Origin of the sequence: Citrobacter sp. 50677481, from assembly GCF_001463265.1 — a bacterium.
Taxonomy (GTDB): Bacteria; Pseudomonadota; Gammaproteobacteria; order Enterobacterales; family Enterobacteriaceae; genus Citrobacter_A; species Citrobacter_A sedlakii.
Map to the genome: position 1 here is coordinate 114,352 of NZ_LNHZ01000075.1, position 115,343 is coordinate 229,694.

Below are 115,343 nucleotides of genomic sequence, written 5' to 3' on the forward strand. Positions count from 1 at the left end.
CAGCGTAATCACCGTCGCCAGTACGGGCATAATCGCTGGCAGCGTGACAATGCGAAAACGTTGCCAGGCATTGGCGCCGTCCATTTCCGCCGCTTCGTACAGTGACTTATCAATGGTCTGCAAAATCGCCAGAAACGAGATAAACGCATACGGGAAGTAGCGCCAGATGGCGAACAACACCACCAGCACGAAACTGCTGCCGGGATTGTCGAACCACAGCGGCGCCTGATCGTAGAGATGCAGCAGATCCACGCCGAGATAGTTCACAATGCCGTAGCCGTTGTTGAACATGTACTTCCAGGCGAACACCAGCGAAATCGACGGCGTCACGTAGGAGAGGATCACCAGTGAACGCGCCGTCTTGCGCAGGCGGAATTCACGGTTGAAGAACATCGCCACGCCCAGCCCGAGCACGGTACTGCCTGCCACCACCAGCGCGGTGTACCACACCGTCATCCACAGCGAATGCCAGAATCCGGGATCGGAAAGGATGCGAATGTAGTTGCTCAACCCCACAAAGGTGGCGTCGATGCGCGGGTTTAGCGGCAAGCGCAAAAAGCTGATTTCGATGTTCGATATCATCGGCCAGGCCACCAGGCCGCCCAGCAGCAACAGGCTGGGCGCCAGGAGCAGCAGCGCAAAAGGCATATCGGATCGACCTGAAAATAATCGGGTCATAACTGCGTTCCTCTTAGCCATTAACGCTGCTCAATCAGGGTATCCAGTTTTTTCTGGCTTTCCTGAAGCGTTGAGGACAGATCAGCTTTGCCGACTGTCACGTTATGCACCATCGAACTGACGACACCGGATCCCGTCACATCGCCCATACGGGTAAAGTTTTTGTCCCCTACCGCGCCAAACACCTGAATGTTCGGCAGTTCCGCAATCAGTTGCCCCGGCAGCTCGCCCAGCGCTTTGATGACGCCGTTGTCCTGCCAGGTTTTGGTGCCCACCACCGCTTTGTTCACCGGCAGCGCCGCGCCCGGCGACATCATCACCCAGTCGGCGATGTTGTCGGCTTGTTCCATGAACGCGACAAATTTCTCGGCCGCTTCGGTTTCTTCTTCTTTCTGGCCGCTGGTAATGGTCAGCGAAGTCAACATGCCGTAAACCGCCGACGTCTCTTCGGTTGGCACCACAAACCCGATGTTCTGCGGATCGCCCTCCTTCATGATGGCTGGCAGAATATACGTCGAATACATCGCCATTGGCGCGGTGCCGTTCATGAAAGCGTCTTTCACCTCCATGATGTCGTTGGAGCCTGGCATGGTATTGGCTGCCAGATCGCGGTAATAGCTCAGCGCGCGGGTCATCTCCGGCGTGTTGAGCGTGATGTGTCCCTCAGCGTTAAACACATTCGCTTTATTTGAGAGCGCGAACTGGGAGAAAGACTGCTCGGTCAGCACGCTTTCCGCGGTGGGCAACGCGATGCCATATTTCTTATGCGCCGGATCGTTCAGGGTCTGGGCGACATTCAGCAGATCCTGCCAGTTTTTCGGTTCGTTGAGTCCGGCGTTAGCCAGCACGTCTTTGCGATACCAGATGCCGCCGATCCAGGCGCTCACCGGCACCCCGGTCCACGCGCTGCCGTCTTCGGTGCGGACAATCCGTAGCACCCCGTCATAAAAAGCATTTTCGCCCACGGTCTGGATGACATTCGTCACCGCTTCCCGGTCAATGAGCTGTTCTTTGTCCATCACTTTCGCGTAGTCATGGCTGGTTTCGATCACTTCCGGCAGTGACCCGCTTCTCGCAAGCGTAATGACCTTAGTGTTATAGGCGTCTTCTTCCACCGGAACCTGCTTCACGGTGATCTCAGGATTCGCTTTTTCAAACCGTTCAATAAGCGTAGTAATAACGGCCTGACGCTCCTGTTCGACAGACGAGTGCATAAATTCAATCGTCACATGGTCGGGTTTATCATCCTTACAGCCTGAAATCAGGGCGCAGGAAACCAGTGCTGATAACAGCACAATTTTTGTTTTAAGCATCAGATGTTCCTTTTATTTTTTAATCCACATAACCTGCCAGGGTTGCAGCGTTAATGTTTCGCCGGAAACCAGGGTTTCCGTCATTAAATCGATGCCGGAGTTTACCCCCGCGTCAACGGTCTGAATGCAATCACTGAAGTTAAATAAAGCCGTGATTTTTTCGTCGGTATTCGCCGCGCGAACGATTTTCATTACCGCAGGCGTAATACTGCAAATGGTAAAATCACTTTCCGGATGGAAGGCGTGATTATTTCGGCGAATCTTCACCAGCCGCGATAAAGATTGATATACCTGATGACGCAGCGAACCCTCTGCCATTAATTCATTTTCAATCGCTTCTCGCTGATATTTCTTTCGGTTAATCGCCCGGTTATAACCTAATTTTTCCACGCCTTCGTAATCATTACGTGAGCCGAGAATACTTTGAATATAGATGGCCGGCACACCCGGAAAGGTCAATAACAACGCATGAGCCAGCATAAATTTCGCCAGACGTTGTGAATCGCTGCTGTCGCGCGAACTTAACGCATCCATGTAGGTGACATTGATTTCATACGGGCTGCGCGTACCGTCCGGGTTATTCTTCCAGTTAACCAACGCCCCTTGTTTTTGCAGGTCGGCGACTAACGCTAAAATATCGTCTTCCGGCAGCAATCCGCGTAGCGGATTCAGACCAATGCCATCGTGAGAGGCAAGGAAGTTAAACCAGGTAGTCTGCTGTGACGGCAGCGTCAGCGACTGCGCCCACTGACTGAGCGCGCGCGTGTCCTGGCGGTGCACGGCGTGCAGAACCAGCGGCGGCAGCGAAAACTGATAGACCATGTGGGCTTCGTCCAGCCCGTTGCCCAGATAGGAAATGTTGTCTTTATGCGGAACGTTGGTTTCCGTGATAATTGCCGTGCCAGGCGCGACGTCATCGGCGATAGCGCGAAACAGCTTTATCAACCGGTGGGTCTTTTCCAGATGAATGCAGCTTGTGCCCGGCGTTTTCCACATAAAGCCTACTGCGTCGAGACGCACATAATCAGCCCCGTGTTCAAGGTAAGTCAGCAGCACGTCGACCATCGCCAGCAATACATCCGGATTGGCATAGTTGAGGTCGATCTGATCTTCGCTGAAGGTGGTCCATAAATGACGCACGCTATTATCTTTCAGAGTAAACGGCGTCAGCAGCGGTAATGCGCGCGGACGCGTGACCGCGCTCAGATCGGTCTGCGGATCCATTTCAATAAAGAATTGTTCAAATCCCGGCGTCTGCTGTAAATAATGTGCGAACCATTCGCTTTTCGCCGACATATGATTACAGACAAAATCAAACATCAATTGACAGGATTTATTTAACGCCGCGATATCCTGCCAGTCCCCTGTTTCTTCGGCGACCTTATAATAATCGATGACCGAGAAACCATCGTCAGAAGACCAGGGATAAAAGGGCAGCAGATGGACATGGGAGAATATTGACGCCAACCACCGGGAATAGAACCGATTAAATGTAGGCAGTGGTTTTTCTTTTTCACTGTGAAATTGGTCGGCGTAAGTAATCAACACCACATCGCTTTCATCCCAGTGTGGTTTACGCTTTTTCGTAATAACCTTTCGCGCGTTTTCTATTCGCGCGTTGAGCATTTCATCATGACGATGCGTCCATGAATCTTCATAGACAAAACTGAGGCATTCCTGAATTTTGTGCTTCACTTGATTTTCCCGTGGTAGCGGTCCCATGACGCAAGAGACTACTCCCGGTAAAATTAGCTGTCAATGCAGGACACGGGGTTTTCGCGGCGAAAAAAAACCATTTTGGCAGCCCAAAAATCGTATTTGTGAGCTGCCGCAAATTAATTTTTAAATTGTGATTTATTTGTTACGGACCGGGCGGCCCGTAATCGACAGGATTAATTTTTGGAATAACGTTTTGATATTTTTGCAGCCATCCGGCTTAATAAGGGTTCAAGCGCGAGCGCCAGCAACATTTTCAGCGGACGACGGGCGACGGACTTCACTGCCCAGCCCGCCACACCTGCCGGACCGTAACGCAGCGCCGTCAGAAGTACCAGCTTACCTGCTATTTTCATACCGGGTTTCACCTTTTGCCCGGCGCGTTGCCAGCGATTATTCATCTTAGCCCTCACTGAATTCATTACAGCTGACGGAAACGGCTACGTAACGTAAACGTATCCGAGGTGACATAGCGCTCCATCTCACGCAGGCGCTTCTCCCCCGCCGCCAGCTCTTTATCAACCGCATCCAGCAGTTCTCCGCTGGTAGGCTGGTTTTCGCCTGCGGCCAGGTTGTCCGGCATCGGATCAAGCACAAAAGACAGCACGATGTAGGCAACCAGGGTAAAGAATGCCAGACCAAAAAAGATCGACAGCACCACCAGAATGCGCACCAGCTTCACCGGCACGTCGAGGTATTGCGCGATGCCAGCGCACACGCCGCGTACCATCCCTTGTTGGGGGATGCGCCATAATTTTTTGTTCAGGTTAATGCCTCCCATTAACGTTCCCTCCAGTTCGGATGTTCCGCGTCAAGAATCGCTTCCAGCGCCTGAATACGTTCACGCATTCGCCTGGCGTCGTCGGTAAGTTGGACTAAACGCTGTTGCTCGCTCTGCGAGAGTTCGCCGCGACCGGAACGGTTGCTGTAATGCAGCCATAACCAAATCGGCAGCACAAACAGCACGAAAATGGTTAGCGGAATGGCCAGAAATAGCGCGCTCATGTGTACTCCTTACAGGTGATGAGCGGCGGCGCGTTCGGGCGCCGCCAGGTATTACTATTGCTTGTCTTGCTGCATTTTGGCTTTCAGTTGCGCCAGTTGCTCGCTGATCTCATCATCGGCTTTCAGGTCAGCAAACTGCTGGTCCAGCGTCGGTTTCTTCCCAAAGCTGTGGCTTTCCGCTTCAGCTTCCATTTGATCGATGCGACGTTCAAAAGATTCAAAGCGCGCCATTGCTTCATCGATCTTGCCGCTGTCGAGCTGGCGGCGCACATCGCGGGAAGAACTGGCCGCCTGATGGCGTAACATCAACGCCTGCTGGCGGGCGCGGGTTTCGCTGAGTTTATTTTCCAGCTCGCCAATCTCTTTCTTCATGCGCGTCAGCGTATCTTCCACCAGCGCCACTTCCTGTTCGAGCGTCACGATCAGATCGGTCAACTTCTGTTTTTCGATCAGCGCGGCACGCGCCAGGTCGTCTTTATCTTTACGCAGCGCCAGCTCCGCTTTTTCCTGCCACTCGGTCTGCTGCGCGGTGGCCTGCTCAATACGGCGGGATAGCTGTTTCTTTTCTGCCAGCGCGCGAGCGGAATTGGAACGAACTTCAACCAGTGTGTCTTCCATCTCCTGAATCATCAGGCGAACCAGCTTCTGCGGATCTTCCGCTTTTTCAAGCAGCGCGTTGATGTTGGCGTTCACGATGTCGGCAAAACGAGAAAAAATACCCATAATTCAGTCCTCATATTTTTTGATGTCGGGCGATGCCCTGCTGAATGTGTAATACAATCCTCGTGCCAATTTTTTAACTCACTGAAATATAACGTAACGTACAGTTTTACCTCGGCACAAAAACAGCGTAAAGTGGTGAAATACACCAACAAGTGGCGAAATTCATCATGGCAGAATACAAAGACAATCTTTTAGGCGAGGCCAACAGTTTTCTCGAGGTCCTCGAACAGGTTTCACGTCTGGCGCCACTGGATAAACCGGTCCTGATCATCGGTGAACGCGGCACCGGAAAAGAGCTTATCGCTAACCGCCTGCATTATCTCTCTTCCCGTTGGCAGGGGCCGTTTATTTCTCTCAATTGCGCCGCGCTTAATGAAAACTTGCTCGACAGTGAACTGTTCGGTCACGAAGCTGGCGCATTTACCGGTGCGCAAAAACGGCATCCCGGTCGCTTTGAACGCGCCGATGGCGGGACATTATTTCTCGATGAGCTAGCCACCGCGCCGATGCTGGTGCAGGAAAAGCTGCTCCGCGTCATTGAATACGGTGAACTGGAGCGGGTCGGCGGCAGCCAGCCATTACAGGTGAACGTGCGGCTGGTCTGTGCGACCAACGCCGACCTACCGGCGATGGTGAAAGAAGGCACATTCCGCGCAGACCTGCTGGATCGCCTGGCGTTTGATGTTGTGCAATTGCCGCCTCTGCGCGAACGGCAGGCCGATATCATGCTGATGGCGGAACATTTTGCCATTCAGATGTGCCGTGAAATACGCCTGCCGTTATTCCCCGGTTTCACCGACCGCGCCAGAGAAACGCTGATGACCTACGCCTGGCCCGGCAACATCCGTGAATTAAAAAACGTCGTTGAACGTTCTGTATACCGTCATGGCACCAGCGACGCGCCACTCGATGAGATCGTTCTCGATCCGTTCAAACGTGAGGAAAACCGCCTCCCGTCACAGACTGACGCTCCCGCGTCGGTCCCCTCCCTGCCCCTGGATTTGCGCGAATATCAGCAACAGCAGGAAAAAAACCTGCTGCAACTGAGCCTGCAGCAGGCGAAATTTAATCAGAAACGGGCGGCTGAACTGCTCGGTCTGACCTACCACCAGCTGCGTGCGTTGCTTAAAAAGCATCAGATTTAGCGTTTTCACGGCGAATTTGCGCAGTTTTGCGTCATTTACCTACAGCCATTTTTACCTGACGGGCCGAAGTGCGATACACGTTGCAAATCGAATCTAAAAACCTTACAAATTATTTTTTTAACGCTCCTTAGAAATCAACATTTCATTATTAAAAATAGAGTTATAATAATTAACACGAAGACAATGCGAGTCATTTTAGTGCCCCTTTTCCTGCCCCAATCGCGTTTCCCCCCCACACAATCCACCCTTCGAAACTCTCAATTTTGCACAACAATCCGCCAGGGTTTATATATTTCAAGTTTTACATTTTTTATATGAATATCAAAAAGCTATACGTCAAAGCTATAGCATTTAGTGTGCTGCACGTTCGAATAATAACGTGTTTATTACTATTTTTAACAGTAGAAATGGAGTTTTAAGAATGGCGATACCAGCCTATCTCTGGCTGAAAGACGATGGCGGTGAGGATATTAAGGGTTCGGTAGACGTAAGGGATCGTGACGGAAGTATCGAAATCATCGGCTTTAATCATGGTGTTTTGCAGCCTACAGATAAATACACTGGTAAGGCGACCGGTTTGCGCGCTCATTCCCCGTTTTCTTTTGATAAAGAAATAGACTCTTCCAGCCTGTATCTTTACAAGGCCGTTACCACAGGTCAGCGGCTAAAATCCGCTGAGGTTAAATTATATAAAATTAACGATGCCGGACAGGAGGTCGAGTATTTTTCAGTCCTGATGGAGGGAGTAACGATTGTGAGCGTTTGTCCGATGATGCTCGATGTCAAAAGCCCTGATTATGAGAGACATAATCACATTGAACTCGTCGAATTGCTATACGAGAAAATCACCTGGCGCTTTGCTGACGGAAATATTATTCACTCGGATAGCTGGAATGACAGGAAAACCGCATAGGAGCAAAAATATGGGTTGGAAATATGAGCAAAGCACGGGGAAAATGTACAAGGATGGGAAGTTGATCGAGACTGGCTATTCCGGTGCGCTGACAAACAAAAACAATCCGGATCGTCAGCATGTTAAGGGGTTGGGTCCACTCCCTCGCGGGACATATAAAATCACGGGGCATTCTAATTCAAAAGGCCCGGTCACTATTATTCTTGAACAAACGTCGGGTGAAAGTTTCGGGCGTTCGGAATTCAGAATACATGGCGAACGCAAGCACGGTCCGGCAGGATTCGCCTCTGAGGGCTGCATTATTATGTCGCTCTCAACGCGTCGAAATATTCTGCGTGACGGGGGAAGTATAGAGGTGGTGCGATGAGACTGCGGCTTGTTCTGCTACTGTCGGCCTGTCTTTCATTTCCGGCGCTGTCGAAAGGGACCGATTGGGATAAAATCGTAAGTGGTGTTGCCAGCGGGGATCCGGCAAGTCTGGAGCAGATTGCATCACTCGCAGCGACGGCAAATGTCAAGCAGGCGCAGGAACTGGAGGATGCCCTTGCAAGCGCGCTCACATCAAACACACCTGGCGCGTTACGGGCATTGCAAAAAATCGATGCACATGACTGGCCGCACATGATTGGCAGCAATCTTGTCTGCACCGTACCAACTGAAAGAACCGTTGAAGAAATTGACGTTTTTTATATGCGAACGCGTAGTGCGCTACTCAGGACTTTCGAAGGTGCACAGTGCCTCTGGATACTGGAGGCATCGTTTGAAGAATGGAAAGGTGATCAGGCGCGACAGCGGAGATAATTATCGCCCGGCAGGCCGGGCTTTACTGTCAATTCCGCGTTTATGTTTACCCTTTGCCGACCCGCAAGGCTATTTCAGACATGAGGGCCGAACGTTCCGCAATCTGGCTTTCGCAGGCAGTTTCTGCGTTAACCGCGCATTGCAGAGCAAAGGTTTCAATAGAAAGTTCCTGTATGGTGCGTTTGGGTGTCTCTCTCAACCCGAACGATCCGCCATTTTGACATAACCAGGCGTTCAGGTATTCGGCGGCATCCGCCATATCAATCTCGGCATACTTACGCGTGTTGGTTGCTGTCTGCAAAAGCCAACTTATCGTTTATTGCGAGTCATATGGGGCATGAGAATGCTAAGATGGTTTATGAGGTATAGTCAAAATGGATAGCCGGTATGAATGCTGATCAGGTCGCGATGCTGAACGCGCGATTGCCAACACGTCTGCCCCATGATGCCCCAAAATACAAACGGTAATAGCAAATGTTATTAAATATTAGTAAGATAGATACTTTATATATAATCCCTTAAAAATTATGCGCCTGGTTATATCGTCTCTGATCGTGATGGCTGGACTCCTGCGTGGTCAGGCTGCTGCTGCGCCTGAAGCGCCTTCGCATGAAGATATCCGCGACAGCGGCTTCGTTTATTGTGTCAGTGGGCAGGTCAACACCTTCAACCCCCAAAAAGCGAGCAGTGGACTGATCGTCGACACGCTTGCCGCGCAGTTATATGACCGACTGCTGGACGTCGATCCTTATACCTATCGCCTGGTGCCGGAGCTGGCGGAACGTTGGGAGGTGCTGGATAACGGCGCAACCTACCGTTTTCATCTGCGCCGCGACGTCCATTTTCAGAAAACAGCCTGGTTTACGCCAACCCGTAAGCTGAACGCCGATGACGTGGTGTTTACCTTCCAGCGCATTTTTGATCGCCAGCATCCATGGCATAACGTCAACGGCGGCAACTTCCCTTATTTCGACAGTCTGCAGTTTGCGGATAACGTCCAGAGCGTCCGCAAAATCGACGGTAATACCGTGGAGTTTCGCCTGGCGCAGCCGGACGCCTCGTTTTTATGGCACCTCGCTACCCACTATGCGTCGGTAATGTCCGCGGAATATGCGGCGCAGTTAACGAAGCAGGATCGTCAGGAGTTGCTCGACAGGCAGCCAGTCGGCACCGGGCCGTTTCAGCTGTCGGAATACCGCGCCGGCCAGTTCATTCGTCTGCAACGGCACGACAGTTTCTGGCGCGGCAAACCGTTGATGCCACAAGTGGTCGTGGATTTAGGGTCCGGCGGTACTGGCCGCCTGTCGAAGCTGCTCACCGGCGAATGTGATGTGTTGGCCTGGCCCGCCGCCAGTCAACTGACAATTCTGCGCGATGACCCCCGTCTACGCCTGACCCTGCGTCCGGGAATGAATATCGCCTATCTGGCGTTTAATACCGATAAACCGCCGCTGAATAACCCTGCGGTCCGCCATGCGCTGGCGTTGTCGATCAATAACCAACGTCTGATGCAGTCAATTTATTACGGCACAGCGGAAACGGCGGCTTCTATTTTGCCGCGCGCCTCGTGGGCCTATGACAACGAGGCTAAAATTACCGAATACAATCCAGCGAAATCTCGCGAGCAGTTGAAAGCGCTGGGGCTGGAAAACCTCACCCTGCATCTGTGGGTGCCGACCAGCTCTCAGGCATGGAACCCCAGCCCGCTGAAAACCGCCGAACTGATTCAGGCGGATATGGCGCAGGTCGGCGTGAAAGTGGTGATTGTGCCGGTTGAAGGGCGTTTCCAGGAGGCGCGGTTGATGGACATGAATCATGATCTGACATTGTCCGGCTGGGCGACCGACAGTAACGACCCGGACAGTTTTTTCCGTCCGCTGTTAAGCTGTGCGGCAATCCAGTCGCAAACCAATTTCGCCCACTGGTGTGATCCGACGTTTGACCGGGTACTGCGTAAGGCCCTGTCATCGCAACAGCTTTCCGCCCGCATTGACGCCTACGATGAGGCGCAAACAATTCTCGCCAAAGAGCTGCCGATTCTGCCGCTGGCCTCTTCGTTGCGTCTGCAGGCCTACCGTTACGATATTAAAGGGCTGGTGCTGAGTCCGTTTGGCAACGCCTCGTTCGCGGGCGTTTCGCGCGAAAAAACCGTTGAGGTGAGTAAACCATGATTATTTTCACCTTACGCCGCATCCTGTTGCTGATGGTCACGCTTTTTTTCCTGACCTTTATCGGCTTCAGCCTGAGCTACTTTACTCCACACGCGCCGCTTCAGGGCGCGTCGTTGTGGAATGCGTGGGTCTTCTGGTTCAGCGGTCTTCTTCACTGGGATTTTGGCGTATCGAGCATTAACGGACAGCTGATCTCTGAACAGCTTAAAGAGGTGTTTCCCGCCACGATGGAGCTGTGTACGCTGGCGTTTGGCTTCGCGCTGATGGTGGGGATCCCGGTAGGGATGCTGGCGGGCATCACGCGCAATAAATGGCAGGATCGACTGATTAGCGCACTCGCCCTGCTCGGCTTTTCCATTCCCGTCTTCTGGCTGGCGCTGTTGCTGACGCTGTTCTTTTCGCTGACCCTCGGCTGGCTGCCGGTATCTGGTCGTTTTGATCTGCTATACGAAGTGAAGCCCGTTACCGGGCTGGCGATTGTCGACGCCTGGATTTCTGATTCGCCCTGGCGCGACGAGATGATCATGAGCGCGCTGCGCCATATGGTGCTGCCGGTGTTAACCCTGGCGGTCGCGCCAACCACGGAAGTGATCCGCTTAATGCGCATCAGCACCATCGAGGTATTCGACCAGAACTACGTCAAAGCCGCCGCCACGCGCGGTCTTTCCCGCTTCACGATCTTGCGCCGTCATGTATTGCACAACGCGCTGCCGCCGGTGATTCCTCGCCTTGGCCTCCAGTTTTCCACCATGCTGACGCTGGCAATGATTACCGAGATGGTCTTTAGCTGGCCGGGGCTGGGGCGCTGGCTGATTAATGCGATACGCCAGCAGGACTACGCGGCGATCTCCGCAGGAGTAATGGTGATAGGATCGCTGGTCATTATCGTCAACGTGATTTCTGATATTTTGGGTGCTATGGCTAACCCTCTGAAACATAAGGAATGGTATGCCTTACGATAGCGTTTATAGCGAAAAGCGCCCGCCAGGTACGCTGCGCACCGCGTGGCGGAAATTTTATGGCGATACCACGGCGATGGTTGGCCTGTACGGTTGTGCGGGTCTGGCGCTGCTGTGCGTCTTTGGCGGTTGGTTTGCGCCGTATGGTATCGACCAGCAATTCCTCGGCTATCAGCTGTTGCCGCCGTCCTGGTCCCGCTACGGCGAGGTGTCGTTCTTCCTCGGCACCGACGACTTAGGGCGGGACGTGCTAAGTCGCCTGTTAAGCGGCGCGGCGCCGACAGTGGGCGGCGCGTTTATCGTCACCGTGGCGGCGACGCTTTGCGGCCTGCTGCTGGGGGTGATTGCGGGGGCGACCCACGGCCTGCGCTCCGCCGTGCTGAACCATATTCTTGATACGCTGTTGTCGATTCCGTCACTGCTGCTGGCCATTATCGTCGTGGCGTTTGCAGGACCGCATCTGGTTCACGCCATGTTTGCCGTCTGGCTGGCGTTGCTGCCCAGAATGGTACGTTCGGTTTACAGCATGGTGCACGACGAACTGGAAAAAGAGTACGTTATTGCCGCCCGCCTCGATGGCGCATCCACGCTGAACATTCTCTGGTTTGCCGTACTGCCTAATATCACCGCCGGGTTGGTGACGGAAATCACCCGCGCGTTGTCGATGGCGATTCTGGATATTGCCGCGCTCGGTTTTCTCGACCTTGGCGCGCAACTCCCCTCTCCTGAATGGGGCGCGATGCTTGGCGATGCGCTGGAGCTGATTTACGTTGCGCCGTGGACAGTCATGCTGCCCGGCGCGGCGATCATGATTAGCGTTCTGTTGGTCAACCTGCTTGGTGACGGCGTACGCCGGGCGATTATTGCGGGGGTCGAATAATGCCGTTACTGGATATCCGCAACCTGACCATTGAATTCAAAACCGGAGATGAATGGGTAAAAGCCGTCGACCGCGTGAGCATGACCTTAAGTGAAGGCGAGATCCGCGGTCTGGTGGGTGAATCTGGCTCCGGTAAGAGCCTGATCGCCAAAGCGATCTGCGGCGTCGCCAAAGATAACTGGCGCGTGACCGCTGATCGTATGCGCTTCGACGATATCGACCTGCTGCGCCTCTCTCCGCGCGAACGGCGCAAGCTGGTGGGACATAACGTCTCGATGATCTTTCAGGAACCGCAGTCGTGTCTGGATCCGTCAGAACGCGTCGGTCGGCAGTTGATGCAAAATATTCCGGCCTGGACCTATAAAGGCCGCTGGTGGCAACGTGTCGGCTGGCGCAAGCGTCGCGCCATTGAACTGCTGCACCGCGTTGGGATCAAAGATCATAAAGACGCCATGCGCAGCTTCCCGTATGAGCTGACCGACGGCGAGTGTCAGAAGGTCATGATTGCCATCGCGCTGGCTAACCAGCCGCGCCTGCTGATTGCCGACGAACCGACAAACGCGATGGAGCCGACCACCCAGGCGCAAATTTTCCGTCTGCTGACGCGTCTGAACCAGAACAGCAATACCACCATTTTGCTGATCAGCCATGACCTGCAGATGCTCAGCCAGTGGGCAGACAGAATTAACGTGCTGTACTGTGGGCAGACGGTGGAAACGGCGCCAAGTAAAGAACTGGTGACTATTCCCCATCATCCTTACACCCAGGCGCTGATCCGCGCCATTCCTGACTTTGGCAGCGCGATGCCGCATAAAAGTCGTTTGAACACCATGCCCGGGGCGATTCCGTTGCTGGAACAATTACCGATAGGCTGCCGTCTGGGGCCGCGCTGCCCGTATGCGCAGCGAGAATGTATTGAAACACCGCGTCTGACCGGAGCGAAAAACCATCTCTACGCTTGTCATTTCCCGCTGAACATGGAGAGAGAGTGACATGGTTGAGACCCTGCTCGAAGTGCGCAACCTGAGTAAAACCTTTCGCTACCGCACCGGCTGGTTTCGTCGCCAGACGGTAGAAGCGGTAAAGCCACTCAGTTTTACCCTGCGTGAACGCCAGACGCTGGCGATTATCGGCGAGAACGGTTCCGGTAAGTCGACGCTGGCGAAAATGCTGGCGGGAATGGTCGAGCCGAGCGGCGGCGAACTGCTGATCGACGATCACCCGCTGAAATTCGGCGATTATTCGTTTCGCAGCCAGCGCATCCGCATGATTTTCCAGGATCCGTCAACGTCGCTTAACCCGCGTCAGCGGATTTCGCAAATTCTCGATTTCCCACTGCGTCTGAATACGAATCTGGAGGCGGAGCAGCGGCGTAAACAGATCATTGAAACCATGCGCATGGTCGGTCTGCTGCCCGATCACGTCAGTTATTACCCGCACATGCTGGCGCCAGGGCAAAAGCAGCGTCTGGGACTGGCGCGCGCGCTGATATTACGCCCGAAAGTGATCATTGCCGATGAGGCGCTGGCGTCGCTCGATATGTCGATGCGCTCGCAGTTAATAAACCTGATGCTGGAATTGCAGGAGAAACAGGGTATCTCTTATATTTACGTCACCCAGCATCTTGGCATGATGAAGCACATCAGCGACCAGGTTTTAGTGATGCATCAGGGAGAAGTGGTGGAGCGCGGCAGTACCGCTGATGTGCTGGCTTCACCGCTCCACGACCTGACAAAGCGACTGATTGCCGGTCATTTTGGCGAAGCGCTCACCGCGGATGCGTGGCGAAAAGACCGCTAAAACGGCTTCATGCAGTGGTCGGATTAACTCTCCCGGCGTCTCGTGTTAGAATCGCCGCGTTTTAACGACGCCCCGTCCCTTTACGCGGCTGGGCGCCACAACAATAACATAAGGATTTAAGCTATGGGTTTTCTTTCCGGTAAGCGTATTCTGGTCACCGGTCTTGCCAGCAAATTGTCCATCGCCTACGGTATCGCTCAGGCGATGCATCGCGAAGGCGCTGAGCTGGCGTTCACCTACCAGAACGACAAACTGAAAGGCCGCGTGGAAGAATTTGCCGCACAACTGGGTTCGAACATCGTCCTGCAGTGCGATGTGGCGGAAGATGAAAGCATCAATGCCATGTTCGCTGAACTGGGTAAAGCATGGCCGAAATTTGACGGTTTTGTTCATTCCATCGGTTTCGCTCCGGGCGACCAGTTGGACGGCGACTATGTCAATGCGGTAACCCGTGAAGGCTTCAAAATCGCCCATGACATCAGCTCCTACAGCTTCGTGGCGATGGCGAAAGCGTGCCGCGCTATGCTGAATCCGGGTTCTGCCCTGCTGACCCTTTCCTACCTTGGCGCAGAGCGTGCGATCCCGAACTACAACGTGATGGGCCTGGCGAAAGCCTCTCTGGAAGCCAACGTGCGTTACATGGCGAATGCAATGGGTCCGGAAGGCGTGCGCGTAAACGCCATCTCTGCGGGTCCGATCCGTACACTGGCGGCTTCCGGCATTAAAGACTTCCGTAAAATGCTGGCGCATTGCGAAGCGGTTACCCCGATTCGTCGTACCGTCACCATTGAAGATGTCGGTAACTCCGCCGCATTCCTGTGCTCCGACCTGTCCGGTGGTATCTCCGGTGAAGTCGTTCACGTTGACGGCGGTTTCAGCATTGCCGCGATGAACGAACTGGAACTGAAATAAGCTTTCAGCCTTTCTGTGGGCGGCGTTCTGCCGCCCATGAACACGTTCTGCCCGGCAATATACCTTTTTGATCTTTGTTATCACGTAACAATCTTTTTCCCCTTCCCCCGCTTACGCCAGGATAAAGCAGCAAAAACGATCCGGCGTGAGATAGCCACGACGTGTCCGGGTCGCCACATACAGACCAAGGAACGCCCATGGAACAACGCCAATTCAACGGCAAAAACCAGTGGTATCATGAGACCCAGTCCAGCACCTGGCCGCAGGACGTTTTGCCACTGGTGCCGGAAGCGGCTCACGTAGAAGACCGTTTTTTGCTGGATTTGACGATTCCCGACGAGATGCTGCATTCTTTTCACTCCTGGCTGCAACCCGCCCGCCAGTTGGCGAACGAACTGTTTCCCGATCACGTTCCACTTACCCGCCTGCATACCTTTAGCGCCTATGAACGCATGAGCACCGCCTTAACCGTGGCGCAGGCGTGTGGCGTACAGCGCCTATGTAATCATTACGCCGCGCGCCTGACACCGCTGCCGGGTCCGGATTCGTCGCGTGAAAGCAATCATCGGCTGGCGCAGATCACGCAGTATGCGCGTCAACTCGCCTACTCACCTTCGGTGATCGACCAGCGTGCCCGCCAGCATTTAGCCGACGTCGGCCTGTCCGCCTGGGATGTGGCCCTGTTTAATCAGATCATTGGCTTTGTCGGTTTCCAGGCGCGTATGGTGGCGATTTTTCAGGCCTGGTCCGGTCAGGCTGTGCGCTGGATACCCGGCCTCAATACTCAGGCCTTTGCCGCTGAAGACCTGTTTCAGCGGGAAGAGAGCGTGTGGGTCGCAAACCCGGATCTGGTGAAACTGCGCTACGCCAGCGCGGAGCAAGATGAATATCCGTCGCATGATCGACCACAGCCCGCGCTACAGATGCTCGCCCCTGCTCTGGCGCACCAGCCGGTACTGCTGACACTGCTCGGCAAATTGCTGCACAGTTCGCTTCGTGCGGATACCGCAGAGCATAACTTCGCGGCGCTGCTGGCCGCGAGGATAAACGGTAGCGCAAGCTGCTTCAATGAGCAGGCGTTGCCGCCGCGCATCTCGCCAGAGACTCTCACCATGCTGCGCCAGAGCGAACATGAGATTGAACGCTGGGAGCGACAACATCCGATTGAGCGTCCCTTGTCTCAGGCGCTACAATTACTGACGCGCGCGCCAGACCGCTTTAGCGCCGCACATTTCACCCCGCTCGTCGAGCGCGGCGCGTCCGTCATTGATGCTATCAACCTGTTGGGGTGGTGCGGTTTATGCGGATGGCTGAATCGCCTGAAAATCGCGTTGGGTGAGACACATTAACCTCGGCAAAGAGATAAAGAGCGCTTGCCGCACCAGGTAGTTTCGCGTAAAACTGTCAGCCGCTCTTTTGGCCACGAAAATAGACAAATATGTTTCAGGACAACCCGCTGCTAGCGCAGCTTAAACAGCAACTGCATTCCCAGACGCCGCGCGCCGAAGGGGTGGTAAAAGCCACGGAAAAAGGCTTTGGCTTCCTGGAAGTCGATGCGCAAAAAAGTTACTTCATCCCGCCGCCGCAGATGAAAAAAGTGATGCATGGCGACCGGATTGTCGCGGTGATCCACAGTGAAAAAGATCGCGAGTCCGCTGAGCCGGAAGAACTGGTTGAACCCTTCCTGACCCGCTTTGTCGGAAAAGTTCAGGGCAAAAACGATCGCCTGTCTATTGTTCCGGATCACCCGCTGCTGAAAGATGCTATCCCCTGTCGCGCCGCGCGTGGCGTAGAGCATGACTTTAAAGAAGGTGACTGGGCGGTCGCCGAGATGCGCCGCCATCCGTTAAAAGGCGATCGCACCTTCTATGCCGAGTTAACCCAGTACATTACCTACGCAGATGACCACTTTGTGCCGTGGTGGGTAACGCTGGCGCGCCACAATCTGGAAAAAGAAGCCCCGGACGGCGTAGCCACTGAAATGCTCGACGAAGGCTTAACGCGTCAGGATCTGACCGCCCTGAATTTCGTCACTATAGACAGCGCCAGCACCGAAGATATGGATGACGCGCTGTATGCCGAAGAACTGGCTGACGGTAAATTACAGCTGACCGTTGCGATTGCCGACCCGACCGCGTGGATCGCTGAAGGTAGCAAACTGGATAACGCTGCGAAAATACGCGCGTTCACCAACTATCTTCCGGGGTTCAACATCCCGATGTTGCCGCGTGAACTCTCTGACGATCTCTGCTCGTTGCGTCCGCGCGAAGTCCGTCCGGTGCTGGCCTGCCGTATGACCATTGCGGCGGATGGCGCCCTTGAAGACGATATGGTTTTCTTCGCGGCGACCATCGAGTCAAAAGCCAAACTGGCCTATGACAGCGTCTCTGACTGGCTGGAAAACACCGGTAGCTGGCAGCCAGAAAGCGACGATATCGCGCATCAAATTCGTCTGCTGCAGCAAATTTGCCTGCGTCGCGGCGAGTGGCGCCATCACCACGCGCTGGTCTTCAAGGACCGTCCTGATTATCGCTTTATCCTGGGTGAAAAAGGTGAAGTGCTGGATATCGTGGCAGAGCCGCGCCGCATCGCCAACCGTATCGTTGAAGAAGCGATGATCGCCGCCAATATATGCGCCGCCCGCGTGCTGCGTGACAAACTGGGCTTTGGCATTTACAACGTGCATACCGGTTTTGATCCGGCGAATACGGAAGCGCTGTCGGCGCTGCTGAAAAATCACGACGTCCATGTCGATCCGCAAGAAGTGTTGACCCTTGAAGGTTTCTGCAAACTGCGTCGCGAACTGGATGCACAGCCGTCCGGCTTCCTCGACAGCCGCATTCGTCGCTTCCAGTCCTTCGCCGAAATCAGCATTGAGCCGGGTCCGCACTTTGGTCTGGGTCTTGAAGCGTATGCGACCTGGACATCGCCGATTCGTAAGTATGGCGATATGATCAACCATCGCCTGCTGAAAGCGGTCATTAAAGGTGAAACCATTGCCCGTCCGCACGACGACACCACCGTGCAGATGGCGGAACGCCGTCGCCTGAACCGTATGGCGGAACGCGACGTTGGCGACTGGCTGTACGCCCGTTTCCTGCACGACAAAGCCGGCACGGACATCCGTTTTGCGGCTGAAATCATTGATGTCAGCCGTGGCGGTATGCGCGTTCGTCTGGTGGATAACGGCGCGGTTGCCTTTATTCCGGCGCCGTTCCTCCATGCCGTCCGCGACGAAATGGTTTGCAGCCAGGAAAACGGCACCGTACAGATTAAAGGCGAGACCGTGTATAAAGTCACGGACGTGATCGATGTGACCATCGCCGAAGTGCGGATGGAAACGCGCAGCATCATCGCCCGTCCGGCCGCCTGACCCTGAGTTTTCACACGGCCTTTCTGAATAAGAAAGGCCGTTTGCTGGTTTTCGCCTTCCCCTCTTAACACCTTTCCTGTGCCACGCGATCAACGCTATCGGGATATATTTTCCGCCCCGCCTGTGCTTTTTCCCGGTTCTGAATTACAAATGAAGAGATAGATAAAACAAGATCTGCAGCGACGGTAAACCCTGTATTTATCGCGGTTAACCTTTCCATTGCGAAGTTCGGGCGTTCAAACGGGATGGTGCGCAACATGAAAGAGAGTCGGGAATCCGCGACGTTGTATCGTTTTCTGGGCACACACTGTCCTTACTGGCGCTTGTCAGATGATGCCGACGTTCTACATTTATCACTTACCGAAGCCGCAGAACATGATGAGGCGCTTGCGCTCGCCCCCGGGCAGGCCGCACGAATTCGCGAAATGACCGTTATCACGTCCAGCCTGTTGATTACGTTACCCCTCGAGAGCAGCGAGGTGCAGGTACATCTGGTGGGTCGGAAAATCAATAAGCACGAGTGGGCAGGCAGTGCCTCAGCCTGGCATGACACGCCCTCCGTCGCGCGCGATCTGGCTAAGGGGCTGTCCTTCGCCGAACAGGTGGTTTCAGAAGCGAATTCGGTCATCGTGATCCTTGACAGCCGTGGCAATATTCAGCGCTTCAACCGCCTGTGCGAAGAATATACCGGACTTAAAGAGCAGGATGTCATTGGTCAGAGCGTCTTCAGGCTGTTTATGAGCCGCCGTGAAGCCGCTGCTTCGCGACGCAATATCAGCGGCTTTTTTCGTAACGGAAATTCTTATGAGGTCGAACGGTGGGTAAAAACCCGCCAGGGTCAGCGTCTGTTTTTATTTCGCAATAAGTTCGTCCATAGCGGTAGCGGGAAGAATGAAATATTTCTCATTTGTTCAGGTACCGACATTACCGAAGAGCGGCGCGCCCAGGAGCGTCTGCGGGTACTGGCGAATACTGACACTATCACCGGACTGCCTAACCGCAACGCCATCCATGAGCTGATCAACGACGCTGTCGGGGATGCGCACGCAGGTCAGGTCGGGATCGTGTATTTTGATCTGGATAATTTTAAAAAGGTGAACGACGCTTATGGGCATATGTTCGGCGACCAGCTATTACAGGCGGTCTCCCTGGCTCTGCTGAGCTGTATGGAAGAAAACCAGTTGCTGGCGCGGCTGGGCGGCGACGAATTCATTCTGCTTGCCACCCACACCTCTCAGGGGGCGCTTGAGGCCGTCGCGTCGCGTATTCTGACCCGCCTTCGCCAGCCCTTTCGCATCGGTCTGATCGAGGTCTATACCGGCTGCTCCGTGGGCATCGCGATGGCGCCCTTGCATGGCGAGGACAGCGACAGTCTGATCCGCAATGCCGACACCGCCATGTACACGGCTAAAGAAGGGGGCCGCGGACAGTTCTGCGTCTTCTCACCGGAAATGAATGAGCGGGTCTTTGAATACCTCTGGCTCGATACGCATCTGCGCAAAGCGCTCGAAAACGATCAGCTACTGATCCATTATCAGCCAAAGATTACCTGGCGCGGTGAAGTACGCAGCCTTGAAGCGCTGGTGCGCTGGCAGTCGCCGGAGCGCGGTTTAATTTCGCCAGGAGAGTTTATCTCCTATGCCGAGGAGTCGGGACTGATTGTACCGCTTGGACGGTGGGTGCTGCTCGACGTGGTGCGCCAGGTGGCAAAATGGCGCGATAAAGGCATTCACCTGCGCGTGGCGGTTAATATTTCGGCGCGTCAGCTTGCCGACCAGACGATATTCACCGACCTCAGACAGGTTTTACACGAGCTGAATTTCGAATACTGCCCGATCGACGTTGAGTTAACGGAAAGCTGCCTGATTGAAAACGAGACGCTGGCCCTGTCGGTCATTGAGCAGTTTAGCCAGTTGGGCGCTCAGGTTCATCTTGATGATTTCGGTACCGGCTACTCGTCGCTTTCACAACTGACGCGTTTTCCGATTGACGCTATCAAGCTGGATCACATGTTCGTCAGAGATATTCATAAAAAAACCGCTTCCCAGTCCATGGTACGCGCCATCGTCGCCGTGGCGCAGGCGCTCAACCTTCAGGTCATCGCCGAAGGGGTGGAAAGCGCCAAAGAGGACGCGTTCCTGACTAAAAACGGTATCAATGAAAGACAAGGATTTTTATTTGCAAAGCCGATGCCCGCCGCGGCATTTGAACGCTGGTACAAACGCTGGCGCAACAAAACACAGCGCTGACCGGCAGGAAATCACGCCGTATCTGCCTGTTATGGCAGAATATATCTTGATATCGGTTATCCTGCCGCGGCGTAATTTTCCCTTCTCTTTTGTCGCCATTTTTTGCATCATTGAATCCATACTCTTACTCACGAAGGATCCCCCATGTCAGATATCGACGCCAAACGGGTTGCCGAACGTATTAATACCGTGCTGGATATCCTGGTCGCCGGCGACTACCACTCCGCCATCCACAATCTTGAAATACTTAAAGCGGAATTACTTAGCCTGGCGCAGGATGAAACCGGGTCATCGCCAGGCAAACCCAAAGCGCCGTGGGAGATCTGACCTTTACGCGCGTTGTGAAAGCGGTGGCGACCTGAGCGAGCCATCGCCGCCTGTTTTTAAACCCCGGTATACATACCTCAATTAAAACGAATACTATGAATTCCCGACAACAATCGATTTTGCAGATGGTGATCGATAAAGGCCAGATGAGCGTTTCCGAACTGGCAAAAATCACCGGTGTTTCTGAAGTGACCATTCGCCAGGATCTCAATACCCTGGAAAAGCAAAGCTATTTGCGTCGTGCCCACGGCTTCGCGGTTTCACTGGACAGTGAAGACGTCGAAACAAGAATGATGACCAACTTCACCCTTAAGCGTCAGCTTGCCGAGTTTGCCGCTTCACTGGTAAATCCCGGCGAAACGGTGTTTATTGAAAACGGCAGCAGTAATGCCCTGTTAGCAAGAACGCTGGCCGAGCAAAAAAATGTCACCATCATTACGGTAAGCAGTTATATCGCTCACCTGTTAAAGGCGACGCCTTGCGAGGTCATTTTGCTTGGCGGCATTTACCAGAAAAAAAGCGAAAGCATGGTCGGCCCTCTGACCCGCCAGTTCATCCAGCAGGTCCATTTCAGTAAAGCGTTTATCGGCATCGATGGCTGGCTGGCAGATATCGGGTTTACCGGACGCGATATGATGCGTGCGGATGTAGTCAATGCTGTACTGGAAAAAGGCTCGGAAGCCATTGTTCTGACCGACAGTTCGAAATTCGGCGTGGTCCATCCCTATACTCTGGGACCCGTTGAGCGCTTTAGTCGGGTCATCACTGATTCCGGCATCAGCGAGGACGATCGCCTGCTGATGGAACAAAAAGGGTTGCGTGTAAATATTGTTGAGGCTTAGCGCATCGGTGGGCAAATGATTTGTCGCTGCAAATCATTTGCGCTTGAGACAATTCCGACACCTGAATTAAGACTATTTACCTGTTGCCTGCGGGCAGACGAGGTAAAATTATTATTAGCGATATAACAGGAAGTGACTATCACCTGCGTGATATTACCCTGCGCAATAAAGTTTCACGATTGTTCTTCGAAAACTGGATATGTAAACTATAGTTAAAAAGAACTAACTTTCGTGAATCGTTAATTCAGGAGAAAGTATTATGTTAGTAACGAGCAAAAAAATGACCGCCGCGGTTCTGGCAATTACTCTGGCAATGTCTCTGAGCGCCTGCTCTAACTGGTCCAAACGCGACCGTAACACCGCTATCGGTGCGGGTGCCGGCGCATTAGGCGGCGCAGTGTTAACTGATGGCAGCACGCTGGGCACGCTGGGCGGCGCCGCAGTCGGTGGTGTTATCGGCCATCAGGTAGGTAAATAATCGTAAAATATCTACGGTTGACCGGCTCGATATAATAATACGATTATCTTTTCTGGTCTGAGCTACACATTAGTAAACGATTAATTATAAAGCCACGATATTTCTGTCGTGGCTTTTTCATTATCCGCCTGCCAGTTTGACCTTCATGCCTTTGGCTTCCAGCAGCGTTTTAATTAAATCACGTTTGTCGCCCTGAATTTCTATAACGCCCTCTTTAACCGCCCCGCCACAGCCACACTTTTTCTTTAGCTCAGCGGCCAGTTTGTTCAGAGATGCATCATCCAGATCAATGCCGGTAATCAGACAAACCCCTTTGCCCTTCCGGCCACTGGTCTGGCGCTGGATACGAACAATGCCATCGCCTTTTGGTCGTACGGACGCGGTTTTCGGCTCAGTAATCCGCCCACTGTCTGTTGAATAGACCAGCCGGCTGTTCGAATCGTTCATTTACTCCCCCGCCTTCAGTGATGCATTGATCGCCTTTAATGTCTGCGCCGGATCGGCGGACTGAGTAACAGGACGACCGATGACCATAAAATCCACCCCTGCGGCTAAAGCCTGTTCTGGCGTCATAATGCGGCGCTGATCGCCTGCGTCGCTACCCTGCGGTCGAATCCCCGGCGTGACCAGTTTAAACGCGCCGCCAAACGCCTGTTTGAAGCGCACCGCTTCTTGCGCGGAACACACCACGCCATCCAGACCGCATTTCTGGGTCAACGCCGCCAGACGCTCCGCGTGCTCGGCGGGCGACAGCGTCACGCCAATATCGACCAGATCGCTGGCTTCCATACTGGTCAGCACAGTCACGGCGATGAGCAATGGCGCATCTTTGCCCAACGGCAACAGCGCCTCGCGAGCGGCGGTCATCATTCTCGCACCGCCCGACGCATGGACGTTTACCATCCACACACCCAGATCTGCCGCGGCGGCAACCGCATGAGCGGTGGTGTTCGGGATATCATGAAATTTCAGGTCGAGGAAGATATCGAAGCCACGCTGCTGAAGGTCGCGCACCAACTGAGGGCCAAACAGCGTGAACATTTCTTTACCGACCTTCAGGCGACAGTCGCGCGGATCGATACGGTCAACAAATGCCAGGGCTTTGTCACGGTTATTATAATCGAGAGCGACAACCACGGGAGAATCAGTAACAGCGCGGGATGTAGATGATGCAGTAACCGTCATAACCAGACCTTTTGCGAGGGGGAAAATGGGTAAACGGCGTGCATTCTACCTGCCGAAAGGCGAAATTAACAGACGCCTTTTACTCCTCTGTAACGCCTCAGCGCAGCGATGCCGGAGGAGTGGCAAGGAAAAACAGAAAAGTATGTTGTAACTAAAGTCGGTTTTTTTTAATAATTACAAACCGTCAAGGCCACGTATCGGCTTGATCGTTGACCAGGCGCGACAGGACGGACAGTGCCAGTACAGCGTATACGCGGTAAACCCACACTTCGAACAGCGGTAGCGCGGCTTACTGCGCACCTGCTCGCCCACCATGTCGCGCAGCACCATCAGGCTCTCTTTTGCGCGCCCCTCTTCCGCCTCATTAAGATGGTAGTCCATAAGCTTATGGAAAACGCGCATTGTCGGGTGGCGCTGCAGTTGACGGGTAATATAGACCTGCGCGGTATCGTGACCTTCCCGGGCTTCAAGAATATCGGCAAGCATCAGCTCGGCAGCAGCGCCGGTGTTTTCTTCAACTGCGCGACGCAAAAATTCCGCCCATTCGTCATTTTTGCCCAGTTGCTGGTAGCATGTCTGCAGCATTTCCAGCGTTTCGCTGACCAGTTCTTTATCCTGCGCAATAACCCGCTGGAGTGACTCCACCGCCCTGGCGTAGTCGCCCTTCGCCATCCAGATGCGCCCCATCATGATAGACACCCTGGCGCTGTTTTTGTCCGCAGCGGCGCCCTTTTTCAACAGCGCCATCGCCCGATCCATGTCGTCGCTGCCCATTTGCTGCAACGCCAGTTCACAATAGAAATGGGCAATTTCGATCCGCTGTTTATCCTTGCCCAGCTTCACCAGACGCTCTGCAACGTCGATTGCCTTCTGCCAGTCGCTGGTGGCCTGATAAATCTGCAGGAGTTGTTGCAGCGCGCTGACACGAAAATCCGTTTCGTCGGTCAACTGATTGAACATATCCTCCGCCCGGTCGTACAACCCGGCGGCCATGTAGTCGCGGCCCAACTGCTGAACGGCCAGCAAGCGCTGTTCATAGGTCAGCGAGGCGCTTTCCATGAGCGTCTGGTGGATACGAATAGCGCGGTCGACTTCGCCACGGGAGCGGAACAGGTTTCCGAGGGTGAGATGCGCTTCAACGGTGCCGGTATCCTCTTTCAACATATCGAGGAACAGATCCACCGCTTTATCCTGTTGGTTGCTCAGAAGGAAGTTAACCCCCGCGACATAATCGCGAGACAGACGGTTAGCCTCCTCCTGTTTTGTTTGTTGCGCACTTCTGCGGCCCATGTACCAGCCATAGACGGCCGCGACAGGCAACAGCAGAAACAACAACTCCAGCATAAACGATTATTCCTTCACGACCGGTGTACCCGGCGCGACCACCACGTCAGTGGCAGGCGTAAGCTGGTTTTCCAGGCGTTTAATTTTACGTTCAGCGCGCGCTAAGGAAACACGAACCCGCAGCCAGAAAAGGCCGCAGACCAACCAACCGATAGCGAAACCAGCGGCGAACAACACAGCCAGCAAGGTAGAGATACGGTACTCCCCCTGCGCCAGCAGGTAATTAAACGTCACCTGCTGATCATTCTGCGCGCCTAATGTTACCGAGATAACAAAAATCGCCAACACCAGTAAGAAAATGAGTAAATATTTCACATTACTTCCCGTTATGTGGTTTAAGCGAATAAATCGTGTTCAACGTTTCGCATTTAGCCTTTTAAATTACCATTTTCACGGCGTGTGCGAAATGGAAAAGCGTCAGGCCATACAGGGATTTGAGGGCTAATGACGGAAATTCAACCGCGATCAGCTTTCCTGCTCACGTTGCGCAATCTCCTGCTCTTCTTCCGGCGGCGGCGTAAGCGGGCCGCAAATCCGCTGCGCAAGCCAGGTCGCGACGGTTACCAGCGCCCATGAAATCAGCGTTGCAACCACCAAATCACGCGGCCAGTGCATCCCCAACAGCAGGCGGCTCCCCATTACCCCGGTTGCCCAGACCAGCAGTATCGCAATCGTGACGGTACGTCTGCGCGGCCACAACAGGCCCACAGCCAGTAGCGCCCAGCTTGCGGCAAACATGGTATGTCCGGAAGGAAATGCGAAGCCGGTCTCTTTTTGCCAGTGCTGACGCAAAAACAGCGGAATATTCTCCTGCGTCGCGAGCTGCTCCTTCACCAGATTCCCACGATCCTTACGTTTTAAAGTGTAGAACTCATCGACCGGTATATTGTGCGTTTTTTCCAGCCAGATAACGAAAGGACGCGGCTCCTGGGCTTTCTCTTTAACCCACGACTTAACACCCTGCCCCACCAGGATCGCCGCTGCGAGAATAGCAAAGAGCATCACCGCTGCCTTAAGACGAAAACGCAGGCACCACAGAAACCAGGCGCAGAGTATAACGTGCGTGATGATTCCCCAGGGTTGAGTTACCGTTTCGGTTATCCAGTACAGCGTTTTCAACCACCCGCCACTGTGATCCGGCTGCCAGCGCCATCCAGAAACCCATACGGCGATGGGCATAACCAGCAATAATCCCGCACCCGTTGCAGTACGTTTTGCAATCGACAGCATGAACACCTCTTTTAACGATAAGTTTCATAATCATAACTGAAAAAAGCTCAGTACGGGAAAATTGACAGATTTGTGCCATTCCCCGCCCGATTACACGGCAGCGATTAGGTGAACGCCGTCGCCTTATGGCAAAATAAACGCATAAGCCAACAGGCAACGGCACGCCATTACGTGCCAGCATTATCTGGAGAAACACATGCAGCTTAAACGAGTGGCAGAAGCCAAACTGCCAACCCCATGGGGCGATTTCCTGATGGTGGGTTTTGAAGAACTGGCAACCGGACACGATCACGTAGCGTTAGTGTATGGTGATATTTCAGGCCAGACGCCGGTTCTGGCGCGTGTCCATTCAGAATGCCTGACAGGCGATGCTCTGTTCAGTCTGCGCTGCGACTGTGGTTTCCAGCTGGAAGCGGCGTTGGCGCATATTGCGGAAGAAGGCCGTGGGATCCTCCTTTATCACCGTCAGGAAGGACGTAATATTGGTTTGCTGAATAAAATTCGCGCCTATGCGCTGCAGGATCAGGGCTATGACACCGTAGAAGCCAACCACCAGCTGGGCTTTGCCGCCGACGAACGTGATTTCACCCTTTGTGCGGATATGTTCAAGCTGCTTGGCGTCGATGAGGTTCGTCTGCTCACCAATAACCCGAAGAAAGTGGAAATCCTCACCGAAGCGGGAATCAATATTGTGGAACGCGTACCGCTGATCGTGGGGCGTAACCCGAATAATGCCCATTATCTGGACACCAAAGCTGCCAAGATGGGGCATTTGCTGGATAAATAACCCGATGCGTTGTCACTGCCTTGCGGGTAGCCGCGGGTGACGCACATTGAAAAAGCCTGCACGTCACATGCAGGCTTTTTAGTTTTTACATCAGCATGTTACGAATAACATAATGCAAGATGCCGTCGTTCTGGTAGTAGGTTAACTCGGTGGCGGTATCGATACGGCAGCGACACGGTATGACTTCTTGTTTACCGTCCGGACGCGTGAGCGTCACTGGCACCGTGGCGCCCGGTTTCAGGTTCTGCAGATCTGCGATGTCGATCGCCTCTTCCCCAGTCAGTCCCAGGGTTTTACGCGTGACGCCCTGCGGGAATTCCAGCGGCAGAATCCCCATCCCGATCAGGTTAGAACGGTGAATTCGCTCGAAGGACTCAGCGATCACCACGCGGATCCCCAGCAAACGCGGCCCCTTCGCCGCCCAGTCACGGCTGGATCCGGAACCATACTCTTTACCCGCAATCACCGCCAACGGCGTATTCTCTTTTTGATACAGCATCGCCGCATCATAGATAGACATCACATTCGTTCCAGGCAGATGCCGCGTCATTCCGCCTTCCACCCCGGGCACCATTTCATTGCGGATACGAATATTGGCAAACGTGCCGCGCATCATCACTTCATGGTTTCCGCGTCGCGATCCGTAGGAGTTGAAGTCTTTCCGCTCAACCCCATGGCTTTGCAGATAACGACCTGCCGGGCTGTCCGCTTTAATGCTTCCCGCCGGGGAAATATGGTCAGTGGTCACGGAATCGCCGAGCATGGCCAGAATCCGTGCGCCGTGAATGTCGGTGACCGGCGCCGGTTCCGCCAGCATCTCGTCAAAGAAGGGCGAGAGCCGGATATAGGTAGAGTCATCCTGCCAGCCGTAGGTATCAGAGCGTTCGACAGGGATCCCCTTCCACTCTTCCGTTCCTTCAAACACTTCCGCATACTCTTTACGGAACATTTCTGAGGACACCAGTTCCACCGCACGAGCGATTTCCTGCGCCGACGGCCAGATATCTTTCAGATACACCGGATCGCCTTTGCGATCGTGGCCCAGCGGATCGGTAGCAAGATTGATATTCATATTGCCCGCCAATGCGTAAGCCACCACCAGCGGCGGCGAGGCCAGCCAGTTGGTCTTCACCAGCGGATGGATACGCCCCTCAAAGTTACGGTTGCCGGAAAGCACAGCGCCTACGGTTAAATCGCCTTGCTTGATGGCCGTTTCGATAGGCTCCGGCAGCGGCCCCGAGTTACCGATGCAGGTCGTACAGCCGTACCCCACCAGATTAAAACCCAGTTCGTCCAGATACGGCGTCAGTTTCGCCTTCGCCAGATAATCCGACACCACTTTTGACCCGGGCGCCAGCGACGCTTTTACCCACGGCTGGCGTTTCAACCCCAGCATAACCGCTTTTTTCGCCAACAGGCCAGCGGCCATCAGCACGCTCGGGTTGGAGGTGTTGGTACAGGAAGTGATCGCTGAAATGACCACCGCGCCGTCCGGTAACTGATATTGCTGACCGTTCAGCACATATTCGACTGGCTTGCGGTCTTTTTGCGCGGTGTTCAGTTCCAGCTCGCTGCTGGCGGCAAACGCTTTTGGAACATCGCCGAGAGCGACACGATCCTGAGGCCGTTTCGGCCCGGCAAGGCTGGCTTCCACGTCGTTCATATCCAGCGCCAGCGTGCTAGTGAATACCGGCTCGTCGCCAGGATTACGCCACATGCCCTGCGCCCTGGCGTATTTCTCTACCAGCTCAACCTGATCTTCCGTCCGACCGCTCAGACGCATGTAGTCAAGCGTGACGGCATCAATCGGGAAGAAGCCGCAGGTGGCGCCATATTCTGGCGACATATTGGCGATGGTGGCGCGGTCCGCCAGCGGCAGGGAATCCAGACCGTCGCCGTAGAATTCGACAAATTTACCGACCACGCCGTGTTTACGCAGCATCTGCGTGACGGTTAACACCAGGTCGGTCGCCGTGATCCCTTCACGCAGTTTGCCGGTGAGCTTAAAGCCCACGACATCCGGGATCAGCATCGACACAGGCTGTCCGAGCATCGCGGCTTCGGCTTCGATACCGCCGACGCCCCAACCGAGCACGCCGAGACCGTTGATCATGGTGGTGTGGGAATCCGTACCGACCAGCGTATCCGGGTAAGCGACCCATTCACCGTTTTGCAGCTCGCTCCAGACCGCTTTGCCGAGATACTCCAGGTTCACCTGATGGCAGATCCCCGTTCCCGGCGGCACCACACTGAAGCGGCTAAACGCCTGTTGCCCCCACTTGAGGAACATATAGCGTTCATGGTTACGCTCCATTTCAAGGCGCACGTTTTCTTCAAATGCGTCATCGTCGCCGAAATGGTCAACGGTGACCGAATGGTCAATCACCAGATCGACAGGTGACAGCGGATTCACTTTCGCGGTATCGCCGCCAAGGCGTTTAACCGCTTCGCGCATTGCCGCGAGATCCACGACGGCGGGCACGCCGGTGAAATCCTGCATCAGCACGCGCGCCGGACGATAAGCAATTTCGCGGTCAGCATGGGCATTTTTCAGCCAACCTGCCAGCGCCTGGATATCTTCTTCGGTAACAGAATCACCATCCTGCCAGCGCAGCAGGTTTTCCAGCAAAACTTTGAGCGACTTGGGCAGACGGGTGATATCGCCCAGTGATTTTGCAGCCAGCGGCAGACTGTAATAATGGTAGGTTTTGTCTTTGGCCTGCAACGTGTCCTTACTGGCTTCTCGTAGGGTTGACGACATAGCTCCTCCTTTATGACGGGGTTGCGATGCCCTGAATCTCCTCAGGGTGAATATTAAAGATAACACAAACAAGCTGTAACGTTTTGATAACAACCCAAATGGATAAAAGAGGAGAAACCTTGCAGAGAGGCGACGTTGCAGAAAACAAAAACCTCGCCGCAGCGAGGTTTATGGCCATGATCGAACAGGGATGCCGGATAGCGTTTAGCGTCTCTGGCGTTATCGTTAACGGGCAACGATCCAGATCAGTTCAGCCCAGAAGAGCAGCGATACGGAAAATGCGCCCATCCAGGACCAGTATTTCATGTTTGAAGTAAGCATAGGCTACACCAACTTTTATCTGACACGTTATGTTGAGTCATTCTCAACGTCTTATTGCTGTGGTGTAAAAGAAAAGGCATTGCGCCTGTTAATAGCGTGCTTAAAATTGCGCGCTAATTAAGAATGGTGTCGATTATTGTTTTCGTTTATCGTCTTCAGCAAAGGAATCAATAAATGCCTGCTGCTGTTGCGTGAGTTTCCAGTTTTCAGGGCTTGTCTTCACACGCACACTTTTGCTTTTCCGGGTATTGTCACAAGGCTGACATGTCGGTAGCGACGTGTGTTGCTGTCCGCGAACCCTCATCTTTACCCCCAGGCGTTCCAGATAAGCAGGCCGACGACCAGCCAGAACAGCGCTGAGCCCAGAAAAACCGCAAGCCACGCTTTGCGTTTCAGTTCAGGGTCCCGACGTGGTTCCTGGTTTTCAGACGGCATTGCTAACCTCATACAATCGACATCACTTATCATTCTGGCACCAAACAATCGGTACAATTAATCATCAGATGAGACAAATCCTAATCAAACTTTAGTCAAAAATCCAGTGAATTTACGAATCGTTTGCCGTGAATAAATCAATCTTTTGATCAAAAATAAATAATTGAAATACGAAGTTTGCGGGGCGGGTAATAAGACACTACTTTATGAGGCATTAACCCTGGCAATACCAGGGTTAATAATTCCCGAAATTAAGAATAAAAGAAAAATGTGATTTAATTAAAACTTTCGCTGTTTCTTGCTGATAAAAAATCCCGAAACCAATATCCCGTTTGATTACTTCTCCGGCAGCTTTATATCTTTAAACATGGCTTCAATCTCTTCATTCGAACGTAATGCCACCGCGGTATCAACGACGTCACGCGTCAGGTGTGGCGCAAAGCGTTGAATGAAATCATACATGTAGCTGCGCAGGAAGGTGCTGCGACGGAAACCGATCTTTGTCGTGCTGTGGCTAAAGACATCATGCGCATCGACGCGCACGAGATCCGGGTCGGAAACCGGATCCACCGCCATGCTGGCAATCACCCCAACGCCCAGCCCCAGACGAACGTAGGTTTTAATGACGTCGGCATCGGTGGCAGTAAAGACGATCCGCGGCGTCAGCCCTGCCCGGTTAAATGCGGTATCCAGCTCGGAGCGTCCGGTAAAGCCGAAGGTATAGGTGACAAGCGGATACTGCGCCAGCTCTTCAATCGAGACCGAAGCTTTATTCGCCAGCGGGTGTTCAGGCGTCACCACAATCGAACGGTTCCAGTGGTAGCAAGGCAGCATCACCAGATCGTCATACAGATGGAGGGCTTCGGTAGCGATGGCGAAATCGGCGTTACCTTTAGAGACGGCTTCCGCAATCTGAGTCGGCGATCCCTGATGCATATGCAGCGATACGCGTGGATAACGCTCGATAAACCCTTTTATCACACCGGGTAGCGCGTAGCGTGCCTGGGTATGGGTGGTGGCGATATAGAGCGAGCCTTTATCCGGCCAGGTATGTTCACCGGCAACCGACTTGATGGCGTCAACCTTCGAGAGCACTTCACGTGCGATGCGGATAATTTCCTGCCCCGCTGGCGTCACCTGGGTCAGATGCTTGCCGCTACGGGCAAAAATCTGGATGCCCAGCTCGTCTTCCAGCATCCGCACCTGCTTACTGATACCCGGTTGTGAAGTATAAAGTCCTTCCGCAGTTGAAGAGACGTTCAGGTTGTGATTAACCACCTCAACAATGTAGCGAAGCTGCTGTAATTTCATGTTAAACCATCCAGATTAGCGCCATCAGGTCATCGTCTTTACGCAGCGACACGCACTGCTAATACGATTTAATAATAAAAAAGCCGTTAACTATAACCACTATATCATTTATAGCATTGGTGTATAGACAGGAAGAAAAATTAATAAGAAAGGAATAAAAAAACAGGGTCGCAAACACGACCCTGTTATAGATGGCTGTCCCGGAGGTTTATCCGTTGCGCAGCTGCGTAACAGACCTGTGGAACGTGACCCGCTTGCAAGCCCGGTAAACAGCAGCGCTACCGGGCAATTAACAGGGAATTACTTCTTCCCTTCAACCCATTTACCGTCAACGAAGAACGCAGACCAGCCGGTCGCCTTCCCGTCTTTTTCCGCCGCAACATACTGCTGCCTGGTTTTGCGGCTAAAGCGTACCAGCGTTTTGTTGCCTTCCGGATCCTGCTGCGGCGCGTCGGCCAGATAGCGCAGTTTTTCCGGCAGGCGATCGCGGAAACGATACAACTCTTCCACCAGCGGCGCGCGCGTTTCGCGGGATTTCGGGAACGTATTGGCAGCAAGGAAAACCCCGGCCGCGCCGTCACGCAACACAAAATACGCATCCGACTTTTCACACGGTAGTTCAGGCAGCGGAACCGGATCTTCTTTCGGCGGCGCCACTTCACCATTACGCAGAATTTTACGCGTATTCTTACACTCATCGTTGGTGCAGGCCATGTACTTACCAAAACGCCCCATCTTCAGGTGCATTTCGGAACCACATTTCTCACACTCGACGATCGGGCCGTCATAGCCTTTGATGCGGAACTCGCCCTCTTCAATCTCATAGCCGTCGCAGGTCGGGTTGTTACCGCAGACGTGCAGCTTACGCTTCGGATCGATCAGGTAGCTGTCCATCGCCGTGCCGCACTTCTTACAGCGACGTTTGGCGCGTAACGCATTCGTTTCCGCGTCGTCGCCTTCCAGCACGTTCAGCACTTCGTTTTCCGGCACCAGGTTAATGGTCGTTTTGCAGCGCTCTTTCGGTGACAGCGCGTAACCGGAGCAGCCGAGGAACACACCAGTACTGGCCGTACGGATCCCCATTTTGCGGCCACAGGTCGGGCAGTCGATGCTGGTCAACACCATCTGGTTCGGACGCATACCCCCTTCTTCCGGATCTTTCTCCGCTTTGTCTAACTGCTGAGTAAAATCACTGAAGAAGTGGTCCAGCACCGCTTTCCATTCCGCTTCATGGTTAGCCACCTGATCCAGGCTGTCTTCCATTTGCGCGGTAAAGTCGTAGTTCATCAGTTCGCGGAAGTTTTCTTCCAGACGATCGGTAACGATTTCACCCATTTTTTCCGCGTAGAAACGGCGGTTTTCAACGCGCACATAGCCGCGATCCTGAATGGTTGAAATGATCGACGCATACGTAGAAGGACGACCAATACCGCGTTTTTCCAGCTCTTTAACCAACGAGGCTTCGCTAAAGCGGGCCGGTGGCTTAGTAAAATGCTGAGCCGGAACCAGTTCAACCAGAGACAATTCGTCACCTTTGTTCACCGCTGGCAGCGTACGGTCTTCATCACCTTTACGCAGCGCCGGCATCACTTTTGTCCAGCCGTCGAAGCGCAGGATACGTCCACGCGCTTTCAGGCGGAAGTCACCGGCGCCGACGGTCAGCGTGGTGGAATCATACTGGGCTGGCGTCATTTGACAGGCGACAAACTGACGCCAGATCAGCTGATACAGCTTCTGCGCATCAGATTCCATATCCTTCAGCGTGTCGGCCAGAACCGACACATCGGAAGGACGAATCGCTTCATGCGCTTCCTGTGAGTTTTCTTTACTGGCGTACTGATTCGGTTTCTCAGGCAGATATTTCTTGCCAAAGTTGTCGCTGATATAACCGCGAACCATGTTCACCGCGTCCTGGCTCAGGTTGGTAGAGTCAGTACGCATGTAGGTGATGTAGCCTGCTTCATACAGGCGCTGGGCCATCATCATGGTTTTCTTCACCCCAAAGCCCAGACGGGTACTTGCCGCCTGTTGCAGGGTGGAGGTGATAAACGGCGCGCCGGGTTTACTGCTGGTCGGTTTGTCTTCACGTTCGAGAACGGTATAACGCGCTTTTTCCAGCAGGCTAACCGCGGCATGCGTCTGCTCACGGTTAACCGGGCGGAATGGTTTGTCGCTCTGGTGAGTCACCTGTAACGGTAGCGCATCGCCGGATGGCGTGTTGGTGTTGGCGTCGATCTCCCAGAACTCTTCCGGAACAAACGCTTTGATTTCGCGTTCACGCTCGACAACCAGACGCACTGCGACAGACTGTACGCGACCGGCAGAAAGACCGCGGGCGATCTTTTTCCACAACAGCGGGGACACCATATACCCCACCACGCGGTCCATAAAGCGACGCGCCTGCTGGGCATTAACACGATCGATGTTCAGTTCGCCGGGCTTCTCAAACGCCTGACGAATCGCATTTTTGGTAATTTCGTTAAACACCACGCGACTGTAGCGCGCGTCGTCGCCACCGATAACTTCCCGCAGGTGCCAGGCAATGGCTTCCCCTTCGCGGTCAAGGTCGGTTGCGAGATAGATGTGGTCGGCTTTTTCAGCCAGTTGTTTTAATTCAGAGACGACCTTCTCTTTACCAGGCAGCACTTCGTAATGCGCGTCCCAGTTGTGCCACGGGTCAACGCCCATGCGATTGACGAGCGCGCCACGTTCATCCTTTTTAGGCTTCTTAGCCGTTTTGGTGGAGGTAGAGTCGGCGCTCTTTTTAGCTGCTGAGCCACTGGTCGGCAAATCACGGATATGACCCACGCTGGACTTAACCACGTAGTCACTACCCAGATACTTGTTGATCGTTTTGGCTTTTGCCGGGGACTCAACGATGACAAGAGCTTTACCCATATTCACCTTTACCTAATTTGATTCTTCCAGGAATGCGTCGCACGTTGATTCACCTTCCACTGGCGACGAGACACGGATATGGTCCCTGCGTCTGCGGATATCAACCCCTTGTACTGACTCTGTGCACTAAATAGTCAGGTGACTGAGTTAACAGGTTTTTTTCGCACATAAGCGCTATAGCACGACGGAATTTCGGTCGAATGTCAAGCAAATCTGTTGCCAGATTGACGAAAGCGTCACACTGTACCTGATAAAATTCGTTACGCAACTTTATTAGCATGCAAAACCAAAACTCGCCAGTCAGCGAAGGTTGACAAGACCCTGGACTTTATCAGCGAATATTTGCCCATAAGCGGCGCCCGGCGTAGACTAATGTTCTTGTTTAAGGAGTAAAAAATGCATAAAGAGACGCAACCGATCGATCGCGAAACGCTGCTGAAAGAAGCCAATAAAATCATTCGTGAGCATGAGGACACGCTGGCGGGGATTGAAGCCACCGGCGTAACGCAGCGAAATGGCGTGTTAGTCTTCAGCGGGGAGTATTTTTTAGACGAACAAGGCTTACCGACGCCGAAAAGCACCGCCGTGTTTAATATGTTTAAACATCTGGCCCATGTGCTTTCTGAGAAATATCACCTGATTGATTAACCCTGGCGCAGTGCGGCCGGTTGGCGCTGCGCATATCGCCATTCAGGGCGAAACAGCGCCAGCCGGTACGGGATGTTTACATCAGAGGTTTTTGTCCGCGCTGCCACCAGCGCATCAGTAAGCGGTCAGCGCTTTCCGCCGCGCTACCGGTGAAACGGTCCATTAGCTTTTTGCGTTGCAGATAGCGCACGTTCAGCACGTCGCGTCCTTCCATCAGGTTCAGGATCACGTCATCGCTGGTATTGATTTCATCAATAAGCCCCTTCTCCAGCGCCTGCTCACCGTACCAGTGCTCACCGGTGGCCACCTGTTCAATGTCCAGAGTCGGACGCATACGATGGACAAACGCCTTAAACAACTGGTGTGTTTCGTTTAAGTCTTCACGGAATTTCTGTCGCCCTTCTTCGGTGTTTTCTCCTAACAGCGTCAGGGTACGCTTATACTGCCCCGCGGTGTGCAGTTCAATATCAATGTCTTTGCTTTTCAGAAAACGGTTAAAGTTAGGGATCTGCGCGACCACCCCAATAGATCCTATGATGGCAAACGGCGCAGAGACGATCCTGTCCGCCACGCAGGCCATCATATAGCCGCCGCTTGCTGCCACTTTGTCGACCGCAATCGTCAACGGGATGTTTTTATCGCGCAAGCGCTGTAATTGCGACGCGGCCAGGCCGTAGCCGTGCACCACGCCGCCAGGGCTTTCCAGGCGCAAAACCACCTGATCCTGCGGTTTTACCACTGCCAGCACCGCCGTCACCTCTTCACGCAAGGCGTTAACTTCGTGAGCATCCATACTGCCTTTGAAATCAAGCACCCAGACGCGCGGCTTGTCGGTGTCCCGCGTTTCGCCTTGTTTTGCTCTCGCCTTTGCCGCTTTCGCTTCCTGCTTGCGCTTTTTCTTTTGCGCTTTATGCCACAGCTTTTGCTGATGACCGTCGAGCAGCGCCATCGCCAGGTCATCCTTCATCTCCTGATACTGCTCGCTGAGATTGGTCACCCGCAATTCGCCACGCTGACGTTTGCGCTGGGCAACGTTCACAATAATGGCGGCAATAGCGGCGACAGCAACAACAATGGTGATGATTTTGGCAAGAAATAGCCCATATTCAGACAACAATTCCACACGACCCACCTTGGTTAAATAACTTTGCTTCGGCTCAGTGTACAACAGGCGTCATGCGTCGTCTCGTTGGATGTCGCGAGGGAAAAAAGTATGACAAAGTGTTCATTTTAAGGCGTTATCGCCCCAGGCTGATTGAATTATGGCGGAGATTCAGGCATAAACCCGAAAAGTCGACGAGAAGCAGAGCGGCCACGCATGTCGCCGAGGAGTAGCCATGCATTATCAACCCAAACACGATCTTCTTCAGGGCCGCATTATTCTGGTCACCGGGGCCAGCGATGGTATTGGCCGTGAAGCCGCCCTGACCTACGCCCGTTTCGGCGCAAGCGTTATCCTGCTTGGCCGCAATGAGGAGAAATTACGCCACGTCGCAGGCCTGATTGCCACTGAAACGGGCAGCCAGCCGCAGTGGTTCACGCTCGATCTGTTAACCTGTACCGCCGCAGACTGTCACCAGCTTGCACAGCGCATTGCCGGACAGTATCCGCGACTGGATGGTGTGCTGCATAACGCGGGATTGTTGGGAGACATCTGTCCCATGAGCGAACAGGACCCACAGGTCTGGCAGCAGGTTATGCAGGTCAATGTCAACGCGACGTTTATGCTCACCCAGGCGTTGCTTCCTTTATTACTCAAGTCGGATTCCGGATCGCTGGTTTTCACCTCTTCCAGCGTGGGTCGCCAGGGACGAGCGAACTGGGGGGCCTATGCCACGTCCAAATTCGCCACCGAAGGGATGATGCAGGTGCTGGCTGATGAATATCAAAACCGTTCCCTGCGCGTTAACTGCATCAATCCTGGCGGTACCCGCACCGGCATGCGCGCCAGCGCTTTCCCGACGGAAGATCCGCAAAAACTCAAAACTCCCGCCGACATTATGCCGCTGTATTTGTGGCTGATGGGCGACGACAGCCGTCGTAAAACCGGCATGACCTTCGACGCCCAACCGGGCCGTAAACCAGGAATCGCGCAATGAGTGAAGAACGCTATCAGCAGCGCCAGCAGCGGGTAAAAGACAAAGTTGACGCCCGCGTCGCCCAGGCGCAGGAAGAGCGCGGCATTATTATCGTGTTTACCGGTAATGGTAAGGGGAAAACCACCGCCGCGTTCGGTACGGCAACCCGCGCCGTCGGGCATGGTAAAAAGGTGGGCGTTGTACAGTTTATCAAAGGCACCTGGCCGAACGGCGAACGTAACCTGCTTGAACCTCATGGCGTCGAGTTTCAGGTGATGGCGACCGGGTTTACCTGGGAAACGCAAAACCGCGAATCAGATACCGCCGCCTGTCTGGCGGTATGGGAACACGGTAAGCGAATGCTGGCGGACCCTACGCTGGATATGGTGGTTCTCGACGAGCTGACCTATATGGTGGCCTATGATTATCTACCACTGGATGAGGTGATTACGGCGCTGAATGACCGACCCCATCAGCAGACGGTGATCATTACCGGACGCGGCTGTCATCGGGATATTCTCGAACTGGCCGATACCGTCAGCGAACTCCGTCCGGTGAAGCATGCCTTCGAGGCGGGCGTCAAAGCTCAGATGGGTATTGATTACTAGGTAATGGAACCGGAAGGCGACGTAGACGCCCTCCGGCATAGCGACAGGCAATCAGCCGTTATTGTTCCGTCCACCTGAACGACGACCGCCGCTCATTTGGCTATGACGCTTCACCGCACGACGAATCTGATTGGCCTTCATGCGACGACGGTCTTTTTCTACCGCCACTTTTGAAGCGGTTTCCGGCGGCAGTTCTACCAGCTCACGCAGATAGTTTGTTTGCGCCAGATCCAGCTCGGTCCAGCCGCCACGCGGCAGGCCTTTTGGCAGCGGAATATCGCCGTAGCGTACGCGGATAAGACGGCTTACCTGCACACCCACCGCTTCCCACAGGCGGCGCACTTCACGGTTGCGTCCTTCAGTCAGGGTGACGTTATACCACTGGTTAATGCCTTCGCCCCCGCTGAACTTGATGGTTTTGAACGCTGCCGGACCGTCTTCCAACTGAACGCCGCGGCTGAGATCGCGAATTTTCGCGTCATCGATCTGGCCAAAGACGCGGACCGCATATTCACGCTCGACTTCACGGCTCGGGTGCATCAAACGGTTCGCCAGTTCACCGTCAGTCGTAAACAGCAGCAAACCGCAGGTGTTCACGTCCAGTCGTCCTACCGCAATCCAGCGCGCGCCGCGCAGCTTGGGTAAACGGTCGAACACGGTCGGACGCCCTTCCGGATCGTTGCGGGTACAGAGTTCGCCTTCCGGCTTGTAGTAAGCCAGCACACGGCAGATTTGTTCCGCGGACTCTTTTACCGAAATCAGGTGCCCATCGATACGGATCTTCAAACCCGGGGTGACGTCAACGCGATCGCCAAGCGTCGCGATCTTGCCGTCAACACTCACGCGGCCTGCTTCGATAATGGATTCGATTTCACGGCGAGAGCCGTGGCCGGCGCGCGCCAGCACTTTTTGTAACTTTTCGCTCATAGAGCTTCCTTCAGGTGTCGCCTTCACAGGCGTCGAACAGGAGAATTAACGGCGCCGTTAAGCGCCATTTAAAGGCCGCGTAGTATACAGAGTTGCGACCTTATAAGAAAGGTTTAACGTCTCCAACCCCTTCACGCAACACCACGGGCGCATCGTCGGTTAAATCAATCACCGTGGTCGGCTGCTGTCCCAGATAACCGCCGTGAATAATCAGGTCCACCTGTTTTTCGAGGCGGTCTTTGATCTCTTCCGGATCGGACTCGGTAAATTCGCTGCCAGGCAGCATCAACGAGGTAGAGAGCATCGGCTCGCCGAGCGCCTCCAGCAGCTCAAGTGCGATGGGGTTTGACGGCACGCGCAAACCGATGGTTTTGCGTTTTTCCTGCAGCAGGCGCCGCGGCACCTCTTTCGTTCCTTTCAGAATAAAGGTGTAATTCCCCGGTGTGTTGTTCTTGATCAGGCGAAACGCCACGTTATCGACAAACGAATAGGTCGACAATTCCGACAGGTCGCGACACATCAGAGTAAAGTTATGGCCGTCCGGCAGCTGGCGAATTCGGCAAATGCGCTCCATCGCCCCTTTGTCTTCAATTTTACAACCAAGCGCGTAGCCGGAGTCGGTAGGATAAACAATCACCCCGCCTTTGCGGACAATTTCAACGGCCTGGTTAATCAGGCGCTGCTGCGGGTTATCAGGATGGATATAAAAAAACTGACTCATACTTCCCTCACTGTGGTGTTCTGTGGCTGTTCCCACAACTGCCAGACGCCTTCCACGCCAGCCGGCAACCAGAGCTTACGTCCCAGCTCTATCCACGGGCACGGCTGATGAAAATCAGACCCTTGCGATGCCCATAGCTGATGCTGACGGGCAAGGGTGGCCAGTTGCGTTCGCTCGTTGGGAGACTGCTGACACTGCGCAACCTCCATCGCGTCGCCGCGATGGTCAGCAAAATGCGCCACCAGTCTTTTCAGCCACTTGGCGCTAAGGTTATACCGCCCCGGATGAGCCAGCACCGCCTTACCGCCGGAATGATGAATGACATCAATAGCTTGTTCTATTGTACACCACTGCGGCGGAACGTATCCGGTTTTCCCTCGCGCAAGATACTTTTTGAAGACATCGGCCATGGTCGTCGCTTTGCCGCACTCCACGAGGAAGCGGGCAAAATGCCCCCGTGTCACCGCGCCACCGTCAGCAAGGCGCAGCGCCCCTTCCCATGCGCCGGGAATGTGGGCTTTCTCCAGACGCTCGGCAATGCGCTTTGCCCGCTGCTGACGGCGTTCGGTTTGTTCCGCCAGAAACGCGCGCATCGCCGGGTGGGCGATGTCAATATTCAGGCCAACAATATGGATCTCATGATTCTCCCACAGCGTGGAGATCTCAACGCCGGGGATCAGGGTCAGCGGCAGGGCTGATCGTGAAATTTCTTCGCTTGCCGCCGGGATCGCGGCTGTGGTGTCATGGTCGGTAATCGCCAGCGTGCCAACGCGCATCTCGACAGCCCGGTGGACTAATTCTTCCGGCGTCAATCGTCCGTCGGACGCCGTGGTATGGCTGTGCAGATCGTAAATCACTGCGTAATTCGTGTCGCTCAAGGCGAACTCCCGTCTTCATATAAATGGACTTGCCTGCGCATCATAACGGTTTCAGCAAATTAACTGAAATCAGGTATTGACAATATGCCATCGAACTAGTTAACTAGTACGAAAGTTCACTTAGAAAAGGGTATCACAATGCAAGCATGCTTCATTCTTCACGGTTGGTGGCGCACTTCCTGACTTCGGGCAGTGTACTTGTGCATACTAACCGCACCCAGATACCCGGCCCGCCTGCAAGCGGGCTTTTTTTTGAGCAAAATTAATGAGAACAACAATGCAGACATCAAAACCTACACTTGAGCTGATTACCTGCGACGCCGCGTACCGCGAGAACCCCACGGCGTTGTTTCATCAGGTTTGCGGCAACCGGCCAGCGACGCTGCTGCTGGAGTCCGCCGATATTGACAGCAAAAACGATTTAAAAAGCCTGCTACTGGTTGACAGCGCGCTACGCATCACCGCAATGGGTGACACTGTCACGTTACAGGCGTTATCCGCGAACGGCGCCGCGTTGCTGAACCTGATGGATACCGCCCTGCCCGCAGGCGTGGAGAATGCCCCGCTGCCGGATGGCCGCCTGCTTCGCTTCCCTTCCGTCAGTCCCTTACTCGATGAAGACGCCAGGCTGTGCTCACTGTCGGTCTTTGACGCGTTTCGCATTCTGCAGACGCTGGTGACCGTTCCGGCAGAAGAACGCGAAGCCATGTTCTTCGGCGGCCTCTTTGCTTACGATCTGGTCGCGGGGTTTGAAGATTTACCGCAGCTTGAGGCAAATAACCGCTGCCCGGACTACTGCTTCTATCTGGCGGAAACATTGATGGTGATCGACCATCAGAAAAAGAGCACCCGCATTCAGGCCAGCCTGTTCACCTGCGATGACAACGAAAGGCAGCGGCTTAACGCGCGTCTGGCGCATCTGAGCCAGCAGCTCAACGAACCCGCGCCGCCGTTACCGGTGGTCTCCGTGGCGCAAATGCGCTGCGAGTGTAATCAGAGCGATGAAGAATTTGGCGCCGTGGTGCGCACGATGCAAAAAGCCATTCGCGCTGGCGAAATTTTCCAGGTCGTGCCCTCCCGTCGTTTTTCGCTGCCCTGCCCGTCGCCGCTGGCAGCCTACTACGTGCTGAAGAAAAGCAACCCCAGCCCGTATATGTTCTTTATGCAGGACAATGATTTCACCCTGTTTGGCGCCTCACCTGAAAGCTCACTGAAATATGACGCTACCAGTCGTCAGATTGAAATTTACCCGATTGCCGGTACACGTCCGCGTGGCCGTCGCGCTGACGGTTCGCTGGACCGCGACCTCGACAGCCGTATTGAGCTTGAAATGCGCACCGATCATAAAGAGCTTTCCGAACACCTGATGCTGGTGGATCTGGCGCGTAATGACCTCGCTCGCATTTGTACGCCGGGCAGCCGCTATGTTGCCGACCTGACTAAAGTCGATCGCTATTCATACGTGATGCACCTGGTTTCCCGCGTCGTCGGCGAGCTACGCCGCGATCTCGACGTGCTGCATGCCTATCGTGCCTGTATGAATATGGGCACCCTGAGCGGCGCGCCGAAGGTACGGGCCATGCAGCTGATTGCCGACGCCGAGGGACAGCGTCGCGGCAGCTACGGCGGCGCCGTAGGCTATTTTACCGCTCACGGCGATCTGGATACCTGCATCGTGATTCGTTCGGCCCTGGTTGAAGACGGGATCGCCACCGTGCAGGCGGGTGCCGGCATCGTGCTGGATTCGGTTCCGCAGTCTGAAGCCGATGAAACCCGTAATAAAGCGCGCGCGGTTCTGCGTGCCATCGCGACCGCGCATCACGCACAGGAGACGTTCTGATGGCTGATATTCTGCTGCTCGATAACATTGATTCATTTACCTATAACCTGGCAGATCAGCTGCGTACCAACGGCCATAACGTAGTGATTTACCGTAACCATATCCCGGCTCAGACCCTGATTGACCGCCTCGCCACCATGAAAAATCCGGTGCTGATGCTCTCTCCGGGGCCGGGCGCGCCGAGCGAAGCGGGCTGCATGCCAGAACTGCTGACGCGTCTGCGCGGTAAACTGCCGATCATTGGCATCTGCCTTGGGCATCAGGCGATTGTGGAAGCCTACGGCGGCTATGTCGGTCAGGCCGGTGAGATTCTTCACGGTAAAGCGTCGAGCATTGAGCACGACGGGCAGGCAATGTTTGCCGGTCTGAGCAACCCTCTGCCAGTGGCGCGCTACCATTCGCTGGTGGGCAGTAATGTCCCGGCGGGGCTGACCATTAACGCGCATTTTAACGGCATGGTGATGGCGGTCCGTCACGATGCTGACCGGGTCTGCGGTTTTCAGTTCCACCCGGAGTCGATCCTCACCACCCAGGGCGCGTTGCTGCTCGAACAAACGCTGGCCTGGGCGCAACAGAAGCTGGAGCCAACCAATACGCTGCAGCCTGTTCTGGAAAAACTGTATCAGGCGCAAACCCTGAGCCAGCAGGAAAGCCATCAGCTTTTCTCTGCGGTCGTCCGCGGTGAGCTGAAACCAGAACAGCTGGCGGCGGCGCTGGTCAGTATGAAAATTCGCGGCGAACATCCGCTGGAGATTGCTGGCGCGGCCACAGCCCTGCTGGAAAACGCCGCCCCGTTCCCGCGCCCGAACTATCCGTTCGCGGATATCGTGGGGACCGGCGGCGACGGTAGCAACAGCATTAATATTTCTACGGCCAGCGCGTTTGTCGCGGCGGCATGTGGCCTGAAAGTCGCTAAACACGGCAACCGCAGCGTATCCAGTAAATCCGGGTCGTCGGATCTGCTGGCCGCCTTCGGCATCAACCTCGACATGAATGCCGACAAATCGCGCCAGGCGCTGGACGAGCTCGGCGTCTGCTTTCTGTTCGCGCCGAAATACCACACCGGTTTCCGCCATGCAATGCCGGTACGCCAGCAGTTGAAAACCCGTACGCTGTTTAACGTGCTCGGCCCGCTGATTAACCCGGCGCATCCGCCCCTGGCGCTGATCGGCGTCTACAGCGCGGAACTGGTGCTGCCGATCGCCGAAACGCTGCGCGTGTTGGGTTATCAGCGCGCGGCGGTGGTGCACAGCGGCGGCATGGACGAAGTGTCCCTGCATGCGCCGACGATTGTGGCGGAACTCCATGACGGCGAAATCAAAAGTTATCAGCTCACCGCGGAAGACTTCGGCCTGACGCCGTACCATCAGGAACAGCTGGCGGGGGGAACGCCGGAAGAAAACCGTGACATTCTGACACGCTTGCTACAAGGTAAAGGCGAAGCCGCACACGAGGCTGCTGTCGCCGCAAATGTCGCGATGCTGATGCGACTGCATGGTGAAGAAGATCTGAAAGCTAATGCGCAAACTGTACTGAACGTTCTGCGCAGTGGTTCCGCTTATGACCGAGTCACCGCACTGGCGGCAAGAGGGTAAATGATGCAAACCGTTTTAGCGAAAATCGTCGCAGACAAGGCGATTTGGGTAGAAGCCCGCAAACAACAACAGCCGCTGGAGACATTCCAACAGGATGTCCAGCCGAGCACGCGTCATTTCTACGACGCGTTACAGGGGGCGCGCACAGCCTTTATTCTGGAATGTAAAAAGGCCTCTCCGTCGAAGGGCGTGATCCGCGACGATTTTGATCCGGCGCGCATTGCCGATGTGTACAAGCACTATGCGTCGGCGATTTCCGTCCTCACTGACGAGAAATATTTCCAGGGCAGCTTCGATTTCCTGCCGCTCGTCAGCCAGGTCGCGCCGCAGCCGATTCTGTGCAAAGACTTTATCATCGATCCGTACCAGATCTACCTTGCGCGCCACTATCAGGCCGACGCCTGCCTGCTGATGCTGTCGGTACTCGATGATGAACAGTATCGCCAGCTTGCCGCCGTCGCCCACAGCCTGAAAATGGGGGTGCTGACGGAAGTGAGCAACGAAGAAGAGCTGGAGCGCGCCATTGCGCTCGGGGCGAAAGTGGTCGGCATTAATAACCGCGATCTGCGCGATCTGTCGATTGATTTAAACCGTACCCGCCAGCTTGCGCCGAAACTGGGTCACGGCGTGACGGTCATCAGCGAATCGGGTATCAACACCTACGGTCAGGTCCGCGAGCTCAGCCACTTTGCTAACGGTTTTCTGATTGGCTCTGCGTTAATGGCATATGACGATCTCAACGCCGCTGTGCGTCGCGTCCTGCTGGGGGAAAATAAAGTCTGCGGGCTGACGCGCCCGGAAGATGCGAAAACGGCTTATGAGTCGGGCGCGATCTACGGCGGACTGATTTTCGTTCCTACCTCCCCCCGCTTCGTCACTGACGAACAGGCACAGCAGGTGAAAGCCGCCGCGCCGTTGCAGTATGTGGGCGTGTTCCGCAACGCTGAAATCGCCGACGTTTGCGACAAAGCGAGTCGACTGATGCTCGCTGCCGTCCAGTTGCATGGCGGCGAAGACCAGGCTTACGTTGATGCGCTACGCGCCGCGCTGCCTGCACAGGTGCAGATCTGGAAGGCGCTGAGCGTTGGCGAAACGCTCCCGGCGCGGGATTATCGGTCTGTCGACAAATACGTGCTGGATAACGGCCAGGGCGGCAGCGGCCAGCGTTTCGACTGGTCGCTATTGCAGGGACAGGCGCTGGATAACGTTCTTTTAGCAGGTGGGCTTGGCGCAGATAACTGCGTCGAGGCCGCGAAAGCCGGCTGCGCCGGTCTTGATTTCAATTCAGGTGTAGAGTCACAGCCGGGCATTAAAGATGCACGCCTTCTGGCATCGGTATTTTCGACACTGCGCGCATATTAAGGAAAAGGACATGACAACATTACTTAATCCCTATTTTGGTGAATTTGGCGGCATGTACGTACCGCAGATACTGATGCCCGCGCTGCGCCAACTGGAAGAGGCGTTCGTCAGCGCGCAGAAAGACCCGGCGTTTCAGGCCCAGTTTACCGACCTGCTGAAAAACTATGCGGGTCGTCCCACCGCGCTGACGAAGTGCCAGAACATTACGGCGGGCACCCGCACCACGCTGTATCTGAAGCGCGAGGATTTGCTGCACGGCGGCGCGCATAAAACCAACCAGGTATTAGGCCAGGCGCTACTGGCAAAGCGAATGGGCAAAACCGAGATCATCGCGGAAACCGGCGCCGGACAGCATGGCGTTGCGTCGGCGCTGGCCAGCGCGTTGCTCGGCCTGAAATGCCGTATCTACATGGGCGCGAAGGACGTTGAGCGCCAGTCGCCCAACGTGTTTCGTATGCGTCTGATGGGTGCAGAGGTCATTCCCGTTCACAGCGGTTCCGCGACGCTGAAAGATGCCTGTAATGAGGCGCTGCGCGACTGGTCTGGCAGCTACGAATCCGCCCACTATATGCTCGGCACTGCGGCAGGCCCGCATCCTTTCCCGACCATTGTACGCGAATTCCAGCGCATGATCGGCGAAGAAACCAAAGCGCAAATCCTTGAAAAAGAAGGACGTTTTCCGGACGCCGTTATTGCCTGCGTCGGTGGCGGTTCCAACGCTATCGGGATGTTTGCTGACTTTATTAATGAAACCAGCGTCGGGTTGATTGGCGTTGAACCAGGCGGTCACGGAATAGAAACAGGCGAACATGGCGCCCCGCTTAAGCATGGCCGCGTCGGGATTTACTTCGGTATGAAAGCGCCAATGATGCAGACTGAAGAGGGTCAGATCGAAGAGTCTTACTCAATTTCCGCGGGTCTGGATTTCCCGTCGGTGGGGCCGCAGCACGCTTATCTGAACAGCACCGGGCGTGCCGATTATGTGTCGATTACCGACGACGAAGCGCTGGATGCGTTCAAAACGCTGTGCCGTCATGAAGGGATTATCCCGGCGCTGGAATCCTCCCACGCATTGGCCCATGCGCTGAAAATGATGCGCGAGAACCCGGAGAAAGAGCAACTGTTGGTAGTAAACCTCTCCGGACGCGGCGACAAAGACATCTTTACGGTACACGATATTCTGAAAGCGCGAGGGGAAATCTGATGGAACGCTACGAAACGCTGTTTGCACAACTGAACGATCGCAAGGAAGGCGCCTTTGTCCCCTTCGTGACTCTCGGCGACCCCGGCGTGGAACAGTCGCTCAGCATTATCGATACCCTGATAGAGGCTGGCGCTGACGCGCTGGAGCTGGGGATCCCTTTCTCCGATCCGTTAGCCGATGGCCCGACTATTCAGAGCGCAACCCTGCGCGCTTTTGCCGCAGGCGTTACGCCAGGCCAGTGTTTTGAGATGCTGGCGGCCATTCGCGCTAAGCATCCAACGATCCCGATTGGTCTGCTGATGTACGCGAATCTGGTATTCAGTAAGGGCATTGATGAATTTTACGCGCAGTGTGAAAAGGTCGGCGTGGATTCGGTACTGGTTGCCGATGTGCCGGTGGAAGAATCCGCCCCCTTCCGTCAGGCTGCGCTACGCCACAATGTCGCGCCAATTTTCATCTGCCCGCCCAATGCGGACGATGACCTGCTGCGCCAGATTGCCTCCTACGGTCGCGCCTACACTTACCTGGTGTCTCGCGCAGGGGTGACCGGGGCCGAGAACCGGGCGGCGCTGCCATTGCACCATCTGGTAGAAAAGCTGAAGGAATATCACGCTGCGCCTTCCCTGCAAGGTTTCGGTATCTCGGCGCCGGAACAAGTATCCGCCGCCATTGACGCCGGTGCGGCAGGTGCGATATCGGGTTCAGCGATTGTAAAAATCATCGAGAAAAATATCGACACTCCTGAGCAAATGCTCAGCGAACTAAAAACCTTCGTCAGCGATATGAAAGCGGCCACCCGCCGTTAACACATCGCACGCCGCCAGATTCATGCTGGCGGCCTGCTCCGTTGCGTGATGTCAACGCACTCAAGCCATGAACAGGTTTCCATAACTTTTCCTTCAGTCTGCTGTAATAGCAGGGTTTTTTGGTTGGTTACGCCTCCCGTCTGCTGCCTGCAGCCGCGTTTATACGACCTGCACCCTCAAAAAATCTGCAACAATAGAAAATTTTCCTTCATGGATTTTGAACACTCACAGTTTGCCAGGAATAATCCTAAAGCCCTGAGCCCAGTCAACGCTTAAACGTCAGTTAGCCGCAGTTAACGTAAGTTAATGTCAGCATTACGTTTATCATTAACATAACCACACATTATGGTAACGTAAGTTATTAGTTGAAAGGTTAACGATATGTCGCTAAGCCACTCATTTTTAACGGGCTACTATTAAATAATTAATATCGCAGCAAAATTATTTTCACCGCAACCAGAACAGCCGCTTAAATTTGACTATCTGCTGATAGCGACTAATTTTAGAAGGGTGACGACAACGGTCACAAATTAACATTTATATATATTAACGAAACAGGAGAAATAACATGGCCGAACATCGTGGTGGTTCAGGAAATTTCGCCGAAGATCGTGAAAAAGCATCAGAAGCAGGCCGCAAAGGCGGTCAGCATAGCGGCGGGAATTTTAAAAATGACCCGCAACGTGCTTCTGAAGCAGGTAAAAAAGGTGGCCAGAATAGCCACGGCGGAAATAAATCCGACAAATCATGATTTAATTGTTTCCACAACAACATGATTTCTCGAAGCATGCTGCGAGTCTTCGGGCTCGCAGTATTAATCTCAGGAGAATACCAATGAATATGAAGACTGTTGAAGACGTTTTTATCCATCTACTTTCAGACACCTACAGCGCAGAAAAACAATTGACTCGTGCTCTGTCGAAATTATCCAGAGCCGCCTCTAACGAAAAATTAATCCAGGCGTTTCAGGCTCACCTTGAAGAAACGCAGGGTCAGATTGAGCGTATCGATCAGGTCGTTGAATCTGAAGCCGGTATTAAAGTGAAGCGCATGAAGTGCGTGGCGATGGAAGGCCTGATTGAAGAAGCGAATGAGGTCATTGAAAGCACTGAGAAAAACGAAGTGCGTGACGCCGCCCTGATTGCTGCTGCGCAAAAAGTTGAACACTACGAAATTGCAAGCTACGGCACTCTGGTAACGCTTGCCGAACAACTGGGCTATACCAAAGCGGTCAAACTGCTTAAAGAAACGCTGGAAGAAGAAAAAGCCACTGATTTAAAACTTACCGATTTAGCAATTGGTAATGTGAATAAAAAAGCTGGAAATAAATCCTGATAATTTTATTTCCTGTTTTTAACCCACACTGCTTTTAATTATTTTCTGAGGACATAACCAATGAATGCGATTGAACATTATCATGACTGGCTTCGTGACGCCCATGCTATGGAAAAACAAGCCGAATCGATGCTCGAATCAATGGCGAGCCGCATCGATAATTACCCTGACTTGCGTGCAAGAATTGAACAACATATTAGCGAAACCAAGCATCAAATTACGGTTCTGGAAGGTATTCTCGACCGCAATAATATTTCCCGCTCGGTTATCAAAGATTCAATGAGTAAAATGGCCGCGCTTGGTCAGTCTATCGGCGGAATGTTCCCTTCCGACGAGATCGTGAAAGGGTCAATTAGCGGCTACGTTTTTGAGCAATTCGAAATTGCCTGCTATACCTCCCTGCTCGCAGCTGCGCAAAAAGCAGGCGATACCGCGTCTATTCCTGCCATTGAATCCATCCTTAATGAGGAAAAACAAATGGCTGACTGGCTGATTAAACATATTCCTGACACAACAGAACAATTCCTGCTGCGCTCTGAAGCAGACGGCGTAGAAGCGAAAAAATAAATTATTATCAGGAGGCAGAATGTTTCGGCACGTTAAACAACTTCAATATACGGTGCGAGTCAGTGAGCCTAATCCTGGTTTAGCAAATCTTTTGCTGGAGCAATTTGGCGGCCCTCAGGGCGAACTGGCTGCTGCATGTCGTTACTTTACCCAGGGTCTGGGTGATGATGATGCAGGACGCAAAGAAATGCTGATGGACATAGCGACCGAAGAACTGAGCCATCTGGAAATCATCGGTTCGCTGGTAGGCATGCTGAATAAAGGCGCAAAGGGCGCGCTGGCTGAAGGTACGGAAAACGAAGCCGAGCTGTATCGTTCCCTTACCGCTAACGGCAACGATAGCCACATTACTTCCCTGCTTTATGGCGGCGGCCCTGCCCTGACCAACTCCGCAGGCGTGCCGTGGACAGCGGCTTATATCGACACAATCGGCGAAGTGACCGCCGATCTGCGATCCAACATCGCCGCTGAAGCACGGGCAAAAATTATTTACGAGCGGCTGATTAACGTCACAGACGATCCCGGCGTTAAAGACGCGCTGGCGTTTCTGATGACCCGTGAAGCTGCGCACCAGTTGTCGTTTGAAAAGGCGCTGTACTCAATTCGCAATAACTTCCCGCCGGGTAAATTGCCGCCTGTCGAGCAGTACACCAACGTGTACTACAACATGTCTCAGGGCGACGATCCGCGCGGTAGCTGGAACAGTGACGAGAACTTTGAATATGTTGCCGAACCGATGCCAGCCGTTGACGGCGGTGACGGTCTGGCTACCGTCAAACTGACGAAACAGCAGCAAACGCTGTTAAAAGCGATGGCGGAAAGAACCAAGTCCGATCCGTCGGCTGACCCGCTCACCGGTGCAGAACTCGGTCAAGGCGAGCCGCAGGAAAAGCAGTAATAGCGTGAAGAAATAATTCCGTGTGTGTCATGTCCTTATTGACCCCGTAAATACGGGGTCTTTTTTTATGGCATCAGAAACGATAACCGGCGGAGAACATAAATACCCACGGGTCGAGACGAATGTCATCATGCTGTTTGACACCGGCGAGCTTATAGTCTGCGGTAGTATCGATGTCCATATACCAGACGGACATGTTAATTAGCCAGTCACGGTTGATGAGATAATCCATCCCAACCTGCCCCGCCGCGCCCCAGGAGTCTTTCAGGCTAAGATCGGAAACCCCGGTATTTTTCCCATTTTCATTGACGTCATTATCAAAGAAGGTTGTGTAGTTTACGCCTACCCCGACATAAGGACGCAGCTTGCTGCTGGAATCGCCAAAATACCATTGCGCCATCAGTGTTGGCGGTAAATGGTGCACGGTCGCGATATCGCCGGTTGCTTTGGTTCCGACTTTATGGCGGAACGGCGTCGCGCCAAGCAGTTCAATACCAATGTTATCGGTTGCCATGTAGGTAAAGGTCAGGCCGAGTTGGGTATTGTTACTGACGTTAAAACCGCCCAGATGGCCTAATGTGCCGTCTGCGCCTTCTGTCGGACGAACCGTCGCCGAGCCTGCCCGAATAAAAAACTCGCCAGCTTCATGCGCATAGACGCCGCCAGAGAGAAGTGTACTTACTGCCAACGCCGCCACTGTTAACTTTTTCATATCCGCTCCATCGTTATGGTTATAACTGCGTGACGAATATACCCACATTGGAGTAATAAGTGATCTAACCTGGATCACATTACGTCGTGTAATTTAACATTTATTGATCCAGATTAATTTAGAAGTAGCATTCAAAATCCTGGTTATTGTCATTCAGATCAAATTTGAAATATTTTCATAAAGTGAATATCTTTTGAGCAATCGTCAAAGCCAGCGCCTGTGTATTGCTTCCTGCTTTACAAAGATATGCTTTTCCATACAACCGTTGATGCTGCCACTGCGCCTTTATCCAGGGTACAATTGCCCGCTTAATAACACCTGCAAAACTCAAGGAGAGTGCATGTCTATCACGGCGAAGTCCGTATACCGTGACACCGGGAATTTTTTCCGTAATCAATTTTTAACCATCCTGCTGATCTCGCTGCTGTGCGCGTTTATCACGGTGGTATTAGGGCATGCCTTCTCACCCAGCGATGCGCAAATCGCGCAGTTGAGTGAAGGGGATCATCTGGCCGGGAGCGCTGGCTTGTTCGAGCTGGTGCAAAATATGACGCCAGAGCAGCAGCAGATCCTCCTGCGTGCGTCGGCGGCGTCCACGTTCTCCGGCCTTATCGGTAATGCCGTCCTCGCCGGTGGCGTGTTGTTAATGATCCAGCTCATTTCCGCAGGCCACCGCGTGAGCGCGCTGCGTGCTATTGGCGCCAGTGCGCCGGTGCTGCCAAAGCTGTTCATTCTGATTTTGCTGACCACGCTGCTGGTGCAACTGGGGATTATGCTGATTGTGGTGCCCGGCATTCTGCTGGCCATCGTATTGGCTCTGGCCCCGGTGATGCTGGTGCAGGATAAGATGGGCATATTTGAGGCCATGCGTAACAGCATGCGTCTGGCGTGGGCGAACATGCGACTGGTGGCCCCGGCCGTCATCGGTTGGCTGTTGGCAAAAACGCTGCTGTTACTGTTCGCATCGAGCTTTGCCGCCTTTGACCCGAACGTTGGCGCGGTGATCGCAAATACGTTGAGCAATTTGATCTCTGCCGTATTGCTCATCTACCTGTTCCGTTTGTATATGTTGATTCGCCAATAACCCCTTACGCGTCGCAGGCCTTTTCGCCCGACGCTTTTGATTACGGAATTGAACAATGAAGCAGTTTCTCGATTTTTTACCGCTGGTGGTCTTCTTTGTTTTTTACAAAGTCTATGACATCTATGCCGCCACCTCCGCGCTGATTGTGGCAACGGCCATCGTGCTTATCTACAGTTGGGTTCGCTACCGGAAGGTAGAGAAAATGGCGCTGATTACTTTTGTTCTGGTCGCCGTGTTTGGTGGGCTGACGATCTTCTTCCATAACGATGAGTTTATTAAGTGGAAAGTCACGGTCATTTATGGCCTGTTTGCCAGCGCGTTGCTGATCAGCCAGTGGGTAATGAAAAAACCGCTGATTCAGCGCATGTTGGGTAAAGAACTGACGCTGCCGCAAGCAGTGTGGTCGAAGCTCAACCTCGCGTGGGCGGTGTTCTTTATTCTGTGCGGCCTCGCGAATATTTATATCGCGTTCTGGCTACCGCAAAATATCTGGGTGAACTTTAAAGTGTTTGGCCTGACCGCGCTGACGCTGATTTTTACCCTGCTCAGCGGCGTCTATATTTATCGACATATGCCGCAGGAAGACAAATCCTGAACCGCTTTCGATGCCAGGCCTGAAAGCCTGGCTTTTTTTCTCCCCTCCCGGTATCACCTGTTCTGCACTTTTCCTTTGTTATCGATCCATAAATTGGGTGAATCATGAAGATATTGTGGAGATTGCCTTCCCGATATTGTAATGAGAATGCTTATCATTGATATTCCGTATCGCGTTTTTAACAATAGGGATGTCCGTTGATGATTTCGATAATAAAAAGCTCTCCGCGCCCTCTGGCGCTCTTGATTGCCGCAGCATTGAGTGGAAATGCGTTCGCTGCAGACGACGCGATGAATGACGGTGAAACCATGGTCGTTCAGGCCACCGCCGAAGAAGCCCTTAAGCAGCAGCCAGGGGTGTCTGTCATTACCGCCAAAGACATTGAAAAACACCCTCCCGTTAACGATCTCTCCGATATTATTCGCACTATGCCGGGGGTTAACCTGACGGGTAACAGCGCCAGCGGCAGCCGGGGCAATAACCGTCAGATAGACATTCGCGGTATGGGTCCGGAAAACACCCTTATTTTGATTGACGGCGTACCGGTAACGTCCAGAAACTCGGTACGCTATAGCTGGCGCGGCGAGCGGGACACCCGGGGTGATACCAACTGGGTGCCTGCGGAAATGGTTGAGCGCATTGAGGTTCTGCGCGGCCCGGCGGCGGCACGCTACGGCTCTGGCGCCGCTGGCGGCGTGGTGAATATCATCACCAAACAGCCAACAAACGACTGGCACGGCTCGCTTTCTCTCTATACCAACCAGCCCGAGAACAATAAAGAAGGCGCGACCAAGCGCGCAAACTTCAACCTAAGTGGGCCGCTCATTGACGATGTACTGACGATGCGCCTGTATGGAAACATTAACAAGACCGACGCCGACGCCGCGGACATCAATACCCAACAAAACGGCTCCTATGCCGCCGGACGTGAAGGGGTACGCAACAAAGATATTAATGCCCTGCTCTCCTGGAAACTGACGCCGCAGCAGATTGTCGATTTTGACTACAGCTACAGCCGCCAGGGGAATATTTACGCAGGCGACACCCAGTACAGTAACAGCAACGTCAGCCCTAATGGTCTGGTCAACACGCTATACGGTGAAGAAACTAACCGGATGTACCGTCAGTCATGGGGCTTAACCCATAACGGGATCTGGGACTGGGGACAGTCAAAATTCGGCGTCTATTATGAAAAAACCCATAATACGCGGATGCAGGAAGGCTCGACCGGGAAAGTGGAGGGAATGATCAATAATACCGATTACTCCACCAGCCGCCTGGAGTCGTATCGTTCTTCTGGCGAACTGAACATTCCGGTCTTCTGGCTGGTCGATCAAACCCTGACCCTTGGGGCCGAATGGAGCCGCGATGAACTGAACGATCCGGCATCGATGCAGGCGACCAGCGCATCCGGCGTGCAGATTGGCAATGTCTCCGGCGACGCTTCTGACCGTAGCACGAAAAACAGCGCCACCCTGACCGGTATTTATCTTGAAGATAACATCCAGGCGCGCCCAGGAACGGACATCATCCCGGGGATCCGCTTTGACTATCACAACGACTTCGGCAGTAACTGGAGCCCCAGCCTGAACATGTCCCAGGAGCTTGGCGACATGTTTAAGCTAAAAGCCGGGATTGCGCGGGTCTTCAAAGCGCCAAACCTGTATCAGTCCAGCGAAGGCTATCTGCTGTCCACACGCGGCAACGGCTGCCCGAATAATATCGCCACGGGCAGTTGCTACCTGCTGGGCAACCCGGACCTGGATCCGGAAATCAGCATCAATAAAGAGATCGGTCTTGAATTTAACTATGACGGCTGGGATGCGGGCATAACCTGGTTCCGTAACGACTACAAAAATAAGATTGTTTCGGGAACCGACATCATCGGCTACGCCTCTAACGGCAACAACATTCTGCAGTGGGAAAACGGCGGCAAAGCAATAGTCGAAGGTCTGGAAGGTAACGTGGTGATCCCGCTGCTGCCGGACACCCTGAGCTGGCGCACCAATGCGACCTACATGATCAAATCGGAAAATAAGGACACCGGTAACCCACTGTCGGTTATTCCTAAGTACACGATCAATACTATGCTGGACTGGCAGGTTAACGATAAATTCTCGACAAACCTCCAGTGGACGCAGTATGGCCGTCAGAAACCGCGTGAGTACGCCGAAACGCGTAACGAAACCGGCGCAATGTCGGATAAAGAAATCGGCGCCTACGCGATTGTCGGCATTGGCGCGAATTATCAGATGACAAAGAATCTGCGACTCAATGCGGGCATCAGTAACCTGTTCGATAAGCAGATTTATCGTGAAAACGACGGCGCGTCGACCTACAACGAACCAGGCCGGGCATATTACGCTGGCGTCACCATGTCATTTTAATCTCTCCAACGCCCGCCTCGCGGGCGTTTCCCCTCTGTTATCCATGCGAAAATCATAGTAGCATCGCGGCTGGAATTTTTTCTCTCTACTCGGTTTTACCATGACAACAACAACTAACGTCCCTCAGGGCGAACTGGTTTTACGCACACTGGCCATGCCCGCCGACACAAACGCCAATGGCGATATTTTTGGCGGCTGGCTGATGTCACAAATGGATATTGGCGGCGCGATTCAGGCGAAAGAGATTGCTCATGGCCGCGTGGTAACCGTCCGCGTGGAAGGAATGAGCTTTCTGCGCCCGGTAGCCGTGGGCGATGTCGTGTGCTGTTACGCGCGCTGCGTGAAGCGCGGAACCACCTCGGTGAGTATTAATATTGAAGTCTGGGTGAAAAAAGTGGCGTCAGAGCCCATTGGCCAGCGCTACAAAGCAACCGAAGCGCTGTTTATCTATGTTGCGGTTGATCCGGACGGAAAGCCGCGCCCGCTGCCGGTGCAGGACTGATATCGGAAACCTGCCTCAACAGTGCCGGAGGACGGTGTACTGTCCTCCGGCTGCGGATTTATACGATTCATTACTCGATCTGTGTGGTGCCGTTCAGACGGAAGACAATATTGACCACCAGCCCGGAACCGGGTTTACCCGCTTCGTAGCGCCATCTGCGCATCGCATTCTTCACTTCACGCTCGAACATATTGGCAGGTTGGGCAGAAAGAATTTGCACATTGTCCACCCGACCGTCTGCAGTCACATCAAATTTCACCTTCACCCGCCCTTCAATACGTAACGCCTGCGCGCGCGCCGGATACTGTGGCTGATTACGGCGCAGGGCGCGCGGTCCTGACGGCACGGCGACAGCAGGTTTGCTGGTTGCCGCCGCGGTACGGGTCGTCGGACGCGCAGACGCGTTAGTGTCAAACGGTGATGCCGGACGCGGCTCAGCGGGCTTAACGTCCCGTTTCGGCTGCTCCTCGACCTTTTTCACCGGCTTCGGTTTGGGTTTCGGCTTTGGCTTGGGTTTCGGTTTTTCGATCACCACCGGCGCTTCTTTTGGCGGTTCGGGGGTAATTTCAGGTTCCGGCTCGGGTTCAGGCTCAACGACCGGTTGCGGCGGCGGCTGAACCGCCTGAGGCGGTTCCAGGTCTGCCGGAGAGACCATCGTTACGGAGATAGGCTGCGCAGGCGCGGGCAGTTCAATAACCTGATGTACCGAGGTATATAAGAGTCCCGCAACCAGCGCGCCATGAATGGCAACAGAGAGCAGCGTCGGCCAGGGGAAGCGACGAGGTAAATCAAGGGTCATTGAAGTCATAATCGTTTCAGTTGAAAAACCAGACCTCAATTTTAAATGCAAATAGCAATCATATTCAATAAGGCATCACAGTCGGCGGCATTTAAAAACCAAATTCTGGCGAAAAAAACCTTGCTAACGCTGTGGCCTTAACAAAGCTGACATCTTTGCGTTGCAGTCAGGTGACCTTTCCAATAACGTATTTACACACTCGATTTGCCTGTTTGCGTCCCATGACGTTTCTGATTAAGGAGCCTTATACGTGCTTTATGTTATCTATGCTCAGGATCACGCCGATTCGCTGGAAAAACGCCTTTCCGTCCGCCCTGCTCATCTGGCGCGTCTGCAGTTGCTTCGCGATGAAGGTCGTTTGTTGACCGCAGGTCCAATGCCCGCGGTCGACAGCAACGATCCGGGTGCGGCGGGTTTTACCGGCTCAACGGTCATTGCAGAATTTGATTCACTGGAAGACGCGCAAAAGTGGGCGGAAGCCGATCCGTATGTGGCCGCCGGGGTGTATGCCCAGGTGTCGGTTAAGCCCTATAAGAAAACGTTTTAAACCGCGGTTCTTTGGGCACCGCAGGCGGTGCCCGTGTTGCTCAGACGCTGTGGATCGCAAACAGCAGCGCGTTACGCTGATGGTTGAGGATACACTTTCTGATTGAGTGGATCCGCATATTGCGACGTGACTGCCCTTCAAGCCAACGCGCTTTTCGGCGACTGGCCTGACGCAGCATACGCCAGCGTCCCACTTCCGTTCTACTCCGCTTCATGTGACTTACTCTAACAGTGCAAGAGTCTGCATTATACGCCTCGTCGCCAGGCAGGCTAGCGCTTTTCCCCCGTTTTTATTTGCCAGATTAATCCTGACGCGTAAACTCTTAACAATGCGCTTTCAAAAGGATTTTTAAACTATGACAACCTTCTACACGGTGGTGAGTTGGCTGGTCATTCTGGGCTACTGGGTGCTCATTGCCGGTGTAACATTACGTATATTAATGAAACGACGCGCGGTGCCTTCCGCCATGGCCTGGCTGCTGATCATTTATATACTGCCGCTGGTCGGGATCATCGCTTATCTTTCCGTTGGAGAACTTCACTTAGGCAAACGTCGTGCTGAACGCGCGCGGGCAATGTGGCCTTCCACGGCCAAATGGTTAAACGATCTCAAATCCTGCAAACACATTTTCGCCGAAGAAAACAGCAGCGTGGCGTCCTCGCTGTTTAAACTCTGCGAACGTCGCCAGGGCATTGCCGGCGTCAAGGGCAACCAGCTCCAGTTGCTGACCGACACCGACGATGTGATGCAGGCGCTGATCCGGGACATCCAGCTGGCGCGGCATAACATCGAGATGGTCTTTTATATCTGGCAGCCGGGCGGCATGGCCGATCAGGTTGCGGAGTCGCTAATGGCGGCCGCGCGCCGCGGCATTCACTGCCGTCTGATGCTCGACTCCGCTGGCAGCGTGGCGTTCTTCCGCAGCCCATGGGCGGCGATGATGCGTAACGCCGGGATAGAAGTGGTTGAAGCGCTCAAGGTTAACCTGCTTCGCGTCTTCCTGCGGCGCATGGACCTGCGTCAGCACCGTAAAATGGTGATGATTGACAACTACATTGCCTATACCGGCAGCATGAATATGGTGGATCCGCGCTACTTCAAACAAGACGCCGGCGTCGGCCAGTGGGTGGACTTAATGGCGCGCATGGAAGGTCCGGTTGCGACTGCGATGGGCATCGTCTACTCCTGCGACTGGGAGATCGAAACCGGCAAGCGCATTTTGCCCCCGCCGCCGGACGTCAATATTATGCCTTTCGAGCAGGCCAGCGGTCACACGATCCACACCATTGCATCCGGCCCCGGCTTCCCGGAGGATTTGATTCATCAGGCGCTGCTGACCGCCGCGTATTCCGCGCGTGAATATTTGATCATGACGACGCCCTACTTCGTGCCCAGCGACGATTTGCTGCACGCCATCTGTACCGCCGCCCAGCGCGGCGTGGACGTCAGCATAATTCTTCCCCGCAAGAACGATTCCCTGCTGGTTGGCTGGGCCAGCCGCGCGTTCTTTAGCGAACTGCTGGCGGCAGGCGTCAAAATCTATCAGTTCGAAGGCGGCCTGTTACATACCAAAAGCGTCCTGGTGGACGGTGAGCTGAGTCTTGTCGGTACGGTCAATCTGGACATGCGCAGCCTGTGGCTGAATTTCGAAATCACGCTGGTGATCGATGATGCCGGATTCGGCGGCGATCTCGCCGCGGTGCAGGACGACTATATCTCCCGCTCGCGGTTGCTGGATGCCCGTTTGTGGGTAAAACGCCCACTCTGGCAGCGGATTGCCGAGCGACTGTTTTACTTCTTCAGTCCATTGCTGTAAAACGTGCCCAATAGTGGGTAAACAGGTAGTCATTATGGATATGGATCTGAACAATCGCCTGACTGAAGATGAAACGCTTGAGCAGGCTTACGATATTTTTCTCGAACTGGCGGCCGATAACCTCGACCCGGCAGACATTATCCTGTTCAATTTACAGTTCGAAGAACGCGGTGGAGCGGAATTGTTTGATCCGTCTGAAGACTGGCAGGAACACGTCGATTACGACCTGAATCCTGATTTCTTTGCCGAGGTAGTGATTGGACTTGCCGACAGTGAAGACGGCGAGATTAACGATATTTTTGCCCGCGTTCTCCTGTGTCGCGAAAAAGACCATAAGCTCTGCCATATTCTCTGGCGCGAATAACCCTCCGTCATGCCGGAAAGCCGCCCGCTTTCCGGCGTTCTTCCCTTACCCCGGTAATTTACTGCCACAGTGGTTGCAATACCGCGCGCTGTTTTCGTGCTTGCTTTGCTGGCAGTGCGGACACTTGCGCGGCTGATTATCCTTTTGAAACGCGGTACTCATATGGGTAGTAATTAAGCCGGTTGGGATAGCAATCACCGAATAGCCAATCAGGATCAACAGCGAGGCAACAATCCGCCCAAGCGGCGTATGTGGCGTGATATCGCCATATCCGACGGTGGTGACCGTCACTATCGCCCAGTAGACAGAAGCGTTCAGCGTAGTAAAACCGTATTTCGGCCCCTCGATGAGATACATCAGCGTGCCGAAAATAATCATGACAATGGCGATAAAAGAATAAAACAGAATCAACTGATGCCGCGCGCTGACAATTGCCTGCCAAAATACGCGCAAAGAAGGCATAAAGCGCAGCAGCTTTAAGATACGCAATACGCGGATCGCCCGCATGGCGCGCCAGGCAAAGACATAATTCAGGCTGATCTCCGGCCATAGCCACATAACGTAGAGCGGCAGTATGGTGGCTAAATCAATTATTCCCCAAAAACTGAACACATATTTTGCCGGGTTCGGCCAACTGATCAGACGCAGCAAATATTCGACGGTGAAAATGAGCGTGACGAACAGTTCCAGCCAGACAAAAAGATGCCATTCGTCATAGGTCAGGTGATACTGGGTTCCCAGTCCCGATTCGACAAAAATAATGACCACGCTGATCAGCGCAAACAGCGCACACAGACCTTCAAAGCGCCGCCCCGAGCGGGTATTCAGATCAAATAAGGTGTGGTAAATACGACGCCGAATCGACGATAAAGAAAGTGACACGGTAACCTCACAATAAAAAACAGGGCTGACGTGATATCAGCCCTGGCAATTATAACGGGTCTACTTTCAGGCAGGAAACAGCATGTCGGAAACTGCCTTCCAGCACCGGGCGTGTTTTTGCGCACTCCGGCCCGGCGATCGGGCAACGGGTGCGAAATACACAGCCGGAAGGCGGGTTAATTGGCGAAGGCAATTCCCCTTCCAGCAGTTGGATGGTCTTGTTTTTTTCCCGATCGGGATCGGGGATCGGCACGGCAGACATCAACGCTTTAGTATAGGGGTGCAGCGGGTTGTGATACACCTCATCGTAGGTCCCCAGCTCTACCGCATGCCCCAGATACATCACCAGTACGCGGTCGGAGATATGCTTCACCACCGCCAGGTCATGGGCGATAAATATCAGCGACAACCCCATTTCACGCTGCAATTGTTGCAGCAGATTCACCACCTGCGCCTGAATGGAGACGTCGAGTGCCGAAACCGGCTCGTCGCAGATAATGAGCTTTGGCTCCAGGATCAGCGCACGCGCAATACCGATACGCTGGCACTGACCGCCGGAAAACTCGTGCGGGTAACGGTTGATGAGATTTGGCAGCAACCCCACTTTCATCATCATCGCCTTGACCCGTTCGCGTACGTCCTGCCGCGGTAGCGCCGGATGATAGGTGCGCAGCGGTTCAGCGATAATTTCTCCAATGGTCATGCGTGGGTTCAGCGACGCCAGTGGATCCTGAAAAATCATCTGGATATCGCTGCGCACGTTGCGCCATTCTTCCGCTTTCATACCCAGCAGATCTTTTCCCAGCCAGGCCACTTTTCCGTCGGTCGCTTTCACGAGACCAATAATCGCCCTTGCGAAGGTCGATTTTCCACAGCCCGACTCCCCCACGACGCCCAGCGTTTCGCCTTCGTACAGCCGCAGCGTCACGCCATCCACCGCCTTCAGCGTTTTTGACGGCTGCCAGAACCACTGCTTGCCGTCTTTAATCGCGAAATGAACCTTCAGATCGGCAATTTCGAGGAGGACTTTACGTTTTTCATCTACAGCATTCATACCAGTTCCTCCACCGGTTTAAAGCAGGCGCGCAGGCGACCCGGGCTGAACTCGTCGAGCGGCGGCGCGCTGCTGCATATCTCCATCGCGTAGGGACAGCGCGGCTGAAACGGGCAGCCTTTCGGCAAACGCAACAGGTTTGGCGGGTTGCCGGGAATCGTTAACATCTCTTCGCCTTCGCCATCCAGACGCGGCACCGCGTTAAGCAAGCCGATGGAATAGGGGTGAACGGGACGGTAAAAGACGTCGCGCGCTGCGCCGTACTCCATAGTGCGCCCCGCATACATCACCAGCACTTTGTCGCAAATACCCGCCACAACGCCAAGATCGTGGGTAATCATAATGATTGCCGTATTGAACTCCCGCTTCAGATCATTGAGCAGGGTCATGATTTGCGCCTGCACGGTCACGTCCAGCGCGGTAGTCGGTTCATCGGCAATCAGCAGTTTTGGTCGACACAGCAACGCCATCGCGATCATGACGCGCTGGCGCATGCCGCCGGAAAACTCATGAGGAAACATTCTCATGCGCTTGCGGGCTTCCGGCATTTTGACGGCATCCAGCATTCGCACCGACTCTTCAAATGCCTCAGCTTTGCGCATTCCTTTATGCAGCATCAGCACTTCCATTAGCTGCTCCCCAACGCGCATATAAGGGTTCAGCGAGGTCATTGGGTCCTGAAAGATCATCGAAATTTGCTCGGCGCGCAGTCTGTTCAGTTCCCGTTCGGGTAGATTAAGGATCTCACTGCCATTGAACTTTGCCGATCCGCCAATCCGGCCATTGGGGGCCAGCAGCCCCATCAGCGCAAACGCGGTCTGCGATTTGCCTGAGCCGGACTCGCCGACAATTCCTAAGGTTTCCCCGGCACGCAGGGTAAAGTTCAGATCGTTTACGGCAGTGACGTCACCGTCCGGCGTACTGAAGGTCACGCGGAGATCCTGTACGTCCAGCAGTGCGTTAGCCCGTTGCTCCGCGAGCGGCGCGGTTGCTGTTTCAATTACGCTCATGGCTGCGCTCCTTAACGGTCTTTCGGGTCGAGGGCATCACGCAAGCCATCGCCAATAAAGTTAAAACAAAACAACGTCACCACCAGGAATCCTGCCGGAAACAGCAGCAACCACGGCGAAACTTCCATTGAGTTCGCGCCGTCGCTTAATAACGCGCCCCAACTGCTCAGCGGCTCCTGGGTTCCCAATCCCAGGAAGCTAAGGAAAGATTCAAACAGGATCATGCTTGGCACCAGCAGCGACGCGTAGACCACCACCACCCCAAGCACATTGGGCACAATGTGGCGGATAACGATATTCGTCGTGGAAACGCCGCCCACCTGAGCGGCCTCGATAAACTCTTTACGCTTCAGGCTCAGCGTCTGACCGCGCACGATACGCGCCATGTCCAGCCAGGAGACCATGCCGATAGCCACAAAAATCAGCAGGATATTTTGTCCAAAGAAGGTGACCAGCAGGATCACGAAGAACATAAACGGGAAGGAGTTGAGGATTTCCAGCAGGCGCATCATCACCGAATCCACTTTGCCGCCGAGATAGCCGGAAAGCGAGCCGTATAGCGTCCCCACAATCACCGCCACCAGCGCAGCGGCGATCCCCACCATCAGAGAAATACGTCCGCCAATCGCCACGCGCACTAGCAGGTCGCGACCGGACGAGTCAGTGCCGAAATAGTGTCCGGACTCAACGTCAGGCGCGCTCGACATCATTCCCCAGTCGGTATCAAAATAGGTGAACGATGACAGCATTGGCGCCAGCGTGACGAACAAGGCAATAATGACCAGAACAACCAGACTGGCAACCGCCGCACGGTTATGCATAAAGCGTCGGCGGGCATCCTGCCACAGGCTGCGCCCTTCGACCTCCAGCTTTTCACTGAAATTCTCCAGCGCCTCGCTGTTTTTCTTACTTAACATCATCGCGAGCTCCAGTCTCAGTAACGGATTTTCGGGTCGATCACGGCATACAGCACATCGACAATCGCATTGAATACGATGGTTAACGTCCCTACCAGAATCGTCAGGCTTAGCACCAGCGAATAGTCACGGTTCAGCGCGCCATTCACAAAAAGCTGGCCGATGCCAGGCAGGCCATAGATAGTTTCAATGACCATTGAGCCGGTGATGATGCCGACAAAGGCCGGTCCCATGTATGAAAGCACCGGTAACAGCGCCGGTTTCAGCGCATGGCGAAAAATGATGCGTCGCATCGGCAGCCCTTTCGCCCGTGCGGTGCGAATGAAGTTGGAGTGCAGAACTTCAATCATCGAACCGCGGGTAATACGGGCGATGCTGGCGATATAGGCCAGCGATAAGGCGACCATTGGCAGGATCATAAATTTCAGCGCCCCGCCATTCCAGCCGCCGCCCGGCAGCCAGTGCAGCGTGATGGCAAATATCATCACCAGAAGCGGCGCGACCACAAAGCTCGGGATGACGACGCCGGTCATTGCCACCCCCATCACCATGTAATCCCAGCGCGTATTTTGCTTAAGCGCCGCGATAACGCCCGCGCTAACGCCGAGGATCACCGCTAACAGGAAAGCCGCCGCGCCCAGTTTCGCCGAAACCGGGAAACTCGACGCCACCAGATCGTTAACGGTGTAATCTTTGTATTTAAATGAAGGACCAAAATCCCCATGCGCCAGTTGTTTCAGATAGCTGAAATATTGGGTCATGATGGGGTCGTTGAGATGATATTTCGCTTCGATATTCGCCAGCACTTCTGCCGGCAATGCGCGCTCGCCGGTGAAAGGACTCCCCGGCGCCAGACGCATCATAAAGAACGAAATGGTAATAAGAATAAATAGCGTCGGAATCGCTTCCAGACAGCGGCGTAAGATAAATTTCAACATTGCCCGTACCTTCTGGCGTGTGCCTTTATACCTCGCCATGCTGAACGTGTGCAGCGAGGTAGTAATAGTCGACGATAAAAGACACAGTGGGGCACGCTATTCTGCCCCACCCTTTGCCATTAATGCTTGATAATATACAAGTCTTTAACGTGAATATTATCCATCGGGTCTTTACCGGTGTAACCCCCTACCCACGGTTTAACCAGGCGAGCGTTGACATAATAGAACACCGGCACTATTGCAGAGTCTTTATCCAACTGCTGCTCGGCTTGAGCATAAAGTTCAGCACGCTGCGCGTCATCTTGTGCATTCAGCGTATCGGCAATGATCTTGTCAAACGCCGGGCTCTTATAATGCGTGGTGTTGTTCGAACTGTCAGACAGCACCATATTCAGGAAAGAGGTCGGCTCGTTGTAATCCGCACACCAGGCGGCGCGGGAAACGTCATAATTCCCCTGATGACGCGTATCCAGGAAGGTTTTCCACTCCTGGTTTTCCAGTTTCACGTTGACGCCTAAATTTTTCTTCCAGATAGACGCGGCGGCAATGGCCAGTTTCTTATGGAGATCGGAGGTGTTGTACAGCAAGTTAAAGGTCAGCGGTTTATCGGCGGTATAACCGGCTTCAGCCAGCAGTTTTTTCGCTTCTTCGTTACGCTTTTCCTGCGTCCAGCCAAACCATTCCGGCTCCACCAGTTTTGCCCCGTCGGTATACGGCGGCGTAAAGCTGTAGGCTGGCAAGTCGCCCTGGTTTTTCACTTTGTTGACGATGATATCGCGATCCAGCGCCAGCTTGAGCGCGGTACGCACGCGCACATCCGTAAACGGGGCTTTCTGGTTATTGATTTCGTAATAGTAGGTGCACAAATACGGGTCAACGTGTACTTCGTTCGGGATCTCTTTCTTCAGCTTCTGAAACAGTTCAATCGGCATGTTGTTGTAGGTCATGTCGATTTCACCGCTACGGTAGCGGTTAACATCAGTGACTTCTGAGGAGATCGGCAGGTAGGTGACCTGATTAATAACGGTTTTGGCGTTATCCCAGTACTGGGGGTTACGCTCAAGGACGATACGCTCGTTAACCACCCAGTCCTTCAGTTTGTAAGCGCCGTTACTGACTATATTCGCTGGCTGCGTCCACTTATCACCGAATTTTTCAACCACCGCCTTCGGTACCGGAGAAACGGACGAGTGCACCAGCAGCTTATAGAAATAAGGCACCGGCTCGCTCAGCGTCACTTCAAAAGTATGATCGTCGAGGGCTTTAACGCCCAGATCGGTCACCGGTTTTTTACCGGCGACGATATCGTCAATATTCACGATATGTCCGTACTGCAGATAACTGGCATAAGGCGAAGCGGTGTTGGGATCGGCCAGACGCTGCCAGCTATAAACGAAATCCTGAGCGGTCACTGGGGAGCCGTCGGACCATTTTGCATCTTTACGTAGATGGAACGTCCAGACTTTAAAGTCTTTATTGTCCCACTTTTCCGCCACGCCGGGAGAGGGTTTGCCCTCTACGTCGCTTATTATCAGCCCTTCGAACAGGTCGCGGCTGATGTTGGATTCCGGTACCCCTTCGATTTTATGCGGATCGAGAGACTGAACTTCCGAGCCATTATTGCGCACCAGCGTTTGCTTTTCCGCCAGCTGAACGCCTGCGGGAACGACCGCAGCTATTGCCGCATTTCCGGCGAGGAGCGCAGAGAGAACCCCTGCGGCCACTAAACTTTTTTTCGTGTTGGTCATTGTGTTTGTACTCCCTCATTATAATTACTGGTTTTATTACCAGCCTGTTAATCCCGCTAAGGATCCCTGATCAGCCCCGGAGACTTTCTGCTGTCAGGTGCTTTACTGCCTGCTATCACCGACTTTATTTATTCTGGCGATTCGAACGACCGCCTTACGTCGATTCTTTTTGCGCGCTTACCCTGTAAGAAACGCGCGCCGTATTCGGGCAAAAAGCGTGTTGATATTAATTCTCATCAACGCACATTCTGCTGAGAAATAGAGTGTCGGAAAGTAACAAATGCGTTTCTCGTCCGCCAATACAATTTACAGATTTGTTAAGCAATTCTCTTTTGTAGAAAAAAAACCGCCCCAAGAGAACGTATCAAAACCGCGAATTAACGCATAACTTACTGTTAAATAACATGTAATCTATAATTAACTGATTTTGACATCCTGCGCTTTCACCCATGAACTCAAATGCACAAAAAATTAACAATTGTTTATTATTTAGCACATTCATCTGAGAGGTCATTGAAATAACTAATAACATTTCAATAATCCTTCATCAAGTCCCGGATTGTGATGTGAAAAAATTTACACTTTGTGCACCAGCCTTTTGTAGAGAATCTCTGCTAAATCAATGCAATAAATAAATGGTATCTATACCGCAGACGAACGACTACAGTACAAGCGCAACGGAAAGTGAAAATAATGACGGGAGAAAAACGGAGCCATTAATGCTCCGCCTATTCTTTCATTTGAAAGGTATTAACTTAACAGACCGGGGAATATCGCCTTAATACCGGTAACGATAAATTCGATGCCCAACGCCATGAGCAGCAGACCCATAATACGCGTAATCACGTTAATTCCGGTTTGCCCGAGGACCCGGACCAGCCACGGCGCCATGCGAAACAATCCCCAGCAGCAAAGCGCGAAGAGCGCAATGGCAATAAAGAAGCCAAACAAATACATCAGGCTATGGTAGCGGGTTCCCCAGACGATAGTGGAACTGATCGCCCCCGGCCCCGCCATTAACGGCAGCGCCAGCGGCACGACGCCCACGCTTTCCCGAATCGCCGTTTCTGATTTTTCCTGTTTGTTTTGTTTGTCTTCCCCCAGCTTACCGCTGATCATCGACATGGCGATGGTCACGACCAGAATGCCGCCAGCAATACGGAATGAGTCGATAGAAATGCCAAAGACCTGGAGAATGCCATCGCCAAGGAACAAAGAGGTCCACAAAATGATGGCAACGGACAGGTTCGCCGTCAGGTTGGTCTTATTACGTGCCGCCGCCGTCTGGTAGCTGGTCATGCTGATAAAAACGGGGATAATCCCGACTGGGTTCACTAACGCAAATAACCCTATGAAAAATTTAAAATAAACAGGAAAATCAAACAGCGTTTGAGTCACGGTTAGCTCCGCAGCGTTAGCCGTATAAAGTTAATCAAAGAGTAAAGGGTAAAAACCGTGCTGAAGATACGCCTTTTCACAGCACTTTTCACCTGCTTCACGCAAAATTGCTCCCTTTCCTGAGTGTTATTAATATGTATTAATTATGCTAACTTGAAGAGCATTCACCTATACAATTAATCAACACTTAACGTTTAGCGCTAAAATGCCCTGCTGAAAGGTGTCAGCTTTGCGAAATTTTGATCTGGATCACGTAATCGCTACTCAGAAGTGAGTAACCTTGCTTACGCCACCTGGAAGTAACGCGTTAGAGTTAGATGACGCTGACGTATAAGCTCTTTTAGTAAATCAGAGCGAACTGGACGTTAAGTAACCATTTGATTTTTCGGTTGTTATACAAACTTATGCCCTCTGTCTATACTCACGTATCGCGCAGATGATTTACTAAAAAAGTTTAACATTATCAGGAGAGCATTATGGCTGTTACTAATGTCGCTGAACTTAACGCACTCGTCGAGCGCGTCAAAAAAGCCCAGCGTGAATATGCCAGTTTCACTCAAGAACAGGTCGACAAAATCTTCCGCGCCGCCGCTCTGGCAGCCGCAGATGCCCGTATCCCCCTCGCCAAAATGGCCGTAGCCGAATCCGGCATGGGTATCGTTGAAGATAAAGTGATCAAAAACCACTTTGCTTCCGAATACATCTACAATGCCTATAAAGATGAAAAGACCTGCGGTGTGCTGTCTGAAGACGACACTTTCGGGACGATTACCATCGCTGAACCGATCGGTATCATCTGCGGTATCGTACCGACCACTAACCCAACCTCCACAGCTATCTTCAAATCGCTGATCAGCCTGAAGACCCGTAACGCCATCATCTTCTCTCCGCACCCGCGTGCCAAAGACGCCACCAACAAAGCGGCGGATATCGTTCTGCAGGCGGCCATCGCTGCCGGTGCGCCAAAAGATCTGATCGGCTGGATCGACCAGCCTTCGGTTGAGCTGTCCAACGCCCTGATGCACCACCCGGACATCAACCTGATCCTCGCGACCGGCGGTCCGGGTATGGTGAAAGCGGCCTACAGCTCCGGTAAACCGGCCATCGGCGTGGGCGCGGGTAACACGCCTGTTGTTATCGACGAAACCGCTGACATCAAACGTGCCGTTGCGTCCGTGCTGATGTCCAAAACCTTTGATAACGGCGTTATCTGTGCGTCTGAGCAGTCTGTCGTTGTTGTTGATTCTGTTTATGATGCGGTTCGCGAACGCTTCGCCAGCCACGGCGGCTACCTGCTGCAGGGCAAAGAGCTGAAAGCCGTTCAGGACGTTATCCTGAAAAATGGCGCGCTGAACGCCGCTATCGTGGGTCAGCCAGCGTATAAAATCGCTGAACTGGCAGGCTTCTCCGTACCGGCAACCACCAAAATCCTGATTGGCGAAGTCAAAGTGGTTGACGAAAGCGAGCCGTTCGCACACGAAAAACTGTCCCCGACCCTGGCAATGTACCGCGCGAAAGATTTCGAAGATGCGGTGGACAAAGCCGAGAAGCTGGTGGCAATGGGCGGTATCGGTCATACCTCCTGCCTGTACACCGACCAGGACAACCAACCGGAACGCGTCGCTTACTTCGGTCAGATGATGAAAACCGCCCGTATCCTGATCAACACCCCAGCTTCTCAGGGCGGTATCGGCGACCTGTACAACTTTAAACTCGCACCGTCCCTGACGCTGGGTTGTGGTTCATGGGGTGGTAACTCCATCTCTGAAAACGTTGGTCCAAAACACCTGATCAACAAGAAAACCGTTGCTAAGCGAGCTGAAAACATGTTGTGGCACAAACTTCCGAAATCTATCTACTTCCGCCGTGGCTCCCTGCCGATCGCGCTGGATGAAGTGATTACCGATGGCCACAAACGTGCGCTCATCGTGACCGACCGCTTCCTGTTCAACAACGGCTATGCAGACCAGATCACCTCTGTGCTGAAAGCGGCTGGCGTTGAAACCGAAGTGTTCTTTGAAGTGGAAGCTGACCCAACCCTGAGCGTTGTACGTAAAGGCGCTGAACTGGCCAACTCCTTCAAACCAGACGTGATCATCGCGCTGGGCGGCGGCTCCCCGATGGATGCGGCGAAAATCATGTGGGTGATGTACGAACATCCGGAAACCCACTTCGAAGAACTGGCGCTGCGCTTTATGGATATCCGTAAACGTATCTATAAGTTCCCGAAAATGGGTGTTAAAGCGAAAATGATCGCTGTCACCACCACGTCCGGTACCGGTTCAGAAGTGACGCCGTTTGCGGTGGTAACCGACGACGCGACCGGTCAGAAATATCCGCTGGCAGACTACGCGCTGACGCCGGATATGGCGATTGTCGACGCTAACCTGGTGATGGATATGCCGAAGTCACTGTGTGCGTTCGGTGGTCTGGATGCGGTGACTCACGCCCTGGAAGCCTACGTTTCCGTGCTGGCGTCTGAGTTCTCTGACGGTCAGGCGCTGCAGGCGCTGAAACTGCTGAAAGAAAACCTGCCGGCGTCTTACAACGAAGGTTCGAAAAACCCGGTTGCCCGTGAACGCGTACACAGCGCCGCGACCATTGCCGGTATCGCGTTTGCTAACGCCTTCCTCGGCGTGTGCCACTCCATGGCGCACAAACTGGGCTCCCAGTTCCACATTCCACACGGTCTGGCGAACGCCCTGTTGATCAGCAACGTTATCCGTTATAACGCCAACGACAACCCGACCAAGCAGACGGCATTCAGCCAGTACGACCGTCCGCAGGCGCGTCGTCGTTATGCTGAAATCGCTGACCATCTGGGTCTGAGCGCACCGGGCGACCGTACAGCGGCGAAGATCGAGAAACTGTTGGCCTGGCTGGAAAGCCTGAAAGCTGAACTGGGTATTCCGAAGTCTATCCGCGAAGCCGGCGTTCAGGAAGCAGACTTCCTGGCTCACGTTGACAAGCTGTCTGAAGATGCCTTCGACGACCAGTGCACTGGCGCTAACCCGCGCTACCCGCTGATCTCCGAGCTGAAACAGATTCTGCTGGATACCTACTACGGTCGTGAGTTCAGCGAAGGCGTAACCGCAAAAGCTGAAGCCGTTGTGGCTCCAAAAGCTGACAAAAAAGCGAAGAAATCCGCCTAATTGCGGTTCTGCGAAAGCATACTAAAAGCGGCCTCTAATGAGGCCGCTTTTTTATGGCTGATCCACGACTGCACACGCTATGCTCACAAGAATGCCGTCAGGGCTCCTCAGTCGCCCTCTGCGGGCAGCTTAACGGTGGCAGTGACGTTCCTGTATCGCCGTCAGAGAGCCTTCTTCCAGCGCCTCTTTATAATGCTTACGGCAAACGGAGACATAGCGCTCATTGCCGCCAATCACCACCTGCTCCCCTTCATTATACGGTCTGCCCGCCTGGTCAAGGCGTAATACCCTACTCGCCTTACGACCACAGAAACAGATCGTTTTTAATTCAACCAGCTTATCTGACCATGCAAGCAGATACTGACTGCCCGTAAACAGTTCACCGCGAAAATCGGTGCGCAAGCCGTAACACAGCACCGGAATGTCGAGTTGGTCAACAACTTCCGATAATTCATAAACCTGCTGGCGAGTTAAAAACTGACATTCATCAACCAGCACACAGTGTATCGGCTCGCGCGTATTATCAGCGGCAATCTCTGCATACAAAGATGACTGTTGATTAAACAATTTGGCAGGAGATGACAACCCTATACGCGAACTGACTTTTCCTGCGCCAAAACGGTCGTCTATTTCCGCGGTATATACGACGGTGCGCATCCCACGTTCCTGATAATTGTAGGAAGATTGCAGTAAGGCAGTCGACTTACCTGCATTCATTGCTGAATAGTAGAAATATAGCTGCGCCATCGGCCACAGACCCTCACCAGAGTGAATAAAGACGGGGCCGAGTGTACCATAATTTCCCGTTGTTCAGCGTCGGATAGCGCGTTAACGGGATGCGGAATGCGCGCTTCCGCCTTCCGCGCGTTCACGTTGCGACGGCGACCGTAAGGAAAATACGAATTAACAATTGAACAAACATCAGGCGACAAATCCCATTGTTGCGATATTGCAGACGCGATATACATCAATAGCGCTTATCAACGCCAGCTAAATGGAAACCCTGTACTTATTGTTACTGTTCTACATAACTCTTGCAAAGTAATAGCGTATAGCCCCGTGGGAAACTAATACAAAAGGTTGAAATCACTGAAATGCGTAACTATTTCGCCACATAAAATGTGAGCTGAATCCGTCCGCCGTCGGGTAAAAAAAGGAGTAACCGCTCTGCCAATAAGCTCTTTTTTGTGCGTTCCTTCAAGAAAATTTTAAGTTCGGATATTAATTGGGGGCAAAAAATAAAGCGCAATTTTGAATTCCTTACATTCCTGGCTATTGCACATCTGAATTTAACGCTCTATTATTAGCTCAACAAACCACCCCAATATAAGTTTGAGATTACTAAAATGAGCGAAGCACTTAAAATTCTGAACAACATCCGTACTCTTCGTGCGCAGGCAAGAGAATGCACCCTGGAAACGCTGGAAGAAATGCTGGAAAAATTAGAAGTTGTTGTTAACGAGCGTCGTGAAGAAGAAAGCGCGGCAGCGGCTGAAGTTGAAGAACGCACTCGTAAACTGCAGCAATACCGCGAAATGCTGATTGCTGATGGCATTGACCCGAATGAACTGCTGAATAGCATGGCTGCGGTTAAATCCGGCACTAAAGCTAAACGTGCAGCACGTCCGGCTAAATATAGCTACGTTGACGAAAACGGCGAAACCAAAACCTGGACCGGCCAGGGCCGTACTCCGGCAGTGATCAAAAAAGCAATGGAAGAGCAAGGTAAACAGCTGGAAGACTTCCTGATCAAGGAATAATCGGTATTTACTTGCCTGAAATCCCGCGTCTCGCGGGATTTTTTTTTGCCTGTAATTTCCCAAAATCCCCAGACGCGGCGCATAAAAAACGGCGCTGGAGTGCCGCGCCGCTTAATCACGTTAATTATAACGTCCGGTTACCGCTTAATACCCACTTCGTCTTCAAGCCAGGCCTTAAATTCGCTACCCAGAGAATTATGGCGGATACCATATTCCACAAACGCCTGCATGTAGCCTAATTTATTGCCACAGTCATGGCTCTTGCCTTTCATATGGTAAGCTTCAACGGTTTCTTTTTCGATCAGCATGTCGATTGCATCGGTCAGCTGAATCTCGTCACCGGCTCCCGGAGGCGTTTTCGCCAGCAGTGGCCAGATATCTGCGCTCAGGACATAACGGCCCACAATCGCCAGATTAGACGGCGCGACGTCCGCTTTCGGCTTCTCTACCACGCCAACCATCGGAACGCTCTCGCCCGGGGTTAATTCAACGCCTTTGCAGTCTACGACACCATAAGCGGTTACGTCATCGACCGGTTCCACCATAATCTGGCTATTACCGGTTTCGTCAAAACGGCGAATCATTTCGGCCAGGTTATCCTGAGAGAGATCGGATTCGTACTCATCCAGAATAACGTCCGGCAGAATAACCGCGACAGGCTCGTTGCCCACGACGGGATGCGCGCACAATACGGCATGACCTAACCCTTTTGCCAGCCCCTGACGTACCTGCATAATCGTTACGTGCGGTGGGCAAATAGACTGTACCTCTTCGAGCAGCTGACGCTTAACACGTTTTTCCAGCATCGCTTCCAGTTCAAAACTGGTATCAAAATGGTTTTCGATCGAATTTTTCGAAGAGTGAGTCACCAGCACAATTTCAGTGATGCCCGCAGCAATACATTCGTTAACGACATACTGAATTAATGGCTTATCAACCAGCGGCAACATCTCTTTCGGGATCGCTTTTGTCGCCGGTAACATCCTGGTTCCTAATCCCGCTACCGGGATAACGGCTTTTTTGACTTTCGAGTTAATGGCAGCCATTTAAATTCTCCTGGACTGTTCATGTATTGAACGTGTTCATCAATCTGTACCGCATCGAGTATATCAGCACTGACAGAAGCCTCAGGTCCGAAAAGGATGCGCATGCGTATAATTAAGACAAATACGTATAAAACTGGCGCCGATAGTAACACCGGCAGAGAAAGGCAGGGTAAAGCAATTTGCTTGCGCCTGCCCGATTGTTCATTCCGCAGACAACATAAGACGCAACCTGCCGCCTGCTCCCCAAATTTGACATTGCCACGACTCGCAGCGCTGGCTAATTTGGTTGAGATAAGTATTTCCTAACGTCCCAAGCGGAACGCCATTACTGATTTGTACATTATGTGAGCCGGTATTTAATGTTGCGTTCAACCCGGCAGAAACCAGTATCAGATTTTTAATCCCGCTATGGTAATACCCCACCAGCAGCGGAAATTGACCGGGTAAATTGGCCTGGCGGAGCAGATGGTTCACCTGTTTTAGCACTGCGCCCAATTCAGGCAGGCGTTGATTCTGATGCCCGAGCTGCTCCTGCAACAGACCATTAAATAACGCCCGCAGGAGTAATGCCGCCAGTACGCCATTATCCCCTGCGCGTGTTACGTCCAGACAATAAAACGCCAAATCGTTGTCCGACAGCGGCGCGATATCCAGAACCAGCCCCGGTTTATCCGCTGAGACTAACTGCCGGTAATTCACCCGGCAGCGAGAAATAACCTGCTGCACCGGCGGCTGCAGCTCCTGCAGTAATTTTCTGGCGGCAGTCGGATCGCCAACCATCGCATCCCAGTCGCGGAACAGCCTTTCTTCTTCTTCCACCCGCGAATTGAACATATTGGGATAAAGACAGGCGAAGACGGTTTCGCGAAGACGATTGAGATCCTTTACCGGCTTTAGCAATACGTCATCGACCCCCAACCGTAGCGCCTTAGCAATATCGGCCATATTTTCCGTCGCGGAGATAACCAGTATCGGCGTCTGGTCCCCACGGTTACGTAATTGCTCGACAAGTTTGAGTCCGTTCATTCTCGGCATCGCAAGATCGCATATCATGAGATCGGGCGTGAATTCATCAAAACGCTCCAGTGCCTCAACCCCATCACTCGCCAGTGCCGTTGTCGCTCCCAATGAGGAAAACCACGAATCCAGAAGCGAGCGAAATACCGGCTCATCCTCAACGATAAGAATCTGTTTCCCGACCAATGGCTGCGTCATGTTCTCTCCCCTGACTGGCTTTGATCAATAGTGGCATGGTATTGCCACACCTGCCTGTCAGAATTTGCTTAAGTGTAGATAAAAAAGATGCGTCAAACTTCAGCACGCACCAGAGGTAATAGTTCGTCCATCTTTTTTTCCACCGCAAGCCGCCCTGCTTCAATGGCGGCATGGGCACGATGAAAATCCAGTGTGGATATTTGTGGACAGAACGGTTGTATTAATATGTCAGGCGGATCGCCCGCCATGCGGTTACGCTTAAGACGATTTTCCAGAATCTGGATAGACGTCGTCATGATTTCCATCGCGGTTGGCGCGGACACTACACGTCGTGCCGTCATACTGCCCAAACGTTCTTTTAAGCGCGCACGCCAGGACAGGCCTTCAACGTCAGTCTCAGCGCCGTCGCCGTTGACATTCGGTGAGAGGAGATCTTGTTGCATCAGATGCGCATCGTGCTGCAGATCAACGGCAATCACGATATCGGCGCCCATGGCGCGGGTCAGTGAAACAGGAACGGGATTTACCACACCGCCGTCCACCAGCCAGTACCCCTTATGTGCGACAGGAGACATCAGACCAGGAATACTGCAGGAGGCCCGTACCGCAAGATGCAGATCGCCTTCAGTAAACCACAGTTCGCGACCGGTACTGAGGTTAGTGGCGACCGTGGCGAAACGCCGCGAGCACTGTTCGATAGTCTCCACCGGCATGATATTACGATAGTGATTGAACACGCGCTCGCCGCGCAGCAGTCCTCCCCGTCGCCACGAGAGATCCATCAGGCGAAGGACATCCCAGTAGCTGAACGAGCAAACCCACTTTTCCAGCGCAGGTAATTTATCACTGGCATACGCCGCGCCGACTAACGAACCGATGGAACAGCCGGCGACGATGTCAATATCAATGCCCATGTGCCTGAGCGCTTTGATGACACCAATATGTGACCAGCCCCGCGCCGCACCAGACCCCAGCGCCAGACCTATTTTCATCTTTCTCATGTGACCTACAAACTTCCCCTGGCTTTCGAGCGTAGCAACATCTCCATCGCTCAGTTAACATAGCGCCACCTGGACTTTTTATCCGCTGTTTTTTTATCAGGGAGACTATTCGTGTCACAGCTTTGTCCCTGCGGTAGCGCTGTCGAGTATAGCCTATGTTGCCACCAATATGTGTCTGGCGAGCAAGTTGCGCCCGATCCGTCACATCTCATGCGTTCTCGCTACTGCGCTTTTGTGATGAAAGACGCAGATTATTTAATCAAAACCTGGCATCCGGACTGCAATGCCGCGGCGTTCCGCGATGAGATAAGCGCCGGGTTCGCCAGTACCGAATGGCTCGGCTTAACCGTGTTTGAACAGAGCGGCGCCGAAAGCGATGAACTCGGCTACGTCAGCTTTGTCGCCCGTTTTCGTGAAAACGGCAAAGCGGGCGTCATCCTTGAACGTTCTCGTTTTTTAAAAGAAAACGGTCGGTGGTACTATATAGACGGCACACGCCCACAAATTGGACGAAATGACGCCTGCCCCTGCGGATCAGGTAAAAAATTCAAAAAATGCTGCGGTCAGTAACGCCCGACAGCATTCCTTATGCAAACATTCTCAACAGGATTACCGCTGCAAATGCATTCATTACAACGCAAAGTGCTTCGTACTATTTGCCCGGATCAAAAGGGCCTTATCGCGCGTATTACTAATATTTGCTACAAGCACGAACTGAACATTGTGCAGAACAATGAGTTCGTAGACCACCGCACCGGACGTTTTTTTATGCGTACCGAACTGGAAGGAATTTTTAACGACGCCACGCTGTTGGCCGATCTCGACAGCGCATTGCCTGAAGGCTCCATTCGCGAGTTGAATCCGGCAGGACGTCGTCGTGTGGTGATTCTGGTCACGAAAGAAGCGCATTGTCTGGGCGATCTGCTAATGAAAGCCAATTATGGCGGACTGGATGTTGAAATTGCCGCTGTGATAGGCAACCACGAGACCCTGCGTTCTTTAGTGGAGCGTTTTGAGATTCCTTTCGAGCTGGTCAGCCATGAGGGCCTGACTCGTGAAGAGCATGATAAGCAGATGGCGGACGCCATTGACGCGCACCAGCCGGACTACGTCGTGCTGGCAAAATACATGCGGGTACTGACGCCAGCGTTCGTCGCGCGTTTCCCGAATAAGATCATCAATATTCATCACTCGTTCCTGCCTGCCTTTATCGGCGCGCGTCCGTACCACCAGGCCTACGAGCGCGGCGTAAAAATCATTGGCGCGACAGCGCACTATGTCAACGACAATCTGGATGAAGGCCCTATTATCATGCAGGACGTAATCCACGTGGATCATACCTATACCGCGGAGGATATGATGCGCGCGGGTCGAGACGTAGAGAAGAACGTGCTGAGCCGCGCGTTGTATCAGGTACTGGCCCAGCGCGTCTTTGTATACGGTAACCGAACGATCATTCTTTAATCGGCAGCGAAATGAATTGGTTACCTTTGCGTCTTTACGGGCAAAAATCAGGCAACCAGTTCATTTTTGTCACCGGAATGCTTTACAGTGGCGCGTCATTTGATATGATGCGCCCCGCTTCCCAAAAGGAAGCAGGCCAGTAAACGCATTACCCCGTGGTGGGGTTCCCGAGCGGCCAAAGGGAGCAGACTGTAAATCTGCCGTCATCGACTTCGAAGGTTCGAATCCTTCCCCCACCACCATTTCCGAGCTGTACCTCAAACGATGAATTACCCCTGGTGGGGTTCCCGAGCGGCCAAAGGGAGCAGACTGTAAATCTGCCGTCACAGACTTCGAAGGTTCGAATCCTTCCCCCACCACCATCACTTCCAGATATCCCAATACTACCCTAAAGCACAATGCCTTATGTTCTTCCATTGCGGGGAAGGATGAGAAGCGTCGACTAAGGTTCGATTCGAGCGTAGCGAGAAAGCGTTGCCGCAGGCAACGACCCGAAGGGCGAGGCGCAGCCGCCATCCGACGCTTTCACTGAAAACAAAAAACCCCGCCGAAGCAGGGTTTATCATCAGACAGCCATCGAATCAGCGACGTGCACGCACAATCTGGTATTTGCGCGTCAGGTACTCTACCGGCGCGCTCCAGATATGCACGAGACGGGAGAACGGGAACAGCAGGAATAGCGTCATCCCGAGTACCAGGTGCAGACGGAAAATAAACGCCACGCCGTCAAGCTGCGCCGAGGCGCCACCGTGGAAAGTCACGACAGACTGCGCCCAGCCGACCAGCTTCATCATCTCGCTACCGTCCATATGCTGAGCGGAGAACGGTATCGTCAGCAGCCCCAGCGCGCACTGAATCACCAGCAGCGACAGGATCAGAATATCTGCGCCAGTGGTCGTTGCCCGTACGCGTGGACTGAACAGACGGCGTTTCAGCAGCAGTACGCCGCCGACCAGGGTCATCAGGCCCGCCGCCCCGCCACCGATCATCGCCATCTTTTGCTTTACGTCGACAGGGAGGAAGGATTCATACATCCAGTGAGGCGTTAACATACCGAGAAAGTGACCGGCAAAGATCCCCAAAATGCCGAAATGGAACAGGTTAGACGCCAGGTTCATCCCCTTGCGATCCAGCATCTGGCTGGATGCGGCACGCCAGGTGTACTGACCATAGTCATAGCGTAGCCAACTGCCAATCAGAAAGACCGACCCGGCGATGTACGGGTAGATATCAAAGAAGAACATATTCAGGAAGTGCATTATTGCTGTCCTCCGGTAGTGATATTCAGGTATTGCGGCGCGACGGCGCCAGCAAAACGACGTTGGTGAGCAGCGATTTCCGACTCGCCGCAGCCCTGATCGGCAAAGAATTTCACCTGCTCTTCTTCCCAGACCGCATCAAGCGCCTGCGGCGTATCGTCGCGCACTTCATCCGCAATTTTTTCGGCGACTTTGTCGCTGTCGATGGTGGTCTTCGCCAGCTTCAGCAGCAAGTCGAACAGCACCGCATAGCGGCTTTCACGCTGTTGCAAGCGCGCGCTCAGCAACGCCAGAATCGGCGCGATATCCTGCAAACCGCCCAGCGCCTCGTTTTTCGGCAACTGCGCCAGGTATTCGAGATACAGCGGCAGATGATCCGGCAATTCGCGGCTATCGAGTTGCAACCCGTGCTGCTCATACTGCGCCATCAGGTCAACCATCGCCTGACCACGATCGCGTGACTCGCCGTGCACATGTTCAAACAGCAGCAGCGACGTGGCGCGCCCGCGGTCAAACAGTTCGCTGTAACTGGCCTGCACATCCAGCATGTCCTGTGCGGTTAAATCACGCAGAAAAACGCTGAGCTGATGCGCATCCTCTTTATCGAGGTTTTCCGATGACGCGAGTGCTTCGTAAAGCTCCTGCTGATGCTGCCACAGGGCAGCATCAGGGTACTCGAGCAGACGCGAAACAATGACGAGTTCAATCATTGGTGCGACTCCGTTTTGCTGGTCACATCGATGGCATCAATGCGGCGACTGTTGAACAGGTTGAACTTGCTGTCAGAACCGTGGCAGCCGTCGCCGAAGGTAAAGCCACAGCCGCTTTTCTCCGGGAACGCATCACGCGCCAGTTCACGGTGGCTGCTCGGCACCACAAAACGATCTTCGTAGTTAGCGATCGCCAGATAACGATACATCTCCTGAGCCTGCGCTTCACTTAAGCCCACTTCTTCCAGCGCGCGGGTATCCGCTTTGCCGTCTACGGTTTCCGCACGTTTGTAATGACGCATCGCCAACATACGTTTCAGCGCCAGCAGCACCGGCTGGGTATCCCCTGCCGTCAGCAGATTCGCCAGGTACTGAACCGGAATACGCAGACTCTCCACGTCCGGCAGAATACCGTTGCTGCCCAGTTCGCCCGCATCCGCGGCAGACTGAATCGGCGACAGCGGCGGCACATACCAGACCATCGGCAGCGTACGGTATTCCGGATGCAGCGGCAGCGCCAGCTTCCAGTCCATCGCCATTTTGTACACCGGCGACTGCTGCGCCGCGTCAATCACGCTCTGCGGCACGCCGTCTTTCAGCGCCTGTTCGATCACTGCCGGATCGTTCGGATCGAGGAACACATCAAGCTGACGCTGATACAGGTCCTTCTCGTTTTCGGTGCTGGCGGCATTCTCAATCGCATCGGCGTCGTACAACAGCACGCCGAGGTAGCGGATACGACCGACACAGGTTTCAGAGCACACGGTCGGCTGACCGGCTTCGATACGCGGGTAACAGAAGATGCACTTCTCTGACTTGCCGCTCTTCCAGTTGAAGTAGATTTTTTTGTACGGGCAGCCGGTGATGCACATACGCCATCCGCGGCACTTGTCCTGGTCGATCAGCACGATGCCGTCTTCTTCACGCTTATAAATGGCTCCGCTCGGACAGGTCGCCACACATGCCGGGTTCAGGCAGTGTTCGCACAGGCGCGGCAGATACATCATGAAGGTGTTTTCGAACTGGCCGTACATCGCCTTCTGCATGTTTTCGAAGTTCTGGTCTTTGGCGCGTTTTTCAAACTCGCCGCCCAGAATCTCCTCCCAGTTCGGGCCGCTGGTAATCTTATCCATCCGCTGGCCGGTGATCAGCGAGCGCGGACGGGCGATCGGCTGGTGTTTACTTTCCGGCGCGTTGTGCAGATTCTGATAGTCGTAGTCAAACGGCTCGTAGTAATCATCAATGCCCGGCAGATGCGGGTTGGCGAAAATTTTACCGAGCAGCATCGCACGGTTACCCATACGCGGCTGCAGTTTGCCGTTGATTTTACGGATCCAGCCGCCCTTCCATTTCTCCTGGTTTTCCCAGTCGTTCGGGAAGCCGACGCCCGGTTTGCTTTCCACATTGTTGAACCAGGCGTATTCCATGCCTTCACGACTGGTCCAGACGTTTTTACAGGTCACTGAACAGGTGTGGCAGCCGATGCACTTATCGAGATTCAGCACCATGCCGACTTGTGAACGAATTTTCATTTTACGCTCTCCTGTACCTGGTCATTGCCTTCGCCATCCAACCAGTTAATGTTCTTCATCTTACGTACCACCACAAATTCATCGCGGTTAGAGCCGACAGTGCCGTAGTAGTTAAAACCGTAGGCCAGTTGCGCATAACCCCCGATCATATGGGTTGGTTTCGGCGTAATACGGGTAACCGAGTTGTGGATCCCGCCGCGCTGCTGCGTGATTTCCGAGCCCGGCAGGTTCACGATACGTTCCTGCGCGTGGTACATCATGGTCATCCCCGCAGGCACGCGCTGGCTGACGACTGCGCGCGCGGTCAGCGCACCGTTGCTGTTAAACACTTCGATCCAGTCGTTATCTTCAATCCCCAGATCTTTCGCATCGATTTCGCTCATCCAGACAATTGGACCGCCGCGTGAAAGCGTCAGCATCAGCAGGTTGTCACTGTAGGTGGAGTGGATACCCCACTTCTGGTGCGGCGTCAGGAAGTTGAGCGCTTTTTCCGGGTTACCGTTGGATTTCTCGCCCATGACCGCTTTCACCGAACGGGTGTCGATTGGCGGACGGTAAACCAGCAGGCTTTCGCCAAAATCACGCATCCACTGGTGATCCTGATACAGCGACTGGCGACCAGACAGGGTTCGCCACGGAATCAGCTCGTGAACGTTGGTGTAACCGGCGTTATAGGACACATGCTCATCTTCCAGGCCAGACCAGGTCGGGCTGGAGATGATCTTACGCGGCTGCGCCTGAATATCGCGGAAGCGAATTTTCTCTTCCTCTTTATTTGTCGCCAGATGCGTATGGTCACGACCGGTAAACTCGCTGAGCGCCGCCCAGGCTTTGACCGCCACCTGACCGTTGGTTTCCGGCGCCAGCGTCAGGATCATCTCTGCGGCATCAATCGCCGTGTTGAGCATCGGCTGGCCTTTCGCCGGCCCCTCTGCCTTGGTGTAATTGAGTTTGCGCAGCAGATCCATTTCACTTTGGGTATTCCACGCGATGCCTTTACCGCCGTTACCGATTTTCTCCATCAGCGGGCCGATAGAGGTGAAACGCTCATAGGTTGCCGGATAGTCCCGCTCCACGGTCATGATGTGCGGCGCGGTGACGCCCGGAATCAGGTCGCATTCGCCTTTTTTCCAGTCCTTCACGTCCAGCGGCTGCGCCAGCTCGGCGGCTGAGTCATGCTGGATCGGCAGCGTGACGACGTCCGTTTCCTGGCCGAGATGGCCGACGCACACCTCAGAGAATTTTTTCGCGATGCCTTTATAGATTTCCCAGTCGCTTTTCGATTCCCAGGCCGGGTCGACGGCGGCGGAAAGCGGATGAATAAACGGATGCATATCCGAGGTATTCATGTCGTCTTTTTCGTACCAGGTCGCGGTCGGCAACACGATGTCGGAGTACAGACAGGTGCTCGACAGACGGAAATCCAGCGTCACCACCAGATCCAGCTTGCCGTCGAGGCCATTGTCCCGCCATTCGACTTCTTCCGGCTTCACGCCGCCCTGCTGTCCCAGATCTTTCCCCTGAATCCCGTTTTCGGTACCGAGCAGATACTTGAGCATGTACTCATGGCCCTTACCGGAGGACCCCAGCAGGTTGGAGCGCCAGATAAACAGGTTACGCGGATGGTTTTTACCGTTTTCCGGCTGTTCAGCCGCAAAGCGGATTGAGCCGTCTTTAAGCGATTTAACGGTGTAATCGACCGGCGTCATGCCTGCTTTTTTGGCTTCTTCTGCGATGGTCAGCGGGTTGGTGCCCAACTGCGGCGCCGACGGCAACCACCCCATACGCTCAGCGCGCACGTTGAAGTCGATCAGATGCCCGCTATAGCGGGATTTGTCCGCCAGCGGCGACAACAATTCCTGCGCGGTGACCGTCTCGTAGCGCCACTGGCTGGAGTGATTGTAGAAATAAGAGGTGCTGTTCATATGGCGCGCAGGACGCTGCCAGTCGAGTGCAAAGGCCAGCGGCTGCCAGCCGGTCTGCGGACGCAGTTTTTCCTGGCCGACATAGTGCGCCCAACCGCCGCCGCTCTGGCCGATACAACCGCAGAACACCAGCATATTGATCAAACCGCGATAGTTCATATCGAGGTGATACCAGTGGTTCAGCCCGGCGCCAACAATGATCATTGAACGACCGTGGGTTTTATCGGCGTTATCGGCAAATTCACGGGCGATACGCACGATGTGCGCGCGTGGGACACCGGTGATTTGCTCAGCCCACGCCGGAGTGTACGCTTTAATGTCGTCGTAGCTGGTCGCGCAGTTGGCGTCGTTCAGGCCACGCTCCAGACCATAGTTGGCCATCGTCAGGTCGTACACGGTGGTAACCAGCGCAGAGGTGCCGTCCGCCAGTTGCAGACGTTTGGCCGGCAGTTTGTGCAACAGAACGTTTTCCAGTTCAACTTTGTTGAAATGTTCTGTGCCTTCCCCGCCAAAGTACGGGAAACCAACTTCGGCGATCTCGTCCTGGCTGCCCAGCAGACTCAGTTGCAATTCTGTCTCAGCGCCGGTCGTCCCATCGCGCTGCTCGAGGTTCCATTTGCCTTTTTCGCCCCAGCGGAAACCAATTGAGCCGTTCGGCGCCACCATGTCGCCGTTGCTGTTCATGGCGACAGTTTTCCACTGCGGATTGTTTTCCTGGCCCAGCGCATCGACGAGGTCGGCGGCGCGCAGCATACGGCCTGCGGCGTAATAACCGTCGCGCTCTTCCAGCATCACCAGCATCGGCATGTCGGTGTAGCGACGCACATAGTCAGTAAAATACTGGCTCGGGTTGTCGAGATGGAATTCGCGCAGCATAACGTGGCCCATTGCCAGCGCCATCGCCGCATCGGTACCCTGCTTCGGCGCCAGCCACAGGTCGCACAGCTTGGCGATCTCGGCATAGTCCGGCGTGACTGCAACGGTCTTGGTGCCTTTGTAGCGCACTTCTGTAAAGAAGTGGGCATCCGGAGTACGGGTCTGCGGAACGTTGGATCCCCAGGCAATGATGTAGCTGGAGTTATACCAGTCGGCGGATTCCGGCACGTCGGTCTGCTCGCCCCAGGTCTGCGGAGACGCCGGAGGCAGGTCGCAATACCAGTCGTAGAAGCTCAGGCAGGTGCCGCCTATCAAAGAGAGATAACGCGCGCCAGAGGCATAAGAGACCATCGACATCGCCGGGATCGGCGAGAAGCCCGCAACGCGGTCCGGGCCGTAGGTTTTAACGGTATAGACGTTCGAGGCAGCAATCAGTTCATTCACTTCCTGCCAGGAAGAACGCACGAAGCCGCCGCGACCGCGCGCCTGCTTGAAGCTTTTTGCTTTGTCGGCGTCTTCAATGATGGATGCCCAGGCATCAACCGGATCGCTGTGCAGTTTTTTCGCCTCACGCCACATCTTCATCAGACGTTTGCGCATCAGCGGATATTTCAGTCGGTTAGCACTGTAGAGATACCAGGAGTAGCTCGCCCCACGCGGGCAGCCTCGCGGCTCGTGGTTCGGCATGTCGGGACGGGTACGCGGGTAATCGGTTTGCTGGGTTTCCCAGGTCACCAGACCGTTCTTGACGTAGATTTTCCAGCTGCATGAGCCGGTGCAGTTCACCCCGTGCGTCGAACGCACGATTTTATCGTGCTGCCAGCGGCTTCTGTATCCATCTTCCCAGTCCCGGTTAGTTTCGAGAAGCTGGCCGTGCCCATCGGCAAAGGTTTCGCCCTTCTGCTTGAAGTAGCGAAACCGATCCAGGAATTTACTCATCGGTTCTCTCCTGTGGGAGCCTGACGGCTCTCTGATAAATCGACATTGCTTAATTGCTGCTGACGGTAACGCGCTGAAAGGACGTGGGAATTGATAACGATCAAGGCAGACCGGGAACAAAACGACGGGTAAATTTGGTTATACCCCTTTGGGGGGATTTAACAAAAATATATAACCTTATGTTTTTAATGAAAATATTTTCAGCCAATACTACGCTAAATGTTAAATTTTACCGGGGTGGGTATTAAGGGGTATGCCCCCTGCATGACCCCTTTACGCCGATGTAACCGACAGGCTAAGCGTCTAAAAATACATCAGTATGTTGTAACTAATTGCAGGATAAAAAAAGCGCGGTCTAACACCGCGCAAAGGATAATCAATAACGACTTTTTTATTTATTGGAATGGCGCCCATATACCAGCCAGGTGATAACCACGCAGGCGATATAGAAGAACAGGAACACTTTCATTGCACCAACCGGCGAACCGGTTAACGCCAGCGATGTGCCGAACGCTTTCGGGATAAAGAAACCGCCAATCGCGCCAATGGCCGAGATAAAGCCCAGCGCTGCCGCCGTGTCGGTAGCCGCTTCTCGCATCGCTTTCTCTTCCGAACCGCCTTCCGCTTTTACGCGGTCCATCGTCAGCTTACGGAAAATCACCGAGATCATCTGAAACGTTGAACCGCTCCCCAGCCCGGCGGTCATGAACAAGGCGAGGAACACCACAAAGAAGGCGATAAAGCTGCCGCCGGTACCGTTTGTGGGCAGCGTCAGGAACAACAGACCGCTGAATATCGCCATCAGCACGAAGTTCACCAGCGTGACGCGGGTACCGCCGAGACGGTCGGAAATAGCCCCGCCCGCCGAGCGCGCCAGCGCGCCAATAAACGGCCCAAAGAAGGCGTAATGCAGAATCTGTACATCAGGGAACTGAGTTTTCGACAGCATCGCAAACCCGGCAGAAAAGCCGATGAACGAGCCAAACGTCGCCAGATACAGCAGGCTCATGATCCACAAGTGGCCGCGTTTCAGGACCGGTAGCTGCTCTTTCAGAGACGCTTTGGAAGTCGCCAGTTCATTCATACCAAACCATGCGGCCAGGGTGAAAATGGCCAGGAACGGCACCCAAATCCACGCGGCGTTCGCCAGGTACAGCTGCGAACCGTCGGGTTGTTCAACACCGTGACTGCCGAAGAGGGCAAAAATGGACAGCGAAACCACCAGCGGCGCAACCAGTTGCATGACGCTCACGCCCATGTTGCCGAGACCACCGTTCAGACCCAGCGCGCCACCTTGCTTCTGTTTTGGAAAGAAAAAGCTGATGTTCGCCATACTGGAGGCAAAGTTAGCCCCGGCAAAACCGCACAGCAGAGAGATCAGAATAAAAGTGCTGAACGGCGTGGAGGTATCCTGTACCGCAAATCCTAACCATACGCATGGCACAATCAAAATCCCGGTGCTGAAGGCGGTCCAGCGGCGTCCGCCAAATACCGGCACCATGAAAGAGTACGGCACACGCAGCAGCGCGCCGGAAACTGACGGCAACGCAGTTAGCATAAACAGCTGATCGGTGGTGAAGTTAAATCCTACCTTCGGCAAATTGACCGCCACAGCACTGAACAACATCCATACGCAAAACGCCAGCAGCAGACAAGGGACGGAAATCCACAGGTTGCGACTGGCGATGCGATGACCCCGTTGCGCCCAGAATGCCGGATCTTCCGGACGCCATTCTGTAATTACTGCTCCAGATGCCCTTTCAGGGACGGATGAATGACTCATAGACACCTCTGATACTCGATTTAATGTCTGCCACCTTAGGGTTTACGGGATTTGGTAAGTTGATATAAATCAAAGGAAAAGCCGTCATTCTGCGGCCCAAAAAATGATGATCACCCTAAGTGAGTAGCGCGTATCGGTAAAAAATATGTGGTTTTTCACCATACTGAGTCACCCTACTCCCTCCTTCGCAAAACCCCTGCCACTCGCGGCAATTAAGAGGTAACTCGTTTTAGGTATGGGTATACTCCAGGTGATAGCCGAGAATAACGCCACTGCCCGCCCTCGCCCGCAGTATCGTCATTCATTGGGGTCACGACTCCCCGCAGCCAGTGACCTGAAGGAAGAAGGTTTTATGCTTAAACGTTGTCTCTCTCCGCTCACGCTGGTCAACCAGGTAGCGCTTATCGTCATGCTCTCCACGGCTCTTGGGATGGCGGGAATGGCTGTTTCCGGCTGGCTGGTACAGGGCGTTCAGGGCAGCGCCCACGCCATCAACAAAGCCGGTTCGCTGCGCATGCAGAGCTATCGCCTGCTCGCCGCGGTGCCGCTACAGGGTAACGATCAGAAATTGCTGGACGAGATGGAACAGACGGCATTTAGCCCGGAGCTCACCCGCGCCGCGCAGCGCGACGGCCAGCAGGCGCAGCTTAAGGCCTTACAGGCGTACTGGCGCAGCGAGCTGTTGCCCGGTCTGCAACAGGCCAACAGCCGCGAGGCGGTCGCCGCTGACGTCGGACGCTTCGTTACCGGTCTGGATAATCTGGTTTCGGCGTTTGACCATACCACGGAAATGCGTATCGAACGCGTGGTGATGGTACATCGGATGATGGCGATTTTTATGGCGCTGCTGCTGGTCTTTACCATCATCTGGTTACGCGCGCGCTTGCTTCAACCCTGGAAACAGCTGCTGTCGATGGCCCGCGCCGTCAGCCATCGCGACTTTACCCAGCGCGCACGCATCAGCGGACGTAACGAGATGGCAATGCTCGGCGATGCGCTGAACAACATGTCTGACGAACTGGCGGAAAGCTATTCAGTTCTCGAGCAGCGGGTAAAAGAGAAAACCGCCGGGCTGGAGCAAAAGAATCAAATCTTTTCGTTCCTCTGGCAGGCAAACCGCCGTCTGCACTCGCAGGCACCGCTGTGCGAGCGGCTCTCGCCGGTGCTGAATGGACTGCAAAACTTGACGCTGCTGCACGACATTGAGTTGCGGGTTTATGACCAGGAAGATGAAGATAATCATCAGGAATTTACCTGTCAGTCTGACAGTAGCTGCGACGACAAGGGCTGCCATTTATGTCCGCGCGGAACATTGCCGGAGAGTGACGGCGGCATGACCCTGAAATGGCGTCTGACCGACACCCACACCCAGTACGGCATTCTGCTGGCAACCCTGCCGCCGGGCGGACACCTGAGCCACGATCAGCAGCAACTGGTCGACACGTTAGTCGAACAGCTTACCGCTACGCTGGCGTTGGATCGTCATCAGGAACGCCAGCAGCAGTTGATTGTCATGGAAGAGCGTGCAACCATTGCGCGCGAACTGCATGATTCCATTGCCCAATCGCTGTCCTGTATGAAGATGCAGGTCAGTTGTTTGCAAATGCAGGGTGACACGTTACCGGAAAGCAGCCGCGAGTTGCTGAGCCAGATCCGCAATGAACTGAACGCCTCATGGGCGCAATTGCGCGAACTGTTAACCACTTTCCGGCTACAGCTGACCGAGCCTGGACTGCGTCCTGCGCTGGAAGCCAGTTGCCAGGAATACAGTGCCCGCTTTGGCTTTACGGTAAAGCTGGATTACCAGTTGCCGCCCCGCCTGGTGCCGTCGCATCAGGCTATTCACCTGCTGCAAATTGCCCGCGAAGCGTTAAGCAACGCGCTCAAACATTCGCAGGCCGATGAAGTGGTCGTCACTGCGGCGCTAAAAGGTAAGCAGGTGAAATTAACCGTCCAGGACAACGGCTGCGGCGTGCCTGAAAACGCCGAACGCAGCAATCACTATGGCATGATCATTATGCGTGACCGGGCCCAGAGCCTGCGCGGTGATTGCCGGGTGCGCCGTCGCGAGACGGGAGGCACTGAAGTCGCTGTCACCTTTATTCCCGAAAAATACTTCACTGAAGTGCAAGGAGATACCCATGAATAATCCGGAACAGGCAACCATCCTGCTCATCGACGATCATCCGATGCTGCGGACCGGCGTCAAACAGCTTGTCAGCATGGCCGCGGACATTACCGTGGTCGGCGAGGCCAGCAATGGCGAACAGGGTATTGAACTGGCGGAATCGCTTGACCCGGATCTGATCCTGCTGGACCTGAATATGCCTGGCATGAACGGTCTGGAAACCCTCGACAAGCTACGGGAAAAGGCGTTGTCCGGCCGTATCGTGGTGTTCAGCGTCTCAAACCATGAAGAAGACGTGGTCACCGCGCTCAAACGCGGCGCGGATGGCTACCTGCTAAAAGATATGGAGCCGGAAGATCTGTTGAAGTCCTTACAGCAGGCCGCCGCTGGCGAAATGGTGCTGAGCGAAGCGTTAACCCCAGTGCTGGCCGCCAGTCTGCGCGCCAACCGCGCCACTTCTGACCGCGACGTGACCCAGCTTACCCCGCGCGAGCGCGATATCCTGAAGCTCATCGCCCAGGGTCTGCCAAATAAAATGATCGCCCGCCGCCTGGACATCACCGAAAGCACGGTAAAAGTTCACGTCAAACATATGCTGAAAAAAATGAAGCTGAAATCGCGTGTAGAAGCCGCGGTATGGGTGCATCAGGAACGCATCTTCTGATTACTCCTCCGGGAGCAGTCGCCAGCGCGGATCGTCATCCGGCATTGCCATAAACGGCTCCGTCAGCGCAAGCGTGATCTCATTGGAGGAGACACGCTGACCTTTTTCGTCTTCCACCACCACCGACAACCGCCAGCGGTTGGTCGCCCCTTCACTGCTGTCCCATGCTGGCATAATGATCGTCCAGCCATCAATGCTGTCAGGATCAGGCCCGGAGGTCAGGCTCAGCGCCTGGGTATCGCCCTGCCAGGTCAGGTGGAGCACTCCGTGCAGACTGCGCACCTGGAGTTTCAGCGCTACCGTTTCTCCGGCATGCAGATCCCACGGCGGCGTCGCCAGAAACACGCTCAACGTTTTGCGCTGACGATATTCCATGGTAGGCAGGTTGTTACGCTGTGGATTGTCATAGCGACTGCCGCGCAGTGATTGACTGGCCGCCACTTCGCTGGCTGACAATTGCTTTTTCAGCGGTACGCCGAAGCGATAGTTGAGGTTCAGGCCAAGATTGTTCTGGCTGACGCCGCTCTCGCCCTGCTTGTGCTGGGCGGTCACCGTGACCAGCGGCACCGGAGTGTAATTGAGCCCCAGACTCACCGCCACCGGATTATGGTAGCCCGTCCCGGAGTCAAACAGATCGACGCTGTCGCCAAAATATTGTTCCACACTGACCCGGGTATTGAGGTGCTGGTAGAACGGCATACGCATTTCCGCGCTGAGGTCATATCCGCGCGCCATCCGCTGTTCCAGCGTATCCGTGTGCGTCTGCCAGGAGGCGAACGGCTGGTAATAATTCGCGGACAGGCGTAAATATTCTCCCCACGCTTCCGCTCCCAGCCCTGCGCGCTGCAGGTTTTCATCGAGAAGATTGTCGTAAAAGGTGTTATAGCCCAGCAACCAGCCGTCGCGCGCCCAACGCTGTCCGATACCGACATTGCTCACCAGCCCATCGTCCTGTTGCGTCAGGCCCAGTTGACTCCAGGTGAGGTAGCGGGTGTTATCCTGCCAGGGGATAAACCAGCTTCCGCGGCTACCGTTGAAATTGCCTTCGTTGTCGACCTGGACATTGACGCTGGCGTTGCCCCACGGCGACAGCCAGGTTTCCAGTTGCTGGTTCACCTGCTCGCTGAGGGCGTCGCGCACCTGTTCGAAGGCGAACTGTTTCGCCTGCTCGCCCGCATCCAGGCCGTTATCGGTCATACTTGCTTCGCCAAAGGCCTTCATCATTTCCGCGAAATGCTTTTCCCCCTCGTTTGACGTTGGGGTCATTCCCAGGTCGGGCAAACCATCCTGATTATTATCGAACGGATTCTCGGCCTGATGGATAAACGTAGATTGCGCGCAGGCGTGACCGCCCGCCAGCAGCAGGAACAGGGAGAACAGCGTGGGATGAGAAACAAAACGGCTCAAATCAGCGGCGGCTTCTTACGTCTATCGATCAATAAAACACGGTAAAAGCCTATCCGATTTTTCGCCGTTTTGCAGGCTTTCTCACACTTTCAGGATAATCCTTACGCTTTGCAGGGAAGCATCCGCGCCAGAATCGCTTTTAGCTCCGGTACGCAGGAGCCGCAGTGCGTACCGCAACGCAGGCTTAACCCCAACGCCGCCACCGAGTCGCAACCCTGACCTATGGCCTGAGCAATGGTTTTCTCCCCGACGCTAAAGCAACTGCAGACGATCGCCCCCGGATCGGCTTGCTCGCCGTCAGCGTTTCCGCTCAGCAGCGCATGGCGCGCCCTGGCGGTTTCCGGCGGCTGGCGAAAAGCGGAGACGATTAGCGCCTCATCAAGCGCAGGCAGTACCGTTCCCGACCAGAACCCGGACATCAGCCTTCCCTGACGCCAGGCGAGCAGATGCTGCCCGTACGGCGTCGTGGCCCGCTGTATCTGCCAGCCCTGCTCAGTGTAGTGATTTTCCAGCCAGTCGGTAACGGGACGATCGGCAGCCAGCGTATAGCGCAGCCCGCATCGCGTGGCTTTTCGCCAGCGGTGAACATAAGGCGGTAGCGTCAGCGGATCGCGGCAGAACAACTCTCCCTGCCAGCACGGCTGCCACGGGGTGATACGCACCGCCGTCTGTTTGCTTTCCGGCTGACCGGAATGCGGGTCACACACCGGCGCAACCAGCGCGTTCACCCTCCCCTGACGGGCAAACTGATTGTTCCAGTGCATAGGTGCAAAAGCGCTCCCCTCGCGCTGACCGGGGTGTATCATCACCCTTGCGACCATCACGCCGCGCGGCGAATGGATCCGGCACAGAGCGCCGTCAACAAGCTGAAGTCGCGCGCCATCCCGCGGTGACAGCTCGACGATCGGTTCGCTGATATGCTGCATCAGGCGTGGGACATTTCCGGTGCGGGTCAGCGTATGCCATTGGTCGCGAATGCGCCCGGTATTGAGCACCAGCGGATACAGCGGATCGCCGCAGGTATTCATGCCCTGCGGCGCAACCGGCACCATCCGCAGACGCCGCCATGCCGGCGGCGCGTCTTGCGTGCGGCTTACCGGCCAGCGTACAGGCGTCAGATCCTGCCACTGTTCACGGCTGAGTGCCGCCAGCGCGCCGATATCAAATGCCCGCTCACCGTTATTTTCAAACCCGGAAAGCGCGGCGTGTTCGCGAAAGACCTGCCACGCGTCCTGCCAGGCAAATGCGCTGGCGAATCCCAGTCGCTTAGCCATTTGCGCCACAATCCACCAGTCGGCGCGCGCTTCGCCGGGCGCGGGTAAAAACGCCCGCTGGCGCGAGATCCGCCGTTCGGAGTTGGTTACTGTGCCGTCTTTTTCCCCCCACGCCAGCGCCGGAAAACGGATATGCGCATAACGGCTGGTATCCGTCTTTTCCATTACCTCAGAGACAATCACCAGTGGGCACGCCGCCAGCGCCTGACATACCGCATGGCTGTCCGGTAGCGACACCGCAGGATTGGTGCCCATGATCCACACCGCTTTGACCTCGCCGCTGGCGATAGCCGCAAACAAATCGACCGCCATCAGCCCCGGCGTTTGCGCCAGGCGTTCCGTCCCCCAGAAACGGGCGACGCGCGACACGTCAGCGGGTTCAAAATCCATGTGAGCGGCAAGCTGGGTCGCCAGTCCGCCGACCTCGCGACCGCCCATCGCGTTTGGCTGTCCGGTCAGCGAAAAGGGGCCGCAGCCTGCGCGGTTGACCTTTCCGCTGGCGAGGTGAACGTTGATAATAGCATTACACTTGTTGCTGCCGCTGGCCGACTGGTTAATGCCCATGGAGTAAAGCGTGATGGCGGTCCGGGCGCTGAGAAACCAGTCATAGAAGGTGGCGACGGTCTGCCGTTCCAGCTCGCAATATTCCGCCACCCGCGCCAGCGGCCATTCGTCAGCCAGCGCCAGCGCCGCCTGACCATCGACAAAGTCGCTGTTCGCCAGCCCACTCTGCTGGAGCGCGTGGAGCAGACCGACAAACAGCCCGCCGTCGCTGCCCGGCGCGAGAGGAAGATGAAGGTCGGCGATGTCACAGGTGGGCGTACGGCGCGGATCGATCACCACCACCCGCATCGACGGGTTGTCGGCCTTTGCCTGCGCCAGGCGCTGGTAGAGTACCGGATGCGTCCAGGCGGCGTTTGAGCCGACCAGGATCACCAGTTCGCTCTGCTCGACGTCCTCGTAACTGCACGGCACCACGTCGGCGCCAAAGGCGCGTTTGTAGGCGGTGACCGCCGACGACATGCAAAGTCGGGAGTTGGTGTCGATATTGGCGGCGCCGATAAAACCTTTCATCAGCTTGTTCGCCGCGTAATAGTCTTCGGTGAGCAACTGACCTGAGGCATAGAACGCGACCGCCTTCGGACCGTAACGGTCAATAATCGCCTGCAGCCGATGGCCTGCGGTATCCAGCGCCTGCTGCCAGTCGGTAACTTCACCGTCCACGGTCGGGTGCAGTAAACGTTCCGCCAGCCCGGTGGTTTCGCCGAGTGCTGCGCCTTTCACGCACAGCCGCCCATAGTTTGCCGGATGCGACGGATCGCCTCTTACGGTGACGCCCTTTTTGCTTACCTCGGCAATTACCCCGCAGCCAACGCCGCAGTAAGGACAAGTGGTTCGGGTTTCGCTCATGATGCCTCCGCGCGCAGCAGCAGCGCCTGATTGCCGACCCACACCGTCCCGCCTTCCACTTTCACCGGCCACGCGCGTACCATCGGTTCGCCGCTGTCGCACTGACGGCCATCGCGCAGGCGAATACGCTGTTTATACAGTGGTGAAATGACGATCGGTTCGCCGCCGGCGTCGCCCAGAATGCCGCGGGAAAGCACGTTGGCGTCGCTGCCCGGCTCGCGATCGTCCAGCGCGAACACCGTTTCGCCAAAGCGGAACAGCGCAATCTGCCGCTCACCCAGTCGCGCGCCGACGCCCAGGCGTTCCGGGATCGCCTCAACGTCGCACACCGCCTGCCAGGGTCGCTGGTTTTCCTCCTGCGGCTGGCTGATGAGGGTTGACCGGAACAACGCCAACTGCTGCGGGTCGTTCAACGTCGTTTGCCACTCACACTGGTAGCTTTCCACCACGCGCGCCATCTCCTGCTCCAGCTCGTCGGCAATGCCGAGGCTATCGTTGAGGATCACCTCGCGCAGGTAAGCAATGCCGCCTTCGAGATTATCCATCCAGGTACTGGTACGCTGTAAGCGGTTGGCCGTGCGAATGTAGAACATCAGAAAGCGATCGATGGTGCGTATCAGCGTGTCGCTGTCCATATCGCTGGCAAACAGATCGGCGTGACGCGGTTTCATGCCGCCATTGCCGCACAGGTACAGGTTCCAGCCCTTATCGGTGGCAATAACCCCGACATCTTTGCCCTGTGCTTCGGCGCATTCACGGGTACAGCCGGACACCGCCATTTTGATTTTATGCGGCGCACGCAGCCCTTTATAGCGATGCTCCAGCCTCACCGCCAGTCCGGTGGAGTCCTGTACGCCGTAGCGACACCAGGTCGAGCCAACACAGGATTTCACCGTCCGCAGCGACTTGCCGTAGGCGTGCCCGGTTTCAAATCCGGCTGCAATCAGGTCGCGCCAGATATCCGGCAGTTGCTCCAGTCGCGCGCCAAAGAGATCGATGCGCTGACCGCCCGTAATTTTGCTGTACAGCCGATAGCGTTTGGCGATCTCGCCCATCGCGATCAACCCGTCAGCCGTCACTTCTCCCGCCGCCATTCTTGGCACGACCGAATAGGTACCGTCTTTCTGAATATTGGCGAAAAAACGATCGTTGGTATCCTGTAGCGGCCTGTGCGCAGGCTTCAGCAGATAGTCGTTCCAGCACGAGGCCAGCACCGAACCGACCAGCGGCTTACAAATTTCGCAGCCGTGGCCCTGTCCGTAGCGACTAATCAATTGCTCAAAGGTATGGATCCGGTTAACCCGCACCAGGTGATAAATTTCCTGACGCGAATACGAGAAGTGTTCGCAGATATCCTTTTTGACCTCCACGCCCTGAGCGGCAAGCTGATGTTCCATCACCTGTTTAACCAGCGCGCTACAGCCGCCGCAGCCAGTCGCCGCCTTGGTGCACTGCTTGAGCGCGGGGATATCGGTTGCGCCCGCGCTGACCGCCTGGCAGATATCCGCTTTGCTGACGTTATGACAGGAGCAAACCTGCGCGCTGTCCGGAAGCGCCGCCACGCCGAGGGCAATAGGCGCGCCAGCGGAAAGCGCAGGTAAAATCAGCGACTCTGGCCGGGCGGGAAGCGCAATCCCGTTCAGCATCATCGGCAACAGCGTGGCGTAGTCGCCCACGTCCCCCACCAGCACACCGCCGAGCAACGTTTTGCCGTCGGCGCTAACGACGATTTTTTTATAGATTTGCTCAGGACCGTCGATCCACTGGTAGCTTTTTGCGCCTGGCGTGCGGGCCTGCGCGTCGCCAAACGAGGCGACATCCACGCCCAGAAGTTTCAGTTTGGTGCTCATGTCCGCGCCGCTAAAACACGCCGACTCCTGCGCCAGTCCGGCGGCAACCACTCGCGCCATCTGATACCCCGGCGCAACAAGTCCATAAATCCGCCCTTCCCAGAGCGCGCATTCGCCAATGGCGTAAATGGCGTCATCAGAGGTCAAACACCGGCTGTCTATGCGGATCCCCCCGCGTTCACCGACGGCTAATCCGGCGTCGCGCGCCAGCGCATCCTGCGGGCGGATCCCGGCAGAAAAGACCACCATATCGGTTTCCAGACGCTCGCCATCGGCAAAATGCAGGATCAGACCGTCCGCCGTGGTCACAATCCCGGTGGTCGCTTTCGCGGTGTGCACACCTACGCCCAGCGCGTCGATTTTCTCGCGCAACATCGCCGCGCCAGCGTCATCCAGCTGTACCGCCATCAGGTTTGGCGCAAATTCAACAACGTGCGTTTCCAGCCCAAGCTGGCGCAGCGCGTTTGCCGCTTCCAGCCCCAACAACCCACCGCCGATCACAACCCCACGACGCGCCGCTTTGGCCTTCGCCGCAATGGCGTCCAGATCGTCCAGCGTGCGGTAAACAAAGCAGCCAGGCGAATCATTGCCCATGACCGGCGGCACGAACGGATACGATCCGGTAGCCAGCACCAGCTTATCCCAGTGGGTTTCATGACCGCTGGCGGTACGAATTATCCGCCTCTCCCTGTCGATAGCGACGACGCGCTGCGAAAGTCGTAATTCAATGCCGTAGCGGATAAAAAAGTCCTCCTCCACCAGCGACAGCGACTGCGCGCTACGTCCGGCAAAGTATTCCGACAAATGTACCCGGTCATAGGCGGCGTGGCGCTCTTCACCGAATACCACAATCTGATACTGCTCATGCAGATTGCGGCTTACGCACTGCTCAAGGAAATGGTGGCCTACCATTCCGTGTCCCACAACGGCCAGCGTCGGTTTTGTCATCGTCTTCAGTCCTGCAACCGTCGGTTGCGTGTCAAAGTGGTCGAATAACCAGTCAGGATGTGCCGTCGCGCGCTGCGCCAGCAGTTCGGTAAACGGCGCGGCGCTGCGGCAATCGCCCATCAGTAACGCGCCGGCAAGTTTGCCGCCACGAATAAGCAGACGCCGATAATGTCCGCTGAGTGGATCAAGGCTGGAATACACCTCGTCGCCGGGAAGGGTTTCCACCGCGCCTGCGCTGAACAGGTCAATGCCGGTCACTTTCAGGCGGGTTCCCGACTCCTGCCAGCGAAAATCGTCCTCCGGCGCGCCACAAAGACGGGCCGCCAGCACCGCCGCCTGCGCCAGACATGGCGCGACCAGCCCCCATGTCTGACCGTTGATTTCACAGCACTCGCCCATGGCGCTGACATTCGCTATGTTGGTACGTAACTGCGCATCAACAACAATGCCGCGCTGGCACGCAATGCCGCTTTCCTGCGCCAGACGAATATTGGGCTTCACGCCGGTGGCGATAATCACCCGATTTGCCGCCAATACCCGCCCGTCCTGTAGCGTCACCGTCTGCTCTGCAATACGCGCGATGCCGGATGAAAGGAAACAGTGGATCCCGCGGGTGGTGAGTTGCGCTTCCAGTAGCGCACTGGCCTGATGGTCAAGCTGTTGTTCCATAAGACGATCTGCCCGGTGCACCAACGTGACGTTGTCACACGAATAGCGTAACGCCGCGGCGGCTTCTACCCCGAGCACCCCGCCGCCCAGTACTATCGCGGGGCCACCTGCCTGACAGATCTTTTCTACATCCTGGACGGTGCGGAACGCCGTGACATGCGCCTGGTCAGCCCCCTCAACCGGCGGGATAAAAGGGTCGGAACCGGTGGCAAAAACCAGCTCATCCCAGCCCAGGCTGCGCCGGGTGGTGGTAAGCGTTCTGGCGTGGACATCGACGGCGATCACCGCCTCCCCGTTCAGTACCGTAATACCGTGGTCGCGATACCATTGCGGCGCGTGCAGCACCGTTTCGGCAAAGGGCTTTTCGCCACCGAGCACCGGCGTCAGCAGGATGCGGTTGTAAGCAGGCTGCGGCTCATCGCCAATCAGAGTAATGCGATACGGACGCCGTTCGTCGGCAACGAGTATTTCCACCAGTCGGGTGGCCGCCATACCGTTGCCGATAATCACCAGTCGCGTCATCTGCTCCTCCTTACGCCGCCTTCGGCTGTTTTTCGTAGAGGAAATGGAGCACCCGCTGACGCAGGTTGTGATAACGGCTGTCGTCCGCCAACTGCACGCGATGGCGCGGGCGCGGCAGATTCACCGCTAAAATCTCGCCTACCGTCGCCGCCGGACCGTTGGTCATCATCAGCACACGGTCAGACAGCAGTACCGCCTCGTCGACGTCATGGGTAATCAGCACGATAGTGGTGTTGAGCGACTGCTGGATGTGCATCACCGTGTCCTGCAAATGCGCGCGGGTCAGTGCGTCAAGCGCGCCGAACGGCTCATCCATAAGCAGTACTTTCGGCTTCATCGCCAGCGCCCTTGCGATCCCCACGCGCTGCTTCATGCCGCCGGAAATTTCGCCGGGGTGTTTGCGCATGGCGTGGCCCATCTGCACGCGGGCCAGATTGTGTTCGATCCAGTCGCGCCGCTCGGCTTTGCTCATGGTGCGACGAAAGACCTGATCCACCGCCAGCGCCACGTTGTCGAAACAGGTCAGCCACGGCAGCAGTGAATGATTCTGAAACACCACCGCCCGCTCCGGCCCCGGTCCGGCAATTTCGCGGTTATCGCAAATCAACCCGCCTTCACTGGGCAATGTGATGCCGGCAATAAGGTTCAGCAGCGTGGATTTACCGCAGCCGGAGTGGCCGATCAAACTGACGGTTTCCCCTTCGTGAATGTCAAAGGAGACATTTTGCAGCGCCAGAAACTCGCCGCTGGCGGTTGAAAAGCGTTGGCTGACCGCCTGTATCTGTATTAACGGTTTCATGTTTGCCTCCTATTTATCCTGCCAGCTAAAACGCCGCGCCATCAGCATCAGACCCTGCTCCAGCAGCAGGCCAACCACGCCGATGATCACGATAGCGATGAGAATGTTTTCCACATTGAGGTTGTTCCACTCGTTCCAGATCCAGAAGCCGATACCCAGCCCCCCGGTCAGCATTTCGGCGGCGACAATCACCAGCCAGGCGATGCCGATAGACAGTCGAACGCCGGTCAGAACGGCAGGCACAACGGCGGGGAACAGAATGCGGCGCATGATCGTCCACTCGGACAGCTGTAGCACCCGGGCGACATTGAGATAGTCAGCGGGAATGCGCCGCACGCCTTCTGCGGTGTTGATGACCATCGGCCAGATCGAGCAGATAAAAATGGTCCAGCTTGAGGCGGGTTCCGCTTTCTGAAACAACAACAAGCCGATAGGCAGCCAGGCCAGCGGGCTGACCGGGCGCAGCAGCGCGATAAGCGGCGAAAACATGTTTGAGAAGAAGGTGAAGCGGCCAATCAGAAAGCCCAGCGGGATCCCGACCAGCGCGGCAAGGCCAAAGCCCGTCGCCACCCGCTGTAACGACGCCAGCACGTTCCAGCCAATCCCCATGTCGTTGGGTCCGCCATTGTAGAAAGGGTCGGCGAATAGCGTCAGCGCCGAGTCAAGGGTGCTGAGCGGCGTGGGAAAGCCTTTACTGTTGATGGCCGCCAGCTGCCAGCAGAACAGCAGAAGGCCGATTCCCAGCCCCGCCGGCACCGTTCGCTGCACCCCATGGCGCAACCAGCCGGAAAGCGGAGACGCGCGCCTGCGGACCTGTACCGGCGGCAGGACGACCACGTCGGCCACGACGGGTTCAGCCACTTTCTTTTGTGTGTTGTTCTGCATATCAGACTCCCATACGGTTAAGCGAGAAACGGGTGGCATAGGTTTCCGGCTCGCGCCCGTCCCAGACGGAACCGTCCAGCAGCGTGCTGCTGCGCAACAGGCCAGAAGGCGCGGTTATGCCGCCGCCAATGGCGGTGGCGGCGTCACGCCAGATGTCGGTACGGTTGACCCGCGCGGCAATGGCGGCGTAGTCGGGCGCGTCCTTCAGCAATCCCCAGCGACGGAATTGGGTCAGAAACCACATGCCGTCGGAGTGCCAGGGAAAGCTCACTTCACCCTCCCGGAAGAAACGCATCGGATGCGGATCCTGCCAGCGACGCCCTGCACCGTTGTCGTATTCCCCCAGCATGCGCCCGGTCAGATACTGTTCTTTGGTATTCAGCCACGCCCGACGAGAGAGGATCTGCGCCGTTTCGCGCTTATTCCTTTCCGACGCGTCAATCCAGCGCGAAGCCTCCAGCACCGCGCTGACCAGCGCCCGCGCGGTATGTGGGTTCTGTTGCACCCATGCGCGGCGCGTGCCGAGCACTTTTTCCGGATGATCGGGCCAGATCGCCTGCGAGGTGGCGGCGGTAAACCCGATCCGATCGTTAATCGCCCGTGCGTTCCACGGTTCGCCGACGCAAAAACCGCTCATGTTTCCGATGCGCATGTTCATCACCATTTGCGGCGGTGGAACAACCACAGTCCGGACATCGGTAAACGGATTAATCTCCGCGCTGGCAAGCCAGTAGTACAGCCACATGGCGTGGGTGCCTGTCGGGAAGGTATGCGCAAAGGTAAACGTACCGGGCGCCTGCGCGGCGATCCTCTTTTTCAGCGCCGCCGCATCGGTGACGCCCTGCGCCTGTAATTCCGCAGAAAGCGTGATCGCCTGACCGTTCTGATTCAGCGTCATCAGGTTCGCCATCGGTTGCGCTTTGCCGGCTATTCCCAGTTCAAGCCCGTACAGCAGGCCATACAGCACGTGGGCGGCGTCCAGTTCGCCGGAAACCAACTTGTCGCGCACAGCTGCCCAGCTGGCTTCTTTGGTGGGTACGAGGGTAATACCGTACTTTTTATCAAAGCCCTTCAGGGCGGCGATAATCACCGGCGCGCAGTCAGTCAGCGGAATAAATCCCACTCTCACTGTTGCCTGCTCGGGCTTGTCCGACCCTGCCGCCCAGACCGCTGACATCGCCCCCGGCAGCAGGCAGGTTGCGCCCAGCACAGCGCTGGCCTGAAGCAGTCGCCTGCGCGTTAACGAAACCATGTTGTTCTCCATATCCGCTCCCCATGGCAAAAAAAAAGCGCCCGGCAATGCCAACGCATTGCAGGACGCCTTTATCCTCAAAACGAACAGACCGCCGTTGGTCCGTCGCTAAAATGTCTGTAATACGATTTGCAATTCAGATGCCAACTTTGCAGAGGCCTGTCTGGCGGACAAACGGTGTAGTGTGTCACCGCGCTGCACCGCAAACAGGCAACGTTTGCCCATTCACCGTGCAGCGTGTCTTAGCGCGCGCTTTGCATCAGCGATTTCACGGTAAGCACTGCGCGGGCGATATCCACCATTCGCTGGTTTTTATCCATCGCCATTTTGCGCAGCGTTTGCCAGGCTTGTTCTTCGCTGAGCTGCTGGTGATTCATTAACACGCTTTTCGCTTTATCAATCACCTTGCGCTCTTCCAGCGAGTCCTGTAGCGAAGCCAACTGCCCACTGAGCTGCTCCAGCTGTCGCGCCTGCTGGCGCACCACCAGCAGTAACTGTTTATCGCGCCGCAGCGAGAAGGTATCCGCGGCGGCGTCGTTGAGCCAGCTTTCCAGCGGCAGTGCGCACTCTTGCTGGTTCAGTCGACGCTCTACCGCGTTCATCAACTCAGCAATCAGCATTTCTTCGATAGCGCGCAACTGCTCGAGGCGCTGAGTCTGAAGGGTAAACCAGCGTAACGCGCTTGTGCCGTTGTCGGCGTCAGGCTGGCGGGTACAGGCATGGCGTCGCAGTTGTTCGACCGCCCCTTCCGCCTCGCCATACTGGCGGAATTGATGCACCACCGCCGGGGACGCCAGTGAAAGAAAGGTGTCAAAGCAGAGCTGCTGACCATCGATGCGATCAACCAGCTCCTGACGCATCTGCGGGCTAAATTCACCGTGGGTGAAGCCTATCGCCCCCAGCGCCCGCTCCTGGCCAACCAGCTCTTTTCCCTGCATAAAGCTGTACAGGGCGACTAAACCTCCGGCGACGTGCGGATGATCGATACTGTCGTTAAGCTCCGGCACGATACTCAGTAAATGGCGTAACAGTCGGCTGTACTGTTCCATCGCCTGTAGCGCGGGCTGATTGCGTCCGCTGACGCTATCGCGCAGCGCCGGTAATTGCTCAAGACACCATACCGCGCTGGCAATGCGATGACACAGCGCGCTGTTGGCTGTCGGCAAATAGTCCTGTAACAGGTGCTGCAACCGCCGGTGTTCCTCATCCACCAGCGCCCGGCTGGCACGGATTTCTGCCACATACAGCGTGCCTTGAGAGCATAACCAAATGTTGGAAGCCCCGCGTTCGCACTGTAGCATATGCACCAGATGGCTGATGCGCGAGACCAGTTTTCCGGACTGCGCCAGTTGCCGAAGCTGCGTGTTTTCAAGCTGGCGCGCGTAGCGGAACCATTGCGTCGCCCCTGGCGTTTCCACGTTTGTCATCATGTCAGCTCTCCCGGATAACAGATTTATTCAGGAGTAAGCAATATCCATGCCCCTTCAGACAACAGGAGTTAAAATGCAAAAGATAGCGATCGTCGCCAACGGTGCGGCCTACGGAAGTGAGTCCCTGTTTAACAGCCTGCGTCTCGCCATTGCGTTACGTGAACAGTCGCCCGAACTCGACCTCCGACTGTTTTTGATGTCAGATGCCGTCACGGCAGGACTGCGCGGCCAGAAACCGGCGGAAGGGTATAATATTCAGCAGATGATTGAGATCCTCACCGCCCAGAACGTACCGGTGAAGCTGTGCAAAACCTGTGCCGACGGGCGCGGGATCACCGATCTGCCGCTGATCGACGGCGTGGAAGTCGGCACGCTGGTGGAGCTGGCGCAGTGGACGCTGGCTGCCGATAAAGTACTCACCTTCTGACGGTTGCGCAGCCCGGCTTGCTGTAACGACCGGGAATTGCCGAATTTAATCTTCCCGTGGCGCATTTCCCGCAAAAGTAAGTGCGCCCGATCACGCTTTTTCGCCCGATTTTGTCATTTTTGTTTAATCGTTATGCCATTTTTTGATCAAAATCAGCATTCCCCGACTCACTCTTTGGTGTTATGCACTGAGTGAAATGTGAACAACATCACGCAATACTTCCGCGAGGAAGTAGGTTGTTTTCAATAACGGGGTGAAAAATGGCATTAGTGAAAGCAAGTCTGAAGTTATTTGGTGGGGATACCGTAGTGGTGCGCTGCTCGGAGCGTTGTCACATCCACCTGATGAGCGAGAAAAAACACGTAAAAGACACGCAGACCGACATTTTAAGCGTGCAGGATCGTGATAACGCGTGGTTGACCGTCCCTTACACCGGCGTCTGGAATGTACTAATCGACAGTCACAGCCAGTCGCTGGAACATTCCATCAGCTATATCGCAGCCTGATAATTATAAGCCCGGCCGCGCTGACGCTGACCGGGCAAAATAACCTGGCGCTACGCGAAGCCGGGACGCATTACCCCTTCGGGCAGCGTTTCCTCTAACAGCCCCCGCACGTTCGCCACCAGATCGTTCAGACAATCATCCTGCATGCCCAGCTTCTTCAGCTCTAGTTCCAGCGAAAACAGATACTGCGCATTGGTGCCAAGCGGACCGCTGGCTTTGGCGATCAACGGCGCAACCACCTGCGCGCGAGTGTCCGACTCATACAACGGATGACGCGGATCCATAATAAACACCAGCGCGTTCACCGTGCGACCATCGTCCAGCGCCAGCTGACACCAGGTTGGCAGGTAACAGCCGGTGATCATTTCGCGCTTCCATAGCAGAGTCAATTCTTGTTCAAGCGAGATATCCGACAGGCGATAGGCCACGCCAGTGGTGCGTCCGCCCTCTTTCAGTGCAAGCATCCGCCCAGGCTGGCAGGCAGTCCCGCGTCCGGCGGTCAGCTTCAGGCAAAAGGCCCGGTGCCAGCCCACCAGCGTACCGGTACACGACTCATCGAACTCCAACGCCGGGTTCCACATCAATGATCCATACCCGAAGATCCACACCGGTCCGTCGTCCGGTCGGCAGGCCAGCGTCGCCGCAAGGGACGCCGCACGTTGCTCTGCCGACCATAAGAGTGATTCTTCAATAGCGCCAAATGCCGTTTTGCAATCGGCATTCATCAAGAAATCACGCGTTAACACCTTACACCTCCGCCACTGCCTACTTCCCTGCGACAACTTTTGACGCCTTCCGGGCCTTTTAACTGCTCATTTTGAAACCAACAGCAGGACAATATGCAATTCGCGGGCCGCTTGCAAGGCGGCGACAGGGTCAGGCAGCACGATTCGCGAAGCGACTGAACACGGTCATTTTGTTAAACCTTACATTTGAAGCGCTTATGATTTTTTATGCCATTTATCATCATCGCCCTTTTCATAATCATTTTTGACCGCCGCCCACGCAACCTTGTGCGCTGTCTCTTCGCGGCTGGCGTCATCCCGCCGATCCGCTTTGTCTTTGTACTGATCCCAGGCGCTGTTAAAAGCCTCTTTATAAATATCCTGAGCATGAGCGGGTAACACATTCTGTACGCTTTCCGGCAAATCTTTTTTCGATTTATACGGCATGGTTGCCTCCTCTTTCGGCTAAACCTTAAGTGTGGTCAACGCCCCTTTATTTCGCCACCCAGGTGGATGTTTTGCTAAAACACTTTATCTAACTCACTGTTATTGAATTATTCTATAAACAAAAGCGCTTCTTTTTATCGTTTCACAATTAAAACGGAGAGTTGGGGTAAAATTTCGTAAAAATGCCCCTACAACCTTACGTTTTCTGTTATTTTTTATCATCTTTATTACATTTATAACGATAGTTTGCCTGCATCACTTTAATGGAGAGTATGAATGACACATGCACAGGAGGCGGTGAAAACCCGCCACAAGGAGACATCGCTTATTTTCCCGGTTCTGGCGCTGGTAGTGCTGTTCCTGTGGGGGAGCAGCCAGTCACTACCAGCGGTGATCGGTATTAATATTCTTGCCCTGATTGGGATTTTGAGTAGCGCGTTTAGCGTGGTTCGTCACGCCGATGTATTAGCCCACCGCCTCGGTGAGCCTTACGGCTCGCTTATCTTAAGCCTGTCGGTAGTTATTCTTGAAGTCAGCCTGATATCGGCATTAATGGCCACCGGCGACGCTGCGCCAACGCTGATGCGCGATACGCTTTATTCCATCATTATGATCGTCACCGGCGGCCTGGTCGGTTTTTCTCTGCTGCTCGGCGGACGTAAATTCGCCACGCAGTATATGAATCTCTATGGCATCAAGCAGTATCTGATTGCACTGTTTCCGCTGGCCATTATTGTGCTGGTCTTTCCCATGACGTTGCCCGGCGCCAACTTCTCCACCAGTCAGGCGCTGCTCGTGGCCCTGATTTCCGCGGCGATGTACGGCGTGTTCCTGCTGATTCAGACCAAGACGCACCAGAGCCTGTTTGTCTATGAGCATGAAGACGAAGGCGATGACGACGATCCGCACCATGGTAAACCCTCCGCACACAGCAACATATGGCATGCGGCGTGGCTGATTGTACATCTGGTTGCCGTGATCGCCGTGACCAAAATGAATGCGAATCCGCTGGAAACCTTGCTGACGGAAATGAATGCCCCGGTGGCGTTTACCGGCTTCCTCGTGGCGCTTCTGATCCTCTCCCCGGAAGGGCTTGGCGCGCTGAAAGCGGTGCTGAATAATCAGGTACAGCGGGCGATGAACCTGTTCTTCGGCTCGGTGCTGGCGACCATTTCACTGACGGTACCCGTCGTGACGCTGATTGCGTGGGCAACAGGTAACGAGCTGCTGTTCGGCTTAGGCGCTCCGGAAATGGTGGTGATGGTGGCCTCTTTGCTGCTGTGCCAAATTTCGTTCTCAACGGGAAGGACGAATGTGCTGAACGGCGCGGCGCACCTGGCGCTGTTTGCCGCCTATCTGATGACGATTTTCGCCTGACGGCCCAGCGACGGCCGGGCCGATGTTTCGCGACATCGCCTGGCCTGAGGATTAACGACTACTGTATCACCCATTAACCGACTGTAATCATTAATCTATTTTCGCAGTTAAATTGCCGAACCGTCACAAATTGTTCACGCATGCTCCCTATACTCCGCGCCTGTTAACGTTAACAGACAAGGAGTTTGGTCATGAAAGCATCCCTGAGCCCGCTTACAGCACTTGTTCTTTTCACCTGCGTCAACGCGCAGGCTGCAGATCTTTTACTCAATACCCCACGTCTAAGCGGTATCGACAACTTCCGCGATATCGCCGGGCTAACCACCGCCTATACCACCGCCCATAACGGCGTGATGCGCGCGGGTGTATTCTATCGCTCAAACGCCCTGACGCCGACAGGAAACGATTTGGCGGCACTGGAAGATCTGCAGGTCACCACGGTCGTTGATTTGCGCTCCCCGGCAGAAATCACCGCTCAGGCCGACACACTGCCGGCGGGCAGCCGTTATGTCGCCGTCGATTTAATCGGTAATAACGGCGCCTTCGTCATCGATCTCAACAATATGAACGTCAGCGACATCGACAAAATGATGCAGGACGGCGAGCGCAGCTTCGTTACCAGCGACTACGCCCGTCAGGGACTGGGCAAGGTTTTCCGCGAGCTTGCCGCCGCAGATGACGCCGCCCTGTTCCACTGCACCGCGGGCAAAGATCGTACCGGCTGGGTCAGCGCCGTGCTGCAAACCATCGCGGGCGTCAGCGACAGGGATATCATGGCAAACTATCTGGCGACCAACGACTACACCGCCGATCGTATCAGTGCGACGCTTGCCACGATGCCGACATCCATGCGCGATACTTACGGCGCGCTGATGGGCGTTCGCGCCAGCTGGCTGCAGGCCGGGCTGGATAGCGTTATCGCCAGCTACGGGTCGATGGACAACTATCTGAAAAAGGGCCTCGGCCTCGATCAGGCGACGATCTATGTACTGCGCGGCAAAATGGTGCGCTATCAGACGCTGCCCGGCGAATCCGGCTTCAGCGGCAACGCCGCGCAGGGGGCGTCGCTGCTGAACGCCCTGCAGGACTCCCCGCTGTCGGGACGTGACACGGCATATAACTACTATCTGCAAAGCGCTATCGATCAAGGCTCCCTCGGTGGGGTAGAAAAACAGATTGGCGGACAGGTTTTCGCCGACGCCAGCAGCTATCTGCTTCGCCAGCCGTCACGCCTGTACGATGCGCTCGCCCCGGTGATTTCCGCCCGCGGTCTTCAGGACGAAGAGTCTCAGGTCTGGTTGCAGGGGCTGGCGACCTATCTGGGAACGGATGCGAGCAGTGAAGCCAGCTCCAGCAGCGAACACAGCTGGGGAACGCTGGTCGGCGTCACTCATCGCTTCAACGCGCGCAGCGCGGCAAACGCCTCGATTGGCTATGGCGACGGCAGTATCTCTTCGGCAGGCGGCAAGGTGAAAACCCATACCCCGACACTGGGACTCGGCGCACGCTACGCGCTCTCCTCGCTGGACAGCGGCCCCTGGGTCGGTCTGCAGGGCAGCGCCGGGTATATCGACTACCAGAGCGACCGCCGTCTCGGCGGCGGGCTGGGCGCCGCATCGGGCGATACCCACGGCCAGTTCTACAGCGGACGAGCCTCTCTCGGCTGGTTCAGTACCGTTTCAACGCTGACTCTCGACCCGGCCATCGGCGTGCAGGTGACGCATTTAACCCTCGACGGCTTTCGTGAACGCGGCAGTGAAGCGGCGCTTGACGTGGATGGGGTGAACCAGACGCAAACCAGCCTGACGGCTGACTTAGGGATCGGGATATTGCCGCAGCAGGTGGGAAACTGGACGCTGAAACCGGGCATTGCGCTGGGCTATGAGCGGATGCTGAATGATAAATCGACGAGCAGTCATGCCACGCTCTATGGGCTGGGCGTCGATCAAACCTCGGCCTTCGGCAGCAAAGCGCTTTATAAAGCGGGCCTGCAGCTGAGCGCGACCTTTAACACTATCACCGTCGGCACTCGGGTGGATTATCTCACCGCCGATACGCACAGCGATGATGGCGTCGCGGGCCAGCTCAACGTGGCGATAGCCTTCTGACGGCGCCCGTACTGAATACCGCAATGCCGTTCACGTCAGCGGAACGGCATTGCGCTTGCGGTTTTCTCTCAGCGAAACTCAGCTCTCGGTATCCAGTTCGTCGAAACTTTTCACCAGCGAGTCAATCGCCTTCATCTGCACCAGGAACTGTTCCAGCTTCGCCAGCGGAAGCGCGGACGGACCGTCACATTTAGCGTTGTCCGGATCCGGATGCGCTTCAATAAACAGGCCGGCCAGACCCACGGCCATACCGGCACGCGCCAGTTCGGTCACCTGACCGCGACGACCGCCGCTTGCCGCGCCAAACGGATCGCGGCACTGCAGCGCGTGCGTCACGTCAAAAATCACCGGGCTGTTACCGGACACTTTTTTCATAACGCTGAAGCCCAGCATATCCACGACCAGGTTGTCATAGCCGAAGTTAGCGCCGCGATCGCAAAGAATAACGTTATCGTTACCGCCTTCGTGGAACTTATCCACGATATTTCCCATCTGGCCCGGGCTAACAAACTGCGGTTTTTTCACGTTAATCACCGCGCCGGTTTTCGCCATCGCTTCCACCAGATCGGTCTGACGGGCGAGGAACGCCGGCAGCTGAATGACATCCACCACATCAGCAACAGGCTGCGCCTGGCTCGCTTCGTGAACATCGGTGATCACTTTTACGCCAAAGGTCTGTTTCAGTTCCTGGAAAATTTTCATCCCTTCTTCCAGGCCAGGACCACGGTAAGAGTGGATAGAGGAACGGTTGGCTTTATCAAAAGAGGCTTTGAACACGTAAGGGATACCCAGCTTCTGGGTCACAGTTACGTAGTGCTCACAAATGCGCATCGCCAGATCGCGGGATTCCAGCACGTTCATGCCGCCAAACAGCACGAACGGCAGATCGTTCGCTACCTTGATGTCGCCAATGTTAACCACTTTTTGTTTCATAGGATCGCCTTAATGGTGAGTAAGAGTGTCGATAAATTAATGCAGAACAATTTGCTTGTGCGAGATGTTATTAATCTGCGCACGAATCATTTCGCTGATCGGGTCTTCCGGACACTGTTCAACGAAATAGCTTAAATCGGTCAACGCCACGTGTTCACATTCCAGTTGCGCATAGATTAATCCCCGGTCGCGTATTTCATACGGATCTTCCGGATTAAATTGCAGCAACGCTTCACTGGTCCGCAGCGCCAGTTCCATCTGCTGTTCTTCCATCAGAGAGGATTTCAGCGTGTCGAGCAGTTTGCGAATGACTTCCGCGTTATCGGCTTCGTCCAGATCTTCGTTAAACAGTTCCGCGACCGGACTGATATTGCCTTTGAGCCAGACTTCCAGCGTATGCTCATTCAGCGTTTCGCCGTTGAAGGGATTAATCAGCCACATTTCCCCTTCCAGCGACTCAATGCGCAAAATAAGCTGCGTCGGGAAAATGACCGGCACCAGCGGTAATGACAGGCGGTTGGCGACCCACAGTAAGATCGCGCCCAGCGACACCGCGCTGCCCTGACGGTTTTTCAGAACCTGGTCAAGCCATAATGCATCGGACAAACGGTAGACGCCGCGGCTGTCAGTAAAGCCCCATTCGCCGTAAAAAAGTGCCAGCAATTTTTCCAGTTGCTCATCCTGAGACAGGAGCTGGCTAATTTCTTCTTGCGCCAGGCTGACCAGACGTTCCAGCTCGTCGTAGACAGTTTGTGAGGGAAAATCCAGGCGGATAGCTTCCGACGCCAGAATCATTCCGTCGCACAGTGGCGCTTTATTAAATTCGAAATCAGCTAACGATCTCATGACTTACCCCAGTAACGATATTTTTGTGGTGGCGAGTTTAACGATGATGTACAGCGCCACCAACGCCAGCGGAAACGCGATCCACCGCGTCTGCCGACTGCGCGCCCGACGGTAATCAAGCGCGATAAAACCCAAAACGATGTAAATGATAACGCCAAACAGCTTCTCAGTCAGCCATGAGCCCTGTTCGGTGAATGGCAGGATGTGCGTTTTAACGATTAAGCCGATACCGCTGAGTAACAGGAACGTATCGACAACGGGCGGTACAACTCGCGTCCAGCGGGCGTCAGCCTGCGGAGAATGGCTTTCCCGCCACCAGAAACGCAGCACAAACAGGCTGACTGAGAGGGCGATGCTCAGCAAGTGGAGGGTAAGCAAAAGCGTAAAACTGCTCACGGCCGCCAGCGTCCCAGCGTCACCCGCTCGTTATCGCCGTAGTCCCGGCAGGTCTCCACGTCGTGATAGCCCGTGCGGACAAAAGCGTCGCGCACCGCTGTCCCCTGCTGCCAGCCGTGTTCCAGTAGCAACATGCCTTCCGGCATCAGAACGGCGCGCGCACGGTCGATGATGTGCTTGATGTCCGCCATCCCGTGATCGCCCGCGACCAGCGCCGTCAGCGGCTCAAAGCGAACGTCGCCCTGCGAAAGATGCGGATCCAGCTCATCGATGTACGGCGGGTTGCTGACAATCATCTCAAACTGGTTCCCGGCTAAGGCGCTGAACCAGTCGCTTTGCTGAATTCTGACGTTTGTGATGGCGTGTCGGGTGGCATTTCGCTGCGCCAGTGCAACGGCCTCCGGCATCCGGTCCACTGCCGTGACGTCGCAGTCAGGGCGCTCGGAAGCCAGCGCCAGCGCAATCGCCCCGGTACCGGTGCCCAGATCCAGGATCCGGCATGACGCAGCAGGCAGACGCGCCAGAGCCTGTTCAACCAGACATTCGGTATCCGGGCGCGGGATCAGGGTCGCTGGCGAGACAAACAGCGGCAGCGACCAGAATTCCCGTTCGCCGATCAGATGGGCGATCGGTTCGCCACGGCGACGGCGCGCCAGCAGCGCAGCCAGTTGCTGGCGCTGGGCGTCGGTTAATTCCGTTTCGCCAAACGCCAGAATCCAGGTGCGCCCCTTGCCGGTGACATATTCAAGCAGGATCTCGGCGTCACGACGTGGCGAATCGCTTTCCTGTAGCTGGCTTATGGCTTCACGCAACCAGTGTTGAAAATTCATTATTCCTGCTCGGACAGCGCCGCCAGTTGGTCAGCCTGGTATTCCTGCACGATGGGCTCGATCAGCATATCCAGCTTGCCTTCCATCGCTTCGTCCAGGCGATACAGCGTCAGGTTGATACGGTGGTCGGTGACCCGCCCCTGTGGAAAATTGTAGGTACGGTTACGGTCGCTGCGATCGCCGCTGCCTAACAGGTTTCGGCGGGTGGAGGCCTCTTCCTGCTGGCGCTTCGCCACTTCCGCCGCGCGAATACGCGCGCCGAGCACAGAGAGCGCTTTCGCTTTGTTTTTGTGCTGCGAACGTTCGTCCTGGCACTCCACCACAATGCCGGTCGGCAGGTGAGTAATACGGATCGCCGAGTCGGTGGTGTTAACGTGCTGACCGCCCGCCCCTGAGGAGCGGAAGGTATCAATGCGCAGATCGGCCGGGTTAATATCCGGTAGGTCTGCTTCCGGCAGTTCCGGCATCACCGCGACGGTGCAGGCGGAGGTATGGATACGTCCTTGTGACTCCGTTGCCGGTACGCGCTGGACGCGATGACCGCCGGACTCAAACTTCAGTCGCCCATAGACCCCGTCGCCGCTGATTTTGGCGATGATCTCTTTATAACCGCCGTGTTCGCCTTCGCTCATGCTCATGATCTCTACCCGCCAGCGACGGGTTTCGGCGTAGCGGCTGTACATGCGGAACAGATCGCCGGCAAACAGCGCCGCTTCGTCGCCGCCGGTGCCGGCGCGCACTTCGAGGAACGCGTTGCGCTCGTCGTCCGGATCTTTGGGCAGCAGCAAAAGCTGGAGCTGCTGTTCCAGTTGTTCACTTTTGTCTTTTGCTTCGCGCAGTTCTTCCTGCGCCATTTCACGCATTTCAGGATCGTCGAGCATCATCTGTGCCGTTTCGATATCTTCCTGAACCTGTTGCCAGTCCGTAAAACAGCGAGAAACATCGCTTAATTGTGCATACTCACGCGACAGCGCGCGAAAACGTTCCTGGTCTGCGATGGTTCCCGCATCACCCAGCAACGCCTGAACTTCCTCATGGCGTTCATGCAGGGCTTCCAGTTTGGCAACGATAGAAGGCTTCATAGGCGTAAATGCACCTTGTAAAAAAAGAGGGGTGTGCTGCTACTCCAGCCCGAGGCTGTCGCGCAGAATATTCAGGCGTTCGTCGTCCCCGTCACGGGCAGCCTGCTGTAGAGATTTGGTTGGGGCGTGGATCAAGCGGTTGGTCAGCTTCCAGGCCAGATCCTGCATAATCGCCTGGGCATCGCCGCCCTGCTCCAGCGCAGCCAGCGCTTTGGCGGTCAGCTCGTCGCGCACCTGTTCAGACTGGCTGCGGTATTCGCGGATGGTCTCGCTGGCGCCTTGCGCGCGCAGCCAGGCCATAAATTCGCTGGTTTCCTGCGCCACGATGGTTTCGGCTTCCACGGCCGCGGCTTTACGCTGCGCCAGGTTATGCGAAATGATGCTTTGCAGATCGTCAACGCTGTAGAGATAGGCATTCGCCAGCTTGCCGACTTCCGGCTCGACATCGCGCGGGACAGCGATATCCACCAGCAGCATCGGCTGGTTGCGGCGGCTTTTCAGCGCGCGCTCCACCATCCCTTTGCCAATGATCGGCAGCGGGCTGGCGGTGGAACTGATAATAATGTCCGCCTCCTGCAAACGCGCGTCGATGTCGCTCAGCGCGATGACCTCGGCGCCGACTTCATCGGCCAGCACCTGCGCCCGTTCGCGAGTGCGGTTAGCGATGATCATCTTCTGCACCTTGTGTTCGCGCAGATGACGCGCCACCAGCTCGATGGTTTCTCCTGCGCCGACCAGCAGCACGGTGACAGTAGACAGTGATTCGAAGATCTGGCGCGCCAACGTACAGGCGGCGAAGGCGACGGATACCGCGCTGGCGCCGATGTCGGTTTCAGTGCGCACGCGTTTCGCGACGGAGAAGGATTTCTGGAACATGCGTTCAAGCGCGCTGGCGTTGAGGTGGCCTTTCTGCGAATCGGCAAAGGCTTTTTTCACCTGGCCGAGGATTTGCGGTTCGCCGAGTACCAGCGAGTCGAGCCCGCTGGCGACGCGCATCAGGTGGCTAACGGCGGCGTTATCCTGATGCCAGTAGAGGCTGCTGCGCAGATCGTCTTCGTTGAGGTTATGGTAGTCGCATAACCAGCGAATCAGCGCCTCCTGCAAATTGTCCTGCTCTTCAACGCTGAGATACAGCTCTGTACGGTTACAGGTCGACAGCACCACCCCACCCTGCACCATAGGCTGCGCGAGCAGGCTGTCCAGCGCCTGATCGAGCGTGTCCGGCGAAAACGTTACACGTTCTCGCAGCGATACAGGTGCCGTTTTATGGTTAATGCCGAGCGCTAAAAGGGTCATGTCTGCGGGAGTAGTACCAGCGTTGATATGGTTAGTCTGATCGCATCATACAGGATGCGCGTAATCAATAAAAGAGAGCGCCCCCTTTTGGAGTAATCGCTTAACGCTTAAATTAAGATAACGTGAACGTAGACGATATACCCGCGCGGCGCTAGCATTAAGGGTTATTATTGCAACGTATCACAAGGATTCGTCATCACTATGACCCTGCCTGACTTTCGCCTGATCCGCCTGCTTCCGCTGGCAAGCCTGGTACTCACCGCCTGTACGATCAACGCGCCAAAAGGACCGGGCAAAAGTCCCGATTCCCCGCAGTGGCGACAGCACCAGCAGGCTGTGCTTCAGTTAAATCAGTATCAGACCCGCGGGGCGTTTGCCTTTATTTCCGCCGATCAGAAGGTCTATGCCCGCTTCTTCTGGCAGCAAACCGGCCAGGACCGCTACCGCCTGCTGCTGACGAACCCGCTGGGCAGCACTGAGCTGGAGCTGAACGCGCAGCCAGGTCACGTTCAACTGGTGGATAACAAGGGCCAGCGCTATACCGCCGAAGACGGCGAAGAGATGATCGGCAAGCTGACCGGGATGCCGATTCCGCTGAACAGCCTGCGCCAGTGGATTCTGGGCCTGCCGGGTGACGCTACCGACTATAAACTTGACGATCAGTACCGCCTGCGCGAAGTGAATTATCATCAGGATGGCAAAAACTGGAAGGTCGTTTACAGCGCCTATGACAGTAAAACGCAACCGGCCATGCCTGCCAATATGGAACTTTCGGATGGCGACCTGCGCATCAAGTTGAAAATGGATAACTGGATTGTGAAATGATGACCCACTGGCCATCCCCGGCAAAACTGAATCTGTTTTTATATATTACCGGCCAGCGCGCGGACGGTTATCACACGCTGCAAACCCTGTTTCAGTTCCTCGATTACGGCGACACGATCGACATTACGCCGCGCAGCGACGGCGAGATTCGTCTGCTGACGCCGGTAGACGGCGTGGCGCATGAGGATAACCTGATCGTTCGCGCCGCGCGTTTGCTGATGAAAACAGCCGCGCAACACGGTCGTCTGCCGGCCGGCATCGGCGCGGATATTCGCATCGACAAGCGTCTGCCGATGGGCGGCGGACTCGGCGGCGGTTCCTCTAACGCTGCGACGATCCTTGTGGCGCTTAACCACCTCTGGCAATGCGGCCTGTCGGTGGATGAACTGGCGGAACTGGGGATCCAGCTTGGCGCGGACGTCCCGGTATTTGTTCGTGGCCATGCCGCCTTCGCCGAAGGCGTGGGAGAAATCCTCACGCCGGTTAATCCGCCCGAAAAATGGTATCTGGTGGCGCATCCGGGCGTCAGTATTCCGACTCCGGCGATCTTCAACGATCCGGATTTGCCCCGTAACACGCCAAAAAGGTCAATAGAAACGTTATTAAATTGTGAATTCAGCAATGATTGCGAGGTTATCGCAAGAAAACGTTTTCGCGAGGTTGATGCCGCGCTTTCCTGGCTGTTAGAATACGCGCCGTCGCGCCTGACTGGTACAGGGGCCTGTGTCTTTGCTGAATTCGATACAGAGTCTCGTGCTCGCCAGGTGCTTGAGCAAGCCCCGGAATGGCTCGAAGGCTTTGTGGCGAAAGGCGTCAACCTCTCCCCTTTGCATCGGGCGTTACTCTAAATCATCCACGTTTCAGGAAGATGGCGAGATGACGAATCCCCAGCCGCGTACTTCAGTATGTGACGGGTGTGAAGCATTAGAGCCAACATACATGAGAGAGGAATGATGGCGAGTAAGCCGGGCAAGCTGAGTTTCGGTGACAACGTCACCCTGTTCCAGACGTTGCATCGCGCTCTTTAATACACCGCATGGAGAGAATCCTGCCTGGCCCGCACAGTTTTTGGCAGATTCTTTCCACCAATGGACGCATGCCTGAGGTTCTTCTCGTGCCTGATATGAAGCTTTTTGCTGGTAACGCCACCCCGGAACTAGCACAACGTATTGCCAACCGCCTGTACACTTCTCTCGGCGACGCCGCTGTAGGTCGCTTTAGCGACGGCGAAGTCAGCGTACAAATCAACGAAAATGTACGCGGTGGTGATATTTTCATCATCCAGTCCACTTGTGCCCCCACTAACGACAACCTGATGGAATTGGTCGTTATGGTTGATGCCCTGCGCCGTGCTTCCGCAGGCCGCATCACCGCCGTTATCCCTTACTTTGGCTATGCGCGCCAGGACCGTCGCGTCCGTTCCGCGCGTGTGCCAATCACGGCTAAAGTTGTCGCGGACTTCCTGTCCAGCGTCGGCGTGGACCGCGTCCTGACCGTTGACCTGCATGCTGAACAGATCCAGGGCTTCTTCGACGTACCGGTTGATAACGTATTCGGTAGCCCAATTCTGTTAGAAGATATGCTGCAGCTGAATCTGGATAACCCGATTGTGGTTTCTCCGGATATCGGTGGCGTCGTGCGTGCCCGCGCTATCGCTAAGCTGCTGAATGACACCGACATGGCGATCATCGACAAACGTCGTCCGCGTGCAAACGTTTCTCAGGTGATGCATATCATCGGTGACGTTGCGGGCCGTGACTGCGTGCTGGTTGATGATATGATCGACACCGGCGGTACGCTGTGCAAAGCCGCAGAAGCCCTGAAAGAGCGTGGCGCAAAACGCGTATTCGCTTACGCAACGCATCCGATCTTCTCTGGCAATGCAGCTAACAACCTGCGTAATTCCGTGATTGATGAAGTCGTCGTCTGCGATACCATTCCGCTGACCGATGAAATCAAAGCGCTGCCGAACGTACGTACGTTGACCCTGTCGGGTATGCTGGCCGAAGCGATTCGTCGTATCAGCAATGAAGAATCCATCTCTGCCATGTTCGAACATTAATCGAACCCGGCGCAAAAACCCGCTGCGGCGGGTTTTTTTGATGATGAATCAGCCCGGTAAGCGGCAACGTTTTTGGGCGATGCACACGGCCTGTCATTTCAGAATTTCCGCTACGGCGGTTTTTTTATCTTTAACCACTATTTGTATGACTTATGCCTCCTTCACCTGCCATTTAGTTGACAGATGATGCGCTCATGGATGAAACATTATTGTGAACAGAATCTTTTCCTCACATGTGATGCCTTTCCGCGCCCTCATCGACGCTTGTTGGAAAGAAAAATATACCGCTTCACGGTTTACCCGTGATCTCATCGCCGGGATAACGGTCGGGATTATTGCGATTCCGCTCGCAATGGCGCTGGCTATAGGCAGCGGCGTCGCTCCCCAATACGGTCTCTACACCGCGGCGGTTGCAGGTATTGTCATTGCCTTAACCGGCGGCTCGCGCTTTAGCGTCTCTGGCCCTACCGCCGCCTTTGTGGTGATCCTCTACCCGGTGTCGCAACAGTTTGGGCTGGCAGGCCTGCTGGTCGCGACCCTGATGTCCGGCATATTTCTGATCCTCTTTGGACTGGCCCGCTTTGGTCGCCTGATCGAATACATTCCGGTTTCCGTGACGCTAGGCTTTACGTCAGGGATTGGTATCACCATTGGTACCATGCAAATCAAGGACTTTCTGGGTCTGCAGATGGCGCACGTTCCCGAGCATTATCTGCAGAAAGTGGGCGCGCTGTTTATGGCGCTGCCAACGATCAACCTCGGCGACGCCGCCATTGGCATCGTGACGCTGGGCACTCTGATTTTCT

106 protein-coding genes, 2 tRNA genes, 1 other RNA gene, 2 pseudogenes and 1 other annotated feature (2 of these 112 only partly in view) are annotated in these 115,343 nt (G+C 54.8%); of the genes and pseudogenes, 55 read left to right on the forward strand and 56 right to left on the reverse strand.

The window, feature by feature from the left end; translation table 11 throughout:
* The 7 genes from APU02_RS22280 to pspA form a co-directional block, all read right to left on the reverse strand.
* Positions 1-678, reverse strand: the 5' portion of a protein-coding gene (locus APU02_RS22280) for a sugar ABC transporter permease (RefSeq protein ID WP_042283345.1). 204 nt of this gene lie to the left of the window's left edge; only the first 678 of its 882 coding nucleotides appear in the window; its start codon is at positions 676-678; its stop codon lies beyond the left edge, outside the window.
* Between the two features lie 20 nt (positions 679-698).
* Positions 699-1,991, reverse strand: coding sequence for an ABC transporter substrate-binding protein (locus APU02_RS22285; protein ID WP_060571272.1), 1,293 nt, complete (start codon positions 1,989-1,991; stop codon positions 699-701).
* Between the two features lie 12 nt (positions 1,992-2,003).
* Positions 2,004-3,686 (reverse strand): sugar phosphorylase, encoded by a 1,683-nt coding sequence (locus APU02_RS22290; protein WP_192841991.1) that lies wholly within the window; start codon positions 3,684-3,686, stop codon positions 2,004-2,006.
* Positions 3,687-3,883: 197 nt separating this feature from the next.
* A complete protein-coding gene (gene pspD, locus APU02_RS22295; protein WP_042283355.1) occupies positions 3,884-4,108 on the reverse strand; it encodes a phage shock protein PspD in 225 nt (74 codons plus the stop codon).
* 20 nt (positions 4,109-4,128) lie between these two features.
* Complete coding sequence (gene pspC, locus APU02_RS22300) at positions 4,129-4,488, reverse strand: envelope stress response membrane protein PspC (protein ID WP_060571274.1); 360 nt, start codon at positions 4,486-4,488, stop codon at positions 4,129-4,131.
* On the reverse strand, positions 4,488-4,712 hold the full coding sequence (pspB, locus tag APU02_RS22305; RefSeq protein ID WP_042283359.1) for an envelope stress response membrane protein PspB: 225 nt from the start codon (positions 4,710-4,712) through the stop codon (positions 4,488-4,490). Before pspB ends, pspC begins: the two co-directional genes overlap by 1 nt.
* A gap of 54 nt (positions 4,713-4,766) precedes the next feature.
* The gene (gene pspA / locus APU02_RS22310; RefSeq protein ID WP_060571275.1) at positions 4,767-5,435 is read right to left on the reverse strand and encodes a phage shock protein PspA; all 669 of its coding nucleotides are present in this window, start codon (positions 5,433-5,435) and stop codon (positions 4,767-4,769) included.
* 167 nt (positions 5,436-5,602) lie between these two features.
* On the opposite strand from pspA, the gene pspF reads away from it, so the two are divergent.
* The 4 genes from pspF (at position 5,603) to APU02_RS22330 (ending at position 8,294) form a co-directional block, all read left to right on the forward strand.
* Positions 5,603-6,580 (forward strand): phage shock protein operon transcriptional activator, encoded by a 978-nt coding sequence (gene pspF, locus APU02_RS22315; RefSeq protein WP_060571276.1) that lies wholly within the window; start codon positions 5,603-5,605, stop codon positions 6,578-6,580.
* Positions 6,581-7,001: 421 nt separating this feature from the next.
* Positions 7,002-7,493, forward strand: coding sequence for a type VI secretion system tube protein TssD (gene tssD, locus APU02_RS22320; RefSeq protein ID WP_060571277.1), 492 nt, complete (start codon positions 7,002-7,004; stop codon positions 7,491-7,493).
* Between the two features lie 10 nt (positions 7,494-7,503).
* The gene (locus tag APU02_RS22325; protein ID WP_060571278.1) at positions 7,504-7,860 is read left to right on the forward strand and encodes a tlde1 domain-containing protein; all 357 of its coding nucleotides are present in this window, start codon (positions 7,504-7,506) and stop codon (positions 7,858-7,860) included.
* Positions 7,857-8,294, forward strand: a complete 438-nt coding sequence (locus tag APU02_RS22330) for a hypothetical protein (protein WP_060571279.1) — start codon at positions 7,857-7,859, stop codon at positions 8,292-8,294. The genes APU02_RS22325 and APU02_RS22330 overlap by 4 nt, the downstream gene beginning before the upstream one ends.
* Before the next feature lie 46 nt (positions 8,295-8,340).
* Here the strand turns inward: APU02_RS22330 and APU02_RS27160 are convergent, their stop codons facing one another.
* The gene (locus APU02_RS27160) at positions 8,341-8,595 is read right to left on the reverse strand and encodes a hypothetical protein (RefSeq protein ID WP_343285983.1); all 255 of its coding nucleotides are present in this window, start codon (positions 8,593-8,595) and stop codon (positions 8,341-8,343) included.
* Between APU02_RS27160 and APU02_RS27165 the strand changes: the two are divergent.
* The 13 genes and pseudogenes from APU02_RS27165 to osmB all read left to right on the forward strand — a co-directional run.
* Positions 8,523-8,762, forward strand: a pseudogene (locus tag APU02_RS27165) (site-specific integrase); the annotation flags it as partial. The gene APU02_RS27160 and the pseudogene APU02_RS27165 overlap by 73 nt on opposite strands.
* Positions 8,763-8,821: 59 nt before the next feature.
* The gene (gene sapA, locus APU02_RS22340) at positions 8,822-10,465 is read left to right on the forward strand and encodes an ABC transporter substrate-binding protein SapA (protein ID WP_060571281.1); all 1,644 of its coding nucleotides are present in this window, start codon (positions 8,822-8,824) and stop codon (positions 10,463-10,465) included.
* Complete coding sequence (gene sapB / locus APU02_RS22345) at positions 10,462-11,427, forward strand: peptide ABC transporter permease SapB (RefSeq protein WP_042283384.1); 966 nt, start codon at positions 10,462-10,464, stop codon at positions 11,425-11,427. Before sapA ends, sapB begins: the two co-directional genes overlap by 4 nt.
* Positions 11,414-12,304 carry a peptide ABC transporter permease SapC gene (sapC, locus tag APU02_RS22350; protein ID WP_060571282.1) on the forward strand — a complete coding sequence of 297 codons (891 nt, stop codon included), beginning with the start codon at positions 11,414-11,416 and terminating at the stop codon, positions 12,302-12,304. Before sapB ends, sapC begins: the two co-directional genes overlap by 14 nt.
* Positions 12,304-13,296: a peptide ABC transporter ATP-binding protein SapD gene (gene sapD, locus APU02_RS22355; protein ID WP_060571283.1), complete on the forward strand. Its 993-nt coding sequence runs from the start codon at positions 12,304-12,306 to the stop codon at positions 13,294-13,296. Before sapC ends, sapD begins: the two co-directional genes overlap by 1 nt.
* Before the next feature lies 1 nt (position 13,297).
* Entirely contained in the window at positions 13,298-14,104 is an 807-nt protein-coding gene (gene sapF / locus APU02_RS22360; protein WP_042283394.1) for a peptide ABC transporter ATP-binding protein SapF, read from the forward strand.
* Between the two features lie 123 nt (positions 14,105-14,227).
* Positions 14,228-15,016: an enoyl-ACP reductase FabI gene (fabI, locus tag APU02_RS22365; RefSeq protein ID WP_042283398.1), complete on the forward strand. Its 789-nt coding sequence runs from the start codon at positions 14,228-14,230 to the stop codon at positions 15,014-15,016.
* A 197-nt stretch (positions 15,017-15,213) separates the two neighbouring features.
* On the forward strand, positions 15,214-16,365 hold the full coding sequence (locus APU02_RS22370) for a carboxymuconolactone decarboxylase family protein (protein WP_060571284.1): 1,152 nt from the start codon (positions 15,214-15,216) through the stop codon (positions 16,363-16,365).
* Between the two features lie 89 nt (positions 16,366-16,454).
* On the forward strand, positions 16,455-18,389 hold the full coding sequence (locus APU02_RS22375; protein WP_060571285.1) for an exoribonuclease II: 1,935 nt from the start codon (positions 16,455-16,457) through the stop codon (positions 18,387-18,389).
* A gap of 257 nt (positions 18,390-18,646) precedes the next feature.
* Positions 18,647-20,638: a cyclic di-GMP phosphodiesterase gene (gene pdeR / locus APU02_RS22385; RefSeq protein WP_060571287.1), complete on the forward strand. Its 1,992-nt coding sequence runs from the start codon at positions 18,647-18,649 to the stop codon at positions 20,636-20,638.
* 144 nt (positions 20,639-20,782) lie between these two features.
* A complete protein-coding gene (locus tag APU02_RS22390; protein WP_060571288.1) occupies positions 20,783-20,965 on the forward strand; it encodes a hypothetical protein in 183 nt (60 codons plus the stop codon).
* 95 nt (positions 20,966-21,060) lie between these two features.
* Entirely contained in the window at positions 21,061-21,807 is a 747-nt protein-coding gene (locus APU02_RS22395) for a DNA-binding transcriptional regulator YciT (protein ID WP_060571289.1), read from the forward strand.
* A 259-nt stretch (positions 21,808-22,066) separates the two neighbouring features.
* Entirely contained in the window at positions 22,067-22,285 is a 219-nt protein-coding gene (osmB, locus tag APU02_RS22400; RefSeq protein ID WP_042283417.1) for an osmotically-inducible lipoprotein OsmB, read from the forward strand.
* A gap of 120 nt (positions 22,286-22,405) precedes the next feature.
* On the opposite strand, the gene yciH is transcribed toward osmB, so the two are convergent.
* The 5 genes from yciH to pgpB form a co-directional block, all read right to left on the reverse strand.
* Entirely contained in the window at positions 22,406-22,732 is a 327-nt protein-coding gene (yciH, locus tag APU02_RS22405) for a stress response translation initiation inhibitor YciH (RefSeq protein ID WP_060571290.1), read from the reverse strand.
* On the reverse strand, positions 22,733-23,470 hold the full coding sequence (gene pyrF, locus APU02_RS22410) for an orotidine-5'-phosphate decarboxylase (protein ID WP_060571291.1): 738 nt from the start codon (positions 23,468-23,470) through the stop codon (positions 22,733-22,735). It lies immediately after the preceding gene.
* A 174-nt stretch (positions 23,471-23,644) separates the two neighbouring features.
* On the reverse strand, positions 23,645-24,814 hold the full coding sequence (lapB, locus tag APU02_RS22415) for a lipopolysaccharide assembly protein LapB (protein ID WP_042283429.1): 1,170 nt from the start codon (positions 24,812-24,814) through the stop codon (positions 23,645-23,647).
* A 6-nt stretch (positions 24,815-24,820) separates the two neighbouring features.
* Positions 24,821-25,129 carry a LapA family protein gene (locus tag APU02_RS22420; RefSeq protein ID WP_042283431.1) on the reverse strand — a complete coding sequence of 103 codons (309 nt, stop codon included), beginning with the start codon at positions 25,127-25,129 and terminating at the stop codon, positions 24,821-24,823.
* Positions 25,130-25,279: 150 nt separating this feature from the next.
* Positions 25,280-26,044 carry a phosphatidylglycerophosphatase B gene (gene pgpB / locus APU02_RS22425; RefSeq protein WP_060571292.1) on the reverse strand — a complete coding sequence of 255 codons (765 nt, stop codon included), beginning with the start codon at positions 26,042-26,044 and terminating at the stop codon, positions 25,280-25,282.
* Positions 26,045-26,240: 196 nt separating this feature from the next.
* Between pgpB and ribA the strand changes: the two genes are divergently transcribed.
* On the forward strand, positions 26,241-26,831 hold the full coding sequence (gene ribA / locus APU02_RS22430; RefSeq protein ID WP_060571293.1) for a GTP cyclohydrolase II: 591 nt from the start codon (positions 26,241-26,243) through the stop codon (positions 26,829-26,831).
* A gap of 85 nt (positions 26,832-26,916) precedes the next feature.
* On the opposite strand, the gene acnA is transcribed toward ribA, so the two are convergent.
* The 5 genes from acnA to topA all read right to left on the reverse strand — a co-directional run bounded on the left by acnA (position 26,917) and on the right by topA (position 34,557).
* A complete protein-coding gene (gene acnA / locus APU02_RS22435) occupies positions 26,917-29,592 on the reverse strand; it encodes an aconitate hydratase AcnA (protein ID WP_060571294.1) in 2,676 nt (891 codons plus the stop codon).
* Between the two features lie 225 nt (positions 29,593-29,817).
* Positions 29,818-29,913, reverse strand: coding sequence for a small membrane protein YmiC (gene ymiC, locus APU02_RS26525; protein WP_131729056.1), 96 nt, complete (start codon positions 29,911-29,913; stop codon positions 29,818-29,820).
* A gap of 306 nt (positions 29,914-30,219) precedes the next feature.
* Positions 30,220-30,360 (reverse strand): YmiA family putative membrane protein, encoded by a 141-nt coding sequence (locus tag APU02_RS22440; protein WP_217997760.1) that lies wholly within the window; start codon positions 30,358-30,360, stop codon positions 30,220-30,222.
* Positions 30,361-30,684: 324 nt separating this feature from the next.
* Positions 30,685-31,659, reverse strand: coding sequence for an HTH-type transcriptional regulator CysB (gene cysB / locus APU02_RS22445; protein ID WP_042283442.1), 975 nt, complete (start codon positions 31,657-31,659; stop codon positions 30,685-30,687).
* A 300-nt stretch (positions 31,660-31,959) separates the two neighbouring features.
* Positions 31,960-34,557: a type I DNA topoisomerase gene (gene topA / locus APU02_RS22450; protein WP_060571295.1), complete on the reverse strand. Its 2,598-nt coding sequence runs from the start codon at positions 34,555-34,557 to the stop codon at positions 31,960-31,962.
* 396 nt (positions 34,558-34,953) lie between these two features.
* Between topA and APU02_RS22455 the strand changes: the two genes are divergently transcribed.
* Positions 34,954-35,205, forward strand: a complete 252-nt coding sequence (locus tag APU02_RS22455) for a YciN family protein (RefSeq protein ID WP_042283446.1) — start codon at positions 34,954-34,956, stop codon at positions 35,203-35,205.
* Positions 35,206-35,281: 76 nt separating this feature from the next.
* On the opposite strand, the gene sohB is transcribed toward APU02_RS22455, so the two are convergent.
* The gene (gene sohB / locus APU02_RS22460) at positions 35,282-36,328 is read right to left on the reverse strand and encodes a protease SohB (protein WP_060571296.1); all 1,047 of its coding nucleotides are present in this window, start codon (positions 36,326-36,328) and stop codon (positions 35,282-35,284) included.
* Between the two features lie 214 nt (positions 36,329-36,542).
* Here sohB and APU02_RS22465 point away from each other — a divergent pair, with 214 nt between their 5' ends.
* On the forward strand, positions 36,543-37,304 hold the full coding sequence (locus tag APU02_RS22465; RefSeq protein ID WP_060571297.1) for a YciK family oxidoreductase: 762 nt from the start codon (positions 36,543-36,545) through the stop codon (positions 37,302-37,304).
* Entirely contained in the window at positions 37,301-37,891 is a 591-nt protein-coding gene (cobO, locus tag APU02_RS22470; RefSeq protein WP_060571298.1) for a cob(I)yrinic acid a,c-diamide adenosyltransferase, read from the forward strand. Before APU02_RS22465 ends, cobO begins: the two co-directional genes overlap by 4 nt.
* A 51-nt stretch (positions 37,892-37,942) precedes the next feature.
* Here cobO and rluB read toward each other — a convergent pair whose 3' ends face one another.
* The 3 genes from rluB to rnm all read right to left on the reverse strand — a co-directional run bounded on the left by rluB (position 37,943) and on the right by rnm (position 40,417).
* Positions 37,943-38,818, reverse strand: a complete 876-nt coding sequence (gene rluB / locus APU02_RS22475) for a 23S rRNA pseudouridine(2605) synthase RluB (RefSeq protein WP_060571299.1) — start codon at positions 38,816-38,818, stop codon at positions 37,943-37,945.
* A gap of 100 nt (positions 38,819-38,918) precedes the next feature.
* A complete protein-coding gene (locus APU02_RS22480) occupies positions 38,919-39,539 on the reverse strand; it encodes an L-threonylcarbamoyladenylate synthase (RefSeq protein WP_042283457.1) in 621 nt (206 codons plus the stop codon).
* Entirely contained in the window at positions 39,536-40,417 is an 882-nt protein-coding gene (gene rnm, locus APU02_RS22485; RefSeq protein ID WP_060571300.1) for an RNase AM, read from the reverse strand. The genes APU02_RS22480 and rnm overlap by 4 nt, the downstream gene beginning before the upstream one ends.
* Positions 40,418-40,576: 159 nt before the next feature.
* Positions 40,577-40,671, forward strand: a sequence feature (Trp leader region).
* A gap of 23 nt (positions 40,672-40,694) precedes the next feature.
* Here rnm and trpE point away from each other — a divergent pair.
* From trpE to APU02_RS22530, 9 genes are all read left to right on the forward strand, one after another.
* A complete protein-coding gene (gene trpE / locus APU02_RS22490) occupies positions 40,695-42,257 on the forward strand; it encodes an anthranilate synthase component I (protein WP_060571301.1) in 1,563 nt (520 codons plus the stop codon).
* Positions 42,257-43,852: a bifunctional anthranilate synthase glutamate amidotransferase component TrpG/anthranilate phosphoribosyltransferase TrpD gene (trpD, locus tag APU02_RS22495; protein ID WP_060571302.1), complete on the forward strand. Its 1,596-nt coding sequence runs from the start codon at positions 42,257-42,259 to the stop codon at positions 43,850-43,852. The genes trpE and trpD overlap by 1 nt, the downstream gene beginning before the upstream one ends.
* Positions 43,853-45,214 carry a bifunctional indole-3-glycerol-phosphate synthase TrpC/phosphoribosylanthranilate isomerase TrpF gene (trpCF, locus tag APU02_RS22500; protein WP_233470875.1) on the forward strand — a complete coding sequence of 454 codons (1,362 nt, stop codon included), beginning with the start codon at positions 43,853-43,855 and terminating at the stop codon, positions 45,212-45,214.
* A gap of 10 nt (positions 45,215-45,224) precedes the next feature.
* Positions 45,225-46,418 (forward strand): tryptophan synthase subunit beta, encoded by a 1,194-nt coding sequence (gene trpB / locus APU02_RS22505; protein WP_060571303.1) that lies wholly within the window; start codon positions 45,225-45,227, stop codon positions 46,416-46,418.
* Complete coding sequence (gene trpA / locus APU02_RS22510) at positions 46,418-47,224, forward strand: tryptophan synthase subunit alpha (RefSeq protein WP_042283468.1); 807 nt, start codon at positions 46,418-46,420, stop codon at positions 47,222-47,224. Before trpB ends, trpA begins: the two co-directional genes overlap by 1 nt.
* Before the next feature lie 568 nt (positions 47,225-47,792).
* Positions 47,793-47,975: a general stress protein gene (locus tag APU02_RS22515; protein WP_042283472.1), complete on the forward strand. Its 183-nt coding sequence runs from the start codon at positions 47,793-47,795 to the stop codon at positions 47,973-47,975.
* 83 nt (positions 47,976-48,058) lie between these two features.
* Positions 48,059-48,559, forward strand: coding sequence for a ferritin-like domain-containing protein (locus APU02_RS22520; protein WP_042283474.1), 501 nt, complete (start codon positions 48,059-48,061; stop codon positions 48,557-48,559).
* Between the two features lie 60 nt (positions 48,560-48,619).
* A complete protein-coding gene (locus APU02_RS22525; protein WP_060571304.1) occupies positions 48,620-49,126 on the forward strand; it encodes a ferritin-like domain-containing protein in 507 nt (168 codons plus the stop codon).
* Positions 49,127-49,145: 19 nt separating this feature from the next.
* Positions 49,146-50,024 (forward strand): manganese catalase family protein, encoded by an 879-nt coding sequence (locus APU02_RS22530; protein ID WP_042283479.1) that lies wholly within the window; start codon positions 49,146-49,148, stop codon positions 50,022-50,024.
* Positions 50,025-50,097: 73 nt separating this feature from the next.
* Here APU02_RS22530 and ompW read toward each other — a convergent pair whose 3' ends face one another.
* The gene (gene ompW / locus APU02_RS22535; RefSeq protein WP_060571305.1) at positions 50,098-50,736 is read right to left on the reverse strand and encodes an outer membrane protein OmpW; all 639 of its coding nucleotides are present in this window, start codon (positions 50,734-50,736) and stop codon (positions 50,098-50,100) included.
* Between the two features lie 234 nt (positions 50,737-50,970).
* Here ompW and APU02_RS25950 point away from each other — a divergent pair.
* From APU02_RS25950 to yciA, 5 genes and pseudogenes are all read left to right on the forward strand, one after another.
* Positions 50,971-51,048: pseudogene (locus APU02_RS25950) on the forward strand (YkgJ family cysteine cluster protein); the annotation flags it as partial.
* 28 nt (positions 51,049-51,076) lie between these two features.
* A complete protein-coding gene (locus APU02_RS22540) occupies positions 51,077-51,820 on the forward strand; it encodes a YciC family protein (RefSeq protein WP_042283485.1) in 744 nt (247 codons plus the stop codon).
* A gap of 55 nt (positions 51,821-51,875) precedes the next feature.
* Positions 51,876-52,415, forward strand: a complete 540-nt coding sequence (locus tag APU02_RS22545; protein ID WP_042283489.1) for a septation protein A — start codon at positions 51,876-51,878, stop codon at positions 52,413-52,415.
* Between the two features lie 200 nt (positions 52,416-52,615).
* Positions 52,616-54,802 carry a TonB-dependent siderophore receptor gene (locus tag APU02_RS22550; RefSeq protein ID WP_042283495.1) on the forward strand — a complete coding sequence of 729 codons (2,187 nt, stop codon included), beginning with the start codon at positions 52,616-52,618 and terminating at the stop codon, positions 54,800-54,802.
* A gap of 100 nt (positions 54,803-54,902) precedes the next feature.
* Positions 54,903-55,304 carry an acyl-CoA thioester hydrolase YciA gene (gene yciA / locus APU02_RS22555; RefSeq protein ID WP_042283498.1) on the forward strand — a complete coding sequence of 134 codons (402 nt, stop codon included), beginning with the start codon at positions 54,903-54,905 and terminating at the stop codon, positions 55,302-55,304.
* Between the two features lie 70 nt (positions 55,305-55,374).
* Here the strand turns inward: yciA and tonB are convergent, their stop codons facing one another.
* Positions 55,375-56,103, reverse strand: a complete 729-nt coding sequence (gene tonB / locus APU02_RS22560; RefSeq protein WP_060571454.1) for a TonB system transport protein TonB — start codon at positions 56,101-56,103, stop codon at positions 55,375-55,377.
* Between the two features lie 250 nt (positions 56,104-56,353).
* On the opposite strand from tonB, the gene APU02_RS22565 reads away from it, so the two are divergent.
* On the forward strand, positions 56,354-56,650 hold the full coding sequence (locus APU02_RS22565) for a YciI family protein (RefSeq protein ID WP_042283503.1): 297 nt from the start codon (positions 56,354-56,356) through the stop codon (positions 56,648-56,650).
* 40 nt (positions 56,651-56,690) lie between these two features.
* Here the strand turns inward: APU02_RS22565 and APU02_RS26530 are convergent, their stop codons facing one another.
* Complete coding sequence (locus tag APU02_RS26530; protein WP_131729057.1) at positions 56,691-56,864, reverse strand: YciY family protein; 174 nt, start codon at positions 56,862-56,864, stop codon at positions 56,691-56,693.
* 141 nt (positions 56,865-57,005) lie between these two features.
* Here APU02_RS26530 and cls point away from each other — a divergent pair, with 141 nt between their 5' ends.
* On the forward strand, positions 57,006-58,466 hold the full coding sequence (cls, locus tag APU02_RS22570; protein ID WP_042283506.1) for a cardiolipin synthase: 1,461 nt from the start codon (positions 57,006-57,008) through the stop codon (positions 58,464-58,466).
* A 34-nt stretch (positions 58,467-58,500) separates the two neighbouring features.
* Positions 58,501-58,830: an HI1450 family dsDNA-mimic protein gene (locus tag APU02_RS22575; RefSeq protein ID WP_042283511.1), complete on the forward strand. Its 330-nt coding sequence runs from the start codon at positions 58,501-58,503 to the stop codon at positions 58,828-58,830.
* A 45-nt stretch (positions 58,831-58,875) separates the two neighbouring features.
* On the opposite strand, the gene APU02_RS22580 is transcribed toward APU02_RS22575, so the two are convergent.
* The 7 genes from APU02_RS22580 to APU02_RS22610 all read right to left on the reverse strand — a co-directional run bounded on the left by APU02_RS22580 (position 58,876) and on the right by APU02_RS22610 (position 66,777).
* Entirely contained in the window at positions 58,876-59,712 is an 837-nt protein-coding gene (locus tag APU02_RS22580) for an ion transporter (protein ID WP_060571306.1), read from the reverse strand.
* A gap of 49 nt (positions 59,713-59,761) precedes the next feature.
* Positions 59,762-60,766, reverse strand: coding sequence for a murein tripeptide/oligopeptide ABC transporter ATP-binding protein OppF (gene oppF / locus APU02_RS22585; protein ID WP_042283516.1), 1,005 nt, complete (start codon positions 60,764-60,766; stop codon positions 59,762-59,764).
* The gene (locus APU02_RS22590; protein WP_060571307.1) at positions 60,763-61,776 is read right to left on the reverse strand and encodes an ABC transporter ATP-binding protein; all 1,014 of its coding nucleotides are present in this window, start codon (positions 61,774-61,776) and stop codon (positions 60,763-60,765) included. The genes oppF and APU02_RS22590 overlap by 4 nt, the downstream gene beginning before the upstream one ends.
* Before the next feature lie 11 nt (positions 61,777-61,787).
* Positions 61,788-62,696 (reverse strand): oligopeptide ABC transporter permease OppC, encoded by a 909-nt coding sequence (gene oppC, locus APU02_RS22595; protein WP_060571308.1) that lies wholly within the window; start codon positions 62,694-62,696, stop codon positions 61,788-61,790.
* A gap of 14 nt (positions 62,697-62,710) precedes the next feature.
* Positions 62,711-63,631: an oligopeptide ABC transporter permease OppB gene (oppB, locus tag APU02_RS22600; protein ID WP_042283529.1), complete on the reverse strand. Its 921-nt coding sequence runs from the start codon at positions 63,629-63,631 to the stop codon at positions 62,711-62,713.
* A gap of 119 nt (positions 63,632-63,750) precedes the next feature.
* A complete protein-coding gene (gene oppA, locus APU02_RS22605; RefSeq protein ID WP_060571309.1) occupies positions 63,751-65,379 on the reverse strand; it encodes an oligopeptide ABC transporter substrate-binding protein OppA in 1,629 nt (542 codons plus the stop codon).
* Between the two features lie 750 nt (positions 65,380-66,129).
* On the reverse strand, positions 66,130-66,777 hold the full coding sequence (locus APU02_RS22610; RefSeq protein ID WP_042283539.1) for a YchE family NAAT transporter: 648 nt from the start codon (positions 66,775-66,777) through the stop codon (positions 66,130-66,132).
* A gap of 476 nt (positions 66,778-67,253) precedes the next feature.
* Between APU02_RS22610 and adhE the strand changes: the two genes are divergently transcribed.
* The gene (adhE, locus tag APU02_RS22615; protein ID WP_042283542.1) at positions 67,254-69,929 is read left to right on the forward strand and encodes a bifunctional acetaldehyde-CoA/alcohol dehydrogenase; all 2,676 of its coding nucleotides are present in this window, start codon (positions 67,254-67,256) and stop codon (positions 69,927-69,929) included.
* 129 nt (positions 69,930-70,058) lie between these two features.
* On the opposite strand, the gene tdk is transcribed toward adhE, so the two are convergent.
* A complete protein-coding gene (gene tdk / locus APU02_RS22620) occupies positions 70,059-70,676 on the reverse strand; it encodes a thymidine kinase (RefSeq protein WP_042283545.1) in 618 nt (205 codons plus the stop codon).
* A gap of 599 nt (positions 70,677-71,275) precedes the next feature.
* On the opposite strand from tdk, the gene hns reads away from it, so the two are divergent.
* The gene (hns, locus tag APU02_RS22625; protein WP_012906011.1) at positions 71,276-71,689 is read left to right on the forward strand and encodes a histone-like nucleoid-structuring protein H-NS; all 414 of its coding nucleotides are present in this window, start codon (positions 71,276-71,278) and stop codon (positions 71,687-71,689) included.
* 137 nt (positions 71,690-71,826) lie between these two features.
* On the opposite strand, the gene galU is transcribed toward hns, so the two are convergent.
* The 3 genes from galU to rssA form a co-directional block, all read right to left on the reverse strand.
* On the reverse strand, positions 71,827-72,735 hold the full coding sequence (galU, locus tag APU02_RS22630) for a UTP--glucose-1-phosphate uridylyltransferase GalU (RefSeq protein ID WP_042283556.1): 909 nt from the start codon (positions 72,733-72,735) through the stop codon (positions 71,827-71,829).
* A gap of 201 nt (positions 72,736-72,936) precedes the next feature.
* The gene (rssB, locus tag APU02_RS22635) at positions 72,937-73,950 is read right to left on the reverse strand and encodes a two-component system response regulator RssB (RefSeq protein WP_042283560.1); all 1,014 of its coding nucleotides are present in this window, start codon (positions 73,948-73,950) and stop codon (positions 72,937-72,939) included.
* Positions 73,951-74,042: 92 nt separating this feature from the next.
* Positions 74,043-74,951: a patatin-like phospholipase RssA gene (rssA, locus tag APU02_RS22640; RefSeq protein WP_042283565.1), complete on the reverse strand. Its 909-nt coding sequence runs from the start codon at positions 74,949-74,951 to the stop codon at positions 74,043-74,045.
* 111 nt (positions 74,952-75,062) lie between these two features.
* Between rssA and APU02_RS22645 the strand changes: the two genes are divergently transcribed.
* From APU02_RS22645 to APU02_RS22665, 5 genes are all read left to right on the forward strand, one after another.
* Positions 75,063-75,521, forward strand: coding sequence for a YchJ family protein (locus APU02_RS22645; RefSeq protein ID WP_060571310.1), 459 nt, complete (start codon positions 75,063-75,065; stop codon positions 75,519-75,521).
* A 51-nt stretch (positions 75,522-75,572) separates the two neighbouring features.
* Positions 75,573-76,415, forward strand: coding sequence for a formyltetrahydrofolate deformylase (purU, locus tag APU02_RS22650; protein ID WP_042283572.1), 843 nt, complete (start codon positions 75,573-75,575; stop codon positions 76,413-76,415).
* Between the two features lie 157 nt (positions 76,416-76,572).
* Positions 76,573-76,657: transfer RNA gene (locus tag APU02_RS22655), tRNA-Tyr, on the forward strand.
* Between the two features lie 35 nt (positions 76,658-76,692).
* Positions 76,693-76,777 (forward strand) — tRNA-Tyr (locus APU02_RS22660).
* A gap of 45 nt (positions 76,778-76,822) precedes the next feature.
* Positions 76,823-76,947: non-coding RNA, RtT sRNA (locus APU02_RS22665), on the forward strand.
* A gap of 49 nt (positions 76,948-76,996) precedes the next feature.
* Here APU02_RS22665 and narI read toward each other — a convergent pair.
* The 5 genes from narI to APU02_RS22690 form a co-directional block, all read right to left on the reverse strand.
* Positions 76,997-77,674, reverse strand: coding sequence for a respiratory nitrate reductase subunit gamma (narI, locus tag APU02_RS22670; protein ID WP_060571311.1), 678 nt, complete (start codon positions 77,672-77,674; stop codon positions 76,997-76,999).
* Positions 77,674-78,384, reverse strand: coding sequence for a nitrate reductase molybdenum cofactor assembly chaperone (narJ, locus tag APU02_RS22675; RefSeq protein ID WP_060571312.1), 711 nt, complete (start codon positions 78,382-78,384; stop codon positions 77,674-77,676). The genes narI and narJ overlap by 1 nt, the downstream gene beginning before the upstream one ends.
* Positions 78,381-79,916 (reverse strand): nitrate reductase subunit beta, encoded by a 1,536-nt coding sequence (gene narH, locus APU02_RS22680; RefSeq protein WP_042283579.1) that lies wholly within the window; start codon positions 79,914-79,916, stop codon positions 78,381-78,383. Before narH ends, narJ begins: the two co-directional genes overlap by 4 nt.
* Complete coding sequence (locus APU02_RS22685; protein ID WP_042283581.1) at positions 79,913-83,656, reverse strand: nitrate reductase subunit alpha; 3,744 nt, start codon at positions 83,654-83,656, stop codon at positions 79,913-79,915. The genes narH and APU02_RS22685 overlap by 4 nt, the downstream gene beginning before the upstream one ends.
* Before the next feature lie 391 nt (positions 83,657-84,047).
* Positions 84,048-85,439, reverse strand: a complete 1,392-nt coding sequence (locus APU02_RS22690; RefSeq protein WP_042283584.1) for a NarK family nitrate/nitrite MFS transporter — start codon at positions 85,437-85,439, stop codon at positions 84,048-84,050.
* A 352-nt stretch (positions 85,440-85,791) separates the two neighbouring features.
* Here APU02_RS22690 and narX point away from each other — a divergent pair, with 352 nt between their 5' ends.
* Both narX and narL read left to right on the forward strand, forming a co-directional pair.
* Entirely contained in the window at positions 85,792-87,588 is a 1,797-nt protein-coding gene (gene narX, locus APU02_RS22695; protein ID WP_060571313.1) for a nitrate/nitrite two-component system sensor histidine kinase NarX, read from the forward strand.
* Entirely contained in the window at positions 87,581-88,231 is a 651-nt protein-coding gene (gene narL, locus APU02_RS22700) for a two-component system response regulator NarL (RefSeq protein WP_012906023.1), read from the forward strand. The genes narX and narL overlap by 8 nt, the downstream gene beginning before the upstream one ends.
* Here the strand turns inward: narL and APU02_RS22705 are convergent, their stop codons facing one another.
* From APU02_RS22705 to nasR, 7 genes are all read right to left on the reverse strand, one after another.
* Positions 88,232-89,638: a YchO/YchP family invasin gene (locus APU02_RS22705; protein WP_072197178.1), complete on the reverse strand. Its 1,407-nt coding sequence runs from the start codon at positions 89,636-89,638 to the stop codon at positions 88,232-88,234.
* 101 nt (positions 89,639-89,739) lie between these two features.
* Positions 89,740-92,322: a nitrate reductase gene (locus APU02_RS22710; RefSeq protein WP_060571314.1), complete on the reverse strand. Its 2,583-nt coding sequence runs from the start codon at positions 92,320-92,322 to the stop codon at positions 89,740-89,742.
* Positions 92,319-96,311: a nitrite reductase large subunit NirB gene (gene nirB, locus APU02_RS22715; protein WP_072197179.1), complete on the reverse strand. Its 3,993-nt coding sequence runs from the start codon at positions 96,309-96,311 to the stop codon at positions 92,319-92,321. Before nirB ends, APU02_RS22710 begins: the two co-directional genes overlap by 4 nt.
* Before the next feature lie 10 nt (positions 96,312-96,321).
* A complete protein-coding gene (locus APU02_RS22720; protein WP_042283593.1) occupies positions 96,322-97,110 on the reverse strand; it encodes an ABC transporter ATP-binding protein in 789 nt (262 codons plus the stop codon).
* Positions 97,111-97,119: 9 nt separating this feature from the next.
* Positions 97,120-97,995 carry a nitrate ABC transporter permease gene (gene ntrB, locus APU02_RS22725; protein ID WP_060571315.1) on the reverse strand — a complete coding sequence of 292 codons (876 nt, stop codon included), beginning with the start codon at positions 97,993-97,995 and terminating at the stop codon, positions 97,120-97,122.
* Between the two features lies 1 nt (position 97,996).
* Entirely contained in the window at positions 97,997-99,247 is a 1,251-nt protein-coding gene (locus APU02_RS22730) for a CmpA/NrtA family ABC transporter substrate-binding protein (protein WP_060571316.1), read from the reverse strand.
* Between the two features lie 242 nt (positions 99,248-99,489).
* A complete protein-coding gene (nasR, locus tag APU02_RS22735; RefSeq protein ID WP_120714936.1) occupies positions 99,490-100,677 on the reverse strand; it encodes a nitrate regulatory protein NasR in 1,188 nt (395 codons plus the stop codon).
* 73 nt (positions 100,678-100,750) lie between these two features.
* Between nasR and APU02_RS22740 the strand changes: the two genes are divergently transcribed.
* Positions 100,751-101,104, forward strand: coding sequence for a DsrE/DsrF/TusD sulfur relay family protein (locus APU02_RS22740; RefSeq protein WP_060571317.1), 354 nt, complete (start codon positions 100,751-100,753; stop codon positions 101,102-101,104).
* Between the two features lie 260 nt (positions 101,105-101,364).
* Positions 101,365-101,610, forward strand: a complete 246-nt coding sequence (locus APU02_RS22745) for a DUF1883 domain-containing protein (RefSeq protein ID WP_042283606.1) — start codon at positions 101,365-101,367, stop codon at positions 101,608-101,610.
* A gap of 50 nt (positions 101,611-101,660) precedes the next feature.
* On the opposite strand, the gene APU02_RS22750 is transcribed toward APU02_RS22745, so the two are convergent.
* Together APU02_RS22750 and chaB are read right to left on the reverse strand one after the other, a co-directional pair.
* Positions 101,661-102,356, reverse strand: coding sequence for a gamma-glutamylcyclotransferase (locus APU02_RS22750; protein ID WP_042283609.1), 696 nt, complete (start codon positions 102,354-102,356; stop codon positions 101,661-101,663).
* A gap of 195 nt (positions 102,357-102,551) precedes the next feature.
* The gene (gene chaB, locus APU02_RS22755; protein ID WP_060571318.1) at positions 102,552-102,782 is read right to left on the reverse strand and encodes a putative cation transport regulator ChaB; all 231 of its coding nucleotides are present in this window, start codon (positions 102,780-102,782) and stop codon (positions 102,552-102,554) included.
* Positions 102,783-103,058: 276 nt separating this feature from the next.
* Here chaB and chaA point away from each other — a divergent pair, with 276 nt between their 5' ends.
* Entirely contained in the window at positions 103,059-104,159 is a 1,101-nt protein-coding gene (chaA, locus tag APU02_RS22760) for a sodium-potassium/proton antiporter ChaA (RefSeq protein ID WP_042283615.1), read from the forward strand.
* A 191-nt stretch (positions 104,160-104,350) separates the two neighbouring features.
* The gene (locus APU02_RS22765; RefSeq protein WP_060571319.1) at positions 104,351-106,267 is read left to right on the forward strand and encodes a tyrosine-protein phosphatase; all 1,917 of its coding nucleotides are present in this window, start codon (positions 104,351-104,353) and stop codon (positions 106,265-106,267) included.
* 78 nt (positions 106,268-106,345) lie between these two features.
* Here the strand turns inward: APU02_RS22765 and kdsA are convergent, their stop codons facing one another.
* The 6 genes from kdsA to hemA are packed head-to-tail and all read right to left on the reverse strand — an operon-like array spanning position 106,346 to position 111,650.
* Complete coding sequence (kdsA, locus tag APU02_RS22770) at positions 106,346-107,200, reverse strand: 3-deoxy-8-phosphooctulonate synthase (protein ID WP_060571320.1); 855 nt, start codon at positions 107,198-107,200, stop codon at positions 106,346-106,348.
* Positions 107,201-107,236: 36 nt separating this feature from the next.
* Positions 107,237-108,046: an invasion regulator SirB1 gene (gene sirB1, locus APU02_RS22775; RefSeq protein WP_042283626.1), complete on the reverse strand. Its 810-nt coding sequence runs from the start codon at positions 108,044-108,046 to the stop codon at positions 107,237-107,239.
* 3 nt (positions 108,047-108,049) lie between these two features.
* Positions 108,050-108,442 carry an invasion regulator SirB2 gene (gene sirB2, locus APU02_RS22780; RefSeq protein WP_060571321.1) on the reverse strand — a complete coding sequence of 131 codons (393 nt, stop codon included), beginning with the start codon at positions 108,440-108,442 and terminating at the stop codon, positions 108,050-108,052.
* Complete coding sequence (gene prmC / locus APU02_RS22785; protein WP_060571322.1) at positions 108,439-109,272, reverse strand: peptide chain release factor N(5)-glutamine methyltransferase; 834 nt, start codon at positions 109,270-109,272, stop codon at positions 108,439-108,441. Before prmC ends, sirB2 begins: the two co-directional genes overlap by 4 nt.
* Positions 109,272-110,354, reverse strand: coding sequence for a peptide chain release factor 1 (gene prfA, locus APU02_RS22790; protein ID WP_060571323.1), 1,083 nt, complete (start codon positions 110,352-110,354; stop codon positions 109,272-109,274). Before prfA ends, prmC begins: the two co-directional genes overlap by 1 nt.
* A gap of 39 nt (positions 110,355-110,393) precedes the next feature.
* Complete coding sequence (gene hemA, locus APU02_RS22795; RefSeq protein ID WP_042283635.1) at positions 110,394-111,650, reverse strand: glutamyl-tRNA reductase; 1,257 nt, start codon at positions 111,648-111,650, stop codon at positions 110,394-110,396.
* Positions 111,651-111,851: 201 nt separating this feature from the next.
* Between hemA and lolB the strand changes: the two genes are divergently transcribed.
* From lolB to dauA, 4 genes are all read left to right on the forward strand, one after another.
* Positions 111,852-112,475, forward strand: a complete 624-nt coding sequence (gene lolB, locus APU02_RS22800) for a lipoprotein insertase outer membrane protein LolB (RefSeq protein WP_060571324.1) — start codon at positions 111,852-111,854, stop codon at positions 112,473-112,475.
* Positions 112,472-113,323, forward strand: coding sequence for a 4-(cytidine 5'-diphospho)-2-C-methyl-D-erythritol kinase (ispE, locus tag APU02_RS22805; RefSeq protein WP_060571325.1), 852 nt, complete (start codon positions 112,472-112,474; stop codon positions 113,321-113,323). The genes lolB and ispE overlap by 4 nt, the downstream gene beginning before the upstream one ends.
* 266 nt (positions 113,324-113,589) lie before the next feature.
* Entirely contained in the window at positions 113,590-114,537 is a 948-nt protein-coding gene (gene prs, locus APU02_RS22810; RefSeq protein ID WP_001518537.1) for a ribose-phosphate diphosphokinase, read from the forward strand.
* 211 nt (positions 114,538-114,748) lie between these two features.
* Positions 114,749-115,343: the start of a C4-dicarboxylic acid transporter DauA gene (dauA, locus tag APU02_RS22815; protein WP_060571326.1), read on the forward strand. It continues 1,088 nt past the right edge of the window; 595 of the gene's 1,683 nt are visible here — the first part of the coding sequence; its start codon is at positions 114,749-114,751; its stop codon lies beyond the right edge, outside the window.

Coding starts and splice junctions, on each gene's coding strand:
- pspF (WP_060571276.1), top strand. CDS start 5,603: ATGGCAGAATACAAAGACAATCTTTTAGGCGAGGCCAACAGTTTTCTC.
- pspB (WP_042283359.1), bottom strand. CDS start 4,712: ATGAGCGCGCTATTTCTGGCCATTCCGCTAACCATTTTCGTGCTGTTT.
- sapA (WP_060571281.1), top strand. CDS start 8,822: ATGCGCCTGGTTATATCGTCTCTGATCGTGATGGCTGGACTCCTGCGT.
- topA (WP_060571295.1), bottom strand. CDS start 34,557: ATGGGTAAAGCTCTTGTCATCGTTGAGTCCCCGGCAAAAGCCAAAACG.
- osmB (WP_042283417.1), top strand. CDS start 22,067: ATGTTAGTAACGAGCAAAAAAATGACCGCCGCGGTTCTGGCAATTACT.
- APU02_RS22710 (WP_060571314.1), bottom strand. CDS start 92,322: ATGAGCGAAACCCGAACCACTTGTCCTTACTGCGGCGTTGGCTGCGGG.
- APU02_RS22370 (WP_060571284.1), top strand. CDS start 15,214: ATGGAACAACGCCAATTCAACGGCAAAAACCAGTGGTATCATGAGACC.
- galU (WP_042283556.1), bottom strand. CDS start 72,735: ATGGCTGCCATTAACTCGAAAGTCAAAAAAGCCGTTATCCCGGTAGCG.
- APU02_RS22525 (WP_060571304.1), top strand. CDS start 48,620: ATGAATGCGATTGAACATTATCATGACTGGCTTCGTGACGCCCATGCT.
- pspD (WP_042283355.1), bottom strand. CDS start 4,108: ATGAATAATCGCTGGCAACGCGCCGGGCAAAAGGTGAAACCCGGTATG.
- APU02_RS22330 (WP_060571279.1), top strand. CDS start 7,857: ATGAGACTGCGGCTTGTTCTGCTACTGTCGGCCTGTCTTTCATTTCCG.
- pspC (WP_060571274.1), bottom strand. CDS start 4,488: ATGGGAGGCATTAACCTGAACAAAAAATTATGGCGCATCCCCCAACAA.
- pgpB (WP_060571292.1), bottom strand. CDS start 26,044: ATGCTGTCGATTGCAAAACGTACTGCAACGGGTGCGGGATTATTGCTG.
- pdeR (WP_060571287.1), top strand. CDS start 18,647: ATGAAAGAGAGTCGGGAATCCGCGACGTTGTATCGTTTTCTGGGCACA.
- trpA (WP_042283468.1), top strand. CDS start 46,418: ATGGAACGCTACGAAACGCTGTTTGCACAACTGAACGATCGCAAGGAA.
- narJ (WP_060571312.1), bottom strand. CDS start 78,384: ATGATTGAACTCGTCATTGTTTCGCGTCTGCTCGAGTACCCTGATGCT.
- narX (WP_060571313.1), top strand. CDS start 85,792: ATGCTTAAACGTTGTCTCTCTCCGCTCACGCTGGTCAACCAGGTAGCG.
- APU02_RS22325 (WP_060571278.1), top strand. CDS start 7,504: ATGGGTTGGAAATATGAGCAAAGCACGGGGAAAATGTACAAGGATGGG.
- lolB (WP_060571324.1), top strand. CDS start 111,852: ATGACCCTGCCTGACTTTCGCCTGATCCGCCTGCTTCCGCTGGCAAGC.
- yciA (WP_042283498.1), top strand. CDS start 54,903: ATGACAACAACAACTAACGTCCCTCAGGGCGAACTGGTTTTACGCACA.
- rssB (WP_042283560.1), bottom strand. CDS start 73,950: ATGACGCAGCCATTGGTCGGGAAACAGATTCTTATCGTTGAGGATGAG.
- APU02_RS22690 (WP_042283584.1), bottom strand. CDS start 85,439: ATGAGTCATTCATCCGTCCCTGAAAGGGCATCTGGAGCAGTAATTACA.
- APU02_RS22575 (WP_042283511.1), top strand. CDS start 58,501: ATGGATATGGATCTGAACAATCGCCTGACTGAAGATGAAACGCTTGAG.
- APU02_RS22390 (WP_060571288.1), top strand. CDS start 20,783: ATGTCAGATATCGACGCCAAACGGGTTGCCGAACGTATTAATACCGTG.
- APU02_RS22375 (WP_060571285.1), top strand. CDS start 16,455: ATGTTTCAGGACAACCCGCTGCTAGCGCAGCTTAAACAGCAACTGCAT.
- purU (WP_042283572.1), top strand. CDS start 75,573: ATGCATTCATTACAACGCAAAGTGCTTCGTACTATTTGCCCGGATCAA.
- cysB (WP_042283442.1), bottom strand. CDS start 31,659: ATGAAATTACAGCAGCTTCGCTACATTGTTGAGGTGGTTAATCACAAC.
- fabI (WP_042283398.1), top strand. CDS start 14,228: ATGGGTTTTCTTTCCGGTAAGCGTATTCTGGTCACCGGTCTTGCCAGC.
- chaB (WP_060571318.1), bottom strand. CDS start 102,782: ATGCCGTATAAATCGAAAAAAGATTTGCCGGAAAGCGTACAGAATGTG.
- narL (WP_012906023.1), top strand. CDS start 87,581: ATGAATAATCCGGAACAGGCAACCATCCTGCTCATCGACGATCATCCG.
- APU02_RS22590 (WP_060571307.1), bottom strand. CDS start 61,776: ATGAGCGTAATTGAAACAGCAACCGCGCCGCTCGCGGAGCAACGGGCT.
- sapF (WP_042283394.1), top strand. CDS start 13,298: ATGGTTGAGACCCTGCTCGAAGTGCGCAACCTGAGTAAAACCTTTCGC.
- tssD (WP_060571277.1), top strand. CDS start 7,002: ATGGCGATACCAGCCTATCTCTGGCTGAAAGACGATGGCGGTGAGGAT.
- pyrF (WP_060571291.1), bottom strand. CDS start 23,470: ATGACGGTTACTGCATCATCTACATCCCGCGCTGTTACTGATTCTCCC.
- sirB1 (WP_042283626.1), bottom strand. CDS start 108,046: ATGAGATCGTTAGCTGATTTCGAATTTAATAAAGCGCCACTGTGCGAC.
- tdk (WP_042283545.1), bottom strand. CDS start 70,676: ATGGCGCAGCTATATTTCTACTATTCAGCAATGAATGCAGGTAAGTCG.
- oppA (WP_060571309.1), bottom strand. CDS start 65,379: ATGACCAACACGAAAAAAAGTTTAGTGGCCGCAGGGGTTCTCTCTGCG.
- nasR (WP_120714936.1), bottom strand. CDS start 100,677: ATGATGACAAACGTGGAAACGCCAGGGGCGACGCAATGGTTCCGCTAC.
- narI (WP_060571311.1), bottom strand. CDS start 77,674: ATGCACTTCCTGAATATGTTCTTCTTTGATATCTACCCGTACATCGCC.
- oppB (WP_042283529.1), bottom strand. CDS start 63,631: ATGTTGAAATTTATCTTACGCCGCTGTCTGGAAGCGATTCCGACGCTA.
- APU02_RS22730 (WP_060571316.1), bottom strand. CDS start 99,247: ATGGTTTCGTTAACGCGCAGGCGACTGCTTCAGGCCAGCGCTGTGCTG.
- APU02_RS22285 (WP_060571272.1), bottom strand. CDS start 1,991: ATGCTTAAAACAAAAATTGTGCTGTTATCAGCACTGGTTTCCTGCGCC.
- APU02_RS22395 (WP_060571289.1), top strand. CDS start 21,061: ATGAATTCCCGACAACAATCGATTTTGCAGATGGTGATCGATAAAGGC.
- APU02_RS22685 (WP_042283581.1), bottom strand. CDS start 83,656: ATGAGTAAATTCCTGGATCGGTTTCGCTACTTCAAGCAGAAGGGCGAA.
- rssA (WP_042283565.1), bottom strand. CDS start 74,951: ATGAGAAAGATGAAAATAGGTCTGGCGCTGGGGTCTGGTGCGGCGCGG.
- APU02_RS22455 (WP_042283446.1), top strand. CDS start 34,954: ATGCATAAAGAGACGCAACCGATCGATCGCGAAACGCTGCTGAAAGAA.
- APU02_RS22720 (WP_042283593.1), bottom strand. CDS start 97,110: ATGAAACCGTTAATACAGATACAGGCGGTCAGCCAACGCTTTTCAACC.
- trpCF (WP_233470875.1), top strand. CDS start 43,853: ATGATGCAAACCGTTTTAGCGAAAATCGTCGCAGACAAGGCGATTTGG.
- APU02_RS22515 (WP_042283472.1), top strand. CDS start 47,793: ATGGCCGAACATCGTGGTGGTTCAGGAAATTTCGCCGAAGATCGTGAA.
- ribA (WP_060571293.1), top strand. CDS start 26,241: ATGCAGCTTAAACGAGTGGCAGAAGCCAAACTGCCAACCCCATGGGGC.
- rluB (WP_060571299.1), bottom strand. CDS start 38,818: ATGAGCGAAAAGTTACAAAAAGTGCTGGCGCGCGCCGGCCACGGCTCT.
- hemA (WP_042283635.1), bottom strand. CDS start 111,650: ATGACCCTTTTAGCGCTCGGCATTAACCATAAAACGGCACCTGTATCG.
- kdsA (WP_060571320.1), bottom strand. CDS start 107,200: ATGAAACAAAAAGTGGTTAACATTGGCGACATCAAGGTAGCGAACGAT.
- sapD (WP_060571283.1), top strand. CDS start 12,304: ATGCCGTTACTGGATATCCGCAACCTGACCATTGAATTCAAAACCGGA.
- pspA (WP_060571275.1), bottom strand. CDS start 5,435: ATGGGTATTTTTTCTCGTTTTGCCGACATCGTGAACGCCAACATCAAC.
- oppF (WP_042283516.1), bottom strand. CDS start 60,766: ATGAATGCTGTAGATGAAAAACGTAAAGTCCTCCTCGAAATTGCCGAT.
- oppC (WP_060571308.1), bottom strand. CDS start 62,696: ATGATGTTAAGTAAGAAAAACAGCGAGGCGCTGGAGAATTTCAGTGAA.
- ntrB (WP_060571315.1), bottom strand. CDS start 97,995: ATGCAGAACAACACACAAAAGAAAGTGGCTGAACCCGTCGTGGCCGAC.
- hns (WP_012906011.1), top strand. CDS start 71,276: ATGAGCGAAGCACTTAAAATTCTGAACAACATCCGTACTCTTCGTGCG.
- APU02_RS26530 (WP_131729057.1), bottom strand. CDS start 56,864: ATGAAGCGGAGTAGAACGGAAGTGGGACGCTGGCGTATGCTGCGTCAG.
- lapB (WP_042283429.1), bottom strand. CDS start 24,814: ATGCTGGAGTTGTTGTTTCTGCTGTTGCCTGTCGCGGCCGTCTATGGC.
- ompW (WP_060571305.1), bottom strand. CDS start 50,736: ATGAAAAAGTTAACAGTGGCGGCGTTGGCAGTAAGTACACTTCTCTCT.
- cls (WP_042283506.1), top strand. CDS start 57,006: ATGACAACCTTCTACACGGTGGTGAGTTGGCTGGTCATTCTGGGCTAC.
- trpD (WP_060571302.1), top strand. CDS start 42,257: ATGGCTGATATTCTGCTGCTCGATAACATTGATTCATTTACCTATAAC.
- APU02_RS22550 (WP_042283495.1), top strand. CDS start 52,616: ATGATTTCGATAATAAAAAGCTCTCCGCGCCCTCTGGCGCTCTTGATT.
- narH (WP_042283579.1), bottom strand. CDS start 79,916: ATGAAAATTCGTTCACAAGTCGGCATGGTGCTGAATCTCGATAAGTGC.
- APU02_RS22765 (WP_060571319.1), top strand. CDS start 104,351: ATGAAAGCATCCCTGAGCCCGCTTACAGCACTTGTTCTTTTCACCTGC.
- yciH (WP_060571290.1), bottom strand. CDS start 22,732: ATGAACGATTCGAACAGCCGGCTGGTCTATTCAACAGACAGTGGGCGG.
- sapC (WP_060571282.1), top strand. CDS start 11,414: ATGCCTTACGATAGCGTTTATAGCGAAAAGCGCCCGCCAGGTACGCTG.
- APU02_RS22440 (WP_217997760.1), bottom strand. CDS start 30,360: ATGAGGTTAGCAATGCCGTCTGAAAACCAGGAACCACGTCGGGACCCT.
- prfA (WP_060571323.1), bottom strand. CDS start 110,354: ATGAAGCCTTCTATCGTTGCCAAACTGGAAGCCCTGCATGAACGCCAT.
- nirB (WP_072197179.1), bottom strand. CDS start 96,311: ATGACGCGACTGGTGATTATCGGCAACGGTATGGCGGCCACCCGACTG.
- chaA (WP_042283615.1), top strand. CDS start 103,059: ATGACACATGCACAGGAGGCGGTGAAAACCCGCCACAAGGAGACATCG.
- ymiC (WP_131729056.1), bottom strand. CDS start 29,913: ATGCTTACTTCAAACATGAAATACTGGTCCTGGATGGGCGCATTTTCC.
- trpE (WP_060571301.1), top strand. CDS start 40,695: ATGCAGACATCAAAACCTACACTTGAGCTGATTACCTGCGACGCCGCG.
- APU02_RS22520 (WP_042283474.1), top strand. CDS start 48,059: ATGAATATGAAGACTGTTGAAGACGTTTTTATCCATCTACTTTCAGAC.
- adhE (WP_042283542.1), top strand. CDS start 67,254: ATGGCTGTTACTAATGTCGCTGAACTTAACGCACTCGTCGAGCGCGTC.
- APU02_RS22540 (WP_042283485.1), top strand. CDS start 51,077: ATGTCTATCACGGCGAAGTCCGTATACCGTGACACCGGGAATTTTTTC.
- APU02_RS22530 (WP_042283479.1), top strand. CDS start 49,146: ATGTTTCGGCACGTTAAACAACTTCAATATACGGTGCGAGTCAGTGAG.
- APU02_RS22480 (WP_042283457.1), bottom strand. CDS start 39,539: ATGAGTCAGTTTTTTTATATCCATCCTGATAACCCGCAGCAGCGCCTG.
- APU02_RS22745 (WP_042283606.1), top strand. CDS start 101,365: ATGGCATTAGTGAAAGCAAGTCTGAAGTTATTTGGTGGGGATACCGTA.
- APU02_RS22740 (WP_060571317.1), top strand. CDS start 100,751: ATGCAAAAGATAGCGATCGTCGCCAACGGTGCGGCCTACGGAAGTGAG.
- APU02_RS22465 (WP_060571297.1), top strand. CDS start 36,543: ATGCATTATCAACCCAAACACGATCTTCTTCAGGGCCGCATTATTCTG.
- acnA (WP_060571294.1), bottom strand. CDS start 29,592: ATGTCGTCAACCCTACGAGAAGCCAGTAAGGACACGTTGCAGGCCAAA.
- APU02_RS22545 (WP_042283489.1), top strand. CDS start 51,876: ATGAAGCAGTTTCTCGATTTTTTACCGCTGGTGGTCTTCTTTGTTTTT.
- trpB (WP_060571303.1), top strand. CDS start 45,225: ATGACAACATTACTTAATCCCTATTTTGGTGAATTTGGCGGCATGTAC.
- prmC (WP_060571322.1), bottom strand. CDS start 109,272: ATGAATTTTCAACACTGGTTGCGTGAAGCCATAAGCCAGCTACAGGAA.
- cobO (WP_060571298.1), top strand. CDS start 37,301: ATGAGTGAAGAACGCTATCAGCAGCGCCAGCAGCGGGTAAAAGACAAA.
- sapB (WP_042283384.1), top strand. CDS start 10,462: ATGATTATTTTCACCTTACGCCGCATCCTGTTGCTGATGGTCACGCTT.
- tonB (WP_060571454.1), bottom strand. CDS start 56,103: ATGACCCTTGATTTACCTCGTCGCTTCCCCTGGCCGACGCTGCTCTCT.
- ispE (WP_060571325.1), top strand. CDS start 112,472: ATGATGACCCACTGGCCATCCCCGGCAAAACTGAATCTGTTTTTATAT.